General features: G+C 36.0%; 128 protein-coding genes, 2 pseudogenes and 1 riboswitch (1 of these 131 running past the window's edge). Of the genes and pseudogenes, 106 read left to right on the forward strand and 24 right to left on the reverse strand.

What is annotated here, in order from left to right:
* Both ACQKOG_RS12820 and ACQKOG_RS12825 read left to right on the forward strand, forming a co-directional pair.
* Positions 1-619, forward strand: a pseudogene (locus ACQKOG_RS12820) (IS1595 family transposase); the annotation flags it as partial.
* A 145-nt stretch (positions 620-764) separates the two neighbouring features.
* Positions 765-1,280, forward strand: coding sequence for a DUF4871 domain-containing protein (locus ACQKOG_RS12825; protein ID WP_402875051.1), 516 nt, complete (start codon positions 765-767; stop codon positions 1,278-1,280).
* 169 nt (positions 1,281-1,449) lie between these two features.
* Here the strand turns inward: ACQKOG_RS12825 and ACQKOG_RS12830 are convergent, their stop codons facing one another.
* Both ACQKOG_RS12830 and ACQKOG_RS12835 read right to left on the reverse strand, forming a co-directional pair.
* Positions 1,450-1,659, reverse strand: coding sequence for a hypothetical protein (locus ACQKOG_RS12830; RefSeq protein ID WP_370082141.1), 210 nt, complete (start codon positions 1,657-1,659; stop codon positions 1,450-1,452).
* A 1,205-nt stretch (positions 1,660-2,864) separates the two neighbouring features.
* A complete protein-coding gene (locus ACQKOG_RS12835; RefSeq protein WP_370082137.1) occupies positions 2,865-3,011 on the reverse strand; it encodes a YjcZ family sporulation protein in 147 nt (48 codons plus the stop codon).
* A gap of 489 nt (positions 3,012-3,500) precedes the next feature.
* Here ACQKOG_RS12835 and ACQKOG_RS12840 point away from each other — a divergent pair, with 489 nt between their 5' ends.
* The 7 genes from ACQKOG_RS12840 to ACQKOG_RS12870 all read left to right on the forward strand — a co-directional run bounded on the left by ACQKOG_RS12840 (position 3,501) and on the right by ACQKOG_RS12870 (position 10,186).
* The gene (locus ACQKOG_RS12840; protein WP_427446778.1) at positions 3,501-4,358 is read left to right on the forward strand and encodes a GRP family sugar transporter; all 858 of its coding nucleotides are present in this window, start codon (positions 3,501-3,503) and stop codon (positions 4,356-4,358) included.
* Positions 4,359-4,373: 15 nt separating this feature from the next.
* Complete coding sequence (gene gdh, locus ACQKOG_RS12845; RefSeq protein WP_370082133.1) at positions 4,374-5,159, forward strand: glucose 1-dehydrogenase; 786 nt, start codon at positions 4,374-4,376, stop codon at positions 5,157-5,159.
* Between the two features lie 785 nt (positions 5,160-5,944).
* Positions 5,945-6,463 (forward strand): RNA polymerase sigma factor, encoded by a 519-nt coding sequence (locus tag ACQKOG_RS12850; RefSeq protein WP_427446983.1) that lies wholly within the window; start codon positions 5,945-5,947, stop codon positions 6,461-6,463.
* Positions 6,456-7,733, forward strand: a complete 1,278-nt coding sequence (locus tag ACQKOG_RS12855; RefSeq protein WP_402875056.1) for a hypothetical protein — start codon at positions 6,456-6,458, stop codon at positions 7,731-7,733. Before ACQKOG_RS12850 ends, ACQKOG_RS12855 begins: the two co-directional genes overlap by 8 nt.
* A gap of 145 nt (positions 7,734-7,878) precedes the next feature.
* Positions 7,879-8,046 carry a DUF4306 domain-containing protein gene (locus tag ACQKOG_RS12860; protein ID WP_370082151.1) on the forward strand — a complete coding sequence of 56 codons (168 nt, stop codon included), beginning with the start codon at positions 7,879-7,881 and terminating at the stop codon, positions 8,044-8,046.
* Positions 8,047-8,422: 376 nt separating this feature from the next.
* Positions 8,423-9,406, forward strand: a complete 984-nt coding sequence (locus ACQKOG_RS12865) for a ketoacyl-ACP synthase III (protein ID WP_370082149.1) — start codon at positions 8,423-8,425, stop codon at positions 9,404-9,406.
* 168 nt (positions 9,407-9,574) lie between these two features.
* The gene (locus ACQKOG_RS12870) at positions 9,575-10,186 is read left to right on the forward strand and encodes a class I SAM-dependent methyltransferase (RefSeq protein ID WP_427446781.1); all 612 of its coding nucleotides are present in this window, start codon (positions 9,575-9,577) and stop codon (positions 10,184-10,186) included.
* Positions 10,187-10,352: 166 nt separating this feature from the next.
* Here ACQKOG_RS12870 and ACQKOG_RS12875 read toward each other — a convergent pair whose 3' ends face one another.
* A complete protein-coding gene (locus ACQKOG_RS12875) occupies positions 10,353-10,703 on the reverse strand; it encodes a VOC family protein (RefSeq protein WP_402875062.1) in 351 nt (116 codons plus the stop codon).
* A 164-nt stretch (positions 10,704-10,867) separates the two neighbouring features.
* On the opposite strand from ACQKOG_RS12875, the gene ACQKOG_RS12880 reads away from it, so the two are divergent.
* On the forward strand, positions 10,868-11,344 hold the full coding sequence (locus ACQKOG_RS12880; protein ID WP_427446783.1) for a GNAT family N-acetyltransferase: 477 nt from the start codon (positions 10,868-10,870) through the stop codon (positions 11,342-11,344).
* A gap of 261 nt (positions 11,345-11,605) precedes the next feature.
* Here ACQKOG_RS12880 and yjcZ read toward each other — a convergent pair whose 3' ends face one another.
* Positions 11,606-11,731 carry a sporulation protein YjcZ gene (gene yjcZ, locus ACQKOG_RS12885; protein WP_370082121.1) on the reverse strand — a complete coding sequence of 42 codons (126 nt, stop codon included), beginning with the start codon at positions 11,729-11,731 and terminating at the stop codon, positions 11,606-11,608.
* A 627-nt stretch (positions 11,732-12,358) separates the two neighbouring features.
* Here yjcZ and ACQKOG_RS12890 point away from each other — a divergent pair.
* Positions 12,359-12,883 (forward strand): GNAT family N-acetyltransferase, encoded by a 525-nt coding sequence (locus ACQKOG_RS12890; protein WP_427446786.1) that lies wholly within the window; start codon positions 12,359-12,361, stop codon positions 12,881-12,883.
* A 162-nt stretch (positions 12,884-13,045) separates the two neighbouring features.
* Complete coding sequence (locus tag ACQKOG_RS12895) at positions 13,046-13,618, forward strand: DJ-1/PfpI family protein (protein ID WP_402875068.1); 573 nt, start codon at positions 13,046-13,048, stop codon at positions 13,616-13,618.
* A gap of 194 nt (positions 13,619-13,812) precedes the next feature.
* On the opposite strand, the gene ACQKOG_RS12900 is transcribed toward ACQKOG_RS12895, so the two are convergent.
* Positions 13,813-13,917, reverse strand: coding sequence for a YjcZ family sporulation protein (locus ACQKOG_RS12900; protein WP_370082117.1), 105 nt, complete (start codon positions 13,915-13,917; stop codon positions 13,813-13,815).
* A 213-nt stretch (positions 13,918-14,130) separates the two neighbouring features.
* Between ACQKOG_RS12900 and ACQKOG_RS12905 the strand changes: the two genes are divergently transcribed.
* From ACQKOG_RS12905 to ACQKOG_RS12915, 3 genes are all read left to right on the forward strand, one after another.
* Entirely contained in the window at positions 14,131-14,541 is a 411-nt protein-coding gene (locus tag ACQKOG_RS12905) for an NUDIX domain-containing protein (RefSeq protein WP_370082115.1), read from the forward strand.
* 325 nt (positions 14,542-14,866) lie between these two features.
* Positions 14,867-17,971, forward strand: coding sequence for a hybrid sensor histidine kinase/response regulator (locus tag ACQKOG_RS12910; RefSeq protein WP_427446789.1), 3,105 nt, complete (start codon positions 14,867-14,869; stop codon positions 17,969-17,971).
* A gap of 189 nt (positions 17,972-18,160) precedes the next feature.
* Entirely contained in the window at positions 18,161-18,604 is a 444-nt protein-coding gene (locus ACQKOG_RS12915) for an NUDIX hydrolase (RefSeq protein WP_427446791.1), read from the forward strand.
* A gap of 177 nt (positions 18,605-18,781) precedes the next feature.
* Here ACQKOG_RS12915 and ACQKOG_RS12920 read toward each other — a convergent pair whose 3' ends face one another.
* Complete coding sequence (locus ACQKOG_RS12920; RefSeq protein ID WP_370082109.1) at positions 18,782-18,961, reverse strand: hypothetical protein; 180 nt, start codon at positions 18,959-18,961, stop codon at positions 18,782-18,784.
* Positions 18,962-19,096: 135 nt separating this feature from the next.
* On the opposite strand from ACQKOG_RS12920, the gene ACQKOG_RS12925 reads away from it, so the two are divergent.
* Positions 19,097-19,588 (forward strand): hypothetical protein, encoded by a 492-nt coding sequence (locus ACQKOG_RS12925; protein ID WP_427446794.1) that lies wholly within the window; start codon positions 19,097-19,099, stop codon positions 19,586-19,588.
* 49 nt (positions 19,589-19,637) lie between these two features.
* Here the strand turns inward: ACQKOG_RS12925 and ACQKOG_RS12930 are convergent, their stop codons facing one another.
* Positions 19,638-20,048 (reverse strand): Lrp/AsnC family transcriptional regulator, encoded by a 411-nt coding sequence (locus tag ACQKOG_RS12930; protein WP_427446796.1) that lies wholly within the window; start codon positions 20,046-20,048, stop codon positions 19,638-19,640.
* 116 nt (positions 20,049-20,164) lie between these two features.
* Between ACQKOG_RS12930 and ACQKOG_RS12935 the strand changes: the two genes are divergently transcribed.
* The 4 genes from ACQKOG_RS12935 (at position 20,165) to ACQKOG_RS12950 (ending at position 22,411) form a co-directional block, all read left to right on the forward strand.
* A complete protein-coding gene (locus tag ACQKOG_RS12935) occupies positions 20,165-20,923 on the forward strand; it encodes an MBL fold metallo-hydrolase (protein ID WP_427446798.1) in 759 nt (252 codons plus the stop codon).
* A 55-nt stretch (positions 20,924-20,978) separates the two neighbouring features.
* A complete protein-coding gene (locus ACQKOG_RS12940; RefSeq protein ID WP_427446800.1) occupies positions 20,979-21,305 on the forward strand; it encodes a hypothetical protein in 327 nt (108 codons plus the stop codon).
* Complete coding sequence (locus ACQKOG_RS12945; protein WP_427446986.1) at positions 21,236-21,853, forward strand: alpha/beta fold hydrolase; 618 nt, start codon at positions 21,236-21,238, stop codon at positions 21,851-21,853. Before ACQKOG_RS12940 ends, ACQKOG_RS12945 begins: the two co-directional genes overlap by 70 nt.
* Before the next feature lie 210 nt (positions 21,854-22,063).
* Positions 22,064-22,411: a YkgJ family cysteine cluster protein gene (locus ACQKOG_RS12950; RefSeq protein ID WP_427446802.1), complete on the forward strand. Its 348-nt coding sequence runs from the start codon at positions 22,064-22,066 to the stop codon at positions 22,409-22,411.
* 106 nt (positions 22,412-22,517) lie between these two features.
* Here the strand turns inward: ACQKOG_RS12950 and ACQKOG_RS12955 are convergent, their stop codons facing one another.
* Entirely contained in the window at positions 22,518-22,979 is a 462-nt protein-coding gene (locus ACQKOG_RS12955) for an N-acetyltransferase family protein (protein ID WP_427446804.1), read from the reverse strand.
* 173 nt (positions 22,980-23,152) lie between these two features.
* Here ACQKOG_RS12955 and ACQKOG_RS12960 point away from each other — a divergent pair, with 173 nt between their 5' ends.
* The 3 genes from ACQKOG_RS12960 (at position 23,153) to ACQKOG_RS12970 (ending at position 24,486) form a co-directional block, all read left to right on the forward strand.
* Positions 23,153-23,326, forward strand: a complete 174-nt coding sequence (locus tag ACQKOG_RS12960; RefSeq protein WP_370082095.1) for a hypothetical protein — start codon at positions 23,153-23,155, stop codon at positions 23,324-23,326.
* A gap of 465 nt (positions 23,327-23,791) precedes the next feature.
* Positions 23,792-23,995 (forward strand): helix-turn-helix transcriptional regulator, encoded by a 204-nt coding sequence (locus tag ACQKOG_RS12965; protein WP_370082093.1) that lies wholly within the window; start codon positions 23,792-23,794, stop codon positions 23,993-23,995.
* Between the two features lie 2 nt (positions 23,996-23,997).
* On the forward strand, positions 23,998-24,486 hold the full coding sequence (locus tag ACQKOG_RS12970; protein WP_370082091.1) for a hypothetical protein: 489 nt from the start codon (positions 23,998-24,000) through the stop codon (positions 24,484-24,486).
* A 630-nt stretch (positions 24,487-25,116) separates the two neighbouring features.
* Here ACQKOG_RS12970 and ACQKOG_RS12975 read toward each other — a convergent pair.
* Together ACQKOG_RS12975 and ACQKOG_RS12980 are read right to left on the reverse strand one after the other, a co-directional pair.
* A complete protein-coding gene (locus tag ACQKOG_RS12975) occupies positions 25,117-26,478 on the reverse strand; it encodes an NAD(P)/FAD-dependent oxidoreductase (protein ID WP_370082089.1) in 1,362 nt (453 codons plus the stop codon).
* Positions 26,479-26,559: 81 nt separating this feature from the next.
* On the reverse strand, positions 26,560-26,685 hold the full coding sequence (locus ACQKOG_RS12980; protein WP_370082147.1) for an IS3 family transposase: 126 nt from the start codon (positions 26,683-26,685) through the stop codon (positions 26,560-26,562).
* A gap of 44 nt (positions 26,686-26,729) precedes the next feature.
* Here ACQKOG_RS12980 and ACQKOG_RS12985 point away from each other — a divergent pair, with 44 nt between their 5' ends.
* Positions 26,730-27,272, forward strand: coding sequence for a GNAT family N-acetyltransferase (locus ACQKOG_RS12985; protein ID WP_370082087.1), 543 nt, complete (start codon positions 26,730-26,732; stop codon positions 27,270-27,272).
* 44 nt (positions 27,273-27,316) lie between these two features.
* Here the strand turns inward: ACQKOG_RS12985 and ACQKOG_RS12990 are convergent, their stop codons facing one another.
* Complete coding sequence (locus ACQKOG_RS12990; RefSeq protein WP_370082085.1) at positions 27,317-27,937, reverse strand: LysE family translocator; 621 nt, start codon at positions 27,935-27,937, stop codon at positions 27,317-27,319.
* Between the two features lie 558 nt (positions 27,938-28,495).
* Here ACQKOG_RS12990 and fabZ point away from each other — a divergent pair.
* Positions 28,496-28,921 (forward strand): 3-hydroxyacyl-ACP dehydratase FabZ, encoded by a 426-nt coding sequence (fabZ, locus tag ACQKOG_RS12995; RefSeq protein WP_370082083.1) that lies wholly within the window; start codon positions 28,496-28,498, stop codon positions 28,919-28,921.
* 405 nt (positions 28,922-29,326) lie between these two features.
* Here the strand turns inward: fabZ and ACQKOG_RS13000 are convergent, their stop codons facing one another.
* Both ACQKOG_RS13000 and ACQKOG_RS13005 read right to left on the reverse strand, forming a co-directional pair.
* A complete protein-coding gene (locus ACQKOG_RS13000; protein WP_427446808.1) occupies positions 29,327-30,256 on the reverse strand; it encodes a DMT family transporter in 930 nt (309 codons plus the stop codon).
* Between the two features lie 198 nt (positions 30,257-30,454).
* Positions 30,455-31,174, reverse strand: a complete 720-nt coding sequence (locus ACQKOG_RS13005) for an AraC family transcriptional regulator (RefSeq protein ID WP_427446810.1) — start codon at positions 31,172-31,174, stop codon at positions 30,455-30,457.
* A gap of 531 nt (positions 31,175-31,705) precedes the next feature.
* Here ACQKOG_RS13005 and ACQKOG_RS13010 point away from each other — a divergent pair.
* The 12 genes from ACQKOG_RS13010 to ACQKOG_RS13065 all read left to right on the forward strand — a co-directional run bounded on the left by ACQKOG_RS13010 (position 31,706) and on the right by ACQKOG_RS13065 (position 43,939).
* Positions 31,706-32,467, forward strand: coding sequence for a glycosyltransferase (locus ACQKOG_RS13010; protein ID WP_427446812.1), 762 nt, complete (start codon positions 31,706-31,708; stop codon positions 32,465-32,467).
* A gap of 234 nt (positions 32,468-32,701) precedes the next feature.
* Positions 32,702-33,397 carry a VanR-ABDEGLN family response regulator transcription factor gene (gene vanR, locus ACQKOG_RS13015; protein WP_427446814.1) on the forward strand — a complete coding sequence of 232 codons (696 nt, stop codon included), beginning with the start codon at positions 32,702-32,704 and terminating at the stop codon, positions 33,395-33,397.
* A 25-nt stretch (positions 33,398-33,422) separates the two neighbouring features.
* The gene (vanS, locus tag ACQKOG_RS13020; protein WP_427446988.1) at positions 33,423-34,514 is read left to right on the forward strand and encodes a vancomycin resistance histidine kinase VanS; all 1,092 of its coding nucleotides are present in this window, start codon (positions 33,423-33,425) and stop codon (positions 34,512-34,514) included.
* Between the two features lie 88 nt (positions 34,515-34,602).
* A complete protein-coding gene (locus ACQKOG_RS13025) occupies positions 34,603-35,523 on the forward strand; it encodes a D-alanyl-D-alanine carboxypeptidase family protein (RefSeq protein ID WP_427446816.1) in 921 nt (306 codons plus the stop codon).
* 195 nt (positions 35,524-35,718) lie between these two features.
* A complete protein-coding gene (locus ACQKOG_RS13030; protein WP_370082071.1) occupies positions 35,719-36,192 on the forward strand; it encodes a hydroxymyristoyl-ACP dehydratase in 474 nt (157 codons plus the stop codon).
* Between the two features lie 21 nt (positions 36,193-36,213).
* Positions 36,214-36,681 (forward strand): DinB family protein, encoded by a 468-nt coding sequence (locus ACQKOG_RS13035; protein ID WP_370082069.1) that lies wholly within the window; start codon positions 36,214-36,216, stop codon positions 36,679-36,681.
* A 186-nt stretch (positions 36,682-36,867) separates the two neighbouring features.
* Positions 36,868-37,608 carry a polysaccharide deacetylase family protein gene (locus tag ACQKOG_RS13040; protein ID WP_370082068.1) on the forward strand — a complete coding sequence of 247 codons (741 nt, stop codon included), beginning with the start codon at positions 36,868-36,870 and terminating at the stop codon, positions 37,606-37,608.
* A 691-nt stretch (positions 37,609-38,299) separates the two neighbouring features.
* Entirely contained in the window at positions 38,300-39,061 is a 762-nt protein-coding gene (locus tag ACQKOG_RS13045) for a GNAT family N-acetyltransferase (RefSeq protein ID WP_370082067.1), read from the forward strand.
* A gap of 215 nt (positions 39,062-39,276) precedes the next feature.
* Positions 39,277-40,011 (forward strand): peptidoglycan recognition protein family protein, encoded by a 735-nt coding sequence (locus ACQKOG_RS13050; RefSeq protein WP_427446819.1) that lies wholly within the window; start codon positions 39,277-39,279, stop codon positions 40,009-40,011.
* Between the two features lie 354 nt (positions 40,012-40,365).
* On the forward strand, positions 40,366-41,871 hold the full coding sequence (locus ACQKOG_RS13055; protein ID WP_427446821.1) for a S41 family peptidase: 1,506 nt from the start codon (positions 40,366-40,368) through the stop codon (positions 41,869-41,871).
* 81 nt (positions 41,872-41,952) lie between these two features.
* On the forward strand, positions 41,953-42,858 hold the full coding sequence (locus ACQKOG_RS13060; RefSeq protein WP_427446823.1) for a CobW family GTP-binding protein: 906 nt from the start codon (positions 41,953-41,955) through the stop codon (positions 42,856-42,858).
* 370 nt (positions 42,859-43,228) lie between these two features.
* The gene (locus ACQKOG_RS13065) at positions 43,229-43,939 is read left to right on the forward strand and encodes a CAP domain-containing protein (protein ID WP_427446825.1); all 711 of its coding nucleotides are present in this window, start codon (positions 43,229-43,231) and stop codon (positions 43,937-43,939) included.
* 269 nt (positions 43,940-44,208) lie between these two features.
* Here ACQKOG_RS13065 and ACQKOG_RS13070 read toward each other — a convergent pair.
* The 4 genes and pseudogenes from ACQKOG_RS13070 to ACQKOG_RS13085 form a co-directional block, all read right to left on the reverse strand.
* Positions 44,209-44,739, reverse strand: a pseudogene (locus ACQKOG_RS13070) (MATE family efflux transporter); the annotation flags it as partial.
* Between the two features lie 32 nt (positions 44,740-44,771).
* The gene (locus ACQKOG_RS13075; protein WP_427446827.1) at positions 44,772-46,652 is read right to left on the reverse strand and encodes a recombinase family protein; all 1,881 of its coding nucleotides are present in this window, start codon (positions 46,650-46,652) and stop codon (positions 44,772-44,774) included.
* 107 nt (positions 46,653-46,759) lie between these two features.
* Complete coding sequence (locus ACQKOG_RS13080; RefSeq protein ID WP_427446829.1) at positions 46,760-47,191, reverse strand: helix-turn-helix domain-containing protein; 432 nt, start codon at positions 47,189-47,191, stop codon at positions 46,760-46,762.
* A gap of 18 nt (positions 47,192-47,209) precedes the next feature.
* A complete protein-coding gene (locus ACQKOG_RS13085) occupies positions 47,210-47,704 on the reverse strand; it encodes a helix-turn-helix domain-containing protein (protein ID WP_427446831.1) in 495 nt (164 codons plus the stop codon).
* 216 nt (positions 47,705-47,920) lie between these two features.
* On the opposite strand from ACQKOG_RS13085, the gene ACQKOG_RS13090 reads away from it, so the two are divergent.
* The 22 genes from ACQKOG_RS13090 (at position 47,921) to ACQKOG_RS13195 (ending at position 61,788) form a co-directional block, all read left to right on the forward strand.
* Entirely contained in the window at positions 47,921-48,115 is a 195-nt protein-coding gene (locus tag ACQKOG_RS13090) for a helix-turn-helix transcriptional regulator (protein WP_427446833.1), read from the forward strand.
* A gap of 75 nt (positions 48,116-48,190) precedes the next feature.
* Positions 48,191-48,379: a hypothetical protein gene (locus ACQKOG_RS13095; RefSeq protein ID WP_427446835.1), complete on the forward strand. Its 189-nt coding sequence runs from the start codon at positions 48,191-48,193 to the stop codon at positions 48,377-48,379.
* A 525-nt stretch (positions 48,380-48,904) separates the two neighbouring features.
* Entirely contained in the window at positions 48,905-49,663 is a 759-nt protein-coding gene (locus tag ACQKOG_RS13100; protein ID WP_427446837.1) for a phage antirepressor KilAC domain-containing protein, read from the forward strand.
* Positions 49,660-49,923: an AbrB/MazE/SpoVT family DNA-binding domain-containing protein gene (locus ACQKOG_RS13105; protein ID WP_427446839.1), complete on the forward strand. Its 264-nt coding sequence runs from the start codon at positions 49,660-49,662 to the stop codon at positions 49,921-49,923. Before ACQKOG_RS13100 ends, ACQKOG_RS13105 begins: the two co-directional genes overlap by 4 nt.
* 6 nt (positions 49,924-49,929) lie before the next feature.
* Complete coding sequence (locus ACQKOG_RS13110; RefSeq protein ID WP_427446841.1) at positions 49,930-50,085, forward strand: DUF6906 family protein; 156 nt, start codon at positions 49,930-49,932, stop codon at positions 50,083-50,085.
* Positions 50,086-50,107: 22 nt separating this feature from the next.
* Entirely contained in the window at positions 50,108-50,521 is a 414-nt protein-coding gene (locus tag ACQKOG_RS13115) for a hypothetical protein (protein ID WP_427446843.1), read from the forward strand.
* An 8-nt stretch (positions 50,522-50,529) separates the two neighbouring features.
* Complete coding sequence (locus tag ACQKOG_RS13120) at positions 50,530-50,721, forward strand: YqaI family protein (protein WP_427446845.1); 192 nt, start codon at positions 50,530-50,532, stop codon at positions 50,719-50,721.
* A gap of 38 nt (positions 50,722-50,759) precedes the next feature.
* On the forward strand, positions 50,760-51,329 hold the full coding sequence (locus ACQKOG_RS13125) for a hypothetical protein (RefSeq protein ID WP_427446847.1): 570 nt from the start codon (positions 50,760-50,762) through the stop codon (positions 51,327-51,329).
* Positions 51,329-52,576, forward strand: coding sequence for a DUF2800 domain-containing protein (locus tag ACQKOG_RS13130; protein WP_427446849.1), 1,248 nt, complete (start codon positions 51,329-51,331; stop codon positions 52,574-52,576). Before ACQKOG_RS13125 ends, ACQKOG_RS13130 begins: the two co-directional genes overlap by 1 nt.
* 38 nt (positions 52,577-52,614) lie before the next feature.
* Positions 52,615-52,860: a LexA family protein gene (locus tag ACQKOG_RS13135; RefSeq protein WP_427446851.1), complete on the forward strand. Its 246-nt coding sequence runs from the start codon at positions 52,615-52,617 to the stop codon at positions 52,858-52,860.
* Positions 52,861-52,874: 14 nt separating this feature from the next.
* Positions 52,875-53,114, forward strand: coding sequence for a hypothetical protein (locus ACQKOG_RS13140; protein ID WP_427446853.1), 240 nt, complete (start codon positions 52,875-52,877; stop codon positions 53,112-53,114).
* Positions 53,115-53,154: 40 nt separating this feature from the next.
* On the forward strand, positions 53,155-53,724 hold the full coding sequence (locus tag ACQKOG_RS13145; RefSeq protein WP_427446855.1) for a DUF2815 family protein: 570 nt from the start codon (positions 53,155-53,157) through the stop codon (positions 53,722-53,724).
* A 6-nt stretch (positions 53,725-53,730) separates the two neighbouring features.
* Positions 53,731-53,997 (forward strand): hypothetical protein, encoded by a 267-nt coding sequence (locus tag ACQKOG_RS13150; protein WP_427446857.1) that lies wholly within the window; start codon positions 53,731-53,733, stop codon positions 53,995-53,997.
* Between the two features lie 113 nt (positions 53,998-54,110).
* Complete coding sequence (locus ACQKOG_RS13155) at positions 54,111-54,374, forward strand: hypothetical protein (protein WP_427446859.1); 264 nt, start codon at positions 54,111-54,113, stop codon at positions 54,372-54,374.
* Positions 54,371-57,640, forward strand: coding sequence for a DNA polymerase (locus ACQKOG_RS13160; RefSeq protein WP_427446861.1), 3,270 nt, complete (start codon positions 54,371-54,373; stop codon positions 57,638-57,640). The genes ACQKOG_RS13155 and ACQKOG_RS13160 overlap by 4 nt, the downstream gene beginning before the upstream one ends.
* Positions 57,641-57,650: 10 nt before the next feature.
* The gene (locus ACQKOG_RS13165) at positions 57,651-58,115 is read left to right on the forward strand and encodes a hypothetical protein (RefSeq protein WP_427446863.1); all 465 of its coding nucleotides are present in this window, start codon (positions 57,651-57,653) and stop codon (positions 58,113-58,115) included.
* Between the two features lie 190 nt (positions 58,116-58,305).
* Complete coding sequence (locus tag ACQKOG_RS13170) at positions 58,306-60,342, forward strand: YfaP family protein (protein ID WP_427446865.1); 2,037 nt, start codon at positions 58,306-58,308, stop codon at positions 60,340-60,342.
* A 51-nt stretch (positions 60,343-60,393) separates the two neighbouring features.
* Positions 60,394-60,486, forward strand: coding sequence for a dUTP diphosphatase (locus ACQKOG_RS13175; protein WP_427446990.1), 93 nt, complete (start codon positions 60,394-60,396; stop codon positions 60,484-60,486).
* A gap of 65 nt (positions 60,487-60,551) precedes the next feature.
* A complete protein-coding gene (locus ACQKOG_RS13180) occupies positions 60,552-60,923 on the forward strand; it encodes a hypothetical protein (RefSeq protein ID WP_427446867.1) in 372 nt (123 codons plus the stop codon).
* A complete protein-coding gene (locus ACQKOG_RS13185; RefSeq protein ID WP_427446869.1) occupies positions 60,916-61,356 on the forward strand; it encodes a hypothetical protein in 441 nt (146 codons plus the stop codon). Before ACQKOG_RS13180 ends, ACQKOG_RS13185 begins: the two co-directional genes overlap by 8 nt.
* Positions 61,337-61,552, forward strand: coding sequence for a hypothetical protein (locus ACQKOG_RS13190; protein ID WP_427446871.1), 216 nt, complete (start codon positions 61,337-61,339; stop codon positions 61,550-61,552). Before ACQKOG_RS13185 ends, ACQKOG_RS13190 begins: the two co-directional genes overlap by 20 nt.
* Positions 61,549-61,788, forward strand: coding sequence for a hypothetical protein (locus ACQKOG_RS13195; RefSeq protein ID WP_427446873.1), 240 nt, complete (start codon positions 61,549-61,551; stop codon positions 61,786-61,788). Before ACQKOG_RS13190 ends, ACQKOG_RS13195 begins: the two co-directional genes overlap by 4 nt.
* 234 nt (positions 61,789-62,022) lie before the next feature.
* On the opposite strand, the gene ACQKOG_RS13200 is transcribed toward ACQKOG_RS13195, so the two are convergent.
* The gene (locus ACQKOG_RS13200; protein WP_427446875.1) at positions 62,023-62,835 is read right to left on the reverse strand and encodes a hypothetical protein; all 813 of its coding nucleotides are present in this window, start codon (positions 62,833-62,835) and stop codon (positions 62,023-62,025) included.
* Between the two features lie 91 nt (positions 62,836-62,926).
* Here ACQKOG_RS13200 and ACQKOG_RS13205 point away from each other — a divergent pair, with 91 nt between their 5' ends.
* The 9 genes from ACQKOG_RS13205 (at position 62,927) to ACQKOG_RS13245 (ending at position 73,286) form a co-directional block, all read left to right on the forward strand.
* Positions 62,927-65,434: a VapE domain-containing protein gene (locus ACQKOG_RS13205; RefSeq protein WP_427446877.1), complete on the forward strand. Its 2,508-nt coding sequence runs from the start codon at positions 62,927-62,929 to the stop codon at positions 65,432-65,434.
* A 356-nt stretch (positions 65,435-65,790) separates the two neighbouring features.
* Positions 65,791-66,078 carry a VRR-NUC domain-containing protein gene (locus tag ACQKOG_RS13210; RefSeq protein WP_427446879.1) on the forward strand — a complete coding sequence of 96 codons (288 nt, stop codon included), beginning with the start codon at positions 65,791-65,793 and terminating at the stop codon, positions 66,076-66,078.
* Positions 66,075-67,442 (forward strand): DEAD/DEAH box helicase, encoded by a 1,368-nt coding sequence (locus tag ACQKOG_RS13215; protein ID WP_427446881.1) that lies wholly within the window; start codon positions 66,075-66,077, stop codon positions 67,440-67,442. The genes ACQKOG_RS13210 and ACQKOG_RS13215 overlap by 4 nt, the downstream gene beginning before the upstream one ends.
* Positions 67,435-67,908: a sigma factor-like helix-turn-helix DNA-binding protein gene (locus ACQKOG_RS13220; RefSeq protein WP_427446883.1), complete on the forward strand. Its 474-nt coding sequence runs from the start codon at positions 67,435-67,437 to the stop codon at positions 67,906-67,908. Before ACQKOG_RS13215 ends, ACQKOG_RS13220 begins: the two co-directional genes overlap by 8 nt.
* Positions 67,909-68,079: 171 nt before the next feature.
* Positions 68,080-68,817 (forward strand): phage terminase small subunit, encoded by a 738-nt coding sequence (terS, locus tag ACQKOG_RS13225; RefSeq protein ID WP_427446885.1) that lies wholly within the window; start codon positions 68,080-68,082, stop codon positions 68,815-68,817.
* Positions 68,818-69,343: 526 nt separating this feature from the next.
* The gene (locus tag ACQKOG_RS13230; RefSeq protein ID WP_427446887.1) at positions 69,344-70,618 is read left to right on the forward strand and encodes a PBSX family phage terminase large subunit; all 1,275 of its coding nucleotides are present in this window, start codon (positions 69,344-69,346) and stop codon (positions 70,616-70,618) included.
* A 12-nt stretch (positions 70,619-70,630) separates the two neighbouring features.
* Complete coding sequence (locus tag ACQKOG_RS13235) at positions 70,631-72,046, forward strand: phage portal protein (RefSeq protein ID WP_427446889.1); 1,416 nt, start codon at positions 70,631-70,633, stop codon at positions 72,044-72,046.
* Positions 72,043-73,062: a phage minor head protein gene (locus tag ACQKOG_RS13240; RefSeq protein ID WP_427446891.1), complete on the forward strand. Its 1,020-nt coding sequence runs from the start codon at positions 72,043-72,045 to the stop codon at positions 73,060-73,062. The genes ACQKOG_RS13235 and ACQKOG_RS13240 overlap by 4 nt, the downstream gene beginning before the upstream one ends.
* A gap of 5 nt (positions 73,063-73,067) precedes the next feature.
* Positions 73,068-73,286 (forward strand): hypothetical protein, encoded by a 219-nt coding sequence (locus tag ACQKOG_RS13245; RefSeq protein WP_427446893.1) that lies wholly within the window; start codon positions 73,068-73,070, stop codon positions 73,284-73,286.
* A 178-nt stretch (positions 73,287-73,464) separates the two neighbouring features.
* On the opposite strand, the gene ACQKOG_RS13250 is transcribed toward ACQKOG_RS13245, so the two are convergent.
* Entirely contained in the window at positions 73,465-73,584 is a 120-nt protein-coding gene (locus ACQKOG_RS13250) for a YjcZ family sporulation protein (protein ID WP_400908145.1), read from the reverse strand.
* Between the two features lie 193 nt (positions 73,585-73,777).
* Here ACQKOG_RS13250 and ACQKOG_RS13255 point away from each other — a divergent pair, with 193 nt between their 5' ends.
* From ACQKOG_RS13255 to ACQKOG_RS13385, 27 genes are all read left to right on the forward strand, one after another.
* The gene (locus ACQKOG_RS13255; protein ID WP_427446895.1) at positions 73,778-74,008 is read left to right on the forward strand and encodes a hypothetical protein; all 231 of its coding nucleotides are present in this window, start codon (positions 73,778-73,780) and stop codon (positions 74,006-74,008) included.
* A gap of 177 nt (positions 74,009-74,185) precedes the next feature.
* Positions 74,186-74,488: a DUF7681 family protein gene (locus tag ACQKOG_RS13260; protein WP_427446897.1), complete on the forward strand. Its 303-nt coding sequence runs from the start codon at positions 74,186-74,188 to the stop codon at positions 74,486-74,488.
* 104 nt (positions 74,489-74,592) lie between these two features.
* Complete coding sequence (locus ACQKOG_RS13265; protein ID WP_427446899.1) at positions 74,593-75,270, forward strand: DUF4355 domain-containing protein; 678 nt, start codon at positions 74,593-74,595, stop codon at positions 75,268-75,270.
* 29 nt (positions 75,271-75,299) lie between these two features.
* Positions 75,300-76,163, forward strand: a complete 864-nt coding sequence (locus ACQKOG_RS13270) for a P22 coat protein - protein 5 domain protein (protein ID WP_427446901.1) — start codon at positions 75,300-75,302, stop codon at positions 76,161-76,163.
* A 13-nt stretch (positions 76,164-76,176) separates the two neighbouring features.
* Positions 76,177-76,335, forward strand: a complete 159-nt coding sequence (locus tag ACQKOG_RS13275) for a DUF7302 family protein (RefSeq protein WP_427446903.1) — start codon at positions 76,177-76,179, stop codon at positions 76,333-76,335.
* 8 nt (positions 76,336-76,343) lie between these two features.
* The gene (locus ACQKOG_RS13280; protein WP_427446905.1) at positions 76,344-76,670 is read left to right on the forward strand and encodes a phage head-tail connector protein; all 327 of its coding nucleotides are present in this window, start codon (positions 76,344-76,346) and stop codon (positions 76,668-76,670) included.
* Positions 76,657-76,980 carry a phage head closure protein gene (locus ACQKOG_RS13285; protein WP_427446907.1) on the forward strand — a complete coding sequence of 108 codons (324 nt, stop codon included), beginning with the start codon at positions 76,657-76,659 and terminating at the stop codon, positions 76,978-76,980. Before ACQKOG_RS13280 ends, ACQKOG_RS13285 begins: the two co-directional genes overlap by 14 nt.
* Positions 76,980-77,405 carry an HK97-gp10 family putative phage morphogenesis protein gene (locus ACQKOG_RS13290; RefSeq protein WP_427446909.1) on the forward strand — a complete coding sequence of 142 codons (426 nt, stop codon included), beginning with the start codon at positions 76,980-76,982 and terminating at the stop codon, positions 77,403-77,405. Before ACQKOG_RS13285 ends, ACQKOG_RS13290 begins: the two co-directional genes overlap by 1 nt.
* Positions 77,402-77,845: a DUF3168 domain-containing protein gene (locus ACQKOG_RS13295; protein WP_427446911.1), complete on the forward strand. Its 444-nt coding sequence runs from the start codon at positions 77,402-77,404 to the stop codon at positions 77,843-77,845. Before ACQKOG_RS13290 ends, ACQKOG_RS13295 begins: the two co-directional genes overlap by 4 nt.
* A 44-nt stretch (positions 77,846-77,889) precedes the next feature.
* Positions 77,890-78,669: a phage major tail protein, TP901-1 family gene (locus ACQKOG_RS13300; RefSeq protein ID WP_427446913.1), complete on the forward strand. Its 780-nt coding sequence runs from the start codon at positions 77,890-77,892 to the stop codon at positions 78,667-78,669.
* A gap of 60 nt (positions 78,670-78,729) precedes the next feature.
* On the forward strand, positions 78,730-79,164 hold the full coding sequence (locus ACQKOG_RS13305; RefSeq protein ID WP_427446915.1) for a tail assembly chaperone: 435 nt from the start codon (positions 78,730-78,732) through the stop codon (positions 79,162-79,164).
* 92 nt (positions 79,165-79,256) lie between these two features.
* A complete protein-coding gene (locus tag ACQKOG_RS13310; RefSeq protein ID WP_427446917.1) occupies positions 79,257-79,535 on the forward strand; it encodes a hypothetical protein in 279 nt (92 codons plus the stop codon).
* 11 nt (positions 79,536-79,546) lie between these two features.
* On the forward strand, positions 79,547-84,130 hold the full coding sequence (locus ACQKOG_RS13315) for a hypothetical protein (protein ID WP_427446919.1): 4,584 nt from the start codon (positions 79,547-79,549) through the stop codon (positions 84,128-84,130).
* Positions 84,131-84,133: 3 nt separating this feature from the next.
* Positions 84,134-85,042, forward strand: coding sequence for a phage tail domain-containing protein (locus ACQKOG_RS13320; RefSeq protein ID WP_427446921.1), 909 nt, complete (start codon positions 84,134-84,136; stop codon positions 85,040-85,042).
* Between the two features lie 16 nt (positions 85,043-85,058).
* Positions 85,059-86,804: a collagen-like triple helix repeat-containing protein gene (locus tag ACQKOG_RS13325; protein WP_427446923.1), complete on the forward strand. Its 1,746-nt coding sequence runs from the start codon at positions 85,059-85,061 to the stop codon at positions 86,802-86,804.
* An 18-nt stretch (positions 86,805-86,822) separates the two neighbouring features.
* The gene (locus ACQKOG_RS13330) at positions 86,823-87,113 is read left to right on the forward strand and encodes a hypothetical protein (RefSeq protein ID WP_427446925.1); all 291 of its coding nucleotides are present in this window, start codon (positions 86,823-86,825) and stop codon (positions 87,111-87,113) included.
* Positions 87,113-87,289: a hypothetical protein gene (locus ACQKOG_RS13335; RefSeq protein ID WP_427446927.1), complete on the forward strand. Its 177-nt coding sequence runs from the start codon at positions 87,113-87,115 to the stop codon at positions 87,287-87,289. The genes ACQKOG_RS13330 and ACQKOG_RS13335 overlap by 1 nt, the downstream gene beginning before the upstream one ends.
* 296 nt (positions 87,290-87,585) lie before the next feature.
* Entirely contained in the window at positions 87,586-88,077 is a 492-nt protein-coding gene (locus ACQKOG_RS13340) for a hypothetical protein (protein ID WP_427446929.1), read from the forward strand.
* A gap of 308 nt (positions 88,078-88,385) precedes the next feature.
* A complete protein-coding gene (locus ACQKOG_RS13345; RefSeq protein ID WP_427446931.1) occupies positions 88,386-90,116 on the forward strand; it encodes a phage tail protein in 1,731 nt (576 codons plus the stop codon).
* Between the two features lie 30 nt (positions 90,117-90,146).
* On the forward strand, positions 90,147-90,335 hold the full coding sequence (locus ACQKOG_RS13350; protein WP_427446933.1) for a hypothetical protein: 189 nt from the start codon (positions 90,147-90,149) through the stop codon (positions 90,333-90,335).
* Between the two features lie 168 nt (positions 90,336-90,503).
* Positions 90,504-91,172 (forward strand): hypothetical protein, encoded by a 669-nt coding sequence (locus ACQKOG_RS13355; protein WP_427446935.1) that lies wholly within the window; start codon positions 90,504-90,506, stop codon positions 91,170-91,172.
* Positions 91,173-91,288: 116 nt separating this feature from the next.
* The gene (locus ACQKOG_RS13360; RefSeq protein ID WP_427446937.1) at positions 91,289-91,750 is read left to right on the forward strand and encodes a phage holin family protein; all 462 of its coding nucleotides are present in this window, start codon (positions 91,289-91,291) and stop codon (positions 91,748-91,750) included.
* Positions 91,750-92,490, forward strand: coding sequence for an N-acetylmuramoyl-L-alanine amidase (locus ACQKOG_RS13365; protein ID WP_427446939.1), 741 nt, complete (start codon positions 91,750-91,752; stop codon positions 92,488-92,490). The genes ACQKOG_RS13360 and ACQKOG_RS13365 overlap by 1 nt, the downstream gene beginning before the upstream one ends.
* A 169-nt stretch (positions 92,491-92,659) precedes the next feature.
* Positions 92,660-93,943: a hypothetical protein gene (locus ACQKOG_RS13370; protein ID WP_427446941.1), complete on the forward strand. Its 1,284-nt coding sequence runs from the start codon at positions 92,660-92,662 to the stop codon at positions 93,941-93,943.
* A 111-nt stretch (positions 93,944-94,054) separates the two neighbouring features.
* Positions 94,055-94,261 (forward strand): hypothetical protein, encoded by a 207-nt coding sequence (locus ACQKOG_RS13375; RefSeq protein ID WP_427446943.1) that lies wholly within the window; start codon positions 94,055-94,057, stop codon positions 94,259-94,261.
* A gap of 214 nt (positions 94,262-94,475) precedes the next feature.
* Entirely contained in the window at positions 94,476-95,270 is a 795-nt protein-coding gene (locus ACQKOG_RS13380) for a hypothetical protein (RefSeq protein WP_427446945.1), read from the forward strand.
* A gap of 82 nt (positions 95,271-95,352) precedes the next feature.
* Complete coding sequence (locus ACQKOG_RS13385) at positions 95,353-95,586, forward strand: hypothetical protein (RefSeq protein WP_427446947.1); 234 nt, start codon at positions 95,353-95,355, stop codon at positions 95,584-95,586.
* 255 nt (positions 95,587-95,841) lie between these two features.
* Here the strand turns inward: ACQKOG_RS13385 and ACQKOG_RS13390 are convergent, their stop codons facing one another.
* Together ACQKOG_RS13390 and ACQKOG_RS13395 are read right to left on the reverse strand one after the other, a co-directional pair.
* Positions 95,842-96,783, reverse strand: a complete 942-nt coding sequence (locus tag ACQKOG_RS13390) for an SHOCT domain-containing protein (RefSeq protein ID WP_427446949.1) — start codon at positions 96,781-96,783, stop codon at positions 95,842-95,844.
* 125 nt (positions 96,784-96,908) lie between these two features.
* The gene (locus ACQKOG_RS13395) at positions 96,909-98,108 is read right to left on the reverse strand and encodes an MATE family efflux transporter (protein WP_427446951.1); all 1,200 of its coding nucleotides are present in this window, start codon (positions 98,106-98,108) and stop codon (positions 96,909-96,911) included.
* 411 nt (positions 98,109-98,519) lie between these two features.
* Between ACQKOG_RS13395 and ACQKOG_RS13400 the strand changes: the two genes are divergently transcribed.
* The gene (locus ACQKOG_RS13400; protein ID WP_370082057.1) at positions 98,520-99,596 is read left to right on the forward strand and encodes an undecaprenyldiphospho-muramoylpentapeptide beta-N-acetylglucosaminyltransferase; all 1,077 of its coding nucleotides are present in this window, start codon (positions 98,520-98,522) and stop codon (positions 99,594-99,596) included.
* Positions 99,597-99,719: 123 nt separating this feature from the next.
* On the opposite strand, the gene ACQKOG_RS13405 is transcribed toward ACQKOG_RS13400, so the two are convergent.
* Positions 99,720-100,268 (reverse strand): GNAT family N-acetyltransferase, encoded by a 549-nt coding sequence (locus tag ACQKOG_RS13405; protein WP_427446953.1) that lies wholly within the window; start codon positions 100,266-100,268, stop codon positions 99,720-99,722.
* Between the two features lie 554 nt (positions 100,269-100,822).
* Here ACQKOG_RS13405 and ACQKOG_RS13410 point away from each other — a divergent pair.
* The 10 genes from ACQKOG_RS13410 to ACQKOG_RS13455 all read left to right on the forward strand — a co-directional run bounded on the left by ACQKOG_RS13410 (position 100,823) and on the right by ACQKOG_RS13455 (position 113,713).
* The gene (locus ACQKOG_RS13410) at positions 100,823-102,850 is read left to right on the forward strand and encodes a diguanylate cyclase domain-containing protein (RefSeq protein WP_370082051.1); all 2,028 of its coding nucleotides are present in this window, start codon (positions 100,823-100,825) and stop codon (positions 102,848-102,850) included.
* A gap of 187 nt (positions 102,851-103,037) precedes the next feature.
* Positions 103,038-103,712, forward strand: coding sequence for a response regulator transcription factor (locus ACQKOG_RS13415; protein WP_370082049.1), 675 nt, complete (start codon positions 103,038-103,040; stop codon positions 103,710-103,712).
* Positions 103,709-105,094, forward strand: a complete 1,386-nt coding sequence (locus ACQKOG_RS13420; protein ID WP_370082047.1) for a sensor histidine kinase — start codon at positions 103,709-103,711, stop codon at positions 105,092-105,094. Before ACQKOG_RS13415 ends, ACQKOG_RS13420 begins: the two co-directional genes overlap by 4 nt.
* Positions 105,095-105,324: 230 nt before the next feature.
* Positions 105,325-108,150, forward strand: coding sequence for a 2-oxoglutarate dehydrogenase E1 component (locus ACQKOG_RS13425; protein WP_402871473.1), 2,826 nt, complete (start codon positions 105,325-105,327; stop codon positions 108,148-108,150).
* A 91-nt stretch (positions 108,151-108,241) separates the two neighbouring features.
* Positions 108,242-109,471: a 2-oxoglutarate dehydrogenase complex dihydrolipoyllysine-residue succinyltransferase gene (gene odhB / locus ACQKOG_RS13430; RefSeq protein WP_427446957.1), complete on the forward strand. Its 1,230-nt coding sequence runs from the start codon at positions 108,242-108,244 to the stop codon at positions 109,469-109,471.
* A 149-nt stretch (positions 109,472-109,620) separates the two neighbouring features.
* Positions 109,621-109,782, forward strand: a complete 162-nt coding sequence (locus tag ACQKOG_RS13435) for a hypothetical protein (RefSeq protein WP_427446959.1) — start codon at positions 109,621-109,623, stop codon at positions 109,780-109,782.
* Between the two features lie 614 nt (positions 109,783-110,396).
* Positions 110,397-110,583: riboswitch (Lysine riboswitch) on the forward strand.
* Positions 110,584-110,698: 115 nt separating this feature from the next.
* On the forward strand, positions 110,699-111,565 hold the full coding sequence (locus ACQKOG_RS13440) for a transporter substrate-binding domain-containing protein (RefSeq protein ID WP_427446961.1): 867 nt from the start codon (positions 110,699-110,701) through the stop codon (positions 111,563-111,565).
* Positions 111,566-111,736: 171 nt separating this feature from the next.
* Positions 111,737-112,462 carry an amino acid ABC transporter permease gene (locus ACQKOG_RS13445; RefSeq protein ID WP_370081505.1) on the forward strand — a complete coding sequence of 242 codons (726 nt, stop codon included), beginning with the start codon at positions 111,737-111,739 and terminating at the stop codon, positions 112,460-112,462.
* A gap of 12 nt (positions 112,463-112,474) precedes the next feature.
* Complete coding sequence (locus ACQKOG_RS13450; RefSeq protein ID WP_427446964.1) at positions 112,475-113,206, forward strand: amino acid ABC transporter ATP-binding protein; 732 nt, start codon at positions 112,475-112,477, stop codon at positions 113,204-113,206.
* A gap of 309 nt (positions 113,207-113,515) precedes the next feature.
* Entirely contained in the window at positions 113,516-113,713 is a 198-nt protein-coding gene (locus ACQKOG_RS13455; RefSeq protein ID WP_053485867.1) for a DUF6501 family protein, read from the forward strand.
* A gap of 57 nt (positions 113,714-113,770) precedes the next feature.
* Here ACQKOG_RS13455 and ACQKOG_RS13460 read toward each other — a convergent pair whose 3' ends face one another.
* A complete protein-coding gene (locus tag ACQKOG_RS13460; RefSeq protein WP_370081501.1) occupies positions 113,771-114,838 on the reverse strand; it encodes a toxic anion resistance protein in 1,068 nt (355 codons plus the stop codon).
* Positions 114,835-115,343, reverse strand: the 3' portion of a protein-coding gene (locus ACQKOG_RS13465) for a 5-bromo-4-chloroindolyl phosphate hydrolysis family protein (RefSeq protein WP_370081499.1). The gene runs 142 nt beyond the window's last position; only the last 509 of its 651 coding nucleotides appear in the window; the start codon falls outside the window, past its right edge; it ends in the stop codon at positions 114,835-114,837. Before ACQKOG_RS13465 ends, ACQKOG_RS13460 begins: the two co-directional genes overlap by 4 nt.

A 115,343-nucleotide genomic window follows, 5' to 3' on the forward strand; every position in this document is an offset into this window, starting at 1 on the left:
AGTCACGGCTTCAATCAATTATCTGGCATCATTGAAAGTGATGAGACTTTCTTTCGTGAATCTTTAAAAGGTCGTAGATTTACACATCGTAAACCTAAAAAACGAGGAGAAAAGGATGAAAAACGAGGAATTTCAAATCAGAAAATTGCTGTAGTTGTAGCATAAGATCGAAATAACAATATTATTGCGAGGATGGCGGGTAGAGATCGTGTGAAAGCAGAAGAAATTGATGGGGTTATTGGGGGATTATATAGCCCATTCTTCTTTGTTATGCACGGATACAGCTACCAACTATAAAAAATTTGCAGCAGCAAAAAATCTCAAACACGAAACAATTAATCTTAATCAAAATCAACGAGTAAAAAAAGGGATATTCCACATACAACACGTTAATAACTTCCATCGCCGTTTGAAAGGATGGATGGAACGATTTCAAGGCGTTGGTACGTATTATTTGGATAGTTACCTCTACTGGTATCGTTGGCTTGAGTTACATAAAAACTTGGCATTTGAAAATCGGGTAGAACAAATGCTTATTTCAGCTTGTCAAAAATCTAACTATTTCACAGTAGGAGCATTAAGAAAAGATAAAGAGCACCATTTATCAGTTGCTTTTTAAATGGATTAAGTGGTGTACTGTTATTCAACTAACGGAGCAGGTTGGTTGAATAAGAAGGGATATTTGTAAAAATGTTGAAGTAATATAGAATATCGTTTATCTCAGGTTTATTAACAGTAATGTCTAGTTGATAAGGGGGAGCAATATGAGGAACAAAATGATTATGTTGATTTCAGTGCTATTCTTAATGACACTTGTCGGTTGTAACAATATTGATAAGAAAGAAACTCGTGAGGTAAGTTCTACTTTTTCATTGCCCGTTACTTTTGGTGATGGGACAGAAGGTGAGTATTTATTGATTGGTGAAGAAGGGAAAGTTGGTTTTTTAGTTGGATCGGGTAAAAAAGGTGAGGCAGTAGAAGTCCCAATTATCGCTAATAAAACAAATAAGTATATGTGGCATTTTTGGGGAGACAAAGATAGTATCAGTGGTGATTTTAAAGTAGTTGGAACTGACAAAGAAGGGAAAGAACATCCCGTGTTGGTATCTGGCAATGATACAGTATGGCAATATTCCAATACTTCCATTAGCCCTAATAACGGTGCAGATTCCCATATCCCATCGAATATGGTGTTCCCTACAAGTGGATTATGGAAATTAGAAATATATTTTAATGATAAATTATTTGGGGAACTAGTTATAAACGTTGAAGAGAGTTAAACCATCTTCAACTAGGGTGCTTTAGTTTAATTTTTCGATTCATCAATACAAAAAGGCAGATTTAATCTACACGTTTTGTAGATTAAATCTGCCTTTTTGTTTTAACAGCAACAATCTTTGAGAAAACAGCCAATATTAAATAGCGTATTTAGTTAAAATATAGGATAGCCTACTTTTTCATAAGTTGGTCAGTACCATTAATTTTTTTAAAAATAGTTGTATTTTCTATACGGATTGAATCAACTTCACCGCAATCTAAGCAAAATGTATAAATCTTGTTTGCGCCCCTAAATGAATCTTTACTTGGTTTAATAGGCATATAGTCTGTAGCTTCTGTAAATTGAGTATTCCCACATTTTTTACATTTTTTATCTACCATGTATATCGCTCCTTATTAGTGGTTTTTATTAATTTATACTTCTATGTACATTTAAATTATAACATAGATTAGGTGGTAATTTAGAAGGTATGGGAAATAAATCTATAAATGGGTTCTGTTGTTGCTGAAACGAGCTAAGAGGGTTGGTACTAATCTAAACATTAACTCGTGCTAGAGGAATCACTGTGAAAGTAGTTTGAATTGCGGCTATTGGATTGTTATATAAACAACCTATTTATTGCTTGACCCTAAAAATTAAGGGATCTATTCATGTGTCGAGTAAAGCAAGCTGTAACTTTTTTCTTTTATTAACTCTACAAGTCCATTTTCAGTAGCAAATACAGAAGATAACAATAAAAAACCAGCTCAATTTATACGTAATTAAAGTTGAATAATTAGTTGGAATGGTAATTGTTCTTTTGTTTGTAGGTGTGAAGAGGAGGCATTTGACTAGCGTATAGGCATTTGCGTAGACTGCTCATCCTTTTATAGCATAACCTATATCGAAATCGAAAGGAGGAAAAATTATGCGATACGATTACGGGCATGGTGGAGGACAACAAGGTGGGAGACATCCATATTATCCGGTAACTTCTCCAACCCATTATTATCCGACTCACCACTATCCAACCCACCATTACTACCCAATGCATTACTACCCAACACATACAACATATCCAACGCATCATCGCCATCCGCACCACCACCATCACCAGTATCCGAACCCACGCTATTACTAATAGACATATTAAAAAAGAAATGACACTATCTTGATAAAGAGTCGGTCTTATTTTAGCTAGGTACAAATAGCGTGCACTACCTACAAAAGAGTAAAAAAGGTGACTAAATAAATTTACAATTGAGAAAGGATCATCGGAGGAAAGTGATCCTTAACTTTTAATCTTTTCCTATAAATGAGCATCAAAAAGTGGTATTGAGTAATATTTATGGATAGCATGAAGCTAGTGCCGACAATACTTATGGATAAAAACTATAGGATGTTAAGAATGAATAATTGTTGGTACTAGTTTTTTTAAAACAGGTTGGATTATGCGGCAAAGTCATATTCTAAAGGGCGGCGTATTATCTAATTACTTAAAAAAGGTCACTCTGTGGAAGTGACCTTAAATGAACTGGTGTAAGGCAAAAAAATTCCACCCAGTTTATTATTTTCAAATAGCTCCAAAGAATTTTACTTATGAAGATTAATTTATGAAAGTAGCGCCGACAATAATTAAAAGAATGAACAGAACAACAATTAGAACAAATGTTGAACCGTTATTGCCACCTCCATAGCTATAACCTCCGTAGCAACAATTGTTGTAATTGCCATAGTTTCCGAAGCATCCCATAAAGAATTCCTCCTTTCTACATCTATAATATGTACTTTTATAGAAAATAGTGGAGGTATTTATCCAACAAAAAGTTCTTTTGTAATTAGAAACCCGAAAAATAATTTGAGAAATAAAAAAGGGCCACCATATAGAAGTGACCCTCAGTAACAATTCAAGGCGGTGTAAGCTAAATAATAGCTTAATTTATATTATGATGGGATAACTACTATTGTAGAGTTGATTGCCTTAGTAATGAATAAAAATTATAAATGTTAAAAAATCCAATGCAATAAATGTTTGAAAATATTGAGAACCAAGATAGCATAATTGCCGTCTTGGTTATTTTGCGTTACGAAAATGGAAGTTTTACATAACAAATTAGTGATTAAAATTAAATGTATGAAAAGTTTCTCTTAGTGCATCATAAAAAAGTATTATGCATGTTTTTTATCGACTGAAAGTTATCAGAATCAAATAAGTATTTAGAGAGGTGAGAAGTTTAAAGAAATGGACATCATCCTAGCATTATTACCAGCTCTCTTTTGGGGAAGTATTGTATTATTTAACGTTAAACTCGGTGGTGGACCCTATAGTCAAGTACTTGGGACAACATTTGGTGCACTTATTTTCTCTATAGGTGTTTATTTCTTCGTAAAGCCTGAGTTATCGCCTATAGTGATTGGAGTCGGAATTGTATCAGGTCTTTTTTGGGCATTAGGACAAGTAAACCAATTGAAAAGTATTGATTTAATAGGTGTTTCCAAAACAATGCCCATTTCGACAGGGCTACAATTAGTATCGACAACATTATTTGGAGTCATTGTGTTTCATGAATGGTCCACAATGATGTCGGTTATATTAGGGATTCTTGCACTTATTAGTATCATTGCTGGTATCATTCTAACATCTCTTCCAAATCCAGAAGAGAAAAAAGAAGAACACGGAAGCAATTTGAAAAAAGGAATTTTAATTTTACTTATTTCAACCTTTGGATACTTAGTATATGTGGTGGTAGTACGCTTATTTAATGTAAGTGGATGGTCTGCTTTATTACCACAAGCAATTGGGATGGTAATAGGTGGAGTTTTATTAACATTCAAGCATAAACCATTTAACAAATATGCATTTCGTAATATTATCCCAGGTTTAATCTGGGCTGCCGGAAACATGTTTTTATTTATTTCTCAGCCACGTGTAGGAGTCGCAACAAGTTTTTCTCTTTCCCAAATGGGGATCGTCATCGCTACTTTAGGCGGAATTTTTATATTAGGAGAGAAAAAAACAAAAAAGCAATTCATTGCAATTATCATTGGAATTGTTTTTATCGTTGCTGCTGGAATTATGTTAGGGATTGCGAAAAGATAAAAAGGAGGGCCTTGTATGTATCCAGATTTAGAAGGAAAAGTTGTAGTGATTACAGGTGCTGCAACGGGACTAGGTAAAGCAATGGGCATTCGTTTCGCTTCAGAAAAAGCGAAGGTAGTTATTAATTACCGTTCAAATGAAGCGGATGTAAATGCTGTCGTTGAAGAGGTTAAAAAAGCCGGTGGGGAGGCCATTGCTGTACAAGGTGATGTTACAGTTGAAGAGGATGTTATAAATCTCATTAAGACCGCTGTAAAAGAGTTTGGGACTCTCGATGTCATGATAAATAATGCAGGTATAGAAAATCCAGTAGCTTCTCATGAAATGCCGTTAAGTGATTGGAATAGAGTCATCAATACAAATTTAACGGGTGCGTTTTTAGGTAGTCGGGAAGCGATTAAATACTTCGTGGAGAACGATATTAAAGGTACTGTCATCAATATGTCCAGTGTTCATGAGAAAATTCCTTGGCCTTTGTTCGTGCATTATGCCGCTAGTAAAGGGGGCATTAAATTAATGACTGAAACTTTAGCGTTAGAATATGCTCCTAAGGGAATTCGTGTTAATAACATCGGACCTGGAGCAATTAATACGCCTATAAATGCTGAAAAATTTGCAGATCCAGCAAAACGTGCAGATGTGGAAAGTATGGTTCCGATGGGGTATATCGGCAAACCAGAAGAAATTGCCGCAGTCGCGGTGTGGCTTGCTTCATCACAGGCTAGCTATGTAACAGGGATTACTCTATTTGCGGATGGTGGAATGACCTTATATCCTGAATTCCAAGCTGGTCGTGGATAAGAAAAGCTGTGTTAAAAAAGGTATCAAGAAGCTCTTATCTTAGGGTGACAACCTTCAAACGTATGTAAATAAATAGATCAAGCATATTTTATATATATAATATGTTTGGTCTATTTTTTATGATTCTGTTAACGATTGTTGTTTTATCTTGTGATAGTTAAATAACAATGTGGATATATGTGGTAAAATAAATATTAATTAAAAGCTTGGAGAGTGAATGTAATGAGGGTACTATTGGAGTTCATAAGAATGTTTTTTTACTCATAATCTTTTATTTGATTTCAGGCAAGATTATTGTTTATATCTACCAAAAATTAGGGATGAAATATTCGAATACTTATGGAATTATGATGATAATCTTTATATCGAAATAAACTGCAATCTGGTGGATGGTATAAAGAAGATGTAAAAGACAAACTCTCAAAAACATTGACAAAATGGCTGATTTCAATTGCACTATTATTATTGTTATCACCTTCTATCCTAAGTTTCTTATTCCACTAACGAGGTGCGATTGTTCAAATTAGAGCGGTCGCTTCTTGTGCCAACGGTATAAGCAGAAATGAGTTTTTACTAATCTAAATGGATTACTTATATTCCTTTTACTGTACCGTATTAGAGAATAGAGGCAGTACTTCGTAATAAGATTTTATTAAAAATTAATTGGATTAATATAAATGAAATCGTAGGGAGAATATTCTTCCTACTTTTTTTGCGAGAAAATGTAAATTATTTAAGCTAAATCATGAACTAAATTGTCTAATGTATAGAAGGGAGTGAGTTACATTATTCGTTTAATTAAAAAAGCTCAAAAAGGAAATGAAAAAGCCTTTTTAAAACTTTTTCAGATGTATGAAGCAGATATATATCGAATGGCATTTATTTATTTGAAGAATGAAGAGGAGGCTTTAGATATTGTACAAGAAACTGCTTATAAAGCGTTCGATAAAATTGTAAGCTTAAAAGAACCTGCTTACATTAAAACATGGCTTATTAAGATTGCCATTAGTAGTTCACTGAATCGTTTGAAAAAGCTAGAAAAGATTGTGCCTGTACAAAATGAATACATAGACAATATACAGTTTGAACAGGTTGACCCTACCGTTAAAGTCTTGCTAAGGCAGATATTAGAGGAATTGACAAGCGATGAAAAAGGGATTGTAATACTGAAATATTACGAGGGCTATACTTTTCAAGAAATTGCTGACACGCTCCAAATCCCATTAGGAACAGTAAAGTCAATCCTGTATCGTGCATTGAAAAAATTACGTGTTCAAGTAGAGGAGGCAGATTTTTATGGATAAGTTAAAAGAATCAGTGGAGTCGATTCCATTGCCGAAAGATTTACACATAAGAGCGAGAATGGGCGTTAGCCAAGTAAAGAAAAAAAGGAAGAAAACATGGCTCATTCCATCAGTGGCTACCGTATTTTTAGCTAGCTCTATTACGGTTGGTGCTGCAATGAATGACAATGTGAAAAATTTACTGTGGCATATTAGCCCTGATATAGCGGCATTACTTGAACCAATAGAAAGTATTGTTGAACAAGATGGAATAAAAATGGAAATTGTTTCAGCCATGCAGGATGAAGATATGGCTGTCGTGTATGTGACAATGCAGGATCTTGAAGGAAACCGTATTGATGAAACATTGGATATTTATGATTATTTCATGTCAAAAGGGCGGTCTTTTACTGTTGAAAGAATTGGTTTTGATGCTACAACGAAAACAGCCTTAGTTCGATTTATGTCATTTAATGGGAGTAGCACCGATAACTTTAAGTTGAAAATCCGTTCTTTTTTAAGTGATAAATCAGTGTTAGAGGATGTAACATTCCCACTGGATTTACAAGATGTAGAAAAACAACAAACTGAAATTTTGCCGGATGATACAATTCGTGGGAGTGGTGGAGAGTCCCGTGAAGGAGGTGTATATGTACTACCAGCAGGTAAGTTGAATATTCAAACACCACTATACGACAGAATGCGAATTAAAAATATAGGACTTCATAATGACAAACTATATGTGCAAACAGAGTGGCCAGCCAATAATGCGATTGAACACGGAGAATTTTATTTAGTGAATCCAGCTGGGCAGAAGATTCTTCCTACAGAGAATTATTCCTACGGGAGAGATGCACAAGGAAAACCAATTTATGCGTATAATTATGAGGAAAATATATTTAATGTGAAGGATATCAATGTAGCTGAGTATGAGTTGCAGGCAAAGATTTATACAGCTGGTCAATATGTAGAGGGAGATTGGGAAGCAACCTTCAAACTCGAAGAGATGAGAGGGCAGTCGGTGCCATTTGCTATGGACTTTGGTGACTGGAAAGCGAAAGAGCTGAAGGTTTCTCCACTTGGTTTAACGATTATAGGGGAAGGCGATGCGACAGAAACGGAAGAATTAACGGCTACAATTGTTAAGAAAGACGGAAGTCATAAGGAATTAAAAAGTTTAGTTTCCTTCTCTGATGAAAATCAAGTGAAACTGAAGTTACTGTCAGAGGAACCATTAAAGCTCGACCAAATTAAATCCATTATGGTTAATGGATTTAAAGTGAATTTTTAATATGAATAGGGTGGTACTGGTATCAATCAGTCCCCCTCTTTCCCTAAAGGTGCGGATTTGTAAAAGAAAGCTATTCTAATTAAAAACCGAAAAAATAGGATTTATAAGGAGGGAAAAGTTGTTTAAGTATATATAGCAACTTAAAATTGGAAGTTTTATTTTAGCTTTTTCAACATTTATATCTTGGTATGAGGGAAGTGCCATTATAGAAAATTCGTTGGAATGGAAGTATTCAACACCGTTTACCATATTATTTAACATTGAGATTACAAATGGTCCGAGCTTCTCCAATACGTATACCCGTTTCGAATAGGAAGCGTATTAAGAATCCTATTGTTATCCATTGGTACTTTTAAAACTTCTATCTCCATTTATCAATCATTTCCTGTTGATATGTTATAGAAGGTGCTTAACTCATAGCGTTAATTGGTATGTTTGCTTCAATACCCTTATATAAAATTTCTTGATGCCTTTTATTTTGGTGTTAAAGTTGAATATATTTTTTATTTTCCGTATAATTAGTACCAGTTACTAAAACAAGGTGATATAATTTATTTTGTCTAAGTTATTTCTTATGAAGAAAATTAATACATATTAAAGGAATTACAAAGTTTTGAAATACCTTAATTTTGTATTGTTAAGTAATAGTACTTGAATATGAAAAAGGAGTGAGTTGTTGAATGATTAACATTCAATCAAAAGCAAGAATAACAGCAATAGGTACCTATGTTCCCGAAAATAGACTAACAAATGATGATTTAGAAAAGATAGTAGAGACGAACGATGCTTGGATTGTACAAAGAACAGGCATGAAGGAGCGAAGAATAACAAGTGAGAATGAATTTGCGTCTACATTAGCCTTTAAAGCTATAGAGAATTTGGTTGAACAATATCAAAAGGATCTTTCAGATATAGATTTAATTCTCGTTGCAACAACTACACCTGATTATGCTTTTCCAAGTGTAGCTTGCCAAATCCAAGAACACTTTCAAATGAAAGATGTAGGTGCATTAGACCTTCACGCTGCTTGTGCTGGATTTACATATGGATTACATGTAGCGAACGGGTTAATTACATCAGGCCTCCATCGTAAAATTTTATTTATAACGACAGAAGCTTTATCTAAAGTGACGGACTATACAGATCGAACGACATGTATCTTATTTGGAGATGGAGCTGCAGCAGTTTTAATAGAAAAGGATGAAGAAATGCCAAGCTTTATCGCTAGTCATATCGGTACAAATGGAGATGGAGGTAAGCATTTATACTTAACAAATTTATCAACTACTATGCACGGTTCGCCCTTGAATACGTCAGGAAAAATAGTGCAGAATGGACGAGAGGTATATAAATGGGCATCGCGTACACTTCCTATAGGTATAGAGAAATTACTACAGCAAGCACAAATGCAACTACATGAAATAGATTGGTTTGTGCCTCATAGTGCGAATTTAAGAATGATAGAATCCATTTGTGAAAAATCAGGTATTAGCCTAGAGAAAACATTAACTAGTGTTGAATATATGGGAAATACATCATCCGTTTCTATTCCGTTGGCCTTACAGTTAGGCATAAACGAAGGGAAATTAAATAATGGGGATACTTTATTAATCTATGGGTTTGGTGGAGGCCTTACACACGCGGGACTTATCATTAGGTGGTGTGTAGATTAAATTAATGTTTTTGACAACAATATAAACAAATGACCGGTACTCAATATTTTATTGATAATGAGTATTCGGTTTTTTAAATATTAATAGGTAATTTTATACAAAAGGAAAATGGTGTGATGTATTATTGAGTAAGAGGGGGATTTAATATTTAAGTGGGAGTGAAGAGGTTTGAATAATTCTTGGAATAAATTTATATATAAGATTGGTTCTCCAATTTACGACAAGTTCTTTAATTCAGGAATTTTTTTGAATGCTCGAAAACAAATATTTCAATCCATACCATTCAATAATCAACAAAAGATCCTGTTTGTCGGTGTAGGAACAGGAGCTGATTTAGAGTTAATACATCACGCTAACCTAAATATAACGGCTATTGATTTTTCACCTGATATGCTAGGAAAAGCAAGAGCAAAGCTTGGAAATTCCACAATTACATTCTTGGAAATGGATGCTCAAAATATGGAATTTGAAAATGAATCGTTTGACTATGTCGTAGCGAGTTTAATCCTTTCGGTAGTACCCGATGCAACTAAATGTTTTCAAGAGATGACAAGGGTTTTAAAGCAAGAAGGGAAAATAATCGTTTTTGATAAATTTGTCCCTAAAAACCAAAAACTGTCCTTACCTAAAATGTTGCTAAGACCCATTGTAAGCATATTAGGAACAGATATTGGTCGGAGCTTTGAAGAATTATCACCTGAAAATATAGTAGTAGAAGAAAATACACCTATAATGCTAAATGGAATGTATAGGAAAATAATAATTGGAAAGATAAATTGATTATTTTTTATAAGAATTAAGGTGGAATAAGTTTAAGCATATCCACACGAAAAGTCCGGATTCGGCTTTGTGCTGCCTTATCGATTCCGAGACTTCCTACAAATTAATATTTCAAAAACCTATTTATTATATCCCTACGCAATTATGCCGAGGTATAATTGATAATTTAACATTTGCAAACCATTAAATGATTCCCATCAGGATCTTTGAAATTAAACCACTGGTGATGCTCAATTTCTGTTGTTAATTCGACATTTTTACTCTTCATATACTCATATGCTTGATCGATATTGGTAGTATTAAAATGAAAAGGCGGGGTTTTGAATATATTTTCCGCTGAATAAATCTTGCTATCTAATACAATTCCCGTGCCATTCATAGGTACTATATATAAATGACCAAATAATATCTCACCATCTGCTAGTAACCCTAATATGTCACAATACCAATTACCTGATTTTTCAATATTACTCACAGGAATAAAAATTGTTCCGACTTGATTTAATATAGGATTCATAATTCTACCTCCAAATAGTAATATTCTTTTGAACACTTTATTCATAAATAATAAGGTACTTGAAAGGAGATGCAAAACTAGGATAACACCACAATCTTTGGTTTGTCTATAAAAGGGAGAAATCCCCTAATTTTTATAAAGTATATTGAAATGAGGAGGTTTAAATGATGACAATTGAGGTTTATATTGCAACGGAGGAAGATTATTTCGCAGTGAATGAGATTGTAAAAGAAGGGCATGAAGAGCACGTAATGAAGGAACCAACGATTTTTAAAAGTGTTGAGTCTGTAATGCCCGTATCCTATTATAAAGAATTAATTGTCAACGAAGAGAGTGATATTCTAATTGCGAAGGAAGATGAATTTGTATTGGGTTTCGCAGTCATAAGTGTTGAATCTTCTCCACCTTTCGAGTCTCTTGTTCAAAGGAAATATGCTTACATCCACGATTTTGGTGTAAAAGCAAACATACAAAGAAAAGGGATAGGAAAAATGTTATTTAATGCTTGTATGACTTGGGCTAAAGACAAGAAAGTTGATTCAGTCGAGTTAAATGTTTGGGAATTTAATACGAAAGCGATTGATTTTTATGAACATTTTGAAATGAAAAGCGTTAGTAGAAAAATGAAATTAAATATTTGACTTCTTTCCGATTCCGGAAGCAAATATGCCGAGGCATAATTAAGTGGGATATCTTGAAATAAAAGAGACGGATTGTTAAATAAAATGGATGTAAAGGAATTAAGGGGTTGAAATATTTTGACCATCGACTTCCTGGTTTAAGAGTAAATAATAGTATATGGAAACATAAAAAAGGACTTCCGTTATGGTAATATTCATACACGCAAGTCCTAGAATGAAGGCAAAAATAGCCTCTATTAACTTTTGGAATATTAGGCAATACTACACACCGCTCCATACTAAAGTTCTTAATAAATAGAACAAGCCAAGACCGGCAATAATCAAAAGAACGAATAAAACAATAGCAAAGGCAAAATTCGTGCCTGTTCCATAACCTGAATAACTCAAAACAATTTCCTCCTTTCTGAGTAGATAGAAAGAAAAGGTAGTATGATTGATAAAAAAAGCTATGGCATTGCGCCATAACCTTTAACTTCTTTCAACGGGTGTCCGAACATCCGCTGAATTAAGAGGTGCCTTCAGGGGCGTACTAGCATACTATGATAAAACAGAGAATACGGTGCTATCTAGTTGAAACAATGTGATAGCAAATTAATATTTCAACCAAAAACACATGATACTTCCTTTTTATCTTTATATTATGTTGTACAGAGTTAAGAATTCAGGGCCAATTACCTTATGAAGAGGGTTTTATCCTGATTTATCGATAAATTTATTCAGCACTGTAAGTTGATGATGACAATTTGAGAAAAGACCATTGCAATTCAAATATACCGTCTAAACAAAGGACCCGAGCTCACTTTATGGATTAGTACCAGGTCTTTTTCTATATCTAAAAATAATAAAGATCTATAAAATTAATGATTTCTTAAGAATTGCAAAATCTAAGAAATTTTATTTTAAAGAAAGAATAGTGAAGCTTCAGCGACCGAATATTTAAAAAATAGTAATGCAACGCTAACTCTTTTAAGATAGAATTTAACATATGAATTATTTGGAAATGGAGTGAAGAAGATGTTTCCTATTTTAGATACTGAACGATTAGTGTTGAGAGAACTTACTGAACATGACGCTCAAGATGTTTTAAATTGCTTTTCAAATGCTGATGTTTTACGCCATTATGGGCAGAATCCAATAACAAGTTTAGAGCAGGTTAAACAAATAATTAAAAATTTTTCAAAGAATTATGATGAAAAACGTGGTATTAAATGGGGAATTGCATTAAAAGGACAAGAAGGTATTATCGGTACGATTGGTTTTCAAGAGTGGTCCACTGAGCATAAAAGAGCTGACATCAGCTATGCACTTTTTCCTGAGAGCTGGGGAAAAGGGTATGCAAAGGAAGCTGTTAATAGAGTAGTAACATTTGGCTTTCAAGAGATGGATTTAATGCGTATTGGAGCGATTGTTTTTACTGAAAATGAAGCTTCAAACAAGCTATTAACAAAGTTAGGCTTTGAAAAAGAAGGGATATTAAAAAATTATATGCACCAAAATGGTGTTCCGTATGATACTAATATTTTTTCTTTAATTAAGTAAAAAACATCATAAAAGGCCAAGACCAAGATTGTTTAATTACTGTCTTGGTTTTTATCGTTAAAACGATGAAATAAAAGAGATTCTCATTGTTAAATACCCATATTATTCCTCCGTATTGTTATAATAGAAATGCTTAGAGATTAAAACAATGGGGGCAAGGAAATGAAAATTGCAATTGTTTGTTTCGATAATTTCACAGATATAGATGTTTTTTTACCATGGGATTTATTAAATCGTGTACGGTTAGTTGGTAGTATTTCAGATTGGGATGTCCAACTATTGGGGACAGAAGAAACACATGTATCGATGTCGGGCTTACGAATACCGATGACAGGTAACCTAGCTGATATCCCATCTGCTGACGCTGTAATATTTGCAAGCGGAAAGGGTGTTCAAGATTTATATAAAAATCAAGAATATCTTAATAAAATTCATATAGATCCAGAAAGACAATTAATAGGCTCTATGTGTTCAGGTGCGTTACTACTAGGAGCAAAACATTTATTAACTGGTAAAAAAGCTACAACATATCCATCTGTAGTAGAGCAGCTTAAAGAATTTGATGTAAATGTAATTGAACAAAGTTTCGTCAACGAAGGAAATATTTCGACTGCTGCAGGGTGTTATGCTGCGCAAGATTTAGTAGCTTGGATCATAAGGACCCTAGTTAATGAAAAAATGGTTGATACTGTACTAGAAACTGTTCAGCCAGTTGGTAAGGGGTTATATTTCTAAACCAAGTGAATTGAGTGTTTTACCCGTTTCAATAAACAAAATCAACATGGTTTTGTTGTTAGTCGTACAAATTTATAAAAGGAAAAATAAAAAGGCTCACCGGAGGAAAGTGACCCTTAGTAATAGATGGTATAGGGGTAAGTTAGTATTTCTCAAGTGAAATATGAGCAATAGAGAAGTTGGTAGTGGGATTTTTAGTATTTAATGAAAGTAGCACCGACAATAATTAAAAGAATAAATAGTACTACATTTAGGGCAAAAGCTGACCCTGTGCCGTAACCATTACCTGAATAGCTCATATTATTTTCCTTCTTTCTTTCTACAATCTATAATACGTAACGTTGTAAAAAGGAGAGAAGGTAATCATCTAAGTTTAATAAATAAATTTGCAATTAAGATAAAAAGACATTTGTAAAAAAAAAGTGACCCAAAATTAGGGAGAAATAATATAAAATAACTATTCGCTAATAGCTTTTGATAGAGGTTAATTTTAATAGAGGAGGAAAAGAGTAATGGAAAAAGGAAAATTACCAAAGGTTGGCGTGGGGGCAGTTATCCAAAATAAAGCTAATGAAATTTTACTTGTTTTACGTAAAAAAGCACCTGAAGCAGGTTGTTGGAGTTTACCTGGTGGCAAGGTTGACTATATGGAAACAATAGAAAACGCGATTATACGAGAAATTAAAGAAGAGCTTGGAGTGGACATCGACATAACAGGACTAGTATGTGTGACCAACCATATTATTCAAACAGAAAATATTCATTATGTTGCACCTACTTTCGCTGCTCGTATTACGAATGGGGAAGTACGAAATAGAGAGCCGCATGCTTTAGAGAAAGTACATTGGTTCTCAATAGACGAAATACCTGAAAACATTACAATGACAACAGAATATGCTCTGAAACAGTTAAAGCTATTGTAATTTGAAATATGGATAAACAATTTTATTTGATTTGGATGGCACTCTGCATGACAGTGAAGGCTGTTACATTCAAGCATGTTGTGCAGCCTAGAATCATTTAATTGCTTTCAGCGGGTGCCCAAATACCCGATATCAAAAAGACCTTCTTTCTGTTATATAAAAGGTCAATATTAATACATTGTAAAATTTGGATTTTAGTTTAAAAAATAGATTTAAAAGTAATGGTAACTCTGATAGGATAATATATCGTAGGAGGTGAGGTTTTGCCTAAGGGAGCTTGTGTTATAACAGAAAATCACAAACTACCTTTTGACAATTATTTTTAATGAAAAAGAGAAAAATTGCTCTCATCATTAGCTTGTTTATTATCTTGCTAACAGGCTCACGAATTTTATGGCTGCAAGTATTTAATAATACAGATCAACCACATGCTGTAAAAGGTCAAATGGATTTAAGAAATTGGAATTTTAATGACGGTCATGCTGTTACACTTGATGGAGAGTGGGAATTTTATCCTTATAATTGGTTGGTTAGTGAAGAACAGCAATTAGCATCCAAGAAGGATCATGCTAAATACATACAGGTTCCTAAAGGGTGGAGTTCATCTTTACAAGAGGGAGAGATGACACCTTATGGTTACGGTACTTATCGCTTAAAATTACTCGTTAATCCAGAAGACAATATAACTTACAGTATTCGAGTTCCAAGTATTCGAAGTTCCTCAGAAATATATGTAAATGGTAGGCGGTTGGCAAAATCAGGCCAAATAGGGGAAAGTGCAGAAAAAACCGTTGCCAAGAATGTTCCGTATACTGCTTCTTTTGAAGCGAACGGTCACAAAGAAATCGACATTATTGTTCAGGCTTCAAACTTTAAGGACCCTCGCAACGGTGGAATTGTTCGCTCCATTAAATTTGGGAAAGAAGATATAGTAGCTCGTGAAACTCAATTGTCGATAAATATGCAACAACTAGTAGCAGTTGTTTTTTTACTACATGCTATCTATTCCATTATTTTATTTTTTGTTGGAAACATGGAAGAAAGAAGATTACTTTACTTTTCACTGTTATCGATTAGTAGTATGGTTTATTTCCTATTAGGAAGCGATGACAAATTATTATCTTATTGGTTTCCGATTAGTTACGACGGGGCCTTTAAATTAGTTCATCTTTCTATGGTCGGCATAGGCTTTTCAATGCTTCAATGCATTAAACATTGGTTACCTCAACATGTGAGAAAATATATTCATTTGTTTAGTATTTTCTGTGGTATAGCATCATTGTTGACAATCGTGCTGTCTACTCGCTATGTAGTAATCAATCAAGGCATTTACATTATGATTTTAGGAATCCCGATCGTTATTACGATCCTAACAGTAATGCGAGAATCTATTAAAGAGATTAAAAGTAATATTTTTTTACTTCTTGCCATTTTAGCATTTGGTAATAATCTTATTTGGGATGGACTTCTTCTTATTTTTGGAATCAAAGTAATTATGTATCCATTTGATATTATTATAACAGTAGCTTGTTTGGCGATTTTATGGTTTAAAGGATATGCTAAAGTCCATTCGGATACAAAAGAACTTGCTATTAAGCTCCAAAAAACAAATAAGTTAAAGGATGAATTTCTTGCCAATACGTCTCATGAATTACGAAATCCTCTTCATGGGATCCTTAACATTTCTAAAGCTGTTTTGGAAAGAGAAGATCGTGTGCTCAGTGACAAAAGTGTCAAGGATTTAGAAACGGTGCTATCTGTCGGATGGCGTATGTCACTAATGTTAAATGATTTACTAGATGTTATGAGCTTAAAAGAAAATAATCCCAAACTAAACCTTAAAACATTTTCGATTCACCCAATTGTATCGGGTGTGTTAGATATGCTCTATGTTATGAAGGAAGGAAAGCAGATTCAGTTAATTAATCAAATCCCTGAAAATTTTCCGAAAGTAGTTGCCGATGAAAATAGGGTTATTCAAATTGTTTTCAATTTACTTCATAATGCAGTGAAATACACGAATGAAGGCGAAGTGACAATATCAGGTCATGTGAAAAATGACATGGCGGAAATTGTTATTTTAGATACTGGTATTGGTATTGATGAGGACACCATTCAACGTATATTTGAACCTTATGAGCAGGGTACCCTTAGTAAGGCAATGATTGAAGGCGGATTTGGGTTAGGGCTTAGTATTAGTAAACGATTAGTTGAACTGCATGGGGGAACATTACAAGCAAATTCAATTGTAGGGAAAGGGTCTGAATTTACTTTCACCTTACCAATATCAAACTTCCCTGATGAGCAAAATGCTACAGAAAATGATGCTCTGCTATCAAGTGCGATGGAAGAATCTACAGTAGAGACTTCTACAAATCCAAATCCATTCGATGATCAAACTAAAAATCATTCAATCATTGAAGCAAATCGACCTAGAGTTTTGGTCGTCGATGATGATCCAGTGAACTTAAGAGTTATCGAAACAATACTTTCAATAGAAAAATACGACTTAGTAACGGTTACAAGTGGTAGCAAAGCTCTTGAAATATTAATGTCACAAGAGTGGGATTTGGTCATTTCAGACGTGATGATGCCAAATATGTCTGGCTACGAATTAGTACGTGCAATTCGTCAGCAATTTTCAATAACAGAGCTTCCGGTGTTACTTCTTACGGCAAGAAGTCAGACTCAAGACATTAATAATGGATTTTTATCTGGTGCTAATGATTACGTCACGAAGCCTGTGGACGCTTTAGAGCTAAGATCAAGAGTAAAAGCACTAACCGATGTTAAACAATCCGCACAAGAAAGGCTTCGAATGGAGGCAGCTTGGCTTCAGGCACAAATACAGCCGCATTTTCTTTTCAATACATTAAATGCCATTATCACATTAAGTGAAATTGATATTGAACGTACTAGTAAGTTACTTGAAGCACTTAGTGATTTTTTAAGGGAATCATTTAAGTTCCAAAATATTGATGAGCTTGTTCCAATTGAGGATGAGTTAAATCTTGTTCGATCCTATTTATATATTCATAAGGAACGTTTTGGAGAGCGGATCAATGCAACATGGGATTTGGAAGTTTCTACAGACGTCATGATCCCATCACTGACCATCCAACCATTAATTGAAAATGCTTTAAAACATGGTATTTTGCCTCGTGAAAATGGCGGGAATATTCATATTCGCATTGTAGATTACGACACATACATTGAGATTACTGTGTCGGATGATGGTAATGGAATGGATGAGGCTACAATGGAACGTTTACTTGAAAGAAAATCGAAAACTTCTACTGGAATTGGATTGCTAAATACAGATCTTCGCTTAAAACAACATTACGGTGAAGGACTTCGCATCACAAGTAAACTAAATCAAGGGACATCAATATCATTTGTTGTTAAAAAGAAAAAAATCAAAGCAATTTAAGCGTGAATTGATGGTGAAATAAGAACATTCATATTGAGCTGCACCTCCATTTAATAATGGGGAGCAGTTTTTTAATTAAAGAAATAAAGTTTGCTTAAAATCCTGTTTTTACAGGATTTTTTTCTTTAACTATCGAAGCAACTTAGTTTAATAAGTAATGTTCGAATAAGAATCAGGGGAGGATTAATTATGGATATTATCACATTCGGTGAGAAAAAAGAAGGCAAGGACTACATATGGAGACCTGCTGTTTATTGTTTAATGTTCAATAGTCAGAAAGAAAAAATAGCGATTATTCAAACAAATGATGGCAACTTTTTCCTCCCTGGTGGTGGAATAGAAAAAAATGAGACTCACGAAGAGTGTTTAAAAAGAGAAGCCCTTGAAGAAATGGGAATGGATATTGAGATAGGTCATTTTATAGGGTGTGCACAGAGATATTTTTATTCTACAAATGAATATAAGTATTACCTAAGCGAAGGCTATTTTTATTTATGCGATAAGGGTAGACAAATAAGTAAACCAACTAAAGTTGACCACTTTCTAAAATGGATGGCACCAATGCAAGCAATTGATTGCTTATTCCACGAACACCAAAGCTGGGCAGTTAATGTAGCATTATTACAGTTATGAAGTTAACAATAGCCATGAAACATAAGCATAAGATACGCATATGATTGATCAAATTCCATATGATAAGACTGATTTTAGAAGTCTCCAAAACGTTTAAGTTTTTAAACGAAAAGATTTCTGTGATGGAAAGTACATAATAAAGAACAGATAACCTTAATTAGTTATCTGTCTTCTCAATCACTTTGTAAACTGATCTTCCGATTCATATAGAAAACTTTTCTCAAGATTTTCTTTTGTCTCAGCATTGACGGTTTTTTCTTTTGCTTCTGCTTGTTCGCTAGCGGGAGCTTCGTCATGAGAAGAACAAGCAGTTAGTAGGAATGCTGCCATTGCGCCGATATATAAGAATTTTTTCATTACTATTACCTCCGTTATTGTTTAGTTACACTTTAGATTGTGCAATTACACTTAGAATATAACGGAAATGACAATGATAAATTTTGTAACAAAAAATGTTAAATAATCGTTACACAATAAAAGGGGGAAATAAACGTGAAAAGGATTATGGGTTTCGTCACAATTTGTGGATTGCTATTAGTAGATTGCTCACATAAAGAATCCAACGACATAGTGCTACATGATAATAGTTTGAGTCTTGGTGGAGAAGTTCTAGCAAAAGAAAATGAGTGGCAAGAAAGCGAGTATTTCACATTTGAAAATTTAAGCTTCATTGGTGAACCGCAATTATTAGGATTTACGCATAATAAAGAAGAAAAAATAGCGGCTAGTCAAATGGGAAAATATGGCTGGCATTTTTGGGGAGAGAGCGTTAAATCAGGAGACTTCCTTCGCGTCAAGGGAACTCACCAATTGACAGGTAAAGAAGTGGAATTGGTTTCAAATGCTAAGTTACTTGGACCGAACAGTGGCGCGGATAACCATGCTCCAACTAATATGACTTTCCCAATTGGTGGTATGTGGAAGCTGGATGCCTATATTGATGGGAAGTTATTCGGTAGCGTTTATGTAAAAGTGGAAAATTGAAAACAAATGAAAAATACCAGGCAATCCATGGAGAGAGCCTGGCATTTCACTATTTACTAATGACAATTGACAATTTATAGTTTGCATGCTTATTTAAATCGACTAAAAACTGATCTAATACTTCGTTTGATGTGAATCTACATTCAAGCAGATAACAACTATCTCCACTGATTTTGAAGTTATTAACAATATATTGCTGCTGCGTTTTTATAAATGACAGAAAAGGTTCATGGTACGGACTTTTTGTATAAATATTAATAAATGCATGGACATTGATACCTAATTTTATATGATTCACATCGATTGTATAGCTCTCGATAACCCCATTATCTTCAAGCCTTGCCACCCTCGATGACGCCGCTTGCCCTGTCAAATGAACCTTCTCACCCAATTCCTTCATCGTAATACGACTGTTCTTGGAAAGCTCATCTAGTATACGTAAATCCGTACTATCTAACATGTAGTAACTCCTTTCATTTTTCAAGTCAAATCACTAAAAGACTTGATTTTAGCTATGTAATTACTATTTGGACATAGTATAAACTAAATGTAATTTAAAGAAAAGGAGTTATAAATATGAAAATTCAACAAATCCGCAATGCCACTTTAGTAATCGAATATGCGGGGAAAAAGTTTTTAATTGATCCACTTTTGGCAAACGAAGGTGTGTATCCTCCTTATCCAAACTCTTTAAGACAGGATCAAAATAACCCATTAGTTGAATTACCAACATCCATTGACAAACTCATTCATGTCGATGCTGTAATCGTAACTCATTTACATTTAGATCATTTTGACGGAGTCGCTAAAGAAGTACTACCGAAAGATCTTAAAATGTTTGTTCAAAATGAAGAGGATGCCAATGAAGTTAAAAAATCTGGCTTTTTCAATGTCGAAGTTTTACAAGAAAATACCGTTTTTGAAGGTATTCAATTAATTAAAACAAAAGGTCAACATGGCAGGGGAGAAATTTTAAAATTAACTGGTCAAGTGTGTGGTGTTGTCTTTAACCATCCAAATGAGAAAAAATTATATATCGCTGGCGATACTGTATGGTATGACGGAGTGCAAGAAGTGCTCCTAAAAAATCATCCAGAAATTATTGTCGTTAATGGGGGAGACAATCAATTTTTAGAGGGAGGCTCTCTCATAATGGGAAAAGATGATATTTATGAAGTATACAAAACTGCTCCAAATGCAAAAATTATCGTTAGTCATATGGAAGCGGTCAATCATTGGACATTATCAAGAACAGATTTAAAAAGCTTTATAAATGAAAAGGGGATTGCTGCACAAGTTTTTGTACCGGAAGATGGTGAAGAGTACACAATTTAAAGAAAGTGTTATGAAAATTAGCTAAATCCTGTAAAATTAATGCAGGAGGGATTTAATGAAGCATTCAATTTATACTAGTGAAAAAGGTAGATTGGAAATTTTAAATCATTATGAGCAATATTTAAATTCTTTTGATTTTGAAGTTGAAAGAGCTTTTGTGGATACATCGATCGGCAAAACACATGTACTTATGGCGGGTCCGAAAGAAGGAAAGCCTTTGTTTATTTTTCAAGGTGGGAATTGCATTAATCCGATGACATTATCCTGGTTTAAGCCGTTAATAAAAAATATAGAATATATGCGCCTGACACGATTGGTCACCCAGGATATAGTGAGCAAAAGAGAATTTCAGCTAAGGATTTTAGCTTTGGGCAATGGATAGTTGAATTGATGGATTATTTTAATGTTAAGAAATGTGCTTTCTTAGGACCATCGTATGGAGCGGGTATCATTTTAAGGCTCGCTGCTTATATGCCAGATAGGATTGAATGTGCAACGCTTGTTTCCCCAGCTGGATTAAAAGTTGGCTCCAAAATGGAGATGATTCAACATATCTTAATCCCTTTGCTACTGTTTAAAAATTCTTCGTCAGCCATATATCTTGAGAAAATAGCTGATAGAATGTCTGCTAATTGCATGAAAGAGTTTGATCGGCAAATTATTGGAGATATTTTTCGTTACGTAAAATTAGAACAAGAGATGCCAAAACTAACAGGTAGAAAAGAATTAGAAAATTACATTTCACCTACATTAATTATCGCTGGAGAAAAGGATATTTTCTTTCCAGAAAAGAAAATCAAAAAAAGAGCTGAACAAGTCATACCAAATTTGACTATTTTTCAATCATTTAATATGGGCCATTTCCCTTCAGAAGATTATTTAGAAAAAATAAATAATGTTATCATTGGTTTTTTAAATAAATATTATTGAATTTGATGTTAGATACTAGTAATTGTGTAGATTATTTTATTGACAAAATAATTCATTTGTGCTATAATTTACAATTATTAATTTAAAGTGTAAAATAGGACTCTCCTGGCCAGGAGAGTCCTATTTTTGCTTTAATTGGGTTAATGAACTAGAGAATCCAAATCAAAAAACGAATTATAACACTTGCTTTTTCTAGGAGATGATTGTTTTATGGAAGATTTACCTTGTAAAGGCTGTAGAGAGATGTGTTGTGGGCCTGTTCCAATTACAGAACAAGAGTTAAAGAAAATAAAAAAGAAAATCAAAGCGATGCCTAAAAAAATGAGCCTAGATTTAAAAAATCAACAACGACTTTATGGAACCTGTATTTTTTTTGACGAAATAAATGACCGATGTGGAATTCATTCGGTACGTCCGTCTATTTGCCAAGCTTTTGGTTATTATAATAATCTAGTATGTTTTCGTAAACCAAAAGTGGCCGTTGGAAAAAACTATATAGCTAATGAGCTTCCGATTGGTATTTTAAGTATTGATTTTTCGTGGAAAGATTTTATTTAATGGAGTTTAGAGGTTATAAGTAAACATAAAACAGGGGAAAGTTTGCTTTCTACCTAATATAAAAGAGCCTGCCTTATTAATGCAGGCTCTAATATCATACATACTTTTAAAGTTCTAATCGCATAGTACGGCTCGTTTCATTAAATCCGTGTTTGTCATACAAGTTAATAGCGCCAATATTTTCTGCTAAAACGCTTAACTCCAAGAAATCTAATTTACGCTCTTCTGCCCATTTTTTTGCCTCTTGTAGCAAAAGTGAACCAATGCCTTTACTTTGGTATTGACCTCCAACAATTACATCCATAATATATGCATAATTATGCTGGACGATACAAGAATATGGAGGAGTAGCTAATTCTTGAATTAGTAAAAATCCGGCAATGTTGTTATCTAATTCAGCAACAAAAATGTCTGATTTCTCTTCCAAAATTAAGTTTTTAAGAAATTCTACATCCTGCTTTGCGGGTGCTATGTATTGAGGTTGTAGTTTTGACATTTCTAAAAACAGCTCTTCATATAATATTTCTATTTGTGGGATTTCTTCTGATGAAGCAATTTTAATATTCATGTACTACCTCCATTCGAATTTTATACTATTTTATTTTACTATATTTTGTTATTTTTGAAAATAATCTGTAAATAGAACAAAAACCCCTTTAGTTAACGCAGTATAAACCGCATAGGATTTCTAATACTAAACCTGTTTTAAAAAATCCGGTATGAGAAAGGAGGTTTTCATCCGTGAGATTTTTAGCGTGGGGGATTATAGGCGGCGCGGCTATTTTTGGTGTACTGAAACGCTTTGGGCTAATGAACAATGCCCAACAAATGACACAGGCTGCTCAGCAAGGTACGACACCAGTACAATTAGTAGCAAACAGTAATCCACTTACTGCAAATACACCAAAACAATAAATAGAATAGGCCATATCAAGTTTATAGACCTTTGGTTTGCTAAGGATCTATAAGCTTGTACATAAAAACAGCACAAATAGGGAAAAAAGCAAATATTTTAACTTCTTTCATCAAATGTTTTGTAGCGAAAGCGCAGCGACAGGTACAGAAGTCTCCGGCGGATGTAGAATGGGGACTTATTAAACTACGGGAGCTTTACTTCAAGATGGGATTCCACAGAGATCCCATCTTTTTCTTCTTCAACTAATACGAACGTGGCAGTTTAGTTAAAGAGTATTGTTTAACTTATAACAGTTTTATTTTGATTCCTTTTGGTTATGTCTCCCGGACATCTCCTAATAAGGGTTCTATGTTGTTTTAAACAAAAATCGAATTGTAAAGTTAACTTGACATCCATATCAATGTAAAGTAAACTTGACTTATCAACGGATGTACAGTTTACTTTACATTTTTAAAGGAGGCTTTATGAAAAACAGAATTCGCGAATTACGAAAATCGAAGAAGATTACGCAGGAGGAATTGTCGAAACAAGTTGGAGTCTCACGGCAATCGATCATTGCAATTGAAACAGGAAAATTCAATCCATCTATTGAGCTTGCCTACAACATATCAAAAGTTTTCAATTGCACGATTGAAGAAGTGTTTATTTTCGAAGAGGGGAGAATGTAATTATGGAGGTTTCTATCGGGGGTATTATTGGATTGTATGGAGGATTGATTTGTGGGATCCTTGGTTGGTGGTTCGGACGGAAAAAAGCTAGAGAAAACAGAGGTATAGATGAGCTATATTATCATATTTGGCAAAATGCAAAATCCTATTCATGGTATGTGACATTAGGAGCGATTTATGTTCTCTTTTCTTTAATCATGTTTGGGATTGAATTAAGCAACGCGATGGTTTTAGGTATCCTTCTTTTAACACACATAGGGAGCTGGGGTATAATTGGGGTTATTTTGTCTATCAACATGTCCAGCACAGTCCCGTTGCAGCCTTCTCGTGTGAAGTTTGGATTAATCGTCATTGCTACGTCTGTTATTGTTTTTACGATTATCTCGATCATGACGAAAAGCTGGCTGTTTTTACTATACAGTATACTACCTAATTTAATTGGACTTTTTTCTGCACTTACACCAAAGGGAGAAGATTCCAAGTTAACCTAATAAAATTTGATATAAAGTCGTACCGTTTCACCCCTTTGGATATGGTTATCTAAAGGGGTGTTTTTATAGTGCGAAGGAAAAGAATATCTAAATTGAAAGATCGATTAGGAATTGGTGAGTGACAATAAAGTTATTCCATTGTCACGTGGAGATAGACATTCTTGGTAATTTGCTCATCTGAATGACCAAGTCTATTCATGATTTGTTCGTTAAAAACTAACAATTACAGATTTTCCGAACGAGAAAGCCCATGCAGGGTGTAGCCCGTCTTTAGACATGGGATGAAAGTGAGGTCAGACAAGAGATAGCTTTTGCTACCTTAATTGTCTGAAAGGGTGTTATACTTCATGTATAGACAAGTAAAAGTCTTTAAAACACGCTCGTTCATTGAAAATTGGATATTGTATATGGTTCGATAGCCTAATTCATGCTATCGGTAAAACAATATGTGTCGTCAAGAAAAAGACGCTAAAACACATCGAACGAAACCAACTATGGTAAAAGTAGTGTAGCCCTATCTGCTATATGCACTGGATAGGGAGGGGTAATGGGATACCCCAATCTTGAGAGCTGTTCAAAACAGAAATGGACTGCGAACGCTTAGTTACTCAGGAATCCCACTGACATTAGTCAGCTTGTCCCTTTAGGGGTGGGAGTCTCAATAGCTAAATGTTTACCTACGAAAATACCACTAGCTGCTGCTTGTGATAATGAATGTGTAACACCTGAACAATCTCCAATTACATATAATCCTTGAATATTTGTTTGGAAATTTCCGTCAGTTTCTATTGTTGGTGAATAAAATTTTCCGTCCATACCATAAAGCAATGTATCCTCATCAATGGCTTCACCAATAAATTTTTCCAAATGGTTTAAAAATCCCTGCATGATTTGAATAAATAGTAAAGGAATTTCTTTAGTTAAGTCCCCAAATTCAGCTTTTAACGAAGGCTGAATTCGATTATAATTCATATTTTCTTTTGTTGTAGAGTGTCCCTTCCTTAAATCTCCATAACGTTGTACTACAATACGATCTGTCCCTTTATTTATTTCGCCGATCACCTTATGTGCATATGTATTTGCTTCTTCAAGAGTAGGGAAATATGTTGGAGTGAACAAAGTAAAATTCAAGTTAGAAGTTCCATTCTTTTGCTCTCGAAAATTTTGACCATCTGGCATGACTAAACCTTCTTGATATTTACGAATAATTCTTCCTTTAGGATTCATGCAATAAGTACTTGAAATGATATCTTCATGTGCATAAGCAAGTTTTGTTTCAAAGGTATCTTCCAAAATTGAACGTAGCTGTTGTTCTGCCATTTCAACTCTAATACCTAAATCTAAACGGGTCTTACCTTGCTTAACTCCAAGACTAGAACACTGTTTTTTTAACCAATCTGTTCCGGATCGACCTGTTGCAAACACTACTTGCTGAGATCGGATATTACCTTTATTTGTGATTAAAGTAAAAGAATTATTATCTTTTTTTATATCTTGCACATCCACCTCAAATTGAATATCTATCTTGTTTGATAAAACTTTATAAATTTGTTGGAAAATTTTTGTTGAAAGTGACGTACCTAGGTGCCTCACCTCAGTAGTTAACATCTGTAGGTTACATAATTGGGCTCTTTTTGAGAGTTCTGTATTAGCTGTGGAATATTTAAAAACAGAGTCTCCACCGAAACGGCATAAAATATCGTCAACTTCATCCATTAAGCGTTGTAGATTCTCTCTACCTACTTTTTGCTCTAATTCGCCGCCAAATTCAGTTGAATAATTAAACTTTCCTTCTGATTTACCCAAACCAGCAAAACCAAAATATTTCTCACATAAATTACAATTGCACGTTTCGCCTCGATCTAAAGGGCAATTTCTCTCCTCTATAGATTTTCCTTTTTCAAGAATTAATATCTTTTGATTACTTTGAGATAAGGTATATGCTAAAAAAACACTACTTACACCTGAACCGATAATTGTAATATCATACATCTATTTACACCTTCTTTAATTAATGAGTAATAAGAGTATTTTATAACAAGTGGATTGTCTACACAAAACTAAACAATTTTTTTAGTGTACAAGTTTATACAGAACGGGACTCATGTATTCAAGGGATCCAAGAATCCGAATGTTGTTATGAATGTAATCAGCTAATTCAAGTTGTAAATCCTCTAACTTGTTTACAGTTATACCCATGTTCAATAAGATTATCTAAAGAACTATGAAAAGGGTGATTAAAGTTGTTTCAAATAAAAAAGATATATAAAGAACACTTTCCTAACGGTAAAAAAATTATCTATCAATACGTCTCCAACAACTATTATGATGTTGTCTATAAAGAACGAGAAAATGGCTGGGCAATTGATTTTACGTTAAAACATTTTGAAACCCCGTTTCACAAGTATTTGGAAGGAGAAATTTTTGAAGATCATATAGAAGATATTGAATGCTATATTGCTGAATTAAATGAAGAAGAAGTAGGAATTGTTAGCATCAGCCAAGAGAAGTGGCATAATGTGTTAAGAATTAATGATATTCATATTGATCCATTTCATCAACATAAAGGAATTGGGAGTAAATTCATGGCTTTGGTGAAAAAGCGAGCAACAGAAATAGGGGTGAGAGCGATCGTTCTAGAAACGCAAACTTCTAATTATCCTGCCATTCAATTTTACAGAAAGCATGGATTTCAACTTATTGGATGTGACCTATTAAGTTATTCCAATGAAGATATTGAAAAAAAGGAAGTAAGAGTTGAAATGGGACTTGTTATTGAAACATAAAAGGAGAGCACGTTTTTATCGTGTTCTCCCTAAGAAACTATATATTATTTACTTTGAGTTTGAAGTGCTAATTTAACCCCTAGACCTATATAAACGAAACCAACAGCTTTTTCAATCCAACGTGAACCATTGTTTGATGTCTTCGTAAAGATTTTTTCGCCAATAAAGCTTGTTATAATAGCTAACAAAATAGTATATAAAACACTCATTACAACAAAAGTAATGCCTAATATCAATAATTGTACAGTGATAGATTGGCCATTATGCTGAACAAACTGTGGTAAAAACGCTAAGAAAAATAAAGCAGTTTTTGGATTTAAAATTTCCGCTAAAAAACCTTGGCGGAAAGAAGTACTTGCTGGACTTTGTTCAACAGTTGGTTTTTCTAATTTTTGTGGCTTCGTTAGTAGCATTTGAATACCTAAATAAACAAGGTATGCAACACCGATATATTTCACTACTTCAAACGCAGTAGCTGATTTCATTAAAATTGCTGATAACCCTAATACAGCTGCTGACGTATGGACTAAGTCACCAAGCCCAATTCCTAGAGCAGTGAAAATACCGTTCTTTTTACCACCTTTTAGCGTTTGCGTAATGGTAATGATAACAGCGGGACCAGGAATTAAAAATAAAAGAAGAACTATTGCAATAAAAGATAACATATTTACCCATCCTATTCTAATAAAATAAACATTCAGTTAAGATGATAATAAAATTAACTTAAATGAATGCAAAAAATATTATATGCTATCTGCTATATACCTGTCGATAACGAAATACTGAATAGGGTTATTTATAATAATCAGAAAACGATTTGGTTATATTTGTATAATGTTGCGTATTATTGAATTATAGTGAAGGGATTGAGGTGATAGCTTAATACCAGAAGTTTTTACTATAGTGCCTTTTTCACAGGTTTTGTTAGGGCTTACGTTTATCATTATAGGCGTTCGATAGAGGAAAAGAGCAAAAAGAACGTATGTTAGTTTATTATATTTCGGTGTTGCGTTTTTCATATTATTAGTTGCTGGACAAATACTTTTATTTTAGAGATACATTCATTTTTATTTTTATATTTAAGAAAAGATGGGTTTTATGCCTGTTATAAGTCACATCTAAGCTGATGTGGCTTTTATTTCGTAATTCAAACATAAAAATAGTACCAACTACTAATATTTAATGATAGAATTAGGTGATAATATTTTTGGAGGTTTTTTTAGATGCTAGATATTCAACAAATACAAGAAGTTATTAGACATCGTTATCCTTTTCTATTAGTTGATAGAGTATTGGAATTAGAAGAGGGGAAGAGAGCGGTAGCCATTAAAAATGTAACGATTAATGAAGAATTTTTTAATGGACATTTTCCTAATTATCCAGTGATGCCAGGTGTGTTAATTGTCGAAGCATTAGCTCAAGTAAGTGCTATTATTATGCTCACAAAAGAAGGGAATCAAGGGCGACTAGGATTACTGGCAGGTATTGATAAATGTCGCTTTAAAAAACAAGTTAAACCAGGAGATCAATTGCGCCTTGAAGTGGAAATTACACGCTTAAAGGGTGCCATTGGTAAAGGACGTGGAATAGCAACAGTTGACGGAGAAATAGCTTGTGAGACAGAGCTTATTTTCGCATTTGGAAGTTAAGTCCATCTGATTTAACTTCTTTCAGCAAATGTTTTTTGTAGCGAAAGTGAAGCGTCAGCAGCAACAACAACGCACGACTGAGTGACCAAAATCTTCTCGCTCCCGCTTCGCTTTCGCGCAATAAAAATCTGCGACTGCTGCTACGTTAGCACTGCGCTTTACCACAAAAAATATTTGCAGGACTAAGCACAAAGCCGACTCCTGATGTTGCTTTAAAATAAAGCTTAATCAAATTAATATTAATAAACCTGATAAATAAAAAAAAAGCGTGATTTGAAAAAAGATTGATCAAAACACGCTTTTAATAATTTCAATTGAATCATTTATTTCTAAAAAAGTTTAATCATTTCTGTGAACCTTATTCAATTAAAGTGCCCTTTAATTGAATAAAGCACTAGTCAGAACTTATTTTATATTTTTACTTCTTGAATCATAATTAACTTTTCGGATTCTGTTTTGGAGTTTTTTAATAGGGAGGACGGCAATATTCCCAGAAAGTAATAATCCCATTACTACAAATACTGTTGCTGTAATATCAAACATAGTAATAGATTCATTTAAAAAAATAGTAGCTAATATGTATCCAAAAATAGGAGTCATAAATAACCAATTGTTAGCCCTTACCGTATCCTGTTTCAACAGGTAAAACCAAAGCAACATTGTGCCGATTGAAATAATAAACACCAGCCAAAATAACGAACCAAGGAAATAATAATCCAATTTCAAAAAAAAATTTTCTTTTTCGAGAATAAAAGCTATAGGGATTAAAGCAACTCCACCAATAGACACTTGCCAAGTATTAATGACAATACCCGGTAGATTTAAATTGACTTTTTTAAAATAAACGCTCCCGATCGCCATTGATACCATTCCTATTCCCAAAATAATCAATCCATATACACTAGCCTCACTGGTTGTGATAGATGGCCATATGGCAATTAATAGTCCAAATGCTGCTATGACCATTCCTATCCATTCTTGTAAATAAACTTTTCGTTTTAACCATATAGAGGACAGGAAAGCAACCACAAAAGGATTTGTTGTAACAAATAAATTAAATAAGCCTGCCGATACATAATTCAATGACCAAAAGGTTGCACCCAGATAAATTGTTGTATTCAATAACCCTAAAACAATTAATGAGCCCCATTCCTGTGACCGTGGCCAAGGATATTTTTTATTTAACAAATAAACATAAAGAAATAGCAAACTTCCAGCGATCAGAAAGCGAGTGGTAGCCAATACCAACGGGGTGGTAGAGTTTAAGCCAAACTTTGTAGCTATCGCTGCAGATGACCATAAGAGTGTAAAAAATAAACCTAAAACTGTTTCCATCGTTTTGCTCCTTTTAAGTAAAGTGACTTCTCAAAAAAACGTGATTACAGAAAGAACCACAATATCAAGAAGTAACTCGGCCCTTAACCAAGTCCATATTAAAATTTTACAAACAACGGATAACAGTTTTTTTACTAAAATTCAGAATTTTTTTATCCGAATTTCGTTATTTGATTAGTTTATACTAATTTATAAGGGTTATTTTTCAAAAGTTCTACTTTTTATTCGAAATTGGCTTGGTGTTATTTCCCCATATTTTTGGAATAAACGTGTTAAGGAAGATTGATGTTCAAAACCTACTTGAATCGCGATTTGTAAAATGGGTAAATCAGTATTCAGAAGCAATTCTTTTGCTTTATTCAAACGAAGTTCCTGTATATATGCTGAAGGAGATTTCCCAGTTTCTTTTAGAAACCAATCCGAATAATATGAACGATTGTAATGTTCAAGTGAAGCCAGTTTATTAACCGTAATATTCTCATTGTAATGTTCATTGATATACCTAATAGATTTAGGTTGTTGTTCTTGGAGTAAATAATGTGAAATATAGGGGTATAGGTCTTTAAGAGCAGAGCCATTTAAAGATTGTTTATCGATTTCATTCAGGATAAGATATCGAATCCCTTTCCATTGATTATCTAATTTAAATGAAATTCCATATAACTTTTTCTTAGTTAACATAAAATGAGGAATATCTAAAACCAAAAACTCGTTACGTACAATTGAATGAAAAGTATGATTACACTCGGGTGGAATAAAAAATAATGTTTGGTGGTCTAGTTGAAGATCCTGTGCCCCTGTATTAATATAAAGCTCTCCTTGGAGAGGCAAAATTAACTGAGCATAATTATGGGAATGAGTGTTTTGGTTAGGTGTGTAGGTTCTTCGTTCTGCTACAATTTTTTTAATCTTTTCCATTTTCATTTCCTCCTACCTTGCTTTAGGGTTAGTCAATAAGACTTGTTCTATTAAAAGTCACTTTAACAACTAATTGTCATTCAACAATTAATCGATCTTTTTATTCAAATGTTCTTTTCTTTGCCATTTAAAAACACCCTTTAGATAACCATATCCAAAGGGATAAAACGGGGCAACTTTCTTTAATTCTACATTTCAGATGCACTTTTCTTTTGGAAATAAAAAACATCCCTTTAAATCAATAATATCTAAAGGGGTAAAACGAGGCAACTCATTTATAAACGGTTAAATAAAAGAAGTTCTAATGAATAAACATCCTAAATAAAATAAGACGAAGGAGTTGATGATCACAAAATCGACTCTATTTTTTTGCGTAAATATCTAATGTATCATGTTATTTCTATATTGGGACTTAATTTTATGTTGTTACAGAATATACATAAAAAGGAAAATTGCAATAATTTAAGTGGAACAAATGAATATATACTTAGATTAAAATCACGAGAGCTAATTATTAAGGGAGGATTTTATATGTCGGAAAGCACACCGTTTATCAAAGATGTTCCGGGTGGAAATGTGAAATTTTCTATTCTAATACCTGCTCATAACGAAGAAAATTATATTGGTGGGTGTTTAGAGTCGATTGCAAAGGCTGCACAACCTTATAAAGATCAAGTAGAAGTTATTGTTGTGTTAAATCGTTGTACAGATAAAACGAAAGAAATTGCACAATCCTACAATTGCGTGACATTGGAAAATAACGATAAAAATTTATCCAAAATTAGAAATGCTGGGGCTGCGTTAGCAAAAGGCGAGATTCTCATTACAATTGATGCTGATACTCGAATGACAGAACACATGCTATCTGAGGTTGAAAAGCACTTAGCTTCCAATCAGTTCATTGGAGGCGGCGTGAACGGAAGATTTGAAAGAATGTCTTTAGGTATAATAGTATCTACCATGCTGCTAATCTTTCCTTTACTGATCAAGTATGGTTTTATTTCTGTAGGGATCTTTTGGTGCTATAAAAAAGACTTCCAGGCAATAAGTGGTTTTAACGAGAATATGCTAATGGCAGAAGATGCTGATTTTGCTAAGCGTTTAAAACAATGGGGCAAGAAGAACGGTAAAAAGTACGGAACGATTAAAAATGGAATGATTACTTCGTGTAGACGATTTGACCATTATGGAGACTGGATGTTACTGAAACGACCAGGTATGATTTTAGCTTATTTAAAAGGCACTAATGAAAAGGCTGCTAATGAAGCCTATTATGATGATCAAGCAAGATAATAAAACTACCTTAATGGCTTATATTTCAGCATAATAATTGTTTAGACCACTTCGTTGTCAAACGAGTGGTTTTTTTATGTGTAATTCTTTAGATTTTCTTAAATAATAAGACTTTGCATGACAGTAAGTTTAACGGAATGATATGATGTTGGATGATTAGTAGAACCTCTGGGAATATTGTTAAATCAAGGTTTTGAACAAAGATGAAGCTTTTGAATAAAGGTGGTTATGAGCATGGGTATAAATATTCTTGTAGTTGATGACGAAAAGGAGATTGCGGATTTAATTGAGCTTTATTTAAAAAATGAAAATTTTAATGTTTATAAATTTTATGATGCTCAGGAAGCGTTAGCGTGTATACACTCGATCAAATTGGATCTTGCTATTCTTGATGTAATGATGCCTGAAATCGATGGCTTTGAAATTTGCCGAAGAATTCGGGAACAATATCATTTTCCGGTGATTATGTTAACAGCGAAAGAAGAGGAAATAGATAAAATAACGGGGCTTACATTAGGGGCTGATGATTACATAACAAAGCCATTTCGCCCATTGGAGGTTATTGCAAGGGTTAAGGCTCAAATTCGCAGATCTACAAAGTACAATCATCAGGGGACATTACAAAATGATCAGATTATTGATTTTTCAGGCTTAATTTTAGAGCAAAAAACTCGGAAATGTATGTTAAATGAAAAACAACTGTCTCTTACACCTACAGAGTTCTCCATTTTGTGGTTTTTATGTGTAAATCGAGGACGTGTCGTTTCATCAGAAGAATTATTTCAAGAAGTATGGGGTGAGAAATATTATAGCAGTAACAATACGGTAATGGTTCACATTAGGCATTTACGAGAAAAGATGAATGATTCCGCAGAGAACCCAAAATTCATAAAAACTGTCTGGGGAGTGGGGTATACCATTGAAAAATGATTTTGGAAAACTAAAAAGAACAATAATGCTTCAAATTTTGCTGATTTTAGTAATAGCATTGTTTGTCGGCTATTTCATAAGATATGTGTTTATTGATGGTGTCTTACAAGCCCCATTCGCTGATTGGTTTATTCGATTTTGTGAAAATGTGCTACAGCTTGATTATTATTCGGCACAGAGAGCCTATGGAATATTATTTCAACAAAATAAGTCACTTTGGTTAGCGATAGGCTTAATTATTTTGCTATTAGTAATTTTTTATTTTGCACTTTCTCGGTTTACGAAGTATTTTAACCAAATTGCCATAGGTGTTAATATGCTTTCAGAGGAATCAGATCAGGAAATAAGTCTTCCTTCTGAGCTAGATTTTATGGAGAAAAAATTAAATGATGCAAAAAATAAATTAGAAAAACGGGCAAAGGATGCACAGGAGGCTGAGCAGCGCAAAAATGATCTCGTTGTTTACTTAGCCCATGATATTAAAACACCGCTGACATCTATGATTGGTTACTTAAGTCTGTTGGATGAGGCTAAGGACATGCCTGTAGAGCAAAAAGAAAAGTATGTGAAGATTTCACTAGAAAAATCATATAGGCTAGAACAGTTGATTAATGAATTTTTTGAAATCACTAGATTTAACTTACAGTCCATTATATTAGATAAAGAATCCATCAATTTAAATTACATGTTAATGCAATTGGCAGATGAATTTTATCCCTTATTAGCCCCTAAAGGACAACAAGCAATTGTTAATATCGAGGGAGAAATGAAAGTTTTTGCGGACGCCAATAAATTAGCGAGGGTATTTAATAATATTTTAAAAAATGCCATAGCATATAGCGATGATAACAGTATTATTCATATTAGCGCACACCATCAAAATGACCAGACATTTATTTCATTTACAAATAAGGGAAAAGCAATTCCACCACAAAAATTAAAGATGATTTTTGAAAAATTCTATCGTTTAGATTCTGCCAGATCGACTCAATCAGGTGGGGCGGGCCTTGGTCTTGCAATTGCCAATGAAATAGTCCATGCTCATGGAGGAACGATATCAGCTTCAAGTGATGATGAAAAAACAGTTTTCACTGTTATGATACCAACACTTTCTTAAGAAACCTTAAGAATTTTATAATAGATTATTAAAAAAGAACTCCTTCTTTTATGTTTCAATAGAGGCATAGAGAGAAGGAGTTGTTTTTATGTTTAAAAGAAAAGGATTTTATAGCCTACTATTACTGATTTTTATTTTTCTGGTGGTCATGTTTGTAAATGAATATCAAGATTCAAAGCTAGAAATAGTTGATACCCCTCAGCTGGAAATGCCAAAGAAAAGTGAAATAAATCTTGATGTGAATTTACATAGCTCAAATGCTATATTAGTGAACTTAGACACAAATAAGATTTTATTGGACAAAGATAGTGACGAAATCATTTATCCTGCTTCATTGACGAAGATCATGACGGTTTTAGTTGCAATTGAAAATATCCCGAATTTACAGGAAAAGATTGTACTTCCTAAAAGTATATTTAAGAATTTATATGAAGAAAATGCTTCTATGGCAGGCTTTCTTCCTAATGAGGAGGTAACAGCAGAGGATTTACTTTATGGTTCAATGCTACCTTCAGGTGCGGATGCTTCTATTGGTTTAGCCGATTACATAACTGGGTCGGAGAGTAAATTTGTAAAGTTAATGAACGAAAAAGCTAAACAGCTAGGGATGAAAAACACACATTTTATGAATGCAACAGGACTCCATCATCCTGATCATTATACGAGTGTGAAAGATATTTCGATACTTTTACAATATGCCTTAACTAATAACACCTTTAGGGATATCTATACGGCGGAAAGATACTCAATTAAGTCAACGAATCTTCACCCAGAGGGCATGACGGTGACGAGCCGAATGTTTAAAAATTTGAATGCAAATGAAAAAACGAGAGGTGAAATAATTGGCGGCAAAACTGGCTATACAGAGCAAGCAGGCTTATGCTTAGCAAGTCTAGCGACAATTAAAGGCGAGGAGTATATTCTAGTAACAGTAGGTGCTAAAGGTGACTCACGAACAGAGCAGTTCAATATTACGGATGCATTAGCTGTATATCAACAACTTGACTAAGGAACTTTATGAATGTTTCCCGCAGTTCCTAAACTTACAATAAAATTTTATCCAAAAATAACATACTACCTTTCCATCCCTTCATATAATTTAAATATCTGAAAAATTTAGGTGACTATGTTTTGACTATAAATGAGTTTTCTATTCTTAATAAGGTCATTAAATCAGGTAAACCAGTATGAGAGGATGAGGGGTTTGAAGCATCCCGGCACAAATGTTTTTGAAAATAAAGAGGAACTATTCATACCTGAAGAAGCATTAGATAAAGATTTCTGTGATCGATTAGTGAAAAAAATTCATAAAAATATACTCAATGAAAATATAGCAAACGATGTTTATATGTCATATTTCGTGATTTTTGATCAACAATATAAATTGACAGAAATCCGATATTTATTAGATGTATTAAAATTACAAGCAAATGAAATTATTAGATCTAAGCCAATTTATATTACATTATGTGGTGTTATATTATCATTGATTACAATAATTGCCTCTGCCATCAATACTAAGCTGATGATTGGGATCTCACTTGTTCAATTAGTTGCCCTTGCAGTATTAAGTTTTAATGTAGCTGTATTGTTTATTTCCTTTAAAATAGAAAAAGAATATAAAAAAATATACGAAGTCATTAAATTAATTGACTATTATTTAAGTTTTTATAAATAGCTAAATAGGGGTGTGAAAAATGTGCAAAGTATTATAGATCAATTACATTTTTGGATAGATAAGGTGCCTGGGGAATTTCGTCAAATGTCTGAAATAGAGATTTCACAACGGCCAGAGCCTCAAAAGTGGTCAAAAAAAGAGATATTAGGCCATTTATGCGACTCCGCCATTAATAATCTGGAAAGGTTCATTAAAATACAATACGAAAAGGAACCTTTTGTATTAACTCCGTATGACCAAGTTCATTGGGTGAAAATTCAAGGGTATCAAGAGTTACCTTTTGATGAAGTAATGAATCTATGGGTGAACTTAAATAAAAAAATTATCTATGTTATTAAAAATATTCCCGATGAAAAGCTTGCTCTTCAATGTGGCTTTGAAAATAATCAACTAATAACTCTACAGTGGCTTATCCAAGACTACCTTGAACATATGGAACATCATTTGAAACAGATTTTTAAAATAAATGAGCAGATTTTGAATAGATAGTAACATGAATAGCAATTTAATCAATGATAAAAAGTATCCTACGTTTTAATCCCGAAATCACTGTAAGGACAACCTCTAGCTGCTAACACTGAAGTATACATTGCAACAAAAAATCAAAAAAGAGCATTTTTTTTAACATTCCTCAAATAATAAGGTACTAAATATTTTATTTGAGGAAGTGAAGATTTGAAAAAATTCCTGTTTTTATTGCCTATTTGCCTTTTAACTGTCTCCTTTTTTTATGCGAATGTCGGCGCAGAGCGATATGAAAATAAAGGAAGAAAGTATTATGAAGAAGCAGGACAAATTGTCTGGGAGATCAATACGGATGAAAAAATTGTTGCCATTACTTTCGATGATGGACCACATCGGAAGTACACATCTCAGATTTTAGATTTATTAGCCAAATATCATGCGAAAGCTACTTTTTTTATTGTTGGTCAAAATGCGCAAAAAAATCCCGAGGTAATATCAAGAATGTATAAGGAAGGTCATGAACTAGCCAACCATACATTTACGCATCCTCTAAGAACGAATGTTGAAAATTTACTAAAGGAAATAAATCAAACGAATGACGTCATTCAAAACATCACAGGATTTAAGCCTACTTTATTCCGCCCTGTAGAAGGACAGTATTCAGATGCAATGATTCAAGCAATTGCTAAAGAAGGATATAAAGTTGTTATGTGGTCATGGCACTTAGATACTTTAGATTGGAAAAGTCCAGGTACTAATAGAATTGTTAACACTGTGTTAAACGGTGTCAAAGAAGGAAATATCGTTCTTTTTCATGATGGAGGCGGAAATCGTCATCAAACTGTGCAAGCGATGGAAAAAATAATACCGGAACTTGAAAGGCAAGGATATAAATTTGTCACAGTTTCTGAATTACTCGAAGTGCAGAGTAAAAAAAACAAAAACAAATAAGTTTCCGTAATGTAAATGTGTCACTCATTATTAAATTTGTTGTTCCATAACGTGAGGTTGATTTCCGTTCCGGCTGGGCGCTTTGTAGCTGACGCTTTGCTTTCGCTACAGAAAACATTTGTTGCTGACGCTTTGCTTTCGCTACAGAAAACATTTGTTGCTGACGCTTCGCTTTCGCACAGAGCAGAGCTTCCTGGGGGCGTCCGATGAGCCGCTTGGGCCAACAGATGTTTTTTGCGCGAAAGCGTAGTGCAACGTAGCGACAGCAACAGCACCGATGTTGGTCACGAAGGCGTTATCACAGGACGTGATGGTTTTAGCCTTCGTTCCCCTATGTGCTCGCTCCAGGGTCTCATCTGTGACGCTAATCCCCGAGGAGTCGCCCAACCTCCACTCCAATCAACTTATACACATTATTTCAAATTTCATCTCTTGATAATGAGCAAAATATTTTTTAGTTAATACTAATTTAGCCCTGTTTTGGGTGTGCAAAATTTAATGAATTATTTTCCATTTAGAAAATCAGACTAAAATGAATTAGTCTGATTTTTTTTTTTTCTATTAATGACTTTTCCGTTTAACTTACATAATAATCTGTCACATTCAATTTATTTTTTTCAGAGATTTATTCTTAATTAAACGTTTGAACGAAAAAAGGTATAATTACCCTAATAAATAGGGGGGATTGGCATTGTGTAAGGTTGAATTGATTGAATGTAATAATGAGGTTTTAGAGGGAATTGGGAGTTATTGTCTTAGAAGTAAGAAGAAATCAAGCGGATATTTAAATAAGAACAAATGGCTGAACAATAGATTTGAAGAAGGCTTGAAATACGTACAAGTAATCGACAATAAAAAACAAGTAGGGTTTATTGAATATACAGAAGCAGAAAATTCATCAAGAGTAGTTCATGCTGATGATTATTTAGTGATTCATTGTTTATGGGTAAGTGAGGTTGGGAAAGGTTACGGTACTCGATTAATCAATAAATGTTTAGAAGATGCCAAAAAGCAAGCCAAAAAAGGTGTCGTTGTTATTACGAATTCAAAAACGTCTTGGGCGCCAAGTAAAGAGATTTTTTTGAAAAACGATTTTCAACTTATTGACACTGCCCCATTTGATTTTGAATTACTTGTCTACCAATTGAGCGACGAAGCAGAACATCCGTATTTTCCGAATGATTGGGAGGACAGATTAAAAAAATATAACAACTTAACGATTTTACGTTCGTTCCAATGTCCATATGTCGAAATTGCAACGGAAAATATTATAGCTGGTGCAAATAAATTGAATATACCAGTTGAGCTTATTGATCTTAAAGATAGAGAAGAGTTGATGGAACTGTCACCAACTCCGTACGGTATTTTTTCTGTCATTTATAAGGGACAGCTTCTTACTTTTCATAGGCTAACCGTACATTCTGTTGTAAAAAAACTAAGAGAACTGAGTTAAAAACTGCTCAGCGCAAACCCAAAATAAACATAAGTAAATTTCGGGTGTGAATAAGTGGTTATTAATGCTTATAAAAACATAGTAGAAGTTACAAAAGGTTCATAATATAGAATGAACTTAATATCTATCTTCGAACTACAAAAGTTAAGATAGTATGATTAAAGTTCAATCATCCCGCTTTTTACATTAGGACAAAAAGAAAGGGGGGAAAACCTATGGTAACAATTCGCCAAAAACTAGTATCAACTGCACAAGCAATCAATATTACAAATGGTAAAAATAATGCAAAAAAGTATATTGTCGTTCATGAAACCGACAATACGAACGTTGGAGCTGATGCTGACGCCCATGCTCGTTTGCAGATAAATGGAAACAGTAGGGAAGCTAGCTGGCATTGGGAAGTAGATGATAAGGAAGCTGTACAATCGTTTGAGCATTTTTGGGAGTGCTGGGGAACGGGAACGTATGTTGGTAATAGCCAAGGAATTCAAGTGGAAATCTGCGTAAATAGTGATGGAGATTATTTAAAAGCTGTGGGAAATGCGGCGAGTCTTATCGCAAAAATTATAAAAGATGAAAATATAACAATTCAAAATATTGTTCAACACAATTATTTTAGTGGGAAAAATTGCCCTCGTAATATTCGTGCCGGAAAAGTTCCTTGGTCACAATTTATCGACATGGTAAAAAACGCTGGAGATATTCTAGTGCCTCCAGTAGAAACGCAAAAATATCGCATTTTCACGGGAACGTATAGTACTCTTAAAGCAGCAGAAAGTGCAGCACAGGTGATGAAAACAACATTCGGCTGGCTTGTTTACATTGAGCAGGACGGTGCAAATTATCGTATTAAAACAGGAACATTTACAGGGATCAATGCAGCGAAAAATGCAGATATGAAAATAAAAAATGCTAAATTGGCGCAAGTTACGTATATTAAAGATGCATAAGAGGATATGTAATTTCTAATATTCATGAGGATTTTAGTTGACTGCTTCGAGGAAACGGGTAAAATAGAAAAGCAGTACCATTATATACCTTCAACTTAGCAGATAATAGAGGTGCCTTTAGAAAGCGCTTCAAGGGCACCTTTACTTTTACAAAATCTAAAGCAATAACATCTACATAGAATAATGTGCTTAACAATATAGTGATTAATAAATGCTGGATTTTCTGAAGATAGTTGGAGGACAAGATTTGTCGTGAAATTTTGACAGTCTTTTTCTTTTCGTCTTCTCTATAACCTGTTAAGATGGTAATAGTGTGACAACAAGTTAGTGTATATGAGAGTGGTGACAATCAAGATGGATGAACAGAAAAAAGATAGTATAGAACAGCAGCCAGAACAAACACCTCCTACTGAAGTAAAACTTGCAGGACAATTTATACAAATGAAACCGTTTAAATTTATTATGCTGATGTTCTTTACAATCCTAATTACTGCTGGCTTAACGATATTTGCGTTAACATTCGGAGATAAGAAAGCAGTTGAAGTGAAAGTACCGACTGGACGTACGGAATTTTCGAAATTGTACGAAGCCTATGATTTGCTTAAAAACAACTATTACAAAGATATCGACAATGCGAAAGTGGTCGATGGCGCTATTAATGGCATGTTTGACGCTTTAGGTGATCCGTATTCTGATTTTATGGTGAAGGAAGAAGCAGATCAATTTAAGTCTGGTTTATCTTCTAGTTTCCAAGGAATTGGTGCGGAAATTCAAGAGCGTAACGGCTCTATTACAGTTGTGTCACCTATTAAAAATTCACCTGCTGAAAAGGCAGGGCTATTACCGAAAGATATTATCTTAACTGTTGATGGAAAAAGCATTCATGGGTTAAGTGCATCTGAAGCGGTAGCTCGTATTCGCGGTGAAAAAGGAACACCAGTAAAATTAACCGTGAAAAGAGAAGGAAACGCTGATCCACTTAATATGACAATTGTCCGTGATGAAATTCCGGTTGAGACGGTTTACGGTGAAATGCTTGAAGGGGATATTGCCCATATTCATATCACCTCATTTAGTGAAAATACAGCAAAAGAATTTGAGAAGATTCTTGCAGATTACGAAGGTAAAGGCTTGAAAGGTATCGTCCTAGATGTACGCCAAAATCCAGGTGGTTACCTAGAAGATGCAATTGAAATTTCGAATTTATTTGTTCCGGAAGGTAAACCGATTGTACAAGTACAACAAAAAGATGAAGAGCCGAAAATTACAAATGCTATTGCTGGTAAAAAATATAATGTTCCAGTGACAGTCCTTGTTGATAGCGGCAGTGCTTCTGCTTCTGAAATATTAGCTGGAGCATTAAAAGAGTCTGTCGGTGCTAAAGTTGTTGGAGAAACATCGTTTGGTAAAGGCACAGTACAAAATGTCACACCATTAAAAGATGGCTCTAACCTTAAATTCACAACAGCTAAATGGCTAACACCAAATGGCAACTGGATTCACGAAAAAGGTATTGCTCCAGATGTCAAAGTGTCATACCCATCTTATGCATCATTACCATACTTAGATCCATCTGTGGAAATGAAAAAGGATGTGCAGTCTAACTCTGTAAAAGCGGCACAAGAGATGCTAGAAGTTTTAGGATATGAGCCTGGTAAAGCAAACGGTATTTTTGATCAATATACAGAACGTGCAGTGAAAAAACTGCAAGCTGCAAGTGGTCTTGAAGAAACAGGCGTTTTAACTGGCGATACAACATTTGCTTTAATGGATGCATTGCGTGCTAAAATAAAAGCAGATGATCCTCAATTGTTAAAAGCAAAAGAACTGCTTACTGGTACACCAGCAAAAACTGAGTAAACTACAAACTAACAAAGTAGCTGTCGCAGCAGGCGTCTCTAGTGGCCTTTTGCGACAGCTTTTTTTGGGGAGGTAATAATTGTGAAGGACGTATACTTATTTAGTGGCTTTTTAGGTAGCGGAAAAACATCCATGCTAACAGATGTTATTCGACAACTAAAGGAAAAAGATTTAAAGCCTGCTGTCATTATGAATGAGCTTGGAAAGCTACCATTTGACTCACAGGCTGTGGAAAAGGATATTCCACTAAAGGAAATGCTAGAGGGCTGTATTTGCTGCTCTGGCGCTGAAAAAACAGAGGCACAAATTCAATCTCTTCTATTAGATAGTGACTTTGATGTCTTAATTATAGAAACAACAGGTGCTGCACATCCTGTTGAAGCGTTAGACGCTGTTTATTCACCGTTATTTGCGGAACAGTTAAATGTCAAAGGAATTGTCACGGTTGCTGATTCGAAGCTGTGGCTAAATCGGGAAACATTAACTCCGCAAGTACGCTCCTTATTTATGGAACAAATCCGTCACGCACATTTATTGCTGGCCAACAAAACAGATTTATTAACAGAGGCAGAGCAGGCACAGGTTGTTTATGCGCTACAAGGCTTTAATCCCCATGCCTTTATTTTGCAAACTACAAATGGTCGAGTACCGTTACGTTTATTAGAAGATTTAAAGGCAACAGCTCAGGTGGATAAGCAAGATGTTGTGAAAGCCCCAATAGCATCAATGCATCTTGGTTCACGATTAGTTGAATTTAAGGATGTTGACTTTACACAGGAGCAATTTGAGGATTGGGTACGTACATTGCCTGAAACCGTATATCGAATGAAGGGCTATGTGCCAATTGAAGGTGTAAAAAATCCTATGCTGTTTCAATATGCGTATGGCATGGTCCAATGGCTTCCAGAATACGTAAAAATGCCCGCAAAACTCGTTATTATTGGTGAAGATGTAAGTAGTTTAAACGTTATAGGTATTAATATATAGACATATAAAATCTGCTAATTACTACTATTAAGACATGAAAGCTCTGTTCATATTGTCTTATGTAAGTAGTAATCATGGCAGATTTTTTTGTGGATTAGTAAAATGAAGGAAGTGAGTATCGCTATTTTAAGACTTTATTTTGCTCGCCGTTCTATTTGAATATTGAAAATAATTAATAGTTTTTTAGAGGTGTCAACCCTATTTGAAACGTAAGTATTTCATATGCTGGTGGAACTTGCTAAAAATTATTGCCAAAAACCCTCTGTTTGATGCGAATTTATGTCTCTGATGGTGTTGTTAGCAGATGCTGGCAAGAAATTTATTAAATTCGTACTTTACGATTGTTTGCAGAGAAGGAGGAATTGCAAAAATGAAAAAAACACTAACTGCAATTTGTGCAACATTTTTATTAGCAGCTCCAATTCAAATGGCTTCCGCTGCAGCAAATACTACAGAGGGGAACACAACATCAGACTGTAATAAAGTTTCTTATCATAAATGGTCAAATAATCAATGGTCAAATCATAAGTGGTATGTAAATGTACCACAAACACAAGCACCATCAAAAGAAACACAAGCACCAGAAAAAAATCAAACACCAACTAACAATACACAAGCAACAACTAACAATACACAAACAGCCCAAAAAGAAAATACAGCTACTACACCAGCTCAGTCTACACCATCAACGACTACTTCAGATGTGAATGCATTTGAACAAGAAGTAGTAAAATTAACGAATGCTGAACGTACAAAAGCTGGTTTAGCACCATTTAAAACGGATGATCAACTGATGGCAGCTGCTCGTGAAAAATCACAAGATATGCAATCTAAAAACTATTTTTCACATACAAGCCCAACATTCGGTTCTCCATTTGATCGTATGAAAGCTTTAGGTATTACGTATAAGAGTGCAGGTGAAAATATTGCACAAGGTCAACGTACGCCTCAAGAAGTAGTACAAGCTTGGATGGATTCACCGGGTCACCGTGCGAATATTTTAAATGAGAAATTCACACATATTGGTGTTGGTTATGTGAAGTCAGGTAACTACTGGACACAACAGTTTATCCAAAAATAATAATAGCTTTATTGAATAATAGGATGTCCACTAAGTCAAAAACGGCTTAGTGGACATCTTTTTTTATTTTCATAGTAGAAGCTCGAAATTAGACTTTGGTGGAAATAGAGTTTTTTTCTTTTATATCTTCGGCAAAACGAGAGGTTGATTTCCGTTTCAACTGGGCGCTTTTTTGGGGGCGTCTGATTAGCCGCTATTTTTAATATTTCTTCCGCGTTCTTTAGGAGGATAGCTACTTCTTTCAATGAAAAAAGCAAACTAGAACATGTCTAGTTTGCTATTGTTGCTTTGGCCGTGCTTTTAAATCTTTTTTGAACAAGTATTAAACGTATTAATAAAGTAATTGCTCCTGTAGTCAAACCTGCAACTAGCCCAATCCAGTAGCCAAACGGTCCGAAGTCTGTGTGAGTGGCCAGTACATATCCGACAGGCAAGCCGATAATCCAATACGAAATGATCGCCATGATAAAGGTCATTGTAACATCCTTGTAACCTCTCAAAGCTCCTTGTACGGGCGCTTGGATAGCATCAGATAGCTGGAAAATGGCCGCATAAATTAAAAAATGACCGGCGTATTCTAGCACTTTTCCATCAGTTGTATACATATTGGCAACTGGCTCACGAAGGATAAAAAGGATACAAGCTGAAATAAAGCTAAATAAAATCGCGGTGCCAACACATAAATAGCTGTAGAGTTTAGCATCATGCATTCGGTTAGCGCCTATTTCGAACCCTACTAATATCGTAACGCCCATCGAAATACTAAGTGGCACCATATAGAGTAGGGATATATAGTTTATAAAACTTTACTCTATTTACACCAAAGGGTGTATTATCGTAGATTAAACTCCTTGATATATTTGAGAACTGTCTTTTCACTCATAGAGAGTTCATTAGCAATTTTTCGAGCTCCGATATCAGGCTGTATAGCTAAAATTTTACTAATCTCTTTAACAAGCAATTCCTTGCGTTCTAAGCTTCCTTTTCCAAGTTGAAGGTTTTTATACGAACCGAACGTCTCTTCGTCTTTTCGAAGCGTATGAGCCGTATGGGGGGATATTCTAACTAACTCAGTGAAAGAAATTATCCGACCTTGTTTATAAATAAGCTCTTGTGTTTGATAATATCTCTCTCGCTGTGCTTCAAGTTTTTCAGCTTCTTGTTTTGCATTTGGAGGATCTAATTTAATCGGCACGTTCCATGGAATATCTTCTGAAGCAAGCCTTAGACGCAAAGTTAAAATTTCCTCAGACTCACTATAGGTGGCTTTTTCAAACATGTTATTCAATAATTCCTGAATATCTTGTTCAGGTGCTAGACCAAGTGAAAGGGCACTAATAGCAAGCGCATCAGGTAGGATGTCTCTGTGCTTAATTAGGGCCTCAAAAGAGTACTGATTATTTTTTATTAACTTTATCTTTTTAAGATTTGTTTTGTGATGCTCTGTAAGTATAGAAGTTTCGTTTTCAATTTCTTGTTTATTTTTATCAAGTACTTCTTCAGACCACTTACCACTTAAGTACAGACCTAACAACTTATCCAGTTTTTCATGATTATCTTTTATGTTCTGTTCAATTTTCTTCGTTTCTAGCTCTAACTGTCTTAGCTTTTCATCATCTTCAAATTCTAGATCGAAATAACTCTTAACTGACTCTTCACCAGTTAGATATTTCTCAGCAAATACTAACAATGGAACTCGAATTCTGTCAGTATTTACACTAGGTAAACTAGGACAGGGGTTAACATAATCGTTAGAATGCCTTAAGTAATGTTTGTACTCACCATCAACATAACTACCTTTTCGGATACTCAAAATGTTCCCGCAATCAGCGCAACGTATCTCGATAGATTTAAGAAAATGATTTTCTCCAGATCCTATTTTTGTATGACGTTGATCCAACCTTTCTTGTACCCGGTCAAAGGTTTCTTTTGATCGAAGAGGGGGATAAACATTATTCTCGATAATCGTCTCACCATTAGCAAAAGCTTTCCGTAATTGACCGTGATAAGCTGGATTTCTCAATTTATTTCGAACTTGTACCGCAGTCCATTTTCTATTATTTGATGTTTTACTGATACTGTTTAAATGAGTTGCTATTTTTTGTAAACCCATCTTTTCATCAAGGTAAAGTTTGTCAATAAGAGGAATAATCCATTCACGATCAGGATTAATTGATACCGTTTTAGTTAAAGGGTCATAATCATATTCCTCAGGTTGCTTTCCCCACACATTGCCTTCACGTGTATACTGCCGTTGTCCACGACCCATTTTTCCGAGTAAATCCAATCTTGATCTACGAGCTAGCAAGTTTTTTAAGTCAGAGAAGAATTCATCATCAGCATTGCTTAAATCTGATATATGTCCTGGCTCTGCAATTTTTACGTTGTTTTCTCGTAATACACCTTTTAAATATTCCCACTTAATCGTATCTAAACGAGACAGGCGGTCTTGTTCGATACAAAGTACAACATCTACTTGTCCTTTTTCTACGCAGTCTAAAAGAGCAGTAAGGCCATCTTTATCGAGTTTAGTTCCACTATCAACATCTTTAAAAATATCAACAATTTCCCAGCTTTGTTGATTTGCGTATCGAGTTAATTCCAACGTTTGGGCACTTAAGCTGTAGCGGTCTTCTTGTAACTTAGTGGATACACGAATGTAAATAGCTACTCTTAGTACTTTGGATACTGTTAAATCTTTTATTACCAACAATTACACGACCCTTCTGTTAATTTTGTAAAAAATCCCTTTGGGAACACTTTACAAACATTCGTTCCCGTGATACTATTATCTCACAAATAAAAGGGGAATGCATGTTCTTATTTTTTAGACGTATTGTTCTGTTTTACTCTCAAAGCTTTAATATATTCAGTAGCTCTTGCTAGCTCATCAGCAGTAAGTGGCTCACCATCAATTGTAATTTGAGGATCCTTAAAAGTGAGAGCGACATACTCATTTTTGATGGCAGCCGGAGTATCGTCACCAAGAATTCTAGTTGTGTCAATAATCGCATTTTCTCTAATTTTTAAAGCAGCTTGTTCGTCAACATTGTAGAACCAAGCTAACTTAGCCATAGCCTTAACAGAGGGGAATCTTTTACCTCTTTCATACAAGCTAATCGCTTGTGAAGACATTTCTGTTTGAGAAGCAACATCAGCCAAGGATAATTTTCTGTTCTTGCGAAGCTGAAGTAAATAATCTGCAAGAATTGTACTGAATTGTTTTCTAGGCTCTATTTTCTTATCAGTCATAAGATTACCTCCTGTAAGTTATTTGTTTTTATTCTGATTTTTCATAATGCGTAGTGCACGAATGTATTCAGTAGCTTTTTCCAATTCTTCTTCTGTTAGTGGTTCACCATCAATAGTAAATGGCTCTTCTGTAAAGTCTAAATCAGCGATTTCATCGGATTCTACTTGATCAGATTCCATTGAAGAAAAGTGTAATTTATCTATTTCCCTACGTTCTTCTTCAGTAGGATAGCGATCGAAATCAGGGTTGTTTGCCAATACAAGTTCTCTGTTTAACACAGCTTCTGTTCGCATTTTATAGAGTTCATCTTTATCTACACCGATTGCTTTAGCATAAGAAGCGATGATTTTAACAGACGGTAATCTTTTGTCAGATTCATAGAAAGTGATTGATTGTTGTGATATGCCGATTTTTTCGGCTAAATCAGCTTGAGAAATATCCTTTCCTAGTCTTTGTTTCTTTAAGAATTCACCAAAACTTTTATAGTCTTCACCAAAATAGTTGTGAAACATAGTTTTATCCACCTTTCGAAATGTTGAAGTTTATGGGTTTTTATCATGAATTTAGTTAAATTGAAAAAATAATGATTAAAGTTCTTGCAAAAACAAAATATAGTTGTTATAGTATTAATCAATCCGAGCAACTACAAAAAAGTAGTTAAATTTATAGTTTCGTTACTACAAAAAAGTAGTATTTTTAATATCATTTAGTCTTAAGGAGGTGTAACTATGGAAAATACAAAACGAAATACACTAGTGTCCTTACGTAAAAATAAGAATTGGACCCAAAGAGATCTAGCAGAAATTATGCAAGTCTCACAACAGGCAGTCAGTGAATGGGAGCAAGGAACTCGTTCTCCAACTTTTAAAAAAGCTAAGAAATTAGCAGACTTATTCGAAACACCTATTGAATCTTTTTTATAACCCTGATACTACAAAAGTGTGATACCACAAAAAGTAGTAATGTGTTTTAAAAAATAAGGAGGTCTCATAACCGCCATGTTTAACAAAGATTTAGCTAAAATGTACGCATACCTACCAATTAAGCTCAGTCAACTTTCCAAAGTAGACCCAAATGCTGCTCTTAGCATCATCCAAGATTGGGGCGATGGAAGAAAAGACATCCGAAAACTCTGGAAAGAGACAACTGATTCACTTGATGCTGCAACATCAGGTAAATCTGCATAGACTATAAACAATATAAACAACAAAATACTGTTTAAAAAATACAACTTTCAGTTGTATACATCCTAACATAAACGAGCGTTTAGATTCAAGCGTAATTATGTATTTTATTAATTAATTTTCTAACCAAAATGAATTCAAATCAAAATAGTTCACTATTCTATTCGAAAGTTAGGTGTACAAATGACAAAATATATGCAATTTATGTCCAAGATGCTTACTGCAAGCGAGATAAATAACATCTCCGCGAAAGTTAAACTACTTAGAAATGAAAGTCGTGAAATTGAAGCAGTGGCAATGATACTTAGGCAAACAAGACCCGAGAATCATAGATTCCAAGTTAAATCTCTTCAATCAAAAATTAGTTAAATAGATTGCGAGACGCTGTTCTCGCTTTGAGAACTTTAAGCATGGTTGTAATTAGAGTTTTCAAAGCGATACCGGACATCGCAGGGCTATCAATAGCTCGCAAGGGGATGGACCAGAAATACCTTGCGCAGAATCTATTAATCAGAGAGGAGATTGCTAGTGATTAATCTAGTAGTAATTCAAAAAAGACAAGCTGTAACAACCTCGCTTCAGGTTTCAGAAACATTTGAGAAACAACATAAGAACGTGATTCAAGTAATTGAAAATTTGGTAGCTGAAAATTCAGCCACGAAAAACATGTTTTATGAAGGCTCTTATGAGAATCGAGGTAAACATTACAAAATGTATTACATGAACCGCGATGGATTTACGCTTCTGGCAATGGGATTTAACGGAAGTAAAGCACTTGAGTTCAAACTCAAATACATCGATGCGTTTAACAAAATGGAATCTCAACTGAAACCTAACTTACCAGGTACGTACAAAGAAGCGTTACAAGCACTAATTCAAAAAGAAGAAGAGCGTGAACGCCTTGCACTTGAAAATCAAATGTACCAGCAGCAAATCGCTGATGCAGCACCTAAGCTTAACTATGTAGATATTGTTCTGAAATGCCCGGATCTACTAACAGCAACTCAAGTTGCAGATGATTATGGCATGAGTGCCCGTAAGTTTAACTCACTTTTACATGACTTAGGCATTCAATACAAACAATCTGGTCAATGGTTCCTGTATGAGAAGTATAAAGGTCAAGGATACACCAAATCTGAAACTACTCATTTTAATAAGACGAACGGGGACAAAGGTACAAGTCTTTTAACCAAGTGGACTCAAAAAGGTCGTTTGTTCTTGTATGAATTATTAAAAGAAAACAATATTTTACCAACAATCGAAATATTGGAGGATGATGCATCATGAAATCAACAGGTATGACAAGAAAAGTAGACGAGTTAGGACGAGTTACTTTGCCGAAAGAGATTCGGGATAATTTCGGAATCAAAGAAAAGGATCCATTAGAAATCTTCACTGAGAGTGGCAACATCATTCTTCGTAAATACGAGCCAGTAAGTGAGAGCAAGATGCGTACTCAGTTTGAGTTAGAAAAGCTTCTAGGAGAACTCTCAACAGAAGAGCAGAAGCGTGTAGTTGAAGATGCTATCAAGCTTTTAAAAGGGTGATAGCTTATGAAAAACGGAAAACGTTTAACTGTTGCCCAACGTAAATATTTACAGTCGCTAAACTTAAATAGTGAGAATTGGCTTATCTCAAAATGCACTTCTGAAGAGTGGGAGCTAATGCATCGCTATACAGGACAGCCCAAAGTAATACCTGCACCTTAAAACTGAATAGGAGGACAAGCTTATGAATGATTTACAAATCAACACGCAAATTCAGCAATCAGAAGCAAATGGATTGTATCAACAAATCGAAGACATTAAACGTCAACGAGCTAATCTGAAAGACCAACAAGACAAGCTTGAAGGTAAACTGTTTGATCATATCCAAAAGCACGGCAAAGTACTAGCTTATAAGAATAACTTGCCTTATGTACTGACTGTAGGAAATGTAACAAAGTCAGTATTGAATAAAAAGGAGCTTGCTGCAGAACTTGAGGTTCCTCAAAAAGATTTGAACACACAGGGCATTGCTGAACTTGTAGAAGAACAACGTCTAACTAGTGATATGATCCGTTCAGCTACTTATAGTGAATCGGATGTAAAGCTAAAGGCTCGTAAAGCTAGAAAATCAGATATTGAATTAATCTTTGGGAAGTAGGTGAGAAGATGAAACCACCAACAGATATGTTTGGGAAAGAGATTAAAGAGGGCGAAGCTTACTTCGTTGTAAACGATAGAGCAATCCACCTTGACTCGATGGAAGATTATTTTATTGAGGTATTAGGCGCAACAGTCCATGAACGCAAAAAATCGCTAACTGCTGGAACAGTTAACGATCAGAACAAATCACACCAATGATTCAGTGCTATTGTAGCACAAAAGGAGAGAAAACAAAAATGAAAATTGAAGTTACTCACGTTATTAAAGCAGATTCACAGATTGCAAGTTTACTTAATGCATTCCTTGGAGCAATTGGAGCTCCATCAGATAATCTATCAGTAACAGATGCCGTTGATTTAACGCAAACAACATCAACACCTACTAATAATGAGGCAACCACAAAAGCATCTAAACGTATGTATCTCTTCCATGAGGAATCAGGCGCAGTACTAGTAGTAAATAAAGGTGAAGAATTAGCTAAACACTTTGAACAAGGTCTTGTAGAAATCTCTAAAACTGAATTTGACCGCATCCAAGCAGAGAAACAGACTCGTATCGAAAAAGCTGAAGAACAAGCAGATGATAAAGCTACCAATGAAACACCTGAACAAACTAGTGAAACTGAGGACCACGGTATCACAATTGAAATGGTTCGTGCCGAAGCTAAGAAACTTGCTTCAAGTGGACGTCAAGCTGATTTAAAAGCTATCCTTACTTCCTTTGATGCACCTAAACTTACAGCGGTGCCAAAAGCTAAATTCCCTGAACTATTAGCAGCTATTAAGGAAGCTGTAGGTGAAGCATAATGACAGGACACAGTGAACGTGCCCATGCATTATTAAGCGCCTCTGGATCAAAACGTTGGTTAGCATGTACACCTTCAGCGCGCGCAGAAAGTATCGTCCTGCAAGAACTCGAAGCCCAAGGAATTAAAGAACCTGAAAGCCCATTCGCGGAAGAAGGTACACAGGCTCATGAATATAGTGAAATTATTCTAGATCGTGAGCTAAGTAATATCACGAAAGCTCAAGCAACTAGACGTATCAACAAGTTCAAAAAGGATAAGAAGTTCTATGGTCCTGAAATGGAGGATATGGTTGAAGTTTATACAGATTACGTGATGGAACGCGTCAATGCTGCAAGGCTTGTAACACCTGATGCACTTGTCCTAATTGAACAACGATTAGACTTTAGTCAGTGGGTGCCTGAAGGATTTGGTACAGGGGATGTACTTATTGTTAGAGATGGAGTACTTGAAATCATTGACCTTAAGTACGGTAAAGGTGTAGCTGTCGATGCTTATGAAAATCCACAGATGAAGCTTTATGCCTTAGGTGCTATAACGGCTCATGATGTGCTGTACGACATACAGGAAGTGCACATGACGATTGTGCAACCAAGGCTAGACAGCATATCTACTTTTGAAATGTTAGCTGAAGATTTATATAAGTGGGCCAATGAAGAAGTGAAGCCAAAAGCTGAAATGGCTGATAACGGTGACGGTGATTATGTACCGGGAGAACATTGTAGGTTCTGTAAAATCAAATCATCTTGCCGAGCTAGAGCTGATGAAGCACTAGAAACAGCAAAAGCTGAATTTGCAGACGATGGCACAATTGAACTGAATACACCTGAACCAGCGACACTCACGAATGCAGAACTAGCAGAAATCCTATTCGTTGTTGATGACATCGAGAAATGGTGCAAGGACATCAAAGCTTATGCACTGGATCAAGCACTCAGCGGAACAACTTATGAAGGCTTCAAATTGGTCGAAGGTCGAAGTAATCGAGCTATCACAGATGAAGCCGAAGCTGTAAAGCGTCTGCTTGAAAAGGGTGGCGTTACAGAAGAACAGCTTTACACGAAAAAGCTTGAAAGCATTACTAATCTTGAAAAGAAAGTCGGTAAGAAAGCATTTGCCGAAATACTAGATGGGGTTATCGTCAAACCACCTGGTAAACCTGTGTTGGTGACAGAAGATGATAAACGCCCAGCGATCCAATCAGCCGAATCTGCTGCTAGTGATTTTGCAGACGATTTACTAAATTGACAAATCACCGTTGGTGAATGATAAGTGAGGTGACACAGATGAACACAACAGCAAAAGGGCTAGGTGAACGTAAAAAACAAATAATTCAATTCATTCACGATTTTAGACAACAAAATACGTATGCACCTACCATTCGAGAAATTGCAGCAGGTGTCAGCCTCACTTCAGTATCAACTGTACAAAGACATTTAAATGGCCTAGTTGAAAAAGGTTATATCGAAATGGAACAGCAAAAGCCTCGTACCATTCGTTTAACTGAAAAAGCACTAGATATGACAATTTGAGAGGTGGTGAACCAATGAATCGTCGTTATCTTATTACAACTAAAGATATAAGTGAATTTGTAGAGCCAGAAGCGACTACTCTAGCTGACAATAAAGGCCAAGCTTTGGCACTGCTAAGCAGTATCACTAGTAGTGATCACAGAAATTTGGTTTCAGTAATTGAAATTAACATTGATACAGCGCAGGCAGTAAAGCTTGAACCGTTCTTGAATGACCAGTTCAAATTAGATCTACGTGAAAAACGACTTACGTAAAAAACAATAATTAATTAAAACAACATTGGAGGAATTTAAAATGGCAAAACGTGAAGGTACAAAAGTAATTACAAACGAGGCTCGTATGAGCTATGCAAATGTATGGGAACCAAAAGCGATTGAGGGGAACGAACCAAAGTATTCGGTTGCTGTCCTTATCCCTAAAACTGATACGGATACAATCAAAAAGATCAATGAAGCTGTTGAAGCTGCTAAGCAAGAAGGCAAAGCAAAATGGAACGGTAAAATTCCACCAACGCTTAAATTGCCATTACGTGACGGTGACGAGGAACGTCCGGATGATGAAACGTATGCAGGGCATTACTTCTTCAATGCTACATCTAAAAATAAACCTGGCATTGTGAAAAAAGGTACAGGTGCTGTTGTTGAAATCACTGACGAGGACGAGTTCTACAGCGGTTGCTTTGGTAAAGTGTCCGTAAACTTCTATCCATACAATGCGAATGGTAACCGAGGCATTGCTGCAGGGCTACAAAACTTATTCAAAACTCGTGATGGTGAACGTTTAGCTGGTGGTGCATCTGCTGAATCTGACTTCGCTGATGAGGTTGATAACGACTTTGGTGATGACGAAGATTTACTGGACTAGTAACTAATGAAGATTGCTGTTGTTAACTTCCCTAGTAGTCTAAGTGCCACAGGTTTTGGAGAAAAAGAGTATCACTACAAAACTTATATAGAAACTCTTAACGAGAATAACTTAGTTGTTGTTGAAACAGCTACAGGATACACCGTTGCTAGATTCAAAAGATATGTAGAAGACACTCAAGTTAAAGATTTGAAGTACATTGTTCAACTAGTTAGGTTAAAACGCCACAAACAACTAAAAGAGCAATGTGAGATAGATGCGTTACTAGATTAAAACTGCATAAGGAAGGTCTATTTTTAGGCCTTCCCTTCTTTATACCTAAAATGCCTATTTAATAGGAAGAAATACAAGATTTTAGGTGTAACGAAGGGAAGGAGGGGTAACTAGTGAAACCAAAGTTTGAAATTAACCAACGTGTATGGGTATCGGTAAGAAACACTGTAGAACAATCCAAGCCGTACGTTACTGAACATATCATTACTCGTATTGAAAAAGGCGGCATATACGCTCGTCCAGTGAATCATTTACACGAACGACGCTTTCATACTAATACACTGACAAGCAAGCACAAAAACAGCAAGTATGAGTTTAAGCTATGGGCTAGTGTAGAGGGCTTCTGGAGAGCTGTAGAAAAAGGAATGTACAAATGAAAAATCACATCATCTTTTTCAGCGGTGGAAAGTCTAGCTTCACAGTAGCGCATCTAGTAAAAGAACAATTTCCAAACGACAATATTCTGCTCTACTTCACGGACACACTTTGGGAAGATGAAGACTTGTATCGTTTCATATATGAAGCTAGTGATAAGTTAGAACTCCCTATGCTTACACACTCAATGGGTATCAATCCAGTACAGCTTATGTTTAAACAAACAGCGGTTTTTAACTCTCGTATTGGCAACTGTTCACTTATTTTAAAAATGGGTGTAGCTGCTGATTTTCTAAAGAAGGGTAAAACTCCTGAGATTGAAAAGTGGCACAATAAGCAGTTCCTCAAACAAGAGATTCCTATAGATAGAGAACCTAATTTCTTTGAAAATACAACACTGTATTTTGGAATCGGATGGGATGAAATGCATCGAGAAAAGGCAATTAAAAAGAACTGGCAACCTTTCGTTGTAGAGATGCCTCTAATTGATGAAATTATCGATAATGAGGAAGTATTGAAGCTTTATGGCATTCGAAGACCTCGCCTTTATGACTACGGTTTTGCTCACAATAACTGTAAAGGAAGATGTGTAAAAGCTGGTCAAGGCCATTGGAAGAACCTTGCGAAACAAATGCCTGATCTATTTCAAACAACACTTGCACAAGAACACTACATGGGCTTGTACGTATCAACGAATCATTATATTCGAGCTAGTAAGTATTTACCTGAACATGAACGTATTCCGGAAGAAGCACAAGAGATAATGTTAGCTGAATTGAATGATGCATACGCCGATTATTTCAATGGAAAAGCTAGTAAGCCGAAAATTTACGTTCATCCAAGTTTTACTGCTGTGCCCTATGAAACGAATCTACTACAAATCGATTATGTATTTAAGAAAAACTTAAAAAAGCGTAGAAGATTTAAACGGGTTCGTGATTCAAAGAAAAGGTGCATTAAAGCTAAGTCAGGCATTAGGTTAATTGAAACAAGACACATGACACCAGTGAAATATACGTTTATGAAAAAGTCTAACAAAGGTATTACGTACCCATATGCAATCCGTGACCTAGCATTAGACCTAAGAAAAGAACATCAAGCTCAGCAAAAGCTAGTTGATGAATTAGATGTTGGTGGCTGCGGGTGTTTCGTTGAATATGAATCTGATGTAAATATCGAAGGCTCAGAGTTTTCAGTTTGTGAAATCAACTTGAAAGACGAACTTTTAAAGAAACAAGAATCTGAAAAGAAGGAGGAGGTACCAATCAAAACTCTTAATATCGACATTGAAACATTTTCAAGTTATGACTTAAAAAAAGTCGGTGTCTACAAGTACTGTGAAGCCCCTGACTTTGACATACTCATCTTTGCTTATTCAGTTGATAGGCAACCAACCAAAACAGTTGAGCTTGCTAGAGGTGAAAATATACCACCTGAAATAATTGAAGCTTTAGATAATCCAAAAGTTTTAAAGAAAGCCTTTAATGCACAATTCGAACGTGTCGCGTTAAGTGCTTATCTCAAACAAAAATATGAACCTATCGAAATGTTCAACAGCTTTACAGACCTTGGCTTCTTAGACCCTAAACACTGGCGCTGTACCATGGTTGATGCAATGAAAGCAGGGTTACCAGCAACTCTTAAAAACGCTGCTCTTGCATTAGAACTAGATGAACAAAAAGACAGTGCAGGTACACACTTGATTAATTTCTTTTCGAAACCACGGAAGCCGACTAAAAAGGACAAGCGAACAAGGAATCTGCCTGAAGATGATTTAGAAAAGTGGAATGCTTTTGTTGACTATTGCCGACAGGACGTTGAAACCGAAAAAGCTGTCGGTGATGCAGTGGACAAATATCTTAACCTTGGCAGTAAATCAGACCGTTTTGAGATGGCCTTGTATCACTTGGACCAGGAGATTAATGACCGTGGTGTCCTTCTAGATATGAATGTAGTAGAAGGAGCACTTGCAATCGATGAAGCTTACAAAGCGATTCTGATGAAAACTGGGCAAGGAATCACAGGTATAGAGAATCCGAACAGTCCTAGCAAATTGCAAGCTTGGTTCAAAGAGCAAGGCTTAGAGCTTCCTAATCTTCAAAAAGAAACAGTGAAAAAGGCCATTGAAAAAACAGATGGCAATATACGCACTATGTTAGAAATTAGGCAAGAGCTATCCAAGACAAGTACAGCTAAGTTTGTCACGATGAAAGCTGCTGTGTGTTCAGATGGTCGAGTTAGAGGTTTATTACAGTTCTACGGTGCAAGTCGTACCGGAAGATGGGCTGGACGCTTGGTACAGGTGCAGAACCTACCACAGAATAAAATAGCTGATCTTCATATTGCTCGGGAAATAGTTGAAAATTCTGACTTAGAAACGCTTGAGTTGCTATATGACCAAGTACCATTTGTGTTATCACAGTTAATCCGAACGGCCTTTGTAGCTCCTCAAGAAAAAACATTTGCAGTAAGTGATTTCTCAGCTATAGAAGCTCGCGTAATTGCATGGCTTGCAGGTGAGAAATGGCGACTAGAAGTGTTTAATACACACGATAAGATTTATGAAGCCTCGGCTTCACAGATGTTTAAAGTGCCAATTGAAACGATTGATAAGGGCTCACCATTGCGTCAAAAAGGTAAGGTTGCAGAACTAGCATTAGGGTACCAAGGTGGAGAAAATGCGCTTATCTCAATGGGTGCGTTAGATATGGGTATCCCACAATCAGAACTTAAACCGTTGGTTGATGCGTGGCGTAAGGCAAACCCAAAGATTAAAAAGCTTTGGTGGGACATTGAAGCAGCTGCTATGCGAGCTATCGAAAATCCAGGTGAAGTTATTTCATTTAATAAAGGAATGAAATTCTTCATGCATCATGGTTCTCTAATAATGCAACTCCCAAGTGGTCGTAGACTTTGCTACTACAAAGCTAGATTACGTGATCATCAAAAGTTTGAAGGTAAACAAGAAATCGTCTTTTGGGGTGTTGATGGTACTACCAAAGCATGGTGTGAGCAATCAACATACGGTGGGAAACTTACTGAAAACGCAGTACAAGCAATCGCTAGGGACTGCTTAGCAATGTCGATGTTACGTCTAGACAAAGAGGGTTATCCAATTGTAATGCATATCCACGATGAGGCTGTCATGGAATCAGAGGCAGATACAATCATGACTATCGAGGAAATCATGGGACGACCTATCAGCTGGGCTGAAGGACTCCCTTTAGAGGCTGACGGCTTTGAAACACCATTCTATAAAAAGGATTAGGAGGATAAGTATGAACGCCAGTTTTGAAATGAGATGCAAATGCTGCAACATTGATCTTGAAGGTAAATATTATTTGCAAGATAGAATAACTGAAGAGAAAGTTTGCGGGAATTGCGCTGTGGTTGAAATGTCTTGGAACGTTGAAACACTTGACGATAAAGTTTTCATCCCTAGTAAAGATTTGATGTTAATAGGACCGAAAGGCTACAACGTTACTACTGCTTTAAAAAGTTTCATTAGTTTAGAAAGAAGCAGAGCTATCAGTTACATCAATATTCGATTGGATCAATTAATGAAAGATAGCAATTTAGAGGGCCAACCTTCAAGAGCAACTTCAGAAGAAATGAGTAGTGCAGTTCTTGGTGCAGAAATTGCGAACCTAGATTTTCAGATTGATAAAGCAATCGATGCTAGTGATCGCTACACTTTTTTAGCTTTATCTGGACAGTTAAATGAGTTATTGGCAATGGTTTGAGAAACAAATGGAGCTTAATCGTTCAATATCTTACAAAACGAAAAACTTTATTGGTATATCTTGCTATTTATTGTGCTAATTGTTATTTTAAATACAAAGTTGTAAAAAGGAGTGTATACGTGTAATTAAAGATGTAGTGATCACAGAAAATAAATTAATAAAATCAAAAATGCTTAGGAGATGTTGAAGATTGAAAGAAATTATGAACATGACTAAGAAAGTTTATAATAATGCTAATGATAGATATCCTGAATTCGAGAAAAATTTAAAATGTTATTTTGAAAAATCGATTAGTGGTAGTAAAAAGTTATTTAGAACAAATGTTCACGGTTTATTTGATCTGTACTTAGATAATCTACCAGTTGAAGCTAGAAATCACTATAATTGTAGTGCTTGCAAGCATTTTATTGAGCGATTCGGTGGTCTTGTAACTATTGATGAAAATGGAATAATTGCGTCGGCTATGTGGGATGAAGATAACACCCCTCCATTCTTTAAAGCTGCTGTTTCAGCAATAAAATCCGAAGTATTAAATTCGAAAGTTATTGGAGTGTATATTCCAAGTTCGATAGTATTAGGTCAACCTCGTACTGGAGAGTGGAATCACTTATCCGTTGAAGTTCATGGGGAAATGGTGAACAGCTCAAGATTAAAAACTGCGGGGCAAGTAATGGCTGAGAAGTTGGAAGAATTCAAAATGCTAACTAATGCATTACTTGATTATTCTTTTGATACAGCTCAGCAAGCTGTATTACTTTTACAATCAGAAACACTATACCGCTCGGATAGGGTATTAGGTATTGCAGAGTGGTTTGAATCTTTGCATGAAAAACAAAACCGTACTGTTAATAATAATCAGAAAACTAATATTATTTGGTTAGCTGTTGCATCAGCTCCTGCTGGATTTTGTCACATAAGAAGCTCTATGATAGGCACGTTATTAGATGATATTGCTTCAGGTATGCCAGTTGAATCTGTTGTTCGACGTTTTGCTGAGAAGATGAACCCGGCGAACTACATGCGCTCACAATCTGCTCCAACTCAAAATGCTATTTTAGAAGCAGAAAAAATTGTTGGGAAATTAGGATTAACCAATTCATTACAAAGACGATATGCCACCTATGAAGAAATCCCATTTTATTTATGGGAGAATCAATCTGAGACTAAAATTGCCGAACCGAAAAAAGGTGTTTTTTCAAGTATTATTCCTAAAGAAAAAACCGCATCTAGAGTTTCTCTTCCGAATACCGTAATGACGTGGGACAAATTTCAACGAACAATACTACCTACAGCTGAAATTATTGAAGTATTAATAGATAATCCTAGTCGTTTAATGGCGTTAGTCACTGCTTCTGATGAAACAGCACCAAACATTTTACAATGGAGTAATCCATTCAGTTGGTATTATCACGGAGGTATAGATGGTGAAATTAAAAGAAGAGTAGAAAATGCTGGCGGAAGATATGAGAATAATGAGATACGAGCATCGTTAATATGGGAAGGGTACACGGACTTAGATTTACATTGCGTAACACCAAAAGGGGAACACATCTATTATGGAGATAAAAGCGACAGATCTGGTGGATGGTTAGACATTGATATGAATGGGGGAGGACATAGAGACAATTCTCCTGTAGAAAATATCAGATGGAGTGAAAACGCCCCAGTGGGACACTATAGATTTTATGTTCACAACTATTGTGAAAGAGGGAATGGAAGCACGCCATTCAAAGTTGAACTAGAAGTAAACGGGAAAACGTACTCATTTATCGGAATTGCTGGTGGTGAAGGTTATGTAACTGATGTATTTGAGTTTGATTATGCTAAAGGTCAACAGCCAAATATCAGTAATAATTCATATTCTAGTGATGATTCATGGGGTGTTCAATTAAACAATTTTATAAGGGTAAATGGTATTACAACATCGCCAAATTTATGGGATGAAGTACAAGTACCTCATTCAGGAAGTCATATCTTCTTCATACTGGATGGAGTCAAGGACTCCTCAGAAGGAAAAGGCCGAGGATTCTTCAATGAGACGCTTAAATCAGAACTAAGACAAATTAGAAAAACGCTAGAAGCCTATACTGCTACTACAGCAATTGAGGGTGCTGATAATGCAACTGCATGTGGTTTGGGGTATTCCAAAGATAATGAATGGAATCTAACGGTTAAAGTGACGGCGAATAATTCTACAAGAATCATTAAGATTGATAGATGGGATTAATAGAGGGAGAAAATTCTTCCTCTTCTCGATTTTTAGAGTTATTAGTATATGATGTATGCTGGATTAGTAGAAATGCTGGGCTTCACTTGGCAGGAAGTTGAGACAGCTTATGTTAAGAAACATAAAGAGAACATTGATAGATAAAACAATGATTACTAGTTTAACTATACGGAAGTTATAAACCGACGGTTGATATAGGAGTTGAAGCCATGTACCAAATAGAGTATGACAACTTGTTACTAGATGTAAAACGGCTTCGTGAAAAACTTGTACAGATGGATGCTGAATTACAACATTACCGTACTCGCTCTTATAAGGGTTGCGGTAATGAAGGCATCGAAGCTTATGCAGAGTTTAAGAGACTAGAAAAGCTACGTGCTGAAGTTCGTAATGAGCTAAAGCATAAGAACGTACGCATCTCGGAGCTTCAAAGGCTATTGAGACAAGAACGTCAAAGAGAGAATGAAAGACGTTCAAATCTCTTTCTACAACGCTTTAAAGATAATGCCAAATTAATTATTAGCGATGATCAATACGAGCTAATTTTGAAAATGACAATGGACGGTGAAACAAATGCTTGAACAAATGAAAATTTGGTTAGTTAGTAAATTTGGAAATAAAAAATCCATAAATCGTAGGTTATCTTCACAGGTAACAACTGAAGGGGAAGCAATCGCAGATTATAAAGCTATGCTGCTTAACCGGGAGTACAAAATAGCTGAGCTAGAAGGAGAGATTGCTTGTTTGAAAATAGCTAAGGCCATTGGTGAAGTCAGAATCGAAGCTTATGAAGCTCAGCAATCAAATGCCATTTTAATAGATATTCAGCAGCTGTTTATGAATCAAACCAAAAAAGGTATTCGAAAATATGGCGAAACTGTTCGTGCTGAAAATCTTACACCAGTTGAATGGTGCCAACATGCGCTAGAAGAACACGCTGATAGCATGGTGTACTTGATGGCCCTGAAAAAGTCTTTAGAGGAGAGTGAAACAAATGGACTTGAAACAAGCTGAGGCTGTAATTGAACGTCATGAAAATGGCGATATGGTGTACGAGCAAGAGTACATTGATGCTTTAGAAGTTGTAAAAGATCATCTTGCAAAACAGTCTTCTTACTGGAAAACGGAAGCCTTATCAGCTCGTACGGCTTTGAAATATGCACAAATGTATAGCCGTAAGAGCTTACGAGATTGGAGAGATGAAAAGTGAGTTCAAAAGAAAATGTTAACGGTTTAGCGAGAATTATAGAAATGAATATGCGAAGAGTTATCTTGATGCTTGATACTGAAAATGAGCATGACTGTTTACGACCAACAATACTGCATGGTCGATGGCGTTCTAGAAATCGAAATAATACTGAGTTACGTGATCTAATGAAACAGCTACGACGTGACATGATTAAACTTGAAAAGGCTATGGCTGAAGAGCGAAGATTTGGTATTTAAATAAAAAAAAACTGCACGGTCTAAAGAAGACCGGACAGCTTCAGCAGTAGCAAAGCTACCGCAGGGGACAATTTCACCTCTAGGGCTAGTTTTATCTCCATGGGTTTCACCCTTTAAAGAGGGTAGGATTTAAGCCGAAGCTCAACCCTCCTAAAAATAAAATGTAATACAACCTAATTATATTACATTTTTGTAGGGTAAATCAATACTATTTTACAGAAATGTAAATGGTCATTACTTTAAATTAGCAGCCGTATTAGCTATAAAATTACTATATGATTTTCTTTTAGATTGTTTTTCTAGCTCATACAGTTTTTCATCGAGAATTAATTCAATTCCAAGCTTAACATCAGGGAAAAGAGTTTTGCATTCATCTTCGCTTAATTGATGAATTCCCTTGCTCATTATTCCGTAGATAGATCTGTGTTCTACGAGAATAGGAGGTAACTTATCTTTCAGTAGGTTAATTTTTTCATCCATTCTGGATTTCTGATATTCTTTTTCATCCCATTTGTCATTTTGTGAGGCTTCAACGTGTTTTTCTTCAATAAGATTTTCAAATATACGTCTGAGATAAACAAATGAACCAGCACCAACTCCATGGGAGTGTAACCCTATCGCCTTTGAAAAGTCCTTGTAGTCCTGTTTAAGTAGCTTTTGATATTTTTGGATACCTGGTATTTCAATATCAGCTACCGATGGGTATTGTCCTATTTTTTTAATTTCGCTTTTTTGGATTATGAAAAAATAAGAGTATTGATGATGTGGATCTCTTTGACAATTAAAATAGATACCTTTTGGTACTTGAAATCTATTTAGTAAATGCAACTCATGTTCAGTGTCCAAAGTGAATTCACCACGATAGAATTCATTTGAATAAAGTCTGAATGTGGACTCTTTTTTACAATCAATGCAGTAACAGTCAAATGTAAAGCTACGATCATTATCGCCAAGTTTCTGTATTAACTCATTGTTTTCTTCTAGTGAAAACGGCTCATATAAAGATAGTCTCAAAAATAAATCTTCAAAAGTATATTGATTAGACACAAATTTACACCTCTACTAATGTTTTAGAATATTGTATCAAAATATGTAACATTATGTAATAACTTATATATTTAAGAAAGGATTGAAACACATGCAGCAGTCAGCAGATAAACCCAAAAAGATTGCAATACAGCATGATGGCATGCTGACGATTGCAACAGCAACATCCCGTAGATCTACAGCATGGAAAAACACAGAAATGTCGTACAGTGACTTCCTGAAAAAGCTGTCTACAACTGTACGTACAAAAGAATCACTTGCGGAGTATATGAAGCTCTCAAAGGACGAGCAAGGATCTATTAAAGACGTAGGTGGATTCGTGGCTGGTAGTTTAAAAGGTGGTCGACGTAAGGCTGATAGTGTGGCTTGGCGACAACTAATTACTTTAGATGCCGACTTCATTCAAGGTGACTTCTGGGACGGTGTGACAACATTCTTTGATAATGCTTGTGCGATTTATAGTACACACAAGCACACACCTAAAAAGCCACGTATACGCTTAATTATTCCACTGTCTCGTCCAGTATCAGCAGAGGAGTATGTAGCTGTTGCCAAGAAGCTTGCTGATATGTTTGGTATCGATTATTTCGATGATACAACCTATCAACCTCACAGGTTGATGTATTGGCCGTCTACAGCAAGTGACGGGGATTATGAATTCGATTACCAAGACGCACAATGGTTGGACCCTACTGAGATTTTAAAAATGTACAACGATTGGCGTGATCCAGCAGAATGGCCGGAGTCAAGTCGTCAACGCGAGAGCCGTAAAAAGATGGCTGATAAGCAAGGCAATCCACTCGAAAAGCCCGGCATGGTTGGAGCGTTTTGTCGTACGTACTCCATTACTGAAGCTATTGAAGTATTTCTATCAGATGTATACTCCGATGCAGGGGAAGGGCGATATACGTTTAACGGAGGCTCTACGACAGGCGGTCTAGTACTTTATGATGATGTTTTTGCTTATTCTCACCATGGTACGGATCCTGTAAGTGAACAGCTGGTGAACTCATATGATTTAGTACGGTTGCATCTATTTAATGATTTAGATGAGGATGCAAAAGAAGGTACGCCAGTTAACCGATTGCCTTCAGCGAAAGCCATGAATGAAAAAGTTCGTACACTTGATAAAGTAAAAATGATGCTTGCGGATGAACGCATAAAAAGTGCAGCAGAGGACTTTGATGTTGAGGATGATACAGAAGCTGACAGTGAGGAAAAGCCACAAGATGACGGGCTGTGGAAAGCGAAATTCGATATTAATAAAGCCGGTGAGCTAGAAGTCACAGCCAAGAACCTCAAGTTAATTCTTGAAAATGATCCACACTTAAAAGGCTGCTTTGCCTTCAACGAGTTTAGTAGACAGCCTGAAGTTCTAAGAGACTTACCTTGGCGTAAGAAAGAAAAAGGTGTTGGCTGGTCAAACGGTGATGATGAAGACCTACGCAACTATTTAGATATGGTCTGGTCCATTACAGGCAACTCTAAGATTGCGGATGCAATCGGTGGGGTGCAGCGTGCGAATACGTTCCATCCTGTGCGAGATTACTTGAATACGTTAGAGTGGGACGGGGTAAACCGTGTTGATACATTGCTGATTGACTTTTTGGGTGCTGCTGATACGGAGTATGTGCGTACTGTTACGCGAATGACATTGGTTGCAGCAGTCGCACGCATCTTTGAACCAGGTTGCAAATACGACTTCATGTTAACACTTGTCGGTCCGCAGGGGCTTGGTAAATCGATGCTGTTTAACATGCTTGGTGGTAAATGGTTTAGCGATAGTTTGACATCTATCCATGGTAAAGAAGCTTATGAGAGCTTGCACGGTGTATGGATTATGGAGATGGGGGAATTAGCTGCAACAAAGAAAAGTGAAGTCGAAACGATTAAACAATTCTTATCTAAACAAGTGGACCGGTACCGCGTTGCATACGGAAAACGACCTGAAGAGTTTCCACGTCAATGCATCTTTATTGGTACCACAAATGAACATGAGTTTTTACGTGATCGTACTGGTAACCGCAGGTTTTTACCTGTAGAAGTACAACCAGATAGTAAACGTAAATGGAAAGAGCTTGATAGTGAGAAAGGACATCAAGAGATTGATCAACTATGGGCCGAAGCAGTGCATCTGTTTAAAAGTGGTTCACCTTTATACTTGGAAGAGGCGATGGCGGCCGAGGCACTTACAATGCAGTTAGCCCATACAGTAGAATCGACGTATGCAGGACAAATTCTAAGCTTTTTAGAGAAACCAATTACTTCAGATTGGTATAAAAAGTCGATTAACGATCGCAAATTAGCAATGCGAGAGAACGAATTTTTCGATGATTTTTCAGAGGAAGAAGAGGAACTTTTAGAAAAGAATGAAGCCTTAGAAGCACAGAAATCAGATGGACGATTACGTGAAAAAGTGTGTGCATTAGAAATTTGGTGCGAGTGTTTAGGGAAGGATAGAGGGTCATTTCCGATGCATGAATCTCGGGAAATAAATTCAATCTTGGCTACTTTACCAGGTTGGAAGCCCCACAAATCTACCCTGAAATTTGGTGCAGAATACGGCACACAGCGAGCATTTGTACGTGTTGATAGGTAACAGTTCTGTAAAAATACAGGGTAAACAAAGTCTAAAAATAACGGCAACAAAGTCGAAAAACGGCAACAAATGTTAACACTTTAAAGCGTTAAAGTGGGTAAACAAAGACAACAAGGGTAAACGGTGTTTGTTGCCGGTTCTTGTTAGCCTAAACCCTTGCGGTTACTGCTTTTATATATAAAGGTAAACAAAGTAAACAAATAATATCTATTGAGATGTATTTTATATATTAGGTATATAGTATAGGTAATATATGTAAATAGCATATACCTAATACGCCTAAATCAATACTACTCTATACGCGTACGTAAGATTGTTGACCTTGTTTACTTTCAACTTGGAGGTAAAAATCAGACATGAGAGAATCGCAAATTGAAAATTATTTGAAACGTGAAATTGAAAAACTAGGAGGGCAATGCTTCAAATTCGTGAGCCCGGGAAATAAAGGTGTACCAGATCGGCTTTTAATATTGCCAGGAGGAAAAGTCATCTTCGCAGAATTGAAAAATGGAAATCAAGGACGGCTGTCAGCACTTCAAGTGCGAATGCAGACCGTTTTAAAAAACCTAAAATGCCGAACGTATGTTTTGACAACGAGATCTGAAATTGATAAACTGATCGCAGAATTGAGGGAAGAACTATGACAAAGTTTATACCCCACGCATACCAGAAGGTTGCAATCGAAAAGATTATTGAAAACCCAGCCTATGCATTACTGTTAGACATGGGCCTTGGCAAAACAGTGTCAACACTTACAGCTGTTGACGAATTAAAACATGATTACTTTGATGTTGAGAAGGTGTTAGTGATTGCGCCTAAACGTGTAGCAGAAGATACCTGGTCACGTGAAGTTGCAAAATGGGAACACCTAAGACATTTAAAAATAAGCAAGGTTCTTGGACCTGAACAACAAAGACGAAAAGCACTTCAAAAACAAGCTGATATTTACGTAATCAATCGTGAAAATGTTGAATGGCTTGTTTCTTACTACGAAAATGGCAAGACTTGGCCGTTTGACATGATTGTCATCGATGAGCTATCCAGTTTTAAAAATCCTAGTTCGAAACGATTCAAGGCACTACGAAAAGTGCGTACACGTACAAAACGAGTTGTAGGTTTAACTGGGACACCAGCACCAAATAGTCTAATTGATTTGTGGTCACAGATTTACCTGATTGATATGGGTGAACGACTCGAAAAGACCTTTACGAAATACAAAAGCGAATACTTTAAGCAGGATCCGTATCGTGTATATCACATTGAACTGCAAGAAGGTGCCGAGCAACAAATCTACGGAAAGATTGACGACATTTGTTTGTCCATGAAAGCAAAGGATTACTTGAAAGACTTACCTGCTGCTGTCATGAATGTTGTTGAGTTAGAGCTATCGCCAAAAGAACGAGAGTTGTACAACAAGCTTGAAAAGGATTCGTTACTGGAATTCTCGGATGGTGATATTGTAGCGACAACAGCGGCTGTCTTGAGTAATAAGCTATTACAGCTTTCCAGTGGTGCAGCCTACAACGATAAAGACGGTGTACAGATTATCCATAGCGTGAAGTTAGATGCGTTAGATGAGATTGTAGAGGCATCACAAGGTAAACCAATCCTGGTGTTTTATAATTACAAGCATGACGTTGAGCGGATTAAGAAGGAATTTAAGCAAGCTAGGGAACTGGATGATTCAAGCACGATTGAGAAGTGGAACAATGGTGAAATTGAAATCCTTCTAGCACATCCAGCGAGCGCAGGGCACGGATTAAACATGCAAGACGGTGGACACACAATCGTTTGGTACGGGCTTAACTGGAGCTTAGAACTTTACATGCAAGCCAATGCAAGGCTTCACCGTCAAGGGCAAAAAGAAACTGTAGTCGTTCATCATCTTGTGTTAAAAGACAGCATAGACGAACGTGTAATGAGTGTTCTGCAAGGTAAGGAACAACAGCAAGAAGCGTTGATGGAAGCTGTCAAAGCACGTATGAGCGAGGTGCTTGGCATTGATTGATTTAATCATGGAGTACAAAAAAGCCAAGAAATCAATGGAACGTGATAAGTCGAAGATGGACGATCCCTTGAAAGTTGAAATAGCCAGTCAAATTATTGCGGACATGGATTACGCGATTAGGTGGATGAAAACAGGTGAGCAACCAGATGCGTACAGCAGAGCTGTAGAATTAAAATCAGCTTATTCTCGAAGAGCATTATTAAACTTAGAGGTATTTCCTAGTCTTGATATTACACCTTCATTTGAGAGAAATTTAAGTGAAAATCATAAACGAGCAATAATGCATGTAATTCAACATTTAACCGAGCGACAACTAACTTGTTATTTACTTCATACGGCACATATGAGAAGCATGCAAGAGATAGCTGATGAATTAGGAATTGCTAAAAGCACTGTGCAAGAACATTTGGATAAAGCAGAAAAGAAAATCAAGAATATAGCTGCAAATATTCAGTTAGAAGCGTAATACCCATACGAACCCCATACGAGCCAACCTATATAGTGAAGGGGTATAGTATCGACAAAATGATGAGAGCCCTACACATAAGCCATTCACGCATTAAGCGTGAGTGGTTTTTTCGTTAATTGCAAATACATAAAAAATCCTAAACAGGAACGGAAGTGAGTTGTTTATGACATGACAAATTGGGACGCTATTCGAAAAGAGTGGGAAACTAGTAGAATCACATTAATTGAGCTAGCAGAAAAGCATGGTGTTAAAGAGGGTACATTAAAAAGTCGGAAGAGTCGAGAAGGGTGGAAGAAGGTTGCAACTAAAAAAGATGCATCCGAAAAGAAAAAGATGCAACCACCCAAAAAAGATGCTACATCTAAAGGTCCGAGAAAGCGAAGTGGCAACCCGAACCCGAAGAATCAATTCTCCAGTCGGAACAATCCTAAACTAGATCACGGGCTTTTTGCTAAGTATCTTCCTGACGAAACACAGGAAATCATCGAGGCAATGAATGCAAAGTCTGCTGCTGACTTAATGTGGGATCAAATCACAATTCAATATGCTGCAATCTTACGAGCTCAAAAAATCATGCATGTTGAGTCAAAAGACGAAATGATAAAAGAGCTGAAACGTGAGAAGATGCAAGGCGGTAAAAACCCATCTCAAGAAGTTGAGTATGAGTTCCAGTTTGCTTGGGAGAGACAAGCACAATTGCTAACGGCTCAGTCAAGAGCTATTAGCGAGTTGCGTACTTCCATTAATCATTTTATTAAGTTAGCTGATGAGGCTGACGAACGTCGCTTGAAATTAGAACAGATGCAGCTATCAAATGATAAAACGAAAGTGGAGATTGATAAGCTTGGTTCAGATGAACAAAATGGCCCGATTGAAATTAAAATTGTCGGCAAAAAACGCTCATAATTTTATACAAGAAATGTTTGAATGTATAATTTCCTGTATTATACATAACACCCAATTGAATGTATAATGTATATAAAATGATTGTGAGGTGTGTTGCTTGTATTTCTCGGATATACAATTTTATTTGTTGATATTTGCTTTTATTATTGTAGTTTTAAGCCTCATTAAAGTTTATCAAATAAAAAAAGAGTATTTGATTAAGCATAGGGAGCTAGAAGTGGAATTTGAAAGAATTGAATTAGAAAGACAAAAAATAAAAGTAGAAGATATAAATGGCAAAGTCTGAGGAAAGCTGCTTCTACATTTGTTAGAAGTTTTATGCAATAAATGTTGGGAAATAAATTTGAGCTGTTGGCGTAAAGCCTGTTAAATCAACAATGTATAAAATCTTGTATGAATAATTAAAAGAGATGCTTAGAGAACGTTGATATAACAACGATTGTGAATTATCCAACTTCCCAAAACTGAAATTATGTAAACCCAAAACGAATAACACATACATGAAATGCATAAGGAGTTGGGAGATTTGACGACAGCAGTCGAGAAAGAAGTGAATCCACATTTCGAAGACTTCCTTTTCGACTGGCGATGTAAAACTCAGCTCCTTGTCGGGGGATATGGTTCTTCGAAATCCTATCATGTGGCACTCAAAATACTTTTAAAACTACTTGAAGAAAAACGTACAGCTCTAGTCGTTCGTGAAGTTTACGACACGCACAGGGACAGTACGTTTTCTTTGTTTACGGAAATTATTGAGGATCTAGGGCTATCCGGAAAGATAAGGACAAGCTCCTCACCAATGACGGTGAAGTTTCCGAACGGCTCAAAGATAATCTTCCGAGGGATGGATAAACCAGAAAAGCTAAAGTCCATCAACAACATATCACTGATTTGGTTAGAGGAATGTAGTGAGATTAAGTATGCGGGCTTTAAAGAGTTACTGGGACGTTTACGACATCCAACATTAAAGCTATTCATAATCCTTTCAACCAATCCAGTTTCGAAAGGGAACTGGGTGTACAAGCATTTCTTTAAAAACGAGTTGGAAGACTATTTTGTTTTAGATGACGAAGAACTTTACAAACAACAAACAATCATTGTGAACAACACGTATTATCATCACTCCACTGCTGCTGATAATTTGTTTCTGCCAGCGAGCTACATTGAACAGCTTGATGAGATGGCTCTATATGATCCAGACCTTCACAGGATTGCACGTAAGGGACGTTTCGGTGTTAATGGTGTATTAGTGCTACCGCAGTTTGAAACAAAGCCTCATGACCAGGTAATGAATGAAATAGCTCTGATTAGAAAGCCGATACGTAAAAACGGCATGGACTTTGGATTTGTTGATTCCTACAATGCTGTTTTGCGAATGGTAGTAGACCACGAAAATAAGTGGCTGTATATCTACGAGGAATATTACAAACGAGGCATGACAGATGATAAAACTGCTGATGAGCTTGAAGAGTTAGGGCTTAAGAAATCAATTATTAAAGCTGATAATGCTGAGCCGAAAACAATTGCTTACTTCAAGCAGAGAGGCTTCCGGATGTATTCTTGTAAGAAGCTCACACGTGTTGAGAATACAAAGAAAATGAAACGTTTTAAGCGAATCATTTGTTCTGAGAAATGTGTAAATACGATTCGAGAATTGAAGGAACTGACATTCAAGAAAGACTCGAAAACAGATGAAATCATTGAGGATGAATTTAACATTGACCCTCATACATTCTCTGCAATGTGGTATGGACTTGATGATTATGAAGTAGCCAGCGTGAAAGGTGTCAATTCAAAATAAGGAGGCGTAAGCATGAACGAATATATCACATACATTGATGGTAAAGGCGTTACGCCTCTATTACTCGATAAGTTAGTTGAAGAAACAAAGACCGAAAGAAACAAACGATTACTCAACTACAACCGTTACAAAGCAGAACTATCTGCGGTACCGATTTTAACACGTAAACCGACCGATTACGATCAAGGGAATGCACAGGTGCAGCGTGTCGATGATAAGGTGAATAATACATTAAACAACCCCTTGGATGCTGAAATTGTGGACACAAAGGTTGGCTATATGTTTGGTAATCCAATTTCATATGTAGTAGACAAACAAGCTCAAAGCCTAACTAAACTATCCGAGGCGATTGAGCTTTTTAATTTGCGTAATTCTGTCGATGACTTGGACAGTGAGTCAGGTAAGAAAACGGCAATTTGTGGATACTCAGCACGGTTACTTTACATCGATACAGATGGAAATGAACGGGCGATGGTAATTGATCCGTGGGAAACAATCATCCTCTCACCAACTGACGTGAGTGAGCCTAAATATGCATTCCGATATTTCAAAGTTGCTGAATTGGATGTTGAAGGTAAGAAAGTAGAAATAGAGCAGCTGGTGTTTTATGATGCGACAACAGAAAAGGTCTATACACGAGCTGATAAAGATTCACCTTTCGTTTTGAAGGATGAACGTAAACACTTATTCGACTACTGCCCGTTATTCGGCATTCCAAACAATGAAGAGCTTCAGGGAGATGCTGACAAAGTGTATAAGCTAATCGATGCTTATGACCGTACTTTCTCAGATGCCTCAAACGAGATTGAACAGTGGCGATTAGCATACCTGGTGCTCAAAGGCATGGGCATGGATGAAGAGGATGCTCAGAAAGTTGCACGTACAGGCATTTTCGAGCTGATGGGCGAGGATGATGACATTCGTTATCTAACCAAAGAAGTTAATGACCAGATGATTGAGAACCATTTGAACCGCCTTGAAGAGAACATCATGAGATTAGCTAAGAGCGTGAATTTCAGCGACGAATCGTTTGCAGGTAATGCGAGTGGAGTAGCTATGAAATTTAAGCTGATGGCACTTGAGAACAAATGTAAAACAATGGAGCGAAAGTTTACGACTTCTCTGCGTTATCAATTTAAAGTGCTATGCAGTGCATGGTCCAAGAAGGGAATCTGTTCGAAAGATGACTATTTGAAACTTTGGTTTGAATATAAGCGAAACATTCCAATCGACTTATTATCAGAAGCTCAAGCTTCACAGGCTTTACAAGGACAGGTTTCAGAGCGTACACGTCTCTCTAAGATGTCTATTGTTGACGATGTGGACTATGAAATTGAAGAGATGCAAAAGGATGCTAAATTATACGGTAATGGTATTGAGCCATTAGACGAGGACGAGAATGATCCAAAAGAAGTTGATGAGCAATGAATCAACAAGAGATTAATCAAATCTTAGACGAGATGGAAAAGAAGGCTGAGAAAGACATTGAAGTTGTCTTTAACAAGCGCTTGAAATCCATACTTGATCAAATGCTTCAGATGCATAAGAAGTTTGGTAAGAATGGTGAAGCCTCCTGGACAGATGTAAACAAGTACAACCGTTTTAACCAGGAGATGAAGATGATTGCGAAACAGGTTAATGCTGATTACAAAGCCGTTATCAAGCTCATAAGAGAGTCAGAGGAGCGTCTTTACATTGAGAGATACTTAATGATAGCTTATCTCTTACAACAGTCTACAGGCGAGGAAATGGGTTTTAAAATTCCGTCTGTTGAAGTGGTTCAAGCAGCAATAGATAATCCTATTGAGTTTCTATCACTTCCCAAAGTCTTTGAAGAGCACAGGAACAATATTATCAGGCGATTGAACATCGAAATAGCCCAAAGCTTACAAGCCGGGGAAAGCTACACAGACATGGCTATACGTATTGAAAATGCTATGGGGTGGACAAGGAAAAAGGCTATCCTTGTTGCTCGAACTGAAGGTGGCCGTGTACGTTCCCAAGCAGATTTAGCTGTAGAAGAACAAGCAAGTATAACGGCACGACTAACTAAGATATGGATGTCCTCACTTGATACAAGGGTACGGAAATCTCATAGAAAGCTAGACGGTCAGAAAGCTGATAAAGATGGCTATTTTCATTATGGTTCATGGAAATCAAAAGCTCCAAGGTTATGGGGAGTTGCATCGATGGATATACAGTGCAGATGCCATACCATTTACATGGTTAACGGTAAGTTGCCTGAATATCGTAGAGGCAAAGATTACATGGATGAAACGTACCAGAAGAAGCTAGCTGCACGTATTGACGCTTACATGGAAGATATGGGGTTGACATATAAGCAAGCTTTTAATAAGGCGTACAAAGACATAAAGCCACCGAGTGTTACAGTGCCGTTTATGAGTTTTGAAGAGTGGAGAAAACAATTTAGCGGAGAGGGGTAATTGTTATGGATAGATTGCAAAAGTTACAGTTGTTAGCCGTCTTAATGATGGTACAAAAGTTTGCAGAATCTGAAGGCCAAGAAGTAAAACTGTTTTCAAATATTCAACTGATGCAAATAGGTTTGGAAATTGCGAAGTTAGAAGAAAAGGGAAATCTTAAAGAATTAGATCAGACACTTTTAGATACTACTCAACAGCTGTATAAAGACGTATTCGGAGAATGATTCAAGTCGCTAAAGTTAGTGGCATTTTCTATTGCCTTAGGAGGTTGTGTATGAAATTGAAAGAGGGAAATTAAAAGGATCACCCGGAGGAAAGTGACCCATAGTAAAGATTTGAAGGTGTAAGGTTTAATTAGTATTACCTTACAATAGTTATGAGCATTATAGGCGGTATTGGGTATTAATAACCTCCATTCATGAAAGTAGCGCCAATAATAATTAAAAGAATGAATAGAACAATAAGTAGCGCAAATGCTGAACCGCCACCAAAGCCACCATAGCCACCATATTCTTGAGACATAATAATTTCCCTCCTTTCTATAATTTATAATATGAATAGTTGTCAGAAGGGATTGCGATATCTATCATGGGATGCCTTAGAAAAAAGATTTAATAATAGGTATACGCAATCAATAACATAAATGTAGGCTCTAACTAAAGTCACATCAATTACGCTGTGGCTTTTTTATTTTGCTTAAAAGGTGGTGAATAGCATGTTAGAATTCATGGGTTTTTTATTTATCGTCTGTATTTTGGGCTTTATAACACTCCTGTTTAACGGAATTAATGTCGCAAGACGAAAAGGTTCACTGCCAACTGAGTTATTTAACCATGAAATGTTCGCAGAGCGTGAGCCTGTCGTTGCAGAAGTACCTAAACGAGCCGTTGCTGATTCTCATTGGCACGTAAAAACATTTATGCGGCCAAGACGAAAGCAGGTGTGAACATGGCGGAAGCACTAGAAATTATTTATAGCCACCCTTGCTGGTCTACTTTATGGCTGTTGCTCATTTTAATGGCTACTGCTGCTATAGCAGAAAGGTGAAGGTGATCCAAATGAGAAATATCGTATCTCGTGACTAGCCAGTAAGCTAGGAAACTATCGAAAAGAGGTAACAATGATGGGAAATAAATGTTGGAACTATCCAGAATGCAAAAATGAAACAAATACAGAGTTTTGCCATGATTGCTTGATGAATGGTTGCGTTAAACCTTATGTGAACGAACAATTTGAAAATAATTTTAGATACCACTCACCTAAAGATGGTCAGCCAGAGCGATATCAATTAATTCGTGATAAAGCAAAAGAACTTGCTTATTTAATCGATGGAAATTGCCCTAACAGTCGTGAGAAATCACTTGCAATTACTAATATCGAACAAGCAATGATGTGGGCTAATGCTTCAATCGCACGAAACGAGTAATGTCGTGTCTTTCTTCTCGCAGACGCTATAAAGAACGAGAACAAATACACTTTTGAACAGTTTAGGGATTCATACGAGTAACTAAATTGGGCAAGGAGGAAATCATGAATCAAAATCCATTCAATTTAAAAACTTTATTACCTTTAGATATTCAAATGCTTGCAGGAGACGGAAATCCTAACCCTAACCCAGAGCCAACGCCTGAACCTACACCGGAGCCAGCACCACCAGGAAACGGTCAAGGGGCTACGTTGACACTTGAGTCTGTTCAAGCCTTTCTAGCTGAAAATGCAGAAGGTAAAAGCTATCTACAGTCATTTGCTGATACTCGTGTAACAGATGCAATTAAAACGTATGAGACTAAAACTCTTCCGAAGAAACTAGAAGAAGAAATTTCAAAACGCTATCCACCTGAAACAGAGGAAGCAAAACAATTACGCGATTTAAAAGCACAATTTGAGCAATCGCAAAAAGAAGCTGCACGTGAGAAGTTATTCAACCAAGCGCTATCTACTGCAACTGAAAAGAGTCTACCAAGTAAATTAGTAGAATTCTTTGTAGGTGAAGATGCTGAAAAGACAACTACTAATCTAGGCATTCTTGAAGCTGAATTCAATGCTGCTGTTCAAGCAGAAGTAGACAAACGCTTCAAAGACGGTGGAACGCCACCACCACCCAAAGGCGGTAACCCTACAGCGTTGACAAAAGAAGCGGTTATGAAAATGACACCTGATGAAATCAACGCCAACTGGGATGAAATCGTGAAAAACAAATTACTATAACCGATTATCGGTAAGGAGGAAATATCAATATGGCAACAACAAACTTTATTCCAACAATCTGGTCAGCTCGACTATTACACAACTTACAAAAGTCTTTAGTATTTGGCCAGGCTGGTGTTATTAATCGTGATTATGAAGGTGAAATCAAGTCTTACGGAGATACAGTGAAAATCAATGGTATTGGTGCTGTATCAGTAGGTGATTACACTCGCAATAATGATATGACGGATCCAGAAGAACTTTCAGACCACACACGAAATCTTTTAATTGATCAATCTAAGTTCTTCAACTTCCAAATTGATGACTTAGATAAAATTCAACAAAATCCAAAGCTTATGGATGCTGCAATGCGTGAAGCTGCTTATGCATTATCAAATGTAGCAGATCAATTTATCGCATCTCATTACGTACATGCAACTAACACAATTGGTACGGACGCTGCACCTATCGAAGTGACTAAAGCTAATGCTTATGAGTACCTAGTAGACCTATCAACTAAACTTGATGAGTCAAACGTACCTACAGAAGGGCGTTTCGCTGTGCTTCCACCATGGTTTGAGGGCTTACTATTAAAAGATGACCGCTTTGTAGGTTCTGGTGCATTACCTGCTGATGAGCGTTTATTAAACGGTGTGGTTGGTCGTGCTGCAGGTTTCTTATTAATGAAATCTAACAATGCACCTACTGTTGAGGCAGGAACAGGTGTTGAAGCAAACTCAAAAATTATTGCTGGTCATAACATGGCGTGGACGTATGCAGAGCAAGCAGCTCAAGTTGAAGGTTACCGTATGGAGAAACGTTTTGCTGATGCTGTAAAAGGGCTTCACCTATACGGTGCCAAAGTGACTCGACCAGAAGCACTAGCAGTATTATCAGCAAAACGACCAGAATAAGGAGGGGCTCTAAGTGTTTGTTAAAAACTTAAAAACAGATATTACATGGGCGGTCACTGAGGAACAAGGTGCCCGTCTTTTACGTACAGAAGACTTTGAAGAAGTAGAAGCACCAAAGCCTAAACGTGCTACTGCAAAGAAAACTGAACCTGATAATGAAACAGAAAAGTAGGTGGTCTTATGTGGCAACCGACACAAGATGAAATAGATCAACTTAAGCTATTGAATAATGTTACAGGAGCTAAGCATGATACGTTTTATCGTGCGATGGCTCCTATTTTATTTGATGTGGCAAAAGATCACTGTAATCGTACATGGGAACCATCTGAGATGCCTCAAGGTGTCCGTTTGTTCATTGCTAAAGCCATTCAGTTTAATACGCAATCAACAGGACTGAAAGGGCGCACAATGGGAACAGTTTCGTATTCATATGATACAGAATTTCCTAAAGCCATCTGGACATATTTACGACCGTATAAGAAGGTGAAATTCCATGCCTTACGATGAATTCCCTCACACAGTTGAAGTAGTTCAGAAAAAGAAGGTATCGGACGGTGCAGGAGGCTTTAAAACAGAATGGGTACCAGTTGAAACAATCGAGGCATTTGTTGATACACCTACTTCGAAAGAACGATTCTACGCACAGCAATTGGACAATCCGTTAGAAAGTTATATGTACTACGAATACAGAACATACCTTACATCTAGTATGAGTCTAAGGTATGAAGGTGAGATATATGCCTTCGCTGGTCGGGCTGAAGACCAAGGTGGTCAACATGAAATTATGCGTGTTGCTTTAAAGTTGGTGACGGAGTAATGGCTAAAATTACATTCAGTGGACGTCAACTGTTAAAAGCAGCAAAACAATTTGAAAAGGGCTTGCTTGATGAAGTATCAGACGTTGTTTACGAGACAGCTAGACTTATTCAGACTCATGCTAAAGCTCTGGCTCCTTTTGATGACGGAGGCTTGAAAGATTCCATTGAAATGAAAATGATAGGGAAATATAATGCCGAAGTTACTGTAGGAGCTAATTATGCGATTTATGTGGAATATGGAACAGGAGTCTATGCTGAGGGGCCTGGAGGAAGTCGAGCAAAGAAAATCCCTTGGTCTTACTACAGTGAAAAGCTAGGACATTGGGTTACAACTGAGGGTATGAAGGCACAACCATTCTGGGGTCCTGCAGTTGATGCCGGAAGAGACTATTTCAAGAAAGAAATGAGGCGATTAGGCTTATGACAAATTACTATGCCTTGCCTTACTTTGAGCTCCAAAAAGCAATTTATCAGAAGTTAACAGCTTGTGAAGCATTAACAAATATCACACGTAAAGATGATGAAGATCCCGGTGTGTATGATGCTGTAGACGAAAATACACCTTATCCTTACGTGACAATCTCAGAGCCCTATTCGTCTCCATTTGACACCAAAACAAGCAATATCGAAACAATCACATTTACAATTCATGCTTGGTGGAAGGATAACGATGATTACAGTGGTAAACGTAAGGTATATGAGATGTTATCAGCTTGTCAAAGCATTCTAATGGCTCGTAATTACTTGATACCAGGAGCAAAGGTATTAGATATCACAAGACGTGAATCTCGCGTCATAGACGATAATAGCCCAGGTGTAAAGCATGGCATATTAGTTATTCAATACAAAGTACAGAACATTTAACAGTCCATTTGTGGGCTGTTTTTATTTTAGGAGGGAAAACACACATGCAAAACGGTAAAGATACAGTCTTACTTGTACAACTTGCTACAAATGCATTGGGTGAAGATGGTTTTCTTATTGGCCATTTAACCGAAAATAGTCACTCGATGGAGAATGAGTTAGTAGATGAACAAACAAAATTTGGGCGTATCGTAGCCTATGGTCAATCAAGTGAATCATTTGAAGTAACGATGTTTGGTGACAAAAACGATCCAGGCCAAAAAGCAATCTTAGATGCGATTCGCAAAAAAGTGCAGCTGAAAGTTTGGGAAGTCGACTTGAATACAGTGAAAAATGAAGCTGATGAAGAAGTGCACGATGCAATCTTTGCTTACACACTAGTTGAGTCTGTAGAGAAATCAAATCCGGGAGATAACTTCCAAGAAATCTCAGGGACTCTACAAGTAATTGGAGAATCTAAAGAAGGACAGTTACCTAAGTTACCTGACTCGGTAATCGAATTTGCTACTTACGGATTTGAAGCTCCTGGTGAAAAGACCGGTGAATTTGGTAAGGAACAAAATTCAGGGGTTGCTGTTACAAACGTATCAGTATCACCACAAACTACATCAGTCACAGTTGGAAGCACACGACAATTAACTGTTACAGTTCTGCCTGCAGATGCAGCTAATAAAAACGTTACATTTACTTCAAGTGATGATTCAATTGCAACAGTTTCGACTACCGGATTAATCACTGGTGTAACTGCAGGAACCGCAACAGTAACTGTTACGGCAAGCGGTGGTAAAACAGCGACAGTTTCAGTGACTGTCACGGAGTCATAATCTAAGCACTCTTTTGAGTGCTTTTTCTTTTGAAATTAATTACTTGGAGGGCTATTAAATATGGCTACATTAAAAATTGGTAAAGAACAACATGATGTGAAATTTGGATTTGCTTTCAAAAACGTAGCAGATAAAAATTATAACGAAACTGACAGAGAAGGGAACGAAACTGGCGGCTTTATCTCTATCTATCAAGGTTTATTGCAATTTAACTTAGATGCTTTAAAAGCTTTCTGGGATTGCGGATTAGCACACCTTAAAAAACGTCCTTCGATGGCACAAATTGAGGCTGCTTTAGAGGAACGAATTGAAGAAGATGGCGATACAGAAACGTTATTCAAAGAAGCATTTCAGGAAATCAATGCCTCGGGTTTTTTCAAAAAAGATGCGAAGACGTTCTGGAAGAACTTAGACATGTTCAAAGAAATGGGTACCGAGCAAGAACAGGTCGAGAATGCGAAGGCCGTACAAATGTTACTCGATGCGAAAGCATAGTTGGAGACAGAAATCGAGTAGACGGATTAGAGTGGCTAGATGTCATTTCTAACGCTGCTGAATACTTAGGCGTATTTGACGTTGAGCTAATCATGTCATGGACTCCAAATGAGTATAAGGCGCTTTTAAAAGGTGCTCAAATGCGAATGGTAAGCGATTATGAAAACCTTGCTATACAGGCAATGTACATCAGAAAAGCTGATAACGCGAAGCGACTTAAGCTTACTGATCTATTTGATGCTGAAAAAGCTCGAAAACGGATTCTTGAAGGTGATAAGGACTGGAAGGAATCGAAGAAGATGGACACAACACTTTACAAAAAAGCACAAGCAGACATGAAAGTTTGGGCTCAAAATTTAACTATGAAATGAGGTGAGCATAAATGAATGGAAACTTTACGGCTAAAATAGGCGCTAGAATTACAGAGTTCATGGCAAAGATGAAACAAGTACAAAGCACTATCAAAAAATCAGCAAATGATGTTCGAGTGGACATCGGTGCAGATGTTGCTCAGTTCAAGCGTAAAACTGCTGAAGTAAAGGCAAAAATGCTAGCACTCTCTCGAGAAAAAGTTGTTATTAAAATAGAGGCTCGTATTGAAGATTTCCAAAGAAAAATTCAACGGATTGCAGTAAATATCCGTGCATTCGGCGAGCTGATGCAACACACCGTAATGGGTACAATGATGACCGTTTTCCCGGCATTGTCACCTATATTAGCTAATGTCGCTGTAGCTATTGCGAATTTAGGTCCGATGATAGGTGTTGTCGCTGGCTCTACATTTGCATTAGCTGGAGCATTTGTTAGTGCTGGTGCAGCTGCTACGGTTTTTGCTGCTGTAGCGATTCCTACGATTTCAAAGCTTTTTGATGAAGAAGCAAAGCTCAACGCTGTACAACAGCAAGCTAAAAATTCATTTGAGGCTGTAAAGACCACATATCAATCACTTGTAAAAGAGACAGAAAAACCGGTCTTGCAAGCATTTACGAGTGGGATGAAAGCGACTGACACCATACTCAATAAGTTAAGGCCTCTATTTATATCTAGTGCACAAGCTGTTGCTAATCTGATGGATCAACTTAATACGGCTATAGGCACACCACCTATACAGAAGTTTTTAGAATATCTTAATACTTCTGGTGCACCGATGTTAGAGACAGTTTCAAGGTCTGTTGGGAACGTATTTAAAGGGTTGTTATCAATGCTTACAGCCTTCGCTCCATTAAGTGCAAGTACAGCAAAAGGCTTTGAGGAAATGACAGCTCGTTTTGCTGAATGGGCAAATGGACTAAGTGGTAGTGCGAAATTCCAAGCGTTCATGGATTACGTGAACACTAACATGCCGAAGATTCGAGCTATATTCCGCGATGCAACTGCGGGGGTTATTTACTTCTTTAGTGCATTTGCCGGATCATCTTCAGACATGATGGACGGGCTTGTAGCCATGATGGCACGATTCAAAGAGTGGTCAGCTACTCTTAGTCAAAACCAAGGCTTCCAACAATTCCTTGATTATGTACATCAAACAGCACCTAGCGTTTTACAACTAATCGGTAATCTAACGCAGTTTTTAGTTAACCTCGGTATTGGTATGGCCCCTTTAGGAGCTAAAATTATCGAGGTTGCAAATAAAGTATTAGAATTTGTCAACTCAGCGATGGAAGGAAATCGAGCGATTGGTGTCTTGATAGCTGGGTTTATTTCATTTGGTGGAGCTTTACTTGCAATCGTACCTAACCTTATCGCTTTTAGTACTTTATTTAAAGGTATAGGCGGAAAGCTAGTAGGTATTCTAGGTAAATCCTTTAAGACTGTTACACCTTTATTTACTAACTTTAGTGCGACAGTTGGTAGGTTAGCAATGTCAGTATTGCCAAAGCTAGGAGCGGCGTTCGGTTTTATAACGAGTCCAATCGGTCTAGTTATAGCGGCTATAGTAGCTTTAACGGCAATTTTTGTTGGTCTGTATCAAACTAATGAAACTTTCAGAGCCCAAGTACAAACGGTATGGGAAGCCATCAAAACAGCAATTTCTATAGCAGTAACAGCTGTTGGTAACTTGATTACGTCAGTTTGGACACAAATCACTTCATTTTGGAATGAAAATCAAGCAAGCATTATGGCGACTGCATCGACTATTTGGAATGCTATAGGCACAGTAGTTACAACCGTAATGTCAGCAATCGGTTCTATCATGCAATTTATATGGCCTGTTGTTCAAGCTTTAATTGTTTCCACTTGGGGTGCAATCAAAAATGTAATTCAAGGTGCAATTGATATTATTCTCGGAATCATCAAAACGTTTTCTTCTTTATTCCAAGGAGATTGGCAAGGTGTCTGGGACGGAATTAAACAGATTTTGAGTGGAGCAGTGCAAGCCCTTTGGGGTGTAATTAATCTTTATTTTGTTGGTAAATTACTTGGCCCATTAAAAGCGTTTGGTAGTACAGCTAAAACACTTTTACAAACTGTTTGGAATGTAATTAAAGGTATTTTCACTAATACACTAAATGCGATTAAAACCGTTGTAACAACCATTTTTAACGGAATAAAATCAACGATTCAAAACGTTTCGAATGCTATAAAGTCCACAATCTCAACAGTTTGGAATGGCATTAAATCGGTTATCACAACAGTTCTAAATGCTATCAAGTCTGTTGTCTCGACGATTTGGAATGGTATTAAGAGTGTTATTTCCTCTGTTTTAAACAATATTAAGAGCACAGTTTCGTCAGCCTGGAATGCAATTAAAAGCGTAATTTCAAGCGTTCTTAACGGTATCAAGAGCGTTGTCTCTTCCATTTGGAATGCAATTAAATCAGTTGTTTCCTCAGTTCTAAATGGTATTAAAACGGTTGTTAGCACTATTTGGAATGGCATCAAAACTGTTGTCGAAACCGCAATGAATGGTGTTAAAACAGTAATCGAAACAGGTTGGAATGCAGCTAAATCATTCTTAGAAAATATTAAGCTAATACAGATTGGTAAAGACATCATTAATGGCTTAATCAAAGGGATTACAGATTCATTTGGTGCTGTAGCGTCGGCATTAAGTAATTTAACAGATTTAATTCCTTCTTGGGTTAAGTCAGCTTTAGGTATCCATTCACCTTCACGTGTCATGATCGCCATTGCTAAATGGATTCCGATCGGTTTAGCCAAAGGGATTGAAAGTACAACGAATGTAGTTCAAAAAGCTACAAACATGATGGTAAGAAGCGCTATTCCTGATTTTAGTCAAAATCTATCAATCACTAAAGATATGATTCAGCAGACTCAAAGAATTGTTAGTAACGCAGCTAAAGATAACAGTAAAGAAATCCTGGCCATCCAGAAAGATTATGAAGCAAAACGTGCCGAAGCTACGAAAAAAGCAGATGCCAAAATCAAAGAAATAAAGGCTAAAGCAGCTGATAAAAATAAAAAGCTTACAGCAGAGCAACAGCGTCAAATAACTAAAATCCAAGAGGATGCCAAGGCAAGCAGAGAGAAAATAGCAAAAGATGAAGCTAAAGCAATTGATAAGATCAAAATAGCTTCTCAGAAAGAAACATTCGATGCGCTGAAAGACTTCGCTGACAAGCAAATTGGTTTGGAAAAGTGGTCTACGAAACAACAGGCTGAGTATTGGAAATATGCTGCTACAGCGTTCAAGGAAGGCACGGACGAACGTATTGAAGCTCAAATCAATTACAACAAAGCCATGGCTGAGCTCACACAAGAGAAGTTTGATAAAGAGAAAGATTATATCGATCGTAAGAAGAAATATAATCAAATGTCTCTTACTCAAGAGCTTGCGGCTTATCAAAAATACTTACAACAGTATAAAGTTGGTAGCCAAGAGCGTATCTACTATGAGGATAAGATTGCTGAAACTAAACAGGCCATCCACGAAAAGCTAACTTCTCTTAACGATGAGTACATCACAAAAATTAAAGAGACTCAACAAAAAGAAATTGACGGTATTAAAGAGCTTGAAAAAGCCTATGAGGATGCTGTCAATAACCGAGCTAACAGTATTTATTCATTCAAAAACCTGTTTGATGAGATTGGCGAAAAAGCTGAAGTGACTAGTCAGCAACTCATTAAAAACTTACAAGATCAAGTAAGTGTAATGGCGAACTGGTCACGAAACATGCAAGAACTTGCTGGAAAAGGTATTGATAAAGGGTTACTTGCTGAATTACAAGCAATGGGGCCAAGTGCGTACGCTGAGATTGAAGCATTAAACAGTATGACAGCTACGGAACTAAATTATTACAATGACATCTGGAAAACGAAAACAGCCCTTGCAAGAAGCCAAGCACAAGCTGAATTAGTGGATTTAAGAGAGGATACTAACAAACAGATTGATGCACTTAAGAATGATACCAAGAAACAACTAGAATCATATAAAGACGAGTGGCTGAATCAAATCAAAGCTATTAAAACAGGTACTACAGGCGAGTTTAATGCAATGTCTTCATCAATGTATAATATCGGTTCAAACGTTATCCAAGGGTTACGTAACGGTATGAAATCAGAAATACCTGGGATGTTATCGGAAGTGCAGGGGATGGCTAAAGAGATTGAACAAACTATCCGTAAAACTCTTGCTATCCATTCACCTTCTCGTGTCGCTGATAAGCTAGGAACTTATTTTGGACAAGGTTTTACAAATGGTATTGCTAGTATGCGTGCTGATGCAGCACAAGCAGCTGCAAGTTTAGCTGATGCTGCACAATCGGATTTAAGTGTTTTAACAGATGGATTGTCTGTAAGAAGCGCTATTAGCAGTGCTCAAGACACAAGTATTACAAATGAATCAGTACTGGACTTATCAATGTTTGATAAAGTACTTCAACTACTAAAAATCATTGCTGATAAAGATTTATCATTGGAGCTTGATGGTCGACTGTTAACAAACTATGTAGATGAAAACACTGCAAGAAAAACAGATTTAAAACGTTCTATGAGAGGAGTGTAGAGAATGGATGCGAAGTTAGTAAAAGTAAATGGAGAAGAAATTATTTTGTCTCATGAGCGTTTCGTTACGCAGGACATTAAAGTTTCCCCTATCGATATTAAACGTGATGTAGCTGATGTCGAAAGACGGGCTGGAACTATCAATGAACTAATCAAACATGGTACTCGCAGAATACAGCTGCATCTTATATTTATCGCAAAAGACCATTCAGATTTTGAAACACTCGAAGGTAGAGCATTTGATTTGTTTACAGATTTAGATCCGTATTATTTGTATAAAGCCATACCAACAAAGCAATCCACTATGTACGAGTTTGAACTACCAGGCAAAGAATGGGGCAGAGAGCTCGATTTTATGCCTGGTGAGGTTGCTTTTTTACATGGCAAAAGATACATGGTTGTTAATAGTGACATGTCTGAAATCGAACAGAAAGGTCTCACAGGGAAATTTACAGTCGAACTTGAAACTTACCTACTTCCGTATGCTGAGAGCTCATCGACCTTAAAAGAATTAAAGTTGTGGGACATTAACAAATGGGAATGGAATCAAGGGTTAACTTGGGATGATGATTTACAGTACAGATTTACATCTAATTCTTTCACTTTAAAGAATTTCGGAAATGTGAAGGTTGATCCACGTGAAAGCGAATTGAAAATAACTATTAAGGCAACAACCTCAAGTTACTTAGAAATAAAGAATGTAACTACAGGCGAAGTATTTCGGTTTAATGGTACTTTATCAGCTTCAGATACATTAATTTTGAATGGCATTTACTCTTATAAAAATGGAGTGAATGCCATTTTGAATACCAATAAAAAGCTATTAACGCTTGCGCCAGGAAACAATATCTTTACTGTAACAGGCGGTACCATTCAATCGATCGAATTTGATTTTAGATTCCTGTACAAATAGAAAGGATGTGAAGGAATTGGCATTAGAATTGCATAATACAGAAAACCCGATTAGCAATGCTGAAAGGTTAAAGATCAATGAGAATTGGCAACGGATTATGTCGGGGTATTCTTATCTACAGCAACAAATTAAGGTATTAGCTGGTGGCGCGGAAGTCGATGAGTTGATACAGCGATTAAATGACGCTATAGACAATGCGAATGTAGCCGTACAAGATGCCATTGACGCAAATGACAAAGCCTTACAAACAGCTCTTGATACAGTCTCACAAACACTCGTAGACATGAATAAGGCTATCTCAAACGCAAATACTGCTACATCCGAAGCTAATACTGCTAAACAAGGTGCTTTAGATGCAACAGCACAAGCTCAAACAGCTATTAATACAATGCAATCGCTCATTAAAAATATGGGACACCGAGGTACTTGGAATGATGCAACTCAGTTTTATAAAAACAATATAGTTTTTTATAATGGTTCATCTTTCATTGCGCTACAAGACAATATAGGAAAACCACCACCTACTTTACCTGCTCAGTCAAATGCTTATTGGTCTATATTTGCTGAACAAGGTGCTCGTGGGCCTGAAGGATTAAGAGGATTACCGGGGAGAGATGGTAAAGACGGAACTGGTGTTAATATAATCGGTGAGTTAACGAGTGAAAGCGAATTACCGACTACTGGGGCACCTGGTGATGCATACATGATACATGGTGATCTTTATGTATGGCAAGATAACACGAGTACTTGGAAGAATGTTGGTCCAATTCGAGGCCCTGAAGGACCTCAAGGGCCAGCGGGACCACAAGGTGAACAAGGACCACCAGGAGAAGACGCAGATTTAACAGAAATCAATCAAAAAGTCGAAGGAATACAAACTGAAGTTACTGAACATTTGGCTGAAATGGATACTGAGTTAGGCAAAACGTTGAAAGCCAATACTTTAAATACTGTCAATAGAAAAAGCAATCTAGGTCACGTTACTGCGAGTGAAGCATACAACCAAATTAATTTTAATTATAATGATAGATCAGAAGTTGTAGAGATTCATATTCCCTATAGTTCATCTTTTGCTGGCTCTTTAGAATTAAATGTGACGAGTACTTACGGCAATAGCAATGCCTCAGGTACGGCTAAAATTATGTACAATTTATGTCTTACTGCTGAAGGTGCAATTGCATATAATGACATGACCATTTTATCAATGCCACCAACCTTTGCAAATGAATTTTATATATCAAGTATACAGAAAGCTGATATTGCTCGGGTGTTCGTTATTTCTATAGTTAAAAGAAAGTATAGTAATCAAATAACTATTGACTTAACTGTTAAGCAAGCAGGAGGAGTGGCTGCAGGAACTGTATCAAACAGTATAACTGTAAATGCACCGTATAAGATTGATACGGTTGTAAGCACTACAGACTATCCAATTCAGCAACCAATTTTTAAACTTAGTCTGCCTAAGCCTATAAATGCTGTATTAGAGACTGGTTGGAGTGTGCGTCCAAATAATTCTCTAACATATTACAAAGATCCTTTTGGAGTTGTTCACATATATGGTAGAGTCGATAGAAGAGGCGGTACTCCATTAATTACAATAATGCCAGTTGGATATAGACCAACTATGAATTTAGAGCATGGTGTTCAAAAAGGCCCTGCATCAATAACATTTGTCGACCTATCTTTGGATGGTCGGTTAAATGCCAATTATGTAGAAGATGGAGGTAATATTCTTATTGAAATGTCATATAGAACTACTTAAACAGAAGGAGGTTGTGTAATGTATGCATACGAAATAGATAGTGAAGGATATATCATTAATAATTATGTAATTGATGGTGACATAATAGTACCAGATGGATGTATCACTGAACAGCTACCGCAGCCATTATTATTTTATCGTCCAAAATGGTCAGGTAAAGAATGGGTTGAAGGTGAAACTGAGGAAGAAAAAGCAGAACGTGAATCTCAGCAATTACTAGAATCATTAAAACCTTCTCCTCCTGAAATTGTTGATGCTGAACTAGAAATAAAAATGATTACAATGTTAAGAGAAATGGAGGTTATATAATGAGTGATAAACACTTAGAAGGATTGACACAGGTACAAAAACGACTTGTGAAAGCTTATGCAACAACAGTTATTGGAGAAGTACGGAAAGTTAAAGAAGTTAAACCTACAGAGCTACAACCATATGTAGTATTAGAAATCGCAGAACGTGAAATTGCTGTACTTGCAAAAGAATAATCGTTCCATATCATGCTACTGTTGAGGATTTATATCTTAACAGCTACAGAAGATGTTTAATAACTTTTCTAATTACCAATCCTTTAAACAATAAGGAGTGGTAAATGTGGAAAATAGGTTTTTCATCGGTGTCTTTAATGGCTTAATTATAAGTATTATTTTATGGACTTCTATATTTGGATGGATAAGAATAATTAAAAATTTGCTATAAAAAAGTAAGTTATTTTATTGGTAAAGCATTTGATAGATAGTTCTTCTTTCTGTAAACTTATTGGTAGTTGAGGAGGAGATGTTACTTGGACTTTTGGAGTTTTTTTGATAAATATTTCACAGCTATAATGGTTCCGCTTGGGACTATAATCGGAGCCTTTCTTGGGGCTAATATTTCAAGTAGAACCCAAAAAAATATAATTTCAAAGCAAATTAAGTGGGACAAGATTAAAGCACGTAACTTACAAGTAAACGAAACGATGGAAATTTACAGTAAAGTTTTAGAGATGGATGGTTCTCTCCATGTTATTGAATTTAACAGTGGTCACCAGACAGAAATAAGGCTAGGGGAATACACAAAGAAGATAAGACCATTGTTGTTTGAAAAATTTCATCAATTACATCAAGATGTTGCTGACCAAGTTTCCGATATGGATGAGCTTATTGAATTGTGTAATTTCGAAGAAGAGCTTTCTGATGAAAATTCTGAAAGATTAGCGCATATGTACATTAAATTGATTAATATCATTAAAAGACATTTAAGTATGTATAGAGAGAATTTTTTGAAACAAAATTAAATCGCCAGCCTTCCGCAGTTATCTGTGGTTGGCTTTTATTATGCAAAAATGAAGTCTATAAATGAAAATATAGATTTCAAGAATAAGTGCATCTATTGGCACAATTGTTCCACATTGTTCAGTAAGTCGTGAAAATTATAATATCAAATATTTAATGAAGTGTCCTCACTTTGAGGATGCTTTTTCTTTTGCTTGAAGGGATGTGATCAAATGAAAATTACTACTAAGTTTGGTAAAACAAAAGTTATTGATTACGGACATTGCATCAAAATCACTGCACCAAAAATTAAGTTAGTTGGTGATAAGGAATGCTAATCGTTACAAACTATGCTGGCAATCGCACAGAGCCGTTTTTTACGACATCTGCACCAATCTTTGAACAGGATACGTTAGGCAATACAACACTTGAATTTACAGTCAATAAAACAAACAACGAGGTAGGGTTTAACCTTCTTCAAGAAGAAACGATTGTCACTGCAGCAAACTATGATTTTCGAGTGAAGCAGATAATCGATGACAAGCCAGGGCGTAAAACAATCCTTGCTATCTCGACTTTCTTTGACCTAGCTTATCAGTTTAAAGATAAAACCTTTGGAGGCACTCACTCAAGTCAAGAGTTTGTTAACTACCTGTTTACTGGTACAGGATGGGTTGTAACATGTGACTTCAATGAGATAGCGACCATCGATAAGTTTGGTTCTAAAAACATTGTCCAGTGTATCAATCAAGTGTGTAATGCTTTCGACTGCGAGTTCGAAATTCTACCAAATAAGCGAGTGCATTTTAGTAAGTCGCTTGGACCTGATAACGGTGCTCAGTATCGATATGGCCATAACATTAAGACTCTTAGTCGAAAAATCGATACGACACATCTTCGCACCAAAGTAACGGCTACAGGCAAAGAAGATTTAACAGTCACTTATACCTCTCCAAATCACACGATATGGGGAATCCGTGTTACTGATCCAATAAGTGATGAACGTTTCACAAATCCTGATAACCTATTGAAAAAAGCCAAGGATTCGCTTATCGATTATCCGGAAGTAAGCATTGAACTAGATACGTTAGATTTGTTAAATAAGCAGTTAGGCGAAAAGGTCTGGCTGATTTATGAGCCGATTGATGGGTTAGAGCTCCAGACTCGTATACTTAAGCGTACTTGTGTAATTGACGAAATTGCAGATGACTTAAAGACAATTGAAGTACTGCTAGGAAACTCGTTACCACGTTCAATGACTGATAATGAGCTTGATTCAGAAGAAGAACTTGTTGAGATAGAAGAGGAGTTAAAAGAAGTAATTGATGAAAGTAAAAAGGAATTTAGGTCAGCTATTACTCAAACGGATAACCGTATAACGATTGAAGTTGAACAGTTAAATAAATCAATTGCTAAGATTGATGTGAAGGCTGATAGTATCAACTTTTCAGTTAATAACCGTATCACAAATGAAATGGCAGCTATTAATATTCGAGCTGATCAAATCCAATCTACTGTAAGTTCTCAAGGTGCACAGCTTCACGGGATGGATACAAGAGTAGCAAACGCTGAATCAACGATTACACAGCAAGCGCATCAGATTACTCAGAAGGTATCAGTGACGGATTATAACGGGGATACAATAGTTTCAAAGATAAATCAAGATGCATGGTCGTATACCATAGATGCCCAAAGAATCAACTTAAACGGGGCTGTGGTGGTCAACGGTAGTATTAGTGGTTCTACAGATATTAATGTTTCCAGGGATGTTTGGATAGGCAGAAACTTAACTTTCCAAGGCGGTGGTCAAAATGTAATAAGATTTGCTGATATGACAACTATAACTTCTGATGGATATGGCGGTCTTGCAATTGATTTATGGAATGATTTAGACATACAAGCATCCAAAACTACTTTTTGGGGTAACGTAGATTTTTCTCATGCCAATGTAATAGGTCTCAATAACGGTGGTGGAATTAGTCTCTTCCAAAGCACTAACAATCCTAAAACTTTAGTCGTTAGAAAAAACGGTTCAGATATTGGGTATCTAACAATGAGTTAAAACAAATATAAGAAATGGAGATTGATAAGTATGGATTATCAAGTACAACTAAACAACGGCCAGGCAATTAATTTAAAAAATGCCGAATTTGATGTAGCAACGTTTACAGCAACATTAAATGAACAAAAAATTAACTTTGTGAATATTGGTGGGGCAATCATTAATAAGCACATTATCGTAAGTGTAATACCTGTTGAAAGTACAGAAATGCAAGCATAAGCTTAGCGTTATTTTTATTGTCTAATATAGGAGGTAATCCTTTCCTTTTGTCGAAATAAGTAAGAGATTTTTATAAATTAGACATAAAGGGAGAGAATTATCATTAATAAATATCTTCTGTATTTATTAGCAACCTCAATAATATGTATTATTCTTGTGAATTATATCTTGGTCGACGTTCCTGAATTTTGGGAGTATGGTGAAGAAACGGGAGTTTTACTATTTACGTTATCAACTAGCTTCGTTGCAGCGTTTTTGTTTTATTTACTAGATATTTGGTTACCGAATAAGGAAAAGCAAGATATTTTGAAGTTACGCTTATCTAAGCCTTTAAATAAAATACTATTAAACATGATTGCTCCATTGATAGGATTATTAATTTTATCTCCTAAGAGTAATATTACTATTAGTAAAATAGTTTCCCTTTCAAAGGAAGACTTAGAAGAATTGCTCTCCGAGATTGATTTATTCAATGATAGAAATTCTAAATATTTCTTTGATGATTGGCGAGACGATAAGGTAATAGAATATTTACTCTCATTTTTAGCCAATTGTAATAGATTAGTTGATCAAGTTAATATACTACCTAACGTAGATTTTGATTTGTTAATGATATTGGATAAAATAAAATATTCTGACTATAATGAAGCGTTAGAAGAACAGCGATATTTTTATTCATTATCTGTAGATGAAGGGGGTGGTGTTTCTGGAATAGTCTTGACAGAAGGTATTCTTGAGTATGTGCAATTATTCGAAGAATTAAAAAAATATATGATTGATAATGATATAGAAATCACTTTTGACAAGATTCCAATTATAGAATATATGATGGAGTAATTTGAGATGCGAGTGTCATGAGCTATGAGAGTAATCGAGACTAGTAACGGTATATGTTACTGATTCTTGATTGCTTTCATGGCTTTTTATTATGCAAGAATAAAGGAGTGTACAGTATGGGAGGTTTAAATTTGGATTATTTAGAAGTAGCACATTTATATTTATTTGGTGGTGTGAAATTTTTACACCTATTACTTTTGTTAATGGGATTAGATATTTTAACAGGAATCTTTAAGGCTATTAAAAACGGTAACCTATGGAGCCGTAAATCACTGTTTGGCTACGCTCGTAAGTTACTAGTTTTAATCGTTATAATCACAGCAAATATAATTGATCAAGTACTGTCGTTGAGTGGCACACTCACATTTGCGACAGTACTTTTTTATATCGCAAATGAAGCTTTGAGCATCATTGAAAACATGGCGCAACTAGGAGTATTAGTACCTCAACAGTTGGCTGAAAAGTTAAAGGTTATCGAGACTCAATCTGAAGAACGATTAACTAGTGAAGTACTTGATGAATTGGTAGGTAAAAACGTTGAAAAAGAATTAGAAAATAAAAAGGACGGTGCTCAATAATGGTTACAATTCGACAAAAATTAGTATCAGAAGCTCAAGCCAAAAAAGTGACTTATGGTAAGATCAACAAACGCAAGAAGGTAGTAGTCCATGGGACGGATAACTACCGAACAGGTGCAGACGCCGATGCACATGGCCGTTTGCAGTATAACGGTAATAGTCGTTCTGCTTCATGGCATTGGACAGTTGACAGTAAAGAAGCAGTTCAATCATTTAATCATGTCTGGGCTTGCTGGGCTGCAGGTACTGACAAAGGAAATCAGGAAGGTATCCATGTTGAGACTTGCGTGAATCCTGATGGCGATTATAAGAAAACTCTTCAGAATGCTGCAGCACTTATCGCTAAAATATTGAAAGATGAGAAGCTTACTATCAATGATGTAGTTCAGCACAATTATTATAGTGGTAAGAACTGCCCTCGAGAGATCCGTTCCGGTAACATACCCTGGAATGAGTTCTTGAAGATGATTCAGAATGCTGGTTCTACACAAGTTCCTAAGCCCTCTACCGATAACAAAAGATACCGTGTGCTTACCGGTACTTTCTCTACAAGACAAGCTGTTGAAAATGTACTCGATGTATTAAAACATCGATTTGGTTGGATTTGTTACATTGAGCAGGATGGTAAGTTGTGGCGTGTTAAAACGGGTACTTTTGTAGGTATGGCAGCAGCACAGGCTGGAGCAAATAAGATTAGAACAGCTAAATTAGCACAAGTTACGTATGTTGTAGGTGAATGATTTAAAGCCCAGGCACTCAATTATTAATTTCGAGCCTGGGCTTATTTTTTGTGTGTTTGTTATGAGGCTTAGTAACTAGACTTTTCAAATTATTACTAAATTAGTCCACACTAATAAACTTTTAAATGTTAGTATTTAATATATTAATATTTAAAAGGATGGTACTTTTATGCGAATATATTTTCAAGATTGGATTCACAATCAAAACTTCTCTGAACGTTCTTTAGATTTATTTGAAGAGGCCATACTATGTTATCGCGCAACTGCTTATAAAGGGGCTCTACTATTCTCTTTTTTGGGTTTTCAAAATATTATTAGAGAGCGTGTTTTAAGGGCTGATCTACCACATAATGCAATACAATTTCAAAGTAAGTGGGATGAGATTCAAGGAAAACTCCGCGATGAGGATCAATCAGATGCACAAGTTATCACTTGTATTAGTATGCAAAAGCCTTTTACTATTTTTTCTATTTCAACTGACGTAAAAGAACAATATTTGTATTGGAAAAATAGGAGAAATGATTGTGCACATGGAAAAGGGAATACTATTAAAGATTCACATGTGGAAAGTTTTTGGTTTTTTATAGAATCGAATTTAGTGAAGTTTAATGTGAACGGTAGTTTTACATTCATAAAAGATAAAGTAAAAAAGCATTTCGATACTCTTGTAACTCCTAGTGGAACAAAACCTGATAATGTAATTTCTCAAATTCCAAATTCATTAAGCTCACAAGAGTTTAATGAATTTTTAACGCAATTAAATGAATACCTATGTGTAAAAAGGACGTTTGCATACAACGATCCGGACGTTCAAGCATTTTATCTTACTCTATTTGATCAACTGCCTAAAGAATATTTAACTGAGTTGAAAAATTTTATGAAAGATAATTTGCAATTACTGGTAAACTTATTAAATGTTAAACCATCATTAATTTACGAATTTAAAAATGATCCTGATTTAATTAGATTGATTTGGAAATCAAAATTAAAAGGTTATTCATCTCACTACGCAATTATTGCAAAGATGTTGCAGTTTGAATTAATTCCAGAAGAGCAGTTGAACGAGTTTGTAATGAGTGTTTCTGAAAATCTAAGTGACAACTATTTCACTTTTTCAGATGAAAGAAGAATTGACCTTCAAATTTTAAATGACAAGGGTTTTATCAAAAATTTAGGAGATATTGCTTTTTCGCAGTTTCCGAAAATTAATAAATTTAATTGGGCTAGGGAGAACAAATATTTAATTTGTTGTTATCTAGTAGAATATAATTTTAATGAAAATGTAGTAAGAGCTTTATACACTGAATTTTCACGGGAACATTATCCTAACCAGTTAGGAAAAGTGTTACTAGCTTTATTTGATGAACAACCGGAGCTATATTCTGATTACTTGAAGGCGGCTAAATTATATGATGTAGAAATCCCACAATACTTTAAACAGAATGATTGTTAATTAATGAAAAAGCATAAGGCTTATTAATTAAATATACCACTTGTAAACAGAATGTTTGTTCGTAAAACGAATGCGAACAGACGTTCTGTTTTTGTTTTAGGAGGGAACTCTATGATAGAACAATTAATAAATACAATGCAACGTAATCAATTAATGAGCATGATGTATGTATATAAGACAGGTGCAATAACTAAAAGTCGCATAAAAGTCATTAAGACCAAGCATTTTGTTTCACGAGGCAAGCAAAGTGTACCTTTATTATTATCCCGTCTATATACTTTGGGGTCTTTCGGACTTGTCCTCAATAGTAAAGAATAAGCCTTTCTCTATCCTTTAGATCGTAACTAAATTGATATAATGGATAAATATAACTGATTTTAACAAATGATATTGATTTTACACTTATTGGAATACTATAATATTTTTGGGATATAAATTATATCTTGAAAGTCAAGTGGAATTAATTACGAAGGAGGTGAGAAGAAAATAATGTTTCATTTGTTTTAATAAAAATTAAAGGGGAAATTTAATTATGAAAAAGATAAAAGTTCTTTTCAGTTTTGCACTACTTGCTCTATTGATGCTTCTTCCAATTAACGGAGCTTTTGCACAAGAAAATTCACTTAATTCAAAGTTTGATGGTGAAGTTGAAGCAGAAGAAACAGGATACTTGGATCAGCCTTCGGATTATATTAAACCAGCTAATGCTCATACTCTAAAAGCTTCAAGAAATACTTCGACAACTTTAAAAGAAGCATATTTATATACCAATGAAAAAGGTGAAGAAGTTGCAGTTACAACATTGAGAGTAAGCCAAGCAGATAAAGGTAAATCATATGATATTTCTATTAATCCTGCGACAAATGAATACGAAGTTAAGGAATCTTTAGATTTTTCTCAAGCTCCAATCATATCTCCACTGACAAATTATAATTATACAATTGGTGCTACATACACAACTAATGATCCTGTTTTAGTAGCATTAACTCAATCAAGACATGAATTAACTTGGGGAGGAAATGATACTGATGCTTGGAAAGTAAGCCGAAACGCAACTGCATGGGCTGCTAATCCATCATCATTAGGTACTCATTGGTATATTGTTAAAAATGAGTATGAAGGATACGTAGATGGAGGAAAATACATTAATTCAAGCTCTTATCACTCTTACTACAATACAGATTTCGGTTCTAATGATAAAAGAACAGATGTATGGCATAGAGTAAATATTCGAGGATATAATGACGGGTATGCAGACGTAACGGCTGAAAAAGGTGCGTCAGGAGAAGGAAGTTCACTCCTTTCTTTCAAATTGAAAACATATTAATGTAATATAAAATCAAAGAAACTAATTTCTGACACAGAAGTTTAGTTTCTTTGATTTTTAGATAGAGAAAGGAGGAAGCTTGATGGATGGAATGATATTGCTTTGGAGTGCTTCATTTTTTGTCTCAATTCTAACATTGATATTAGCAATAGTTAAGCGTTCTTGGGTTTATATGCTTCTCAGTACAATTACTTTTTTACCAATTGCATATTATTTTTCAGGAGCAGTAAATGCTTGGAAATACATCGGACTAACACCAATTGTTCTCCTAATATTAACAATAGTATTCTGGTTTTTAAGTAGAAGAAAACAATAAATATTAAAGTCTCTGGAACATCTCTATTGAATCATGCTGAGCAAATCAATCCTCTAACTGAAAAACCACGAAATTTTAGTAAACATGTGAAGAGACTGATTGAAGAAGATATGAAACGGGGTTCAGGTAGTGAGATAAAGATAGACAAAAATGAACCAATAATACGAGAAGAAGAGTCATATTCCATAGAGACAAAAGAAGCGATAAACAGTTTTATATAAGAAGAGAGACCACTCAGTTGAGTGGTCTTAAATTTTAAATACCTAATAACTGTTTCTTTTTAGTATCAAATTCCTCTTGAGTAAGAATTCCTTCATCAAGTAACTGCTTGAATTTTAGAATTTCATCAGCTGCGCTAATTTGATTTTGTACTACTGGTTGAGTTTCTTCTGCATCTTCAGAAACAATGAAAAGTGAAAGTTTTTCGAGGGCTTTCTTATCGCACTTAATTATTAAAGGTACTTTATCTCCATTTTCTCGTTTAAGGAAAAGAGTTGCTACAGATTTATCTTTCCCGATATTAGCGCCCATAGCTCCTGCAATAGCTCCAGCATTACCGATTTTACTTCCAATTATTGACCATCCTGCAATATCAAAAGCACTCTTTTGGATGTTTTCAACGCGTTCCCATTTAATTAACTCGAAAGTTTCAGGCTCTTTACTGTCAATCACAATATCTATAAAACCAGGTTTAGTTTGTTTCAAAACGTAATTATATCCACGTTCCTTTAGCTGTTCTTTACCATTCAAGACAGTTAAGTTTAGCTTAATAGCTTTTGGCCCTTTTACTTTCTTTTGAGGGGTTACTTTTTCAGGGATGCCGAATATGTTTTCTAATTCATCTGCAAAAGGCTTAGTCGCGTTATCATTAGTCAGTTTAAATCTAATATCCGTCTCTTGATAAACAAAATCAATTTCTACGGCCAGCATTTTTCTATTAACGATTAAATTATGGATCTCATCCAAGTTGTAGGAAACTAAAGTCTTATCTTTCTTACTTTTATCTAATGTGAGTAATCTGTTTGAAGTGAGCAGGTATAAAAAATATGTTAATTTCTTTGATCCTGTAGTTGCAGATATTATTGTCTCATTATCCTCTATACATTTAGCTAGAAATTGAATATCCTCTTCTACAAATGAAAGAACAGATTTTCCTGCTGGGTTTAAACACTCTTTGATTTGTTCAATCACAGGCATTGAGTTGCCACCTTTCTCATTTGTATTTACATGCTTAAACTATACCACTTTTTACAGATGTTAGGGTAAACAAACTGGAGAAATTAGGGGCAACAAAGTCCAAAAAGGCAACAAATGATAGTGCTTTAAAGTATTAAAGTGGGTAAACAAAGGCAACGAGGGTAAACAGACTTTGTTGCCGTTTCTGAGTAAACTGAACCCTTGAGGTCAAAGGATTCTCTTATATAAGTAAACAAAGTAAACAAATAATATCTATTGAGTGTATTTATATTATATAGGTATATGTAGTATATATAATATATGCCTAATACGCCTAATACACATATACTATATACGTGAGTGAAAATTTGTTGCCGGACAAAATAAAAATAACCGCTAAGCGGATAACACAGATTAGTTATCTCAAGCTTAGCGGTTTTTATATAACTACGCCCATAGAAGTATAAAGAAGAAATGTTTATTAAGATTAAGGAAGTGAAATTTAAAGCTATTTGATGAGCTGCGATAATTGCTGTACTAAAGCTACTCATCATCATCGTGACAGCAGAAAAAATACTCGTTTCTGCAAATAAAGATATTCCAATCGGGACACCAATGATTAAAATCTCCTTCCAACGAAGCCATTCTAATTTTGGCCAGTCATGGAATAGGCGGAAGCGTTCAAAGGGCACGCGTTTTGCAATAATCCAAACTGTGATTAAGAAAATTAGCCAGTATGTAATCGCCGTTGCAACGCCTGCACCGATTCCGCCAAGTTCGGGAGCTCCAAACTTACCAAAAATAAAAATATAATTCAACGCAATATTAATCGGCGTTGCAAGTAATGTAATAATCATTGTGACGCGAGTTTGTCCAAGCGCATCGATAAAGCAACGCATGACAAAAAATAAAAAGAGTGGTATAAGACCTGCGCACATCGCATGAATATAAGATTTAGCAATAGTATGTACAGAGGCTTCTAAATTCATATTGCCGAGAATCCAATCAATGCCGACTAATAATCCAATGAAAATTAGTACCGATAGTACGATGGCTATATAGATTCCTTGCTGAACAGCCTTCTTTGCGGCAAGTTCTTTTTTAGCTCCAACAAGCTGTGAGACAATAGGTGTAATCGCAAGGAGAATGCCAGATAAACCTGTGTAAATAGGCATCCAAATAGAGGAGCCAATTGACACTCCAGCTAAGTCAGTGGTACCATACCGACTCGACATTAAAATATCGAAGAAAGAAATAAGATAAATAGCTACTTGTGTGACTAAAATGGGTACGATAATTTTTAATATTAGCGCATATTTTTCTTTTAACGTAGTTGTTTGATTCATAGTGTATATCTTCCTTCATTAATATATTTAATTAATGAGTATAGCATAAAAAAATAGGAGAAGGCTGAAAATTTTATTTCTTTCAACAGATGCTTGGATACCTCTACCTGCCGCTTCGCTTTCGTTACATAAGAAATTTGTGCCTGTCGCTACGCTTTCGGTCATAAGACATTTGATGAAAGAAATTAAAAGCTTCATCTATATCTTTTCGTTCGCATATAGTAAAATAAAAGACTGTATACAAAAAGTAGTATGGCTACAAGCGGATGTCACAGAATCGGAAAGTAGTTAATAAGGATGTTAGCCTAAAAAAATCATCGCATCCATGCGACAACGGCTAACTGCCTAAGTACAAAGCCGATCCCGGACGCAATTATGCCGAGGCCGAATTGATGGAATAGGAGAATTAATGTGAAACAACAAACAATCATTTTAACCGGTGGAGGGACAGCTGGTCATGTATCGCTCAATCAAGCGATACTCCCATCTTTACAAGAGCTAGGTTATGATGTCCACTATATTGGCTCAGACGAGGGCATTGAAAAAGAATTAATAGGCGAGGCGTTTCCAAGTGTTCCGTTTTACGGTATTTCAAGTGGAAAATTGCGTCGTTATTTTTCAATGAAAAATTTTACAGATCCTTTTAAAGTGCTTGCTGGAATTATGCAGGCTTTTCGTATTATCAAAAAAGTGAAGCCCCAAGTAATTTTTTCAAAGGGTGGCTTTGTTTCTGTACCCGTTGTCATGGCTGCCAAACTTGCTGGTGTTCCTGTAGTCATTCATGAATCAGATGTTACACCTGGCTTGGCCAATAAAATTGCGCTACCATTTGCATCACACATCTTTACGATTTTTGAAGAAACATTACAGCACTTACCGAAAGAAAAGGCAACATGCACAGGCTCCATTATTCGCCAAGAGTTATTCATGGGAGATCGAGCAAAAGGGTTATCATTATGTGGCTTTACAACATTAAAACCTGTTCTTCTTGTGATGGGAGGGAGTCTAGGCTCAGTTGTCTTGAACGACGCGCTTCGTCAAAATTTACCGGATCTTGTAAAACAGTTTCAGATCATTCATTTATGTGGTAAAGGAAATTACGACGAATCATTAGAATCTACGCCAGGTTACAAGCAGTTTGAATATGTAACAACAGAATTACCGGATTTATTACATGCGGCAAACTTTATCGTCTCACGTGCTGGTTCTAATTCGATTTTTGAATTTTTAGCACTTCACAAGCCGATGTTATTAGTGCCATTATCTGCACAAAAAAGTCGTGGTGACCAAATATTAAATGCCAACTTATTTAAAAGACAGGGTTACGCGGAAGTATTACAAGAGGAAGAGTTAACAAAGGAATCCTTTAAAAAATCGGTTCATGTGTTAACGGAGCGAAAAGCAGAAATGGTTGCAATTATGGAGAAAACACAAAGACCGAAGACGCCAGAAGAAATGGCGAAATTGATTTTACAATATAAAAAGTAAGTAGGTTTAGTAGTCAGTGCCTATTGCAATACTGCAATTATATGGAGCAAAAACATAAAAAAAGCTATGTGCCTGTCATTAAGACAGAACACATAGCTTTTTTTTATGAAAATTCAAAGTAGATTACATCGCTTGTTCTTCGCCTTCTGCCATTTGATTGGCTGTTGTAAGATAGAACAAGTCTTTTGGAATTGTATATAAATTAAATTGCGCCTCGCCGCTGTTAACCTGTGTTAATAATGTTGGGTGACTTTCATTCGCACTCATAACATAGGGTAGCTTTAAAGCTGCACGCTGTGATTTTATATTTTCAACACGAATACGGAGAAATACCGTATGGAAGTTATAGTCAAAAAAAAGTTCATTCAAAAAAAGCATTTTCGCTTTTTGGTTATAACCTTGCCCTTGATAAGGGAGTCCAATCCACGTTCCTAAAAAGCCTGCACCATCCTCCACATCATGAATGCTAATGGTGCCGATTGGTTGACCCCAATCATCAGTAATTGTCCTTGAAATAGCGAGTCCCTTTGATTCTTCTTCAATCAGTTGTTTTGTCATAAACCAATACTCATCAGCTGATGTGGCTTTTTGACGGACAAAAGGGAAAACAGAAGGGTGTGATAATAGCTCATAAAGCTCTGTACATTCATGTAGGTCTCGATGTTTAAGCATACGAAACGCCTCCTTTACTAGGGTAGTTAAAACAATTCCTTTAAAACATAAAGAAGAAAACTAAAATTCGTACTGGAATTAAAACCCAAAGAACTAGACGTTAAAACTATGATATCCATAATCTCCCGCTGTCTTACTGATTTTTCGACCATACCGAAAAAAGGCTAGTTTTTTTAATATAATATAACAATCATACTGCTTTATGCAATCATTTTCCTCGCTGGAACATAAAATAAGTTTTCCGGGCAGTAATTTCTGAAAAATAAATAATTGTATAGATAGGTAAAAATTGTTTATTAAAAAATTTTGGGAAGCATTAAGTCTAAAATATCAATTTTTTGAGTAGGAATATTTAAAAAGTGTTTCTTTAGGATTACGTTATTTCATCTAAAGAGGTAAAATATCAAAAAATAGCCTTAAAAGGATAAAATTTTTCCAATTCGAGAAGGGTGACTCTTTTAAATTATGTTATAATAGTAGTATTGATTTTTTTTGTATATACAAAAGCTATATAAAAATTCTATATTAATATTAACGACTTATGGGGGGACAGCATGGAATATCTTTTAAGCGAAGATTTATTTAATGATTTGTTTATTGGCAAAGATTTTGTCTTTTTAATGAAAAAAGTGGGAGACGATTATCAATATATTCGCTTAAATAAAGCAGCTCGAACTTTGTTATCACATGAGGCGATTGGGAAAATGCTTTCTACCGTTACCTCAAGTCGAAAAATTTTTTCTATAATTCAAGAAAACTACAATCAAGCAATTACGAAGCATAGTCAAGTTGATTATGTGGATTATGCCTATTATAAATCTGAAGTTCGTAAATATGAGACATCTGTTCGACCGTTTAAACATAATAATGAAGACTATATTTTAGCCATAACAAAAGAAATTCTCTATGATCGTAGTATCGAAGATAAGTTTTTATTTCTGCGCTCAATGTTTGATCATGCTTTTTTTTCTACGGTCATCTTGTCAGCTGAAGGAGCTATTTATGAGGTGAACTCAAGCTTCACGGAAGACTTTAAATTAGATACTGAAACAGTCAAACAACAATTATTCGTCGATTTGCCAATTGTTCCTAAAGATGAAGTAGGGAACATCCAGTGCTATTTACAAAGAGCAGCTATGGGCGAAAATATTGGCGAAAAACTCATTAAGCTTCATACACTGGATAAAAAAGAGCGCATGTATTTAGTTTCACTATCTCCGGTTATGCAAAGGGATAATTCTTTTGCTATTTTTCTTCTCATGCAGGATTGCACACAATTCGCTGAACAAAAAGCAGAGTTACGCTCAAAATCTCATGGTTTAGAGGTTTTTAAAGCTGCTCTAAATTCAGCAGCTGCCATTGCTGTTTTGGATAGTAATGCTAAAATTCTAGAAGTTAATGATTTGTTTTTAAATGCGACTGGTTTCAATGCTGAAGAGCTAATAGGTCAACCTTCTAAATTAATAGAGCCTCATAACAATACAGAGGACTTTTTACAATTAATTAGTAAAACACTTAAAGCGGGGGATATTTGGCGAGGCGAGCTATGCTACCGTACAAAATTCCATGCTGATTTTTGGGTAGAAGCATCTATAGTTCCATTAAATAATGAATTCGGGGAGACAGAACAATATTTATCCATTAACTATGATATTACGGACAAGAAAAGAATGTTAACGGAATTAAAAAATATTGAACGCACATTCCGACTTATTACAGAAAATACAAATGATTTGATTGTCATTACAAACGAAGATGGCATCATTATTTATGCCTCACCTTCCTATGAGATTTTCTTAGGCTACGAAAATGTAGAATTACAAGGTCAGTTTTACAGTAACATAGTCGATGAACAAAGTAAGAAGTCTTGGCAAACATTTCTAAATAATTATTCGGGCCAAACTGAAACGCAGTTTGAGCTACTGCTGAGGGCAAAGGACGGTACGCCTGTTTGGACTGAAGGAAACGTAACAGTTGTTCATGATCCTGAGCGCGAAAAAGTTTCACAAATAATGATGGTATCTCGAGAAATAACTCATCGTAAGGAACGAGAGAATGATTTATTATATTTAGCTTATCACGATACGTTAACACAACTACCAAATCGTCGTTTTTTACAAAAGGAGTTTCCGAAACTATTGGTAGAAGCGCAAGAACGTCATGAGTGTTTAGCTATGCTCTATATCGATGGGGATGACTTTAAGCATGTTAATGATCAGTATGGCCATGACACGGGAGACGACTTTATCCGAAAATTTGGCCAAGTTTTAATTACGGCTGTACGTAACCATGATTTAGTTATACGAATGGGTGGCGATGAATTTATTGTCGTCCTAACAGGTTTAACTCGTAATGATCAGACGAGACAAACACAAATGATGGATATTATTAATCGTATTCGTAATGAACTTAAAAAAGGTTGGACCATCGAAAGTCATCACTTTGCTCCAACTGCTTCCATTGGCATCGCTTATTATCCGGACCACGGTCGCACATTAAATGAATTGCTAGAATTAGCAGATCAAGCTTTATATAAAGCGAAGGAAATAGGAAAAAATAATCTCTATATTACTGACTCCTAAGCAATTATGCCTCGGCATAATTGCCGCTGACGCTTCGCTTTCGCTACCAAAACATCTGCTGAAAGAAGTTAAAAAAGTCTGTACAAACAAGTAGTTACTTGTGGTACAGACTTTTTGTTTGATGTTATGCTATAACAGTATTAAAGAGGAAACCCCTCATAGTTATTTTAGAATAGAAGGTGAAGAAATGCTTAAAAAAATACTTTTAGTGGAAGATGAGAAGCATATTGCTCGTTTTGTGGAGCTAGAATTAAAGCATGAGGGTTACGATGTAATCGTCGCTTTTGAAGGACGAGAAGGACTTGAGCTAGCTTCAACTGAAAATTTTGATGTGTTGCTATTAGATGTTATGCTTCCAGGAATAAATGGAATTGAAATTTGTCGTCGAATACGCACGCAGTCAAAGGTACCCATTATATTGTTAACGGCTCGAGATGCTGTAATGGATCGTGTAGCTGGCTTAGATGCTGGCGCAGATGACTACATAGTAAAACCGTTCGCTATTGAGGAACTATTAGCTAGAATTCGTACAATAATACGTCGGGTGACACCTGATGAAAAAATTGGGGGTTCATTACATTTTCGTGATATCGAAATGGATATAGCGGCCTATGAAGTATTTGTTCAAGGGAAAAAGCTTGATTTAACGAAAACAGAATATGATTTACTTAAATTATTGATAGAGCATAAAAATAAAGTTTGTACACGAGAGCTAATTTTAACCTCTGTTTGGGGGTATGATACGGATATAGAGACAAATGTCGTAGATGTATATATTCGGCATTTGCGAAATAAACTACCGGGTGATATGAATGCCTATATTGAAACCGTTCGTGGTGTGGGGTATGTGATGCGCGAATGAAAAAATTAAGAGATTATTTAGTCAATCAATCGTTACAAAGAAAATGGATGCTCACATCTAGTGCTGTTATATTTTTTAGCTATACGATTATTTGTATTGTCGTTTATATTTCATTGCATACATGGCTAATAAATGATGAACAAAGTAAGATTAAACTAACTAGGGCTGATTTGATTTCCTTTTTAGAGTCACAAGGACCCAATCTTACTGTGCAGCAAATTCAAGAAAACACGGGTCTATTAAAAACCATTGTGGATCGAGATCAAACCGTCAGAATGTTTAATGTAGATGGTATTGAGATTTTAAGCATTAATAATACTTCGCAGGCTGCGCCCTTAACTGCGTTGAATGAAGTGGTAGAAATGACAATTGATAAAAAGGATGCCTTTGTTATTAATGAACCGATTCAGCTCGGCTTCTTCAAAGGGTATATTCAAGTTGTTCATCCATTATCTAAGTTTCAGTCGTTAATGCATTATTTATTAACTGCCATGCTCATAGCGGGGGTGGGAGGATTGGTGTTATCAGCTTCAATTGGCTATTATCTAGCCAATTATTTGATGAAGCCATTGCATGCGTTACGTGCATCCATGAAAACCGTTATGGATAAAGGATTTAATGAACCAATTCAATTAACTTACACGTCTCATGATGAGATTGGCGATCTATTGAAAATGTACAATGCGATGATGAACGAATTGCAAATTTCATTTACAAAGCAGCAACAATTTGTTGCGGATGCTTCTCATGAGCTGCGGACGCCTATCCAGGCAATTGAAGGACATCTATCCCTTTTGAAAAGATGGGGGAAGGATGATCCAGAAATTTTAGAGGAATCTATTGAAACTTCATTAACTGAAATTGCACGAATGCGTAAAATGATCGAAGAATTACTAGAACTTGCACGTCGTGAAGAAAAGGACATCAAAAGTGAGGCTGATGCAGTATCTGTTATAGAAGCGGTTATAGAGGACACAAGACTCCTTCATCCGGATGCTCGAATATCGCTGTCGAAAGATGAAGAAATAGGGCGATTATATATAACAGAAAATGCACTTAGCCAAATTGTTCGTAATATAATAGAAAATGCAATTCGTTATTGTGAAAAAATTCCTGAGATTCAAATTTCACTATCTGTCTTAGAACAGGAAGTGTCAGTAAAAATAGAAGATAATGGTATTGGTATAGAGGAAGAAAACATTCCATACATTTTCGATCGCTTTTATCGAGTTGATGAGGCAAGAAATCGTCAAATAGGCGGTACAGGCTTAGGGCTTAGTATTACAAAAATGTTACTTGAAAAGTACAATAGTTCTGTGGAAGTCAAGAGTGATAAAAATGTTGGAACCGTTTTCTTGCTAAAATTCCCGCTGAAATATTGAGAAAAATACATGCTTTATTTAATTATTTCATCCTTTGGGAAAGAAATTGCTTAATTTGCTAAAAAGAGTTGTATTTTTTGTGAAGAGTAGTAAGATTGAGATGGAAAAAACGTTCTTTAAATAATGGATAAGATGTCAAACATCCTTTAAAAGAACGGAAAAATATTATATAATTAATTGTAATTTAATTAATGGAACTGCCGAAAGGCAAAATTTGGAGGTCATTTTTCATGTCGAACAACGTTACAACTGTAAGTTCTCCATGGTCAGCTTTCTCTGGTCCTAACCTAGGATATGTGATGGAGCAATACGACTTATTCTTACAGTCTCCTGAAGAAGTAGAACCGGAGTTAGTATTATTATTCCAACAATTTGGTGCACCAGTAGTAGTAGAAGGTGAAGTAGCTGTAGCTAGTAATGCAGCAGCAGCTCCTGCTGGCGATTACAAGAAAGTGTTAGCAGCTGTGAAATTAGCAGATGCAATCCGTACAAACGGTCATTTAGCGGCAGATATTTATCCTTTGAAAAACCGTGAACTACAAACAGCTCAAATTGAAGAAAGCGCGTTCAACTTAAGCGCTGCAGATTTAGCTGAAATTCCTGCAGCTGTCTTCTTCAAAGATGTGCCAGCAAACGTGAAAAATGGTAAAGATGCAATCGATTACTTAAAATCTGTTTATACAGATAAAGTAGCATTTGAATATAATCACGTAGTAGCAACAGAAGAACGTGATTGGATTCAAGCACAAATTGAAACAGGTTCATTTAAACAATCATTATCTTCTAATGAGAAAAAAGCTTTATTAGATCGTTTAACTCGTGTTGAGAACTTCGAGAAGTTTATTCATAAAACTTTTGTAGGTCAAAAGCGTTTCTCTGGTGAAGGTTTAGATACTCAAATCGTCCTATTCGATGAAATTTTGAAAACAGCTGAAACAAATAGCGTTGAAAATGTACGTATTGGTATGGCCCACCGTGGTCGCTTAAATGTGTTAACACACATTTTAAATAAACCATACGATATGATGTTCTCTGACTTTGCACATGTTTCTAATGAATTATTTATCCCAGAAAACGGTCGCCTTGAAATTACTAAAGGCTGGACTGGTGATGTTAAGTATCACATGGGTGCTTCATATATGCGTGAATCTGGTATGAATGTTAAACTTGCTTACAACCCATCTCACTTAGAAGTTGGAAATCCTGTTGTTTTAGGTACTGCACGTGCAGCACAAGATGACACTTCTAAACCAGGGCAAGCTGTCCATAACCGTACAAAAGGATTAGGTATTCTTGTGCATGGTGACGCTGCGTTCCCAGGTCAAGGGATCGTAACAGAAGTATTAAACTTTGCAAAAACTGAAGGGTTCACTACTGGTGGTACAGTTCACATCATTGCTAATAACATGATTGGATTTACAACTGAACTACAAGACTCTCGTTCATCTGTTTACTCTTCTGACCCTGCAAAAGGTTATGAAGTACCAGTTGTGCATGTAAATGCAGATAGCCCTGAGTCTGTAACTTTAGTAGGTCGTTTCGCAGCTAGCTACCGTCAAAAATTCGGTAAAGATATCATCGTTGACCTTATCGGTTACCGTCGTCATGGTCACAATGAAACGGATGATCCAACTGTAACAAACCCTGAAACATATAAATTAGTTTCTAAACATGAGCCAGTTCGTGCTTTATACGGCGCTCAATTAGCAGCTGAGGGTGTAGTTTCTGCTGATGAAGTTGCAGCATTAGATAAAGCTATCTATGCAGAAATGCAAGCAGCTTATGATCATGTAAAAGAAATGGCAGATAAAGATGAACACAAACATTTAGAAATGCCAGAAGAATTAAAAGTAGAATTCCCACAAATTGATACAGCAGTTGGTGCGGAACGTCTAGGAAAAATTAATGAAGAGCTTTTAGTGTTTGAAGAAAACTTTGAACCACAGAAAAAACTTGGCAAAATTTTAGAAAAACGCCGTGATGCATTTGCTTCTGCAAAAATCGACTGGGGTCATGCAGAAACTTTAGCTTATGCAACAATTATTCAAGATGGCACACCAGTACGTTTTACAGGTCAAGATGCACAACGTGGTACGTTCTCTCAACGTCACTTAGTGTTACATGACAAAAACAATGGTAATTTATTCACGCCACTTCACCATATTTCAGGTGCAAATGCATCATTTTCAGTACACAACTCTCCACTTACAGAAGCTGGGGTAGTGGGCTTTGAATATGGTTACAATTTAGAAAATGGCCATGTATTATCAGTTTGGGAAGCTCAATTTGGTGACTTTGCTAACATGGCACAAGTTATGTTTGATAACTTTATTTCAGGTGCACGTGCTAAATGGGGTCAAAAATCTGGTCTAGTTATTCTTTTACCACATGGTTATGAAGGTCAAGGTCCAGAACACTCTTCAAGCCGTATGGAACGTTACTTACAAATGTCAGCTGAAAATAACTGGTTCGTAGCAAACTGCTCAAACGCAGGTAACTACTACCACTTATTACGTCGTCAAGCAGCATTATTAGGTACAGAAGGCGTTCGCCCACTTGTAGTTGTATCACCTAAGTACTTACTTCGTCACCCATTAGCTGCAGCAAATGCTGATCAATTAGCAAATGGCTCATTCCAAGAAGTAATTGAACAACCAGGTCTAGGTTCAAAAACTGAAGCTGTAGAACGCATTGTATTAGGTTCAGGTAAAGTAATGATCGACATTGCAGACCGTATTAAAGATGGTGAAGGCTTCGATCACCTACACATTGCTCGTGTAGAACAACTTTACCCATTCCCAAAAGAGCAAGTTGCTGGTATTATTGCAAAGTATCCTAATGTTAAAGAAATCGTTTGGGTACAAGAAGAACCTAAAAACCAAGGTTCTTGGAATTATGCATTAGAAACATTACACGACCTTTCAGAAGGTAAAAAGCTACGTTATGTAGGCCGTCCTGCAATGAGCTCGACTTCTGAAGGTGATGCAGATTCTCATAAAGCAGCTCAAGCCGCACTTGTAGAAGAAGCAGTTGCTGAGCCTGTAAAGGTTAAATAATCACATATTAAATTTTTGAGAGCCGGGCTACTTGCTGAGGCAGTAGCCCTTTTATGTGCATAATGCACGTTAATTAAAGGAGGAAATGAAAGTGGCTGAAATTAAAGTCCCTGAATTAGCAGAATCGATTACAGAAGGTAGTATCGCACAATGGGTAAAAAAAGTGGGCGATCGCGTTGAAAAAGGTGAATTCATCGTTGAACTTGAAACAGACAAAGTAAACGCTGAAATCATTTCTGAAGAAGCGGGAGTTTTAACTCAAATTTTAGCTGAAGAAGGCGATACTGTACTTGTTGGTCAAGTAATCGCAGTAGTAGAAGCTGGCGAAGGTGCAGCACCTGCTCCAGCGGCACCAGTTGCAGCAGCACCACCACAAGCGGCACCTGCTCCAGTTGCAGCAGCTCCAGTTGTAGAAGAAACTACTGGTGAGCGTGTAATCGCATCTCCAGCAGCTCGTAAACTTGCTCGTGAAAAAGGTATTGACCTTGCTGCTGTATCTCCAGTAGATCCACAAGGCCGTGTACGTGTACAAGACGTGGCAGCTCATGGTACAGCTCCAGTAGCAGCTCCAGTAGCAGCTCCAGTAGCAGCAGCACCTAAAGCAGTTGTAGCTGTAGATGATTCACGTGTAACAATTGAAAAAATGAGCCGTCGTCGCCAAACAATTGCAAAACGCTTACTTGAAGTAAAACAATCTACAGCAATGTTAACTACATTCAACGAAGTAGATATGACAAACGTTATGGCTTTACGCTCTCGTAAAAAAGACCAATTCTTCGAGTCAACTGGCTCTAAACTTGGTTTCATGTCATTCTTCACAAAAGCTGTAGTTGCAGCGCTTAAAAAATACCCATATGTGAACGCACAAATCAATGGTGATGAAATTCACTTAAACAACTTCTTTGATATCGGTGTAGCTGTATCAACAGAAGAAGGTTTAGTAGTACCGGTTGTACGTGACGCTGACCGCAAAAACTTTGCTGAAATTGAAGATTCAATTGCAGACCTAGCTAAAAAAGCACGCGACAAAAAATTAGGTTTATCTGATCTTCAAGGTGGCTCATTCACAATTACAAATGGTGGTGTATTCGGTTCATTAATGTCTACACCTATCATGAATGGTACACAAGCTGGTATTCTTGGTATGCATACTATCAAAAAACGTCCAGTTGAAGTGAATGGTGAAGTAGAAATTCGCCCAATGATGTACTTAGCTCTTTCTTATGACCACCGTATTATCGATGGTAAAGATTCTGTAGGCTTCCTTAAAACTGTTAAAGAACTACTTGAAAACCCAGAAGATTTATTATTAAATTCTTAATTCCTGAGTTTATTAAAACCTTGCAAACATTGTTTTGCAGGGTTTTTTTCTTTTTATGGAGCAACTCTTAAGAAAGCGACGGAAAGAGAACGAAGCGATGGATAGAAGAGCTAAAGTGACGGAAAAAGTATTCGTAGCGACGGATAGAAGTGCAGAATCGACGGAAAGATGAGCCAGAGCGACGGAAAGAAAACCAAGCGACTGAAAGAAGAGCCAAAATGACAGATAAAGTATTCATAGCGACGGATAGAAGAGCTGAATCGACGGATAGAAAAGCCAAAGCGACGGAAAGAGAACGAAGCGATGGATAGAAGAGCTAAAGTGACGGAAAAAGTATTCATAGCGACGGATAGAAGAACCAAGGTGACGGAAAGAAAAGCCAGAGCGACGGAAAGAAAACGAAGCGATGGATAGAAGAGCTAAAGTGACGGATAAAGCATTCATAGCGACGGAAAGAAAAGCTGAATCGACGGAAAGAAAAGCCAGAGCGACGGTAAGAAAACGAATCGATGGATAGAAGAGCTAAAGTGACGGATAAAGTACTCGTAGCGACGGATAGAAAAGCTGAATCGACGGAAAGAAAACGAATCGACGGATAGAAGAGCTAAAGTGACGGAAAAAGTATTCGTAGCGATACGGATTTTCTAAAGAATCGGCTTTTCATTTACATTATTATAACTGCATCCAAGTATATAAATTGGGTAAAGTTCGTATAAAGAAGCATAGGCGACTTTACGGATTCTTTCGGCAAAGCGGCAGTCTTAATCATTTTCAACTTTGCAAAAGTGTATATAAGGCATAAAAAGGATAAAAAACCCTAATATTGTAATTAGTCAGAAAAGTAATAAAATTATCTTGACGAACACATTAGCTTTATAGTAGTATCTTAATATCAATTAAATATACAAACCTCACATTTATCCTATTGTGAGGTAGAGGCGCGGTATTTATTAGTTCATTGTTGAGTATAAGCAAGCGAAGACGCAATGGAGAAGGAACTATCGCCGAAGTATAAAAGGAGCTCGTACTTTTATGCTGGGTCTGCAGTGAATAAGTGCAGGACTGTCCTAGTAAATTATTTTCCAGATTTACTAGGTTGTGCTATCTCGGAATGATGGAATTATAGTGAGGATTTGGGCAACTGTTAAAAAAGTAAGACCTAAGTTCAGTACTTAGGTCTTTTTTGGTACAGTTGTCTTATTTTTTTATAGAAAAGGGGAATGTTACATGAAAAGAAAATCGTTGGTATTAATGTTGACCGTCATGACTGCAATTTTGCTAGCAGCTTGTGGTGCTGGTGACAAAAAGGATACGACGTCATCTAGTAATGACGGTAACAAGACGAGTACGGAAGAAGGCGGCGGCCAATTCCGTATTGGGATGGAAGCAGGTTATGCTCCGTTTAACTGGACACAGCAGGGTGATTCAAATGGCGCAGTAAAAATTGCGGATAATGCAGAATATGCAGGTGGTTATGATGTACAAATGGCGAAAAAGATCGCTGAGGGCTTAGGAAAAGAATTGGTTATCGTAAAATTGGAATGGGATGGCTTAGTACCAGCACTACAATCCAATAAAATCGATGCAATCATTGCTGGTATGTCACCTACAAAAGAGCGTAAGCAAACAGTTGACTTCACTGAAAACTACTATACATCTGATTTTGTTATGGTCATTAAAAAAGGCAGCAAATATGAAAAAGCAACTTCTATCCAAGATTTCTCTGGTGCTAAAATCACATCACAATTAAATACATCTAACTACAATGTCATCGATCAAATCAAAGATGTAAAAAAACAAACTGCAATGGATAACTTCCCAGCAATGCGCGTTGCATTAGAAGCTGGAAAAATTGACGGCTATGTAGCTGAACGTCCAGAAGGTATTTCCGCTGCTGCTGCAAATGATAAGTTCGCGTATGTGAAGTTTGAAAAAGGCTTCGATACAGATATTTCAAATACATCCATTGCAGTTGGTTTACGTAAAGGCGATGCAAATCTTGAAAAAATCAATGAAATCTTAAAAGGTATTTCTGAAGATGATCGCCAAAAAATTATGGAAGAAGCCATTCACCAACAACCAGCAGCACAATAACATGATGGCACGGGCTATCTGCTAGTCCGTGCCATCTCATTACAATTTATAATCTTTCTAAATAATAATAATGTCTGAGCTAAAAGTTTCATAAAATAAAAGAAACAAAGGCTCCAGCCAAAACAGGATACTGTAACGAACAAGCAACACGACGTTGTTAGGAGGAACATCATGAGTTTTGATTGGATTATTTCTATTGTTGAGAACAACTGGCAAATGTTTTTACGAGGTGCGTATTATACATTACTTATTTCTATTAGTAGTACAATTATTGGTGCACTTATCGGATTTTTCATCGGAATTATGCATACCATTAAGGTTCGTAAAAAAGGTGTAAAGTTCTATAGCTTAAAGCTCATTAATTTTATACTAACATGCTATGTCGAATTTTTCCGTGGTACACCAATGATTGTACAAGCAATGGTTGTATTTTTCGGATTAGATATTGCATTTGGCATTGATATGCACTTTATTACGGCAGGTATTTTAGTTGTTTCATTAAACACAGGTGCTTATATGGCTGAAATTGTTCGCGGTGGTATTGTATCCATTGATAAAGGGCAGTACGAGGCCGCATCTGCAATTGGTATGAACCATTTTCAAATTATGCTACATGTTGTATTACCACAAGTTGCGCGAAATATATTGCCTGCAACAGGTAACCAATTAATTATGAATATTAAAGATACAGCAGTATTAAACGTTATCGGGGTTACGGAATTGTTCTTCCAAACAAAATCGATCGCGGGTAATAACTTCCGCTATTTTGAATCCTTCTTTATAGCTTGTGTCCTTTATTTCATCATGACATTCACAGCATCGAGAATCTTACTGTATATTGAAAAACGACTGGACGGACCAGATGCCTACCAAAAAGAACAGAAAGAAGCAGTATAGGGGGACGAACAAGTGACAGTTATTAAAATAGAGCATTTAAGTAAATCATTTGGTCGTAACCAAGTGTTAAAGGATGTAAATTTCCAAGTAGAAAAAGGTGAGGTTGTCTGCTTAATCGGTTCTTCTGGATCAGGTAAATCAACATTACTACGCTGCATTAATTTACTGGAAACACCAAGTGGTGGTCAAATTATTTACAAAGGTGAAAACATTTTAGATGAAAAGCATAATATCCAAGAATACCGTACACATTTAGGTATGGTATTCCAGCAATTTAACTTATTCAACAATCATAATGTGCTAAAAAACTGTACAGTTGGTCAAATGAAAGTATTAAAGCGTTCAAAGGCAGAAGCCGACGAAGTTGCTTTAAAATATTTGCAGATTGTTGGTATGGATAAATACGTCAATGCCAAGCCACGACAACTATCTGGCGGTCAAAAACAGCGTGTAGCGATTGCACGAGCATTGTCAATGAGCCCAGATGTAATGCTGTTTGATGAACCGACGTCAGCACTGGATCCAGAGATGGTCGGTGAAGTGTTGAAGGTAATGCGCCAGCTAGCGGATGCTGGGAATACGATGTTAATTGTTACACATGAAATGGAATTTGCCAAAGAAGTAGCGGATCGCGTCGTATTTATGGATAAAGGTGTAATTGTAGAGGAAGGACCACCATCACAGGTATTAGTAAATCCTCAGAATGAACGGACAAAAGAGTTTTTAAAACGAACATTAAAATAACGTTCGATTACAATAACAAAAAAAAGTGAGTCCAAATTAATGGGCTCACTTATTTTCTAGAATTCCATTCTGCGTATAAAATAAAGCAAATTGCAAATGCAACGGCTAGGATAAAAAACCATTGCGGTACACTACCAAAGCTCATAGTAACACCTCGAAGTAAAAATTTTTATTATGGATATGGTTAAAAAACGATAGTTATGGAGAAAATATGATCTTCTATGGTTTTTTTCTCCACAAAAGTTCAAAAATATTATAAAATAAGCAGTAGACATTAGCTTCGTGCTAGTAAAGAGAGGTAGAGAGATTATGTTACATTTAAAATGGAAAGATGCTCCAACAGTACGCACAGTTACTTGTAAGCATACTAATGCATCAAAATATTTAGTTTCAAACGTATTAACAGTAGGGAAACAATATGATGTGAAAAATGAAACAGAAGAATTCATTTTTATTATCGATAACACTGGTAATATCGGTGGCTACTATAAAGATTATTTCGAATAAAAATCAAAGGGTGGTTCAGATTTTTCTGAGCCACCCTTCTTTGTTGGAAAAAAGGAATCATTCCTTCTTAAAGGTCTTCAAGTCAGCTACATCCTGTAATTGCTGTTTTTCCTGTTCTGTAGCTGTATGAAGGGCGAAGACGTCTTTGATAGCTGTCTTCAGCTCATGTTGTGTTTCTTTGAATTTCGATACTTGCTGTTCAAAGGAAGGACTCGTAAATCGATCATTTGTACGAGATAATCTTTCTTCTAGCTGCGCGTAGTGATGATCCATATGCATAGATAACATCATGGCCAACTGATTTTTCCAAAGCGGAATAAGGGTAACAATTGAAAATTCAATTTTTTCCGCTAACGATTGATTAGACTGCTGAATCATCCGGATTTGTGGCGCAGTTTGTAAGGCAACTTGCTGCGATACTTGTAAGTCATAAATACGTTGATCTAGACGTTCGATTTGAGCGGCAAAATCATTAAGCTGTTGGATAGCTAGTGGCTGTTTCGTTGCTTGTACACTAGTCACTTTTTCAGGAAGCTCAACTTCAATGGCTTGCTGCTTCTTCATTTGTCCGGCTGCAATAGCAGTCGCTAACTCCTCAAAGAATCCTCGATTATGTGAATAAAGTCCTTCTAACATTTCCACATCTCTTATCATTTGAAGCTGTGCACGTTCGAGCTGAACACCAATGCGTTCTACTTGGATACTAATACGTTCAAACTCCGTTAATGTTTGCTTAACAGTTGGCCCAATTTTACCAAACATTTTTTTAAAAAAGGACTGCTTTTTTGGTTCTAATGCGTTAGGGTCCACACGGTCTAACGTTTGCATTAATGAGTCTAACATTTGGCCAATTTTTGTGACGTCTTTTTGTTTTACTTGTGCAAGCATTCGATCAGCAAATTGAGAAAGGGATCGCTGTGAATCCTGCCCTAAAGACAGGACTGACTCGAAGTTTGTTAGATCAAGCTGACTAGCGTATAGAAGTGCACGACTTTGTGCAAGAGGCGATAGCGTATCATACGTCGCCATCGCCTCATTATTTGGAGTTGTTTCTAAATAAGTTTGCACAAGTGGGGAAAGACCTTGTATTGTATTTAGTTGAAATGCGTGATCATTTGCTGTCATTTATCATCGCCTCGCCACTCCAATTGTTCTTTTCGTCTTAAATTGGAACGATTCGCAAATTCGATCTCCATTTGAAGATGGTCAATATCGTTGGAAAGCGCATCCTTTAAATCAATTTGAATCGTATCATTTAAATCTGTAAGTGTTTCTCTTGTTTTCGATAATGTAATTTGGATTTCCTTGTCCTTCACAGGCTGTCTCGATAACATCGTATATTTATCCGTTAATTCGACAGCGGAAGGGAGATGTGCATAAAAAAATTGTTCAACATTATAAAATTTTCGTGGATCTGTTTTAACTACTTTCACGATATTTTTTGAAATACGTGTCATTTCAAGTAATTGCTTAAATGCAGAAACAGAACGTACACGTAAGTAGTTTTGACTTAATGTTTGAATATTTTTATTGGCTGCTGTAAGTTGTGTATCAATATGTTTGTATTCTTCTTTTGTTATACCTGCTATTTGCATGAACTTCTTTTTCTGTCTATATTTCAACAACGCCG

The sequence above is a fragment of the Lysinibacillus sp. NPDC093216 genome (genome assembly GCF_050280325.1).
Classification (GTDB): Bacteria; Bacillota; Bacilli; order Bacillales_A; family Planococcaceae; genus Lysinibacillus.

Coding starts and splice junctions, on each gene's coding strand:
- ACQKOG_RS13265 (WP_427446899.1), top strand. CDS start 74,593: ATGAATCAAAATCCATTCAATTTAAAAACTTTATTACCTTTAGATATT.
- ACQKOG_RS13445 (WP_370081505.1), top strand. CDS start 111,737: ATGAGTTTTGATTGGATTATTTCTATTGTTGAGAACAACTGGCAAATG.
- ACQKOG_RS13125 (WP_427446847.1), top strand. CDS start 50,760: ATGAAAATTGAAGTTACTCACGTTATTAAAGCAGATTCACAGATTGCA.
- ACQKOG_RS13140 (WP_427446853.1), top strand. CDS start 52,875: ATGAATCGTCGTTATCTTATTACAACTAAAGATATAAGTGAATTTGTA.
- ACQKOG_RS13175 (WP_427446990.1), top strand. CDS start 60,394: ATGTATGCTGGATTAGTAGAAATGCTGGGCTTCACTTGGCAGGAAGTT.
- ACQKOG_RS12900 (WP_370082117.1), bottom strand. CDS start 13,917: ATGAGCTATTCAGGTAATGGTTACGGCACAGGGTCAGCTTTTGCCCTA.
- ACQKOG_RS12895 (WP_402875068.1), top strand. CDS start 13,046: ATGAAAATTGCAATTGTTTGTTTCGATAATTTCACAGATATAGATGTT.
- gdh (WP_370082133.1), top strand. CDS start 4,374: ATGTATCCAGATTTAGAAGGAAAAGTTGTAGTGATTACAGGTGCTGCA.
- ACQKOG_RS13210 (WP_427446879.1), top strand. CDS start 65,791: ATGAGAGAATCGCAAATTGAAAATTATTTGAAACGTGAAATTGAAAAA.
- ACQKOG_RS13185 (WP_427446869.1), top strand. CDS start 60,916: ATGCTTGAACAAATGAAAATTTGGTTAGTTAGTAAATTTGGAAATAAA.
- ACQKOG_RS13180 (WP_427446867.1), top strand. CDS start 60,552: ATGTACCAAATAGAGTATGACAACTTGTTACTAGATGTAAAACGGCTT.
- ACQKOG_RS13090 (WP_427446833.1), top strand. CDS start 47,921: ATGGAAAATACAAAACGAAATACACTAGTGTCCTTACGTAAAAATAAG.
- ACQKOG_RS13255 (WP_427446895.1), top strand. CDS start 73,778: ATGTTAGAATTCATGGGTTTTTTATTTATCGTCTGTATTTTGGGCTTT.
- ACQKOG_RS13320 (WP_427446921.1), top strand. CDS start 84,134: ATGGATGCGAAGTTAGTAAAAGTAAATGGAGAAGAAATTATTTTGTCT.
- ACQKOG_RS13405 (WP_427446953.1), bottom strand. CDS start 100,268: ATGCTTAAACATCGAGACCTACATGAATGTACAGAGCTTTATGAGCTA.
- ACQKOG_RS13110 (WP_427446841.1), top strand. CDS start 49,930: ATGAAAAACGGAAAACGTTTAACTGTTGCCCAACGTAAATATTTACAG.
- ACQKOG_RS13000 (WP_427446808.1), bottom strand. CDS start 30,256: ATGGAAACAGTTTTAGGTTTATTTTTTACACTCTTATGGTCATCTGCA.
- ACQKOG_RS12840 (WP_427446778.1), top strand. CDS start 3,501: ATGGACATCATCCTAGCATTATTACCAGCTCTCTTTTGGGGAAGTATT.
- ACQKOG_RS13065 (WP_427446825.1), top strand. CDS start 43,229: ATGAAAAAAACACTAACTGCAATTTGTGCAACATTTTTATTAGCAGCT.
- fabZ (WP_370082083.1), top strand. CDS start 28,496: ATGCTAGATATTCAACAAATACAAGAAGTTATTAGACATCGTTATCCT.
- ACQKOG_RS12990 (WP_370082085.1), bottom strand. CDS start 27,937: ATGTTATCTTTTATTGCAATAGTTCTTCTTTTATTTTTAATTCCTGGT.
- ACQKOG_RS13300 (WP_427446913.1), top strand. CDS start 77,890: ATGCAAAACGGTAAAGATACAGTCTTACTTGTACAACTTGCTACAAAT.
- ACQKOG_RS13235 (WP_427446889.1), top strand. CDS start 70,631: ATGAACGAATATATCACATACATTGATGGTAAAGGCGTTACGCCTCTA.
- ACQKOG_RS12915 (WP_427446791.1), top strand. CDS start 18,161: ATGGATATTATCACATTCGGTGAGAAAAAAGAAGGCAAGGACTACATA.
- ACQKOG_RS12980 (WP_370082147.1), bottom strand. CDS start 26,685: ATGGGTATAACTGTAAACAAGTTAGAGGATTTACAACTTGAATTAGCT.
- ACQKOG_RS12855 (WP_402875056.1), top strand. CDS start 6,456: ATGGATAAGTTAAAAGAATCAGTGGAGTCGATTCCATTGCCGAAAGAT.
- ACQKOG_RS13005 (WP_427446810.1), bottom strand. CDS start 31,174: ATGGAAAAGATTAAAAAAATTGTAGCAGAACGAAGAACCTACACACCT.
- ACQKOG_RS13055 (WP_427446821.1), top strand. CDS start 40,366: ATGGATGAACAGAAAAAAGATAGTATAGAACAGCAGCCAGAACAAACA.
- ACQKOG_RS13135 (WP_427446851.1), top strand. CDS start 52,615: ATGAACACAACAGCAAAAGGGCTAGGTGAACGTAAAAAACAAATAATT.
- ACQKOG_RS13150 (WP_427446857.1), top strand. CDS start 53,731: ATGAAGATTGCTGTTGTTAACTTCCCTAGTAGTCTAAGTGCCACAGGT.
- ACQKOG_RS13130 (WP_427446849.1), top strand. CDS start 51,329: ATGACAGGACACAGTGAACGTGCCCATGCATTATTAAGCGCCTCTGGA.
- ACQKOG_RS13115 (WP_427446843.1), top strand. CDS start 50,108: ATGAATGATTTACAAATCAACACGCAAATTCAGCAATCAGAAGCAAAT.
- ACQKOG_RS13310 (WP_427446917.1), top strand. CDS start 79,257: ATGTCATGGACTCCAAATGAGTATAAGGCGCTTTTAAAAGGTGCTCAA.
- ACQKOG_RS12880 (WP_427446783.1), top strand. CDS start 10,868: ATGATGACAATTGAGGTTTATATTGCAACGGAGGAAGATTATTTCGCA.
- ACQKOG_RS13260 (WP_427446897.1), top strand. CDS start 74,186: ATGGGAAATAAATGTTGGAACTATCCAGAATGCAAAAATGAAACAAAT.
- ACQKOG_RS13395 (WP_427446951.1), bottom strand. CDS start 98,108: ATGAATCAAACAACTACGTTAAAAGAAAAATATGCGCTAATATTAAAA.
- ACQKOG_RS13240 (WP_427446891.1), top strand. CDS start 72,043: ATGAATCAACAAGAGATTAATCAAATCTTAGACGAGATGGAAAAGAAG.
- ACQKOG_RS13365 (WP_427446939.1), top strand. CDS start 91,750: ATGGTTACAATTCGACAAAAATTAGTATCAGAAGCTCAAGCCAAAAAA.
- ACQKOG_RS13285 (WP_427446907.1), top strand. CDS start 76,657: ATGCCTTACGATGAATTCCCTCACACAGTTGAAGTAGTTCAGAAAAAG.
- vanS (WP_427446988.1), top strand. CDS start 33,423: ATGCTTCAAATTTTGCTGATTTTAGTAATAGCATTGTTTGTCGGCTAT.
- ACQKOG_RS13460 (WP_370081501.1), bottom strand. CDS start 114,838: ATGACAGCAAATGATCACGCATTTCAACTAAATACAATACAAGGTCTT.
- ACQKOG_RS13165 (WP_427446863.1), top strand. CDS start 57,651: ATGAACGCCAGTTTTGAAATGAGATGCAAATGCTGCAACATTGATCTT.
- ACQKOG_RS12905 (WP_370082115.1), top strand. CDS start 14,131: ATGGAAAAAGGAAAATTACCAAAGGTTGGCGTGGGGGCAGTTATCCAA.
- ACQKOG_RS13085 (WP_427446831.1), bottom strand. CDS start 47,704: ATGTTTCACAACTATTTTGGTGAAGACTATAAAAGTTTTGGTGAATTC.
- ACQKOG_RS13380 (WP_427446945.1), top strand. CDS start 94,476: ATGAAAAAGATAAAAGTTCTTTTCAGTTTTGCACTACTTGCTCTATTG.
- ACQKOG_RS13390 (WP_427446949.1), bottom strand. CDS start 96,783: ATGCCTGTGATTGAACAAATCAAAGAGTGTTTAAACCCAGCAGGAAAA.
- ACQKOG_RS12825 (WP_402875051.1), top strand. CDS start 765: ATGAGGAACAAAATGATTATGTTGATTTCAGTGCTATTCTTAATGACA.
- ACQKOG_RS12875 (WP_402875062.1), bottom strand. CDS start 10,703: ATGAATCCTATATTAAATCAAGTCGGAACAATTTTTATTCCTGTGAGT.
- ACQKOG_RS13330 (WP_427446925.1), top strand. CDS start 86,823: ATGTATGCATACGAAATAGATAGTGAAGGATATATCATTAATAATTAT.
- ACQKOG_RS13080 (WP_427446829.1), bottom strand. CDS start 47,191: ATGACTGATAAGAAAATAGAGCCTAGAAAACAATTCAGTACAATTCTT.
- ACQKOG_RS13025 (WP_427446816.1), top strand. CDS start 34,603: ATGTTTAAAAGAAAAGGATTTTATAGCCTACTATTACTGATTTTTATT.
- ACQKOG_RS12955 (WP_427446804.1), bottom strand. CDS start 22,979: ATGAATATTAAAATTGCTTCATCAGAAGAAATCCCACAAATAGAAATA.
- ACQKOG_RS13160 (WP_427446861.1), top strand. CDS start 54,371: ATGAAAAATCACATCATCTTTTTCAGCGGTGGAAAGTCTAGCTTCACA.
- ACQKOG_RS13385 (WP_427446947.1), top strand. CDS start 95,353: ATGGATGGAATGATATTGCTTTGGAGTGCTTCATTTTTTGTCTCAATT.
- ACQKOG_RS12930 (WP_427446796.1), bottom strand. CDS start 20,048: ATGTTAGATAGTACGGATTTACGTATACTAGATGAGCTTTCCAAGAAC.
- ACQKOG_RS13410 (WP_370082051.1), top strand. CDS start 100,823: ATGGAATATCTTTTAAGCGAAGATTTATTTAATGATTTGTTTATTGGC.
- ACQKOG_RS13375 (WP_427446943.1), top strand. CDS start 94,055: ATGATAGAACAATTAATAAATACAATGCAACGTAATCAATTAATGAGC.
- ACQKOG_RS13455 (WP_053485867.1), top strand. CDS start 113,516: ATGTTACATTTAAAATGGAAAGATGCTCCAACAGTACGCACAGTTACT.
- ACQKOG_RS13105 (WP_427446839.1), top strand. CDS start 49,660: ATGAAATCAACAGGTATGACAAGAAAAGTAGACGAGTTAGGACGAGTT.
- ACQKOG_RS13350 (WP_427446933.1), top strand. CDS start 90,147: ATGGATTATCAAGTACAACTAAACAACGGCCAGGCAATTAATTTAAAA.
- ACQKOG_RS13290 (WP_427446909.1), top strand. CDS start 76,980: ATGGCTAAAATTACATTCAGTGGACGTCAACTGTTAAAAGCAGCAAAA.
- ACQKOG_RS13425 (WP_402871473.1), top strand. CDS start 105,325: ATGTCGAACAACGTTACAACTGTAAGTTCTCCATGGTCAGCTTTCTCT.
- ACQKOG_RS13270 (WP_427446901.1), top strand. CDS start 75,300: ATGGCAACAACAAACTTTATTCCAACAATCTGGTCAGCTCGACTATTA.
- ACQKOG_RS13095 (WP_427446835.1), top strand. CDS start 48,191: ATGTTTAACAAAGATTTAGCTAAAATGTACGCATACCTACCAATTAAG.
- ACQKOG_RS13050 (WP_427446819.1), top strand. CDS start 39,277: ATGGTAACAATTCGCCAAAAACTAGTATCAACTGCACAAGCAATCAAT.
- ACQKOG_RS13415 (WP_370082049.1), top strand. CDS start 103,038: ATGCTTAAAAAAATACTTTTAGTGGAAGATGAGAAGCATATTGCTCGT.
- ACQKOG_RS12970 (WP_370082091.1), top strand. CDS start 23,998: ATGGAGGTTTCTATCGGGGGTATTATTGGATTGTATGGAGGATTGATT.
- ACQKOG_RS13295 (WP_427446911.1), top strand. CDS start 77,402: ATGACAAATTACTATGCCTTGCCTTACTTTGAGCTCCAAAAAGCAATT.
- ACQKOG_RS13370 (WP_427446941.1), top strand. CDS start 92,660: ATGCGAATATATTTTCAAGATTGGATTCACAATCAAAACTTCTCTGAA.
- ACQKOG_RS13440 (WP_427446961.1), top strand. CDS start 110,699: ATGAAAAGAAAATCGTTGGTATTAATGTTGACCGTCATGACTGCAATT.
- ACQKOG_RS12890 (WP_427446786.1), top strand. CDS start 12,359: ATGTTTCCTATTTTAGATACTGAACGATTAGTGTTGAGAGAACTTACT.
- ACQKOG_RS13250 (WP_400908145.1), bottom strand. CDS start 73,584: ATGTCTCAAGAATATGGTGGCTATGGTGGCTTTGGTGGCGGTTCAGCA.
- ACQKOG_RS13420 (WP_370082047.1), top strand. CDS start 103,709: ATGAAAAAATTAAGAGATTATTTAGTCAATCAATCGTTACAAAGAAAA.
- ACQKOG_RS13245 (WP_427446893.1), top strand. CDS start 73,068: ATGGATAGATTGCAAAAGTTACAGTTGTTAGCCGTCTTAATGATGGTA.
- ACQKOG_RS12935 (WP_427446798.1), top strand. CDS start 20,165: ATGAAAATTCAACAAATCCGCAATGCCACTTTAGTAATCGAATATGCG.
- ACQKOG_RS13205 (WP_427446877.1), top strand. CDS start 62,927: ATGCAGCAGTCAGCAGATAAACCCAAAAAGATTGCAATACAGCATGAT.
- ACQKOG_RS12830 (WP_370082141.1), bottom strand. CDS start 1,659: ATGGTAGATAAAAAATGTAAAAAATGTGGGAATACTCAATTTACAGAA.
- ACQKOG_RS13145 (WP_427446855.1), top strand. CDS start 53,155: ATGGCAAAACGTGAAGGTACAAAAGTAATTACAAACGAGGCTCGTATG.
- terS (WP_427446885.1), top strand. CDS start 68,080: ATGACAAATTGGGACGCTATTCGAAAAGAGTGGGAAACTAGTAGAATC.
- ACQKOG_RS12965 (WP_370082093.1), top strand. CDS start 23,792: ATGAAAAACAGAATTCGCGAATTACGAAAATCGAAGAAGATTACGCAG.
- ACQKOG_RS12940 (WP_427446800.1), top strand. CDS start 20,979: ATGAAGCATTCAATTTATACTAGTGAAAAAGGTAGATTGGAAATTTTA.
- ACQKOG_RS13190 (WP_427446871.1), top strand. CDS start 61,337: ATGGACTTGAAACAAGCTGAGGCTGTAATTGAACGTCATGAAAATGGC.
- ACQKOG_RS12920 (WP_370082109.1), bottom strand. CDS start 18,961: ATGAAAAAATTCTTATATATCGGCGCAATGGCAGCATTCCTACTAACT.
- ACQKOG_RS13345 (WP_427446931.1), top strand. CDS start 88,386: ATGCTAATCGTTACAAACTATGCTGGCAATCGCACAGAGCCGTTTTTT.
- ACQKOG_RS12975 (WP_370082089.1), bottom strand. CDS start 26,478: ATGTATGATATTACAATTATCGGTTCAGGTGTAAGTAGTGTTTTTTTA.
- ACQKOG_RS13315 (WP_427446919.1), top strand. CDS start 79,547: ATGAATGGAAACTTTACGGCTAAAATAGGCGCTAGAATTACAGAGTTC.
- vanR (WP_427446814.1), top strand. CDS start 32,702: ATGGGTATAAATATTCTTGTAGTTGATGACGAAAAGGAGATTGCGGAT.
- ACQKOG_RS13120 (WP_427446845.1), top strand. CDS start 50,530: ATGAAACCACCAACAGATATGTTTGGGAAAGAGATTAAAGAGGGCGAA.
- ACQKOG_RS13335 (WP_427446927.1), top strand. CDS start 87,113: ATGAGTGATAAACACTTAGAAGGATTGACACAGGTACAAAAACGACTT.
- ACQKOG_RS13360 (WP_427446937.1), top strand. CDS start 91,289: ATGGGAGGTTTAAATTTGGATTATTTAGAAGTAGCACATTTATATTTA.
- ACQKOG_RS12835 (WP_370082137.1), bottom strand. CDS start 3,011: ATGGGATGCTTCGGAAACTATGGCAATTACAACAATTGTTGCTACGGA.
- ACQKOG_RS13215 (WP_427446881.1), top strand. CDS start 66,075: ATGACAAAGTTTATACCCCACGCATACCAGAAGGTTGCAATCGAAAAG.
- ACQKOG_RS13305 (WP_427446915.1), top strand. CDS start 78,730: ATGGCTACATTAAAAATTGGTAAAGAACAACATGATGTGAAATTTGGA.
- ACQKOG_RS13010 (WP_427446812.1), top strand. CDS start 31,706: ATGTCGGAAAGCACACCGTTTATCAAAGATGTTCCGGGTGGAAATGTG.
- ACQKOG_RS12950 (WP_427446802.1), top strand. CDS start 22,064: ATGGAAGATTTACCTTGTAAAGGCTGTAGAGAGATGTGTTGTGGGCCT.
- ACQKOG_RS12910 (WP_427446789.1), top strand. CDS start 14,867: ATGAAAAAGAGAAAAATTGCTCTCATCATTAGCTTGTTTATTATCTTG.
- ACQKOG_RS13280 (WP_427446905.1), top strand. CDS start 76,344: ATGTGGCAACCGACACAAGATGAAATAGATCAACTTAAGCTATTGAAT.